At 34.0% G+C, this 88,695-nt stretch carries 82 protein-coding genes and 2 tRNA genes; 45 read left to right on the top strand and 39 right to left on the bottom strand.

Annotated features, from left to right (window positions below; translation table 11 throughout):
* The 7 genes from DNU06_RS14625 to fdhD all read left to right on the top strand — a co-directional run.
* Positions 1-592: T9SS type B sorting domain-containing protein (locus DNU06_RS14625; RefSeq protein ID WP_146239263.1), on the top strand; the 592-nt coding region annotated here is incomplete at its 5' end.
* A gap of 228 nt (positions 593-820) precedes the next feature.
* Positions 821-1,837 carry a low-specificity L-threonine aldolase gene (gene ltaE, locus DNU06_RS14630; protein WP_111064243.1) on the top strand — a complete coding sequence of 339 codons (1,017 nt, stop codon included), beginning with the start codon at positions 821-823 and terminating at the stop codon, positions 1,835-1,837.
* A gap of 97 nt (positions 1,838-1,934) precedes the next feature.
* The gene (locus tag DNU06_RS14635; RefSeq protein WP_111064244.1) at positions 1,935-2,927 is read left to right on the top strand and encodes a Wzz/FepE/Etk N-terminal domain-containing protein; all 993 of its coding nucleotides are present in this window, start codon (positions 1,935-1,937) and stop codon (positions 2,925-2,927) included.
* Between the two features lie 6 nt (positions 2,928-2,933).
* Positions 2,934-4,364, top strand: a complete 1,431-nt coding sequence (locus DNU06_RS14640; RefSeq protein WP_146239264.1) for an O-antigen ligase family protein — start codon at positions 2,934-2,936, stop codon at positions 4,362-4,364.
* Between the two features lie 131 nt (positions 4,365-4,495).
* Positions 4,496-6,913 carry an outer membrane beta-barrel protein gene (locus DNU06_RS14645; protein ID WP_111064246.1) on the top strand — a complete coding sequence of 806 codons (2,418 nt, stop codon included), beginning with the start codon at positions 4,496-4,498 and terminating at the stop codon, positions 6,911-6,913.
* A 539-nt stretch (positions 6,914-7,452) separates the two neighbouring features.
* Positions 7,453-9,123: a formate--tetrahydrofolate ligase gene (locus DNU06_RS14650; protein WP_111064247.1), complete on the top strand. Its 1,671-nt coding sequence runs from the start codon at positions 7,453-7,455 to the stop codon at positions 9,121-9,123.
* 3 nt (positions 9,124-9,126) lie between these two features.
* A complete protein-coding gene (fdhD, locus tag DNU06_RS14655; RefSeq protein ID WP_111064248.1) occupies positions 9,127-9,921 on the top strand; it encodes a formate dehydrogenase accessory sulfurtransferase FdhD in 795 nt (264 codons plus the stop codon).
* Between the two features lie 11 nt (positions 9,922-9,932).
* On the opposite strand, the gene DNU06_RS17750 is transcribed toward fdhD, so the two are convergent.
* From DNU06_RS17750 to DNU06_RS14680, 5 genes are all read right to left on the bottom strand, one after another.
* Positions 9,933-10,247: a hypothetical protein gene (locus tag DNU06_RS17750; RefSeq protein WP_146239265.1), complete on the bottom strand. Its 315-nt coding sequence runs from the start codon at positions 10,245-10,247 to the stop codon at positions 9,933-9,935.
* A gap of 182 nt (positions 10,248-10,429) precedes the next feature.
* On the bottom strand, positions 10,430-11,527 hold the full coding sequence (locus tag DNU06_RS14665; protein WP_111064250.1) for a T9SS type A sorting domain-containing protein: 1,098 nt from the start codon (positions 11,525-11,527) through the stop codon (positions 10,430-10,432).
* Complete coding sequence (locus DNU06_RS14670) at positions 11,518-12,324, bottom strand: class I SAM-dependent methyltransferase (RefSeq protein ID WP_111064251.1); 807 nt, start codon at positions 12,322-12,324, stop codon at positions 11,518-11,520. Before DNU06_RS14670 ends, DNU06_RS14665 begins: the two co-directional genes overlap by 10 nt.
* 130 nt (positions 12,325-12,454) lie before the next feature.
* On the bottom strand, positions 12,455-13,780 hold the full coding sequence (locus DNU06_RS14675) for a hypothetical protein (protein ID WP_111064252.1): 1,326 nt from the start codon (positions 13,778-13,780) through the stop codon (positions 12,455-12,457).
* A 154-nt stretch (positions 13,781-13,934) separates the two neighbouring features.
* On the bottom strand, positions 13,935-15,245 hold the full coding sequence (locus DNU06_RS14680; protein ID WP_111064253.1) for a DEAD/DEAH box helicase: 1,311 nt from the start codon (positions 15,243-15,245) through the stop codon (positions 13,935-13,937).
* Between the two features lie 69 nt (positions 15,246-15,314).
* On the opposite strand from DNU06_RS14680, the gene DNU06_RS14685 reads away from it, so the two are divergent.
* The 3 genes from DNU06_RS14685 to DNU06_RS14695 all read left to right on the top strand — a co-directional run bounded on the left by DNU06_RS14685 (position 15,315) and on the right by DNU06_RS14695 (position 16,496).
* A complete protein-coding gene (locus DNU06_RS14685; RefSeq protein ID WP_111064254.1) occupies positions 15,315-15,536 on the top strand; it encodes a VF530 family protein in 222 nt (73 codons plus the stop codon).
* A 118-nt stretch (positions 15,537-15,654) separates the two neighbouring features.
* Complete coding sequence (locus DNU06_RS14690) at positions 15,655-16,089, top strand: RrF2 family transcriptional regulator (protein WP_111064255.1); 435 nt, start codon at positions 15,655-15,657, stop codon at positions 16,087-16,089.
* A gap of 2 nt (positions 16,090-16,091) precedes the next feature.
* Positions 16,092-16,496 carry a group III truncated hemoglobin gene (locus DNU06_RS14695; protein WP_111064318.1) on the top strand — a complete coding sequence of 135 codons (405 nt, stop codon included), beginning with the start codon at positions 16,092-16,094 and terminating at the stop codon, positions 16,494-16,496.
* Between the two features lie 52 nt (positions 16,497-16,548).
* Here the strand turns inward: DNU06_RS14695 and DNU06_RS14700 are convergent, their stop codons facing one another.
* The 10 genes from DNU06_RS14700 to DNU06_RS14745 form a co-directional block, all read right to left on the bottom strand.
* Entirely contained in the window at positions 16,549-16,749 is a 201-nt protein-coding gene (locus tag DNU06_RS14700; RefSeq protein WP_111064256.1) for a YwbE family protein, read from the bottom strand.
* The gene (locus DNU06_RS14705; protein ID WP_111064257.1) at positions 16,736-17,347 is read right to left on the bottom strand and encodes a thioredoxin family protein; all 612 of its coding nucleotides are present in this window, start codon (positions 17,345-17,347) and stop codon (positions 16,736-16,738) included. The genes DNU06_RS14700 and DNU06_RS14705 overlap by 14 nt, the downstream gene beginning before the upstream one ends.
* 241 nt (positions 17,348-17,588) lie before the next feature.
* Entirely contained in the window at positions 17,589-18,092 is a 504-nt protein-coding gene (locus tag DNU06_RS14710) for an FKBP-type peptidyl-prolyl cis-trans isomerase (RefSeq protein ID WP_111064258.1), read from the bottom strand.
* Between the two features lie 75 nt (positions 18,093-18,167).
* Positions 18,168-19,100 (bottom strand): FKBP-type peptidyl-prolyl cis-trans isomerase, encoded by a 933-nt coding sequence (locus tag DNU06_RS14715; RefSeq protein WP_146239266.1) that lies wholly within the window; start codon positions 19,098-19,100, stop codon positions 18,168-18,170.
* Between the two features lie 2 nt (positions 19,101-19,102).
* On the bottom strand, positions 19,103-19,702 hold the full coding sequence (locus DNU06_RS14720) for an FKBP-type peptidyl-prolyl cis-trans isomerase (protein ID WP_111064259.1): 600 nt from the start codon (positions 19,700-19,702) through the stop codon (positions 19,103-19,105).
* A gap of 11 nt (positions 19,703-19,713) precedes the next feature.
* Positions 19,714-20,910, bottom strand: coding sequence for a phosphoglycerate kinase (locus tag DNU06_RS14725; RefSeq protein ID WP_111064260.1), 1,197 nt, complete (start codon positions 20,908-20,910; stop codon positions 19,714-19,716).
* 77 nt (positions 20,911-20,987) lie between these two features.
* The gene (locus DNU06_RS14730) at positions 20,988-21,851 is read right to left on the bottom strand and encodes a choice-of-anchor V domain-containing protein (RefSeq protein ID WP_111064261.1); all 864 of its coding nucleotides are present in this window, start codon (positions 21,849-21,851) and stop codon (positions 20,988-20,990) included.
* A gap of 5 nt (positions 21,852-21,856) precedes the next feature.
* Positions 21,857-22,213: a hypothetical protein gene (locus DNU06_RS14735; RefSeq protein WP_111064262.1), complete on the bottom strand. Its 357-nt coding sequence runs from the start codon at positions 22,211-22,213 to the stop codon at positions 21,857-21,859.
* Positions 22,210-23,061, bottom strand: a complete 852-nt coding sequence (locus DNU06_RS14740) for a DUF5777 family beta-barrel protein (RefSeq protein ID WP_111064263.1) — start codon at positions 23,059-23,061, stop codon at positions 22,210-22,212. The genes DNU06_RS14735 and DNU06_RS14740 overlap by 4 nt, the downstream gene beginning before the upstream one ends.
* A complete protein-coding gene (locus DNU06_RS14745) occupies positions 23,058-24,041 on the bottom strand; it encodes a c-type cytochrome (RefSeq protein WP_158526909.1) in 984 nt (327 codons plus the stop codon). The genes DNU06_RS14740 and DNU06_RS14745 overlap by 4 nt, the downstream gene beginning before the upstream one ends.
* A gap of 106 nt (positions 24,042-24,147) precedes the next feature.
* On the opposite strand from DNU06_RS14745, the gene recG reads away from it, so the two are divergent.
* On the top strand, positions 24,148-26,250 hold the full coding sequence (recG, locus tag DNU06_RS14750) for an ATP-dependent DNA helicase RecG (protein ID WP_111064265.1): 2,103 nt from the start codon (positions 24,148-24,150) through the stop codon (positions 26,248-26,250).
* A gap of 191 nt (positions 26,251-26,441) precedes the next feature.
* Here the strand turns inward: recG and ccsA are convergent, their stop codons facing one another.
* Complete coding sequence (gene ccsA, locus DNU06_RS14755; RefSeq protein ID WP_158526910.1) at positions 26,442-29,591, bottom strand: cytochrome c biogenesis protein CcsA; 3,150 nt, start codon at positions 29,589-29,591, stop codon at positions 26,442-26,444.
* A gap of 183 nt (positions 29,592-29,774) precedes the next feature.
* Between ccsA and secDF the strand changes: the two genes are divergently transcribed.
* From secDF to DNU06_RS14775, 4 genes are all read left to right on the top strand, one after another.
* On the top strand, positions 29,775-32,861 hold the full coding sequence (secDF, locus tag DNU06_RS14760) for a protein translocase subunit SecDF (protein ID WP_111064267.1): 3,087 nt from the start codon (positions 29,775-29,777) through the stop codon (positions 32,859-32,861).
* 61 nt (positions 32,862-32,922) lie between these two features.
* A complete protein-coding gene (locus DNU06_RS14765) occupies positions 32,923-33,255 on the top strand; it encodes a Sec-independent protein translocase subunit TatA/TatB (RefSeq protein WP_111064268.1) in 333 nt (110 codons plus the stop codon).
* A complete protein-coding gene (locus tag DNU06_RS14770) occupies positions 33,252-34,205 on the top strand; it encodes a calcium/sodium antiporter (RefSeq protein ID WP_111064269.1) in 954 nt (317 codons plus the stop codon). Before DNU06_RS14765 ends, DNU06_RS14770 begins: the two co-directional genes overlap by 4 nt.
* The gene (locus tag DNU06_RS14775; RefSeq protein WP_111064270.1) at positions 34,205-34,819 is read left to right on the top strand and encodes a hypothetical protein; all 615 of its coding nucleotides are present in this window, start codon (positions 34,205-34,207) and stop codon (positions 34,817-34,819) included. The genes DNU06_RS14770 and DNU06_RS14775 overlap by 1 nt, the downstream gene beginning before the upstream one ends.
* Here the strand turns inward: DNU06_RS14775 and DNU06_RS14780 are convergent.
* Both DNU06_RS14780 and aroQ read right to left on the bottom strand, forming a co-directional pair.
* Positions 34,816-35,358: a hypothetical protein gene (locus DNU06_RS14780; RefSeq protein WP_111064271.1), complete on the bottom strand. Its 543-nt coding sequence runs from the start codon at positions 35,356-35,358 to the stop codon at positions 34,816-34,818. The genes DNU06_RS14775 and DNU06_RS14780 overlap by 4 nt on opposite strands.
* Positions 35,359-35,368: 10 nt before the next feature.
* On the bottom strand, positions 35,369-35,806 hold the full coding sequence (gene aroQ / locus DNU06_RS14785) for a type II 3-dehydroquinate dehydratase (RefSeq protein ID WP_111064320.1): 438 nt from the start codon (positions 35,804-35,806) through the stop codon (positions 35,369-35,371).
* Between aroQ and DNU06_RS14790 the strand changes: the two genes are divergently transcribed.
* Complete coding sequence (locus DNU06_RS14790; protein ID WP_111064272.1) at positions 35,806-36,714, top strand: site-specific tyrosine recombinase; 909 nt, start codon at positions 35,806-35,808, stop codon at positions 36,712-36,714. The two genes, aroQ and DNU06_RS14790, sit on opposite strands and share 1 nt — an antisense overlap.
* 14 nt (positions 36,715-36,728) lie before the next feature.
* Here the strand turns inward: DNU06_RS14790 and DNU06_RS14795 are convergent, their stop codons facing one another.
* From DNU06_RS14795 to DNU06_RS14845, 11 genes are all read right to left on the bottom strand, one after another.
* Positions 36,729-37,784: a cytochrome-c peroxidase gene (locus tag DNU06_RS14795; protein WP_146239267.1), complete on the bottom strand. Its 1,056-nt coding sequence runs from the start codon at positions 37,782-37,784 to the stop codon at positions 36,729-36,731.
* Between the two features lie 4 nt (positions 37,785-37,788).
* Complete coding sequence (locus DNU06_RS14800; RefSeq protein WP_158526912.1) at positions 37,789-38,691, bottom strand: T9SS type A sorting domain-containing protein; 903 nt, start codon at positions 38,689-38,691, stop codon at positions 37,789-37,791.
* 68 nt (positions 38,692-38,759) lie between these two features.
* A complete protein-coding gene (locus DNU06_RS14805; RefSeq protein WP_111064275.1) occupies positions 38,760-39,947 on the bottom strand; it encodes an aspartate aminotransferase family protein in 1,188 nt (395 codons plus the stop codon).
* 67 nt (positions 39,948-40,014) lie between these two features.
* Complete coding sequence (locus DNU06_RS14810; protein ID WP_111064276.1) at positions 40,015-40,470, bottom strand: hypothetical protein; 456 nt, start codon at positions 40,468-40,470, stop codon at positions 40,015-40,017.
* Positions 40,471-40,473: 3 nt separating this feature from the next.
* Positions 40,474-40,968, bottom strand: coding sequence for a hypothetical protein (locus tag DNU06_RS14815; protein ID WP_111064277.1), 495 nt, complete (start codon positions 40,966-40,968; stop codon positions 40,474-40,476).
* 33 nt (positions 40,969-41,001) lie between these two features.
* Positions 41,002-41,541, bottom strand: coding sequence for an RNA polymerase sigma factor (locus tag DNU06_RS14820; RefSeq protein ID WP_111064278.1), 540 nt, complete (start codon positions 41,539-41,541; stop codon positions 41,002-41,004).
* Positions 41,542-41,574: 33 nt separating this feature from the next.
* Positions 41,575-42,528, bottom strand: a complete 954-nt coding sequence (locus tag DNU06_RS14825; RefSeq protein WP_111064321.1) for a transketolase family protein — start codon at positions 42,526-42,528, stop codon at positions 41,575-41,577.
* A 25-nt stretch (positions 42,529-42,553) separates the two neighbouring features.
* Positions 42,554-43,915: a vWA domain-containing protein gene (locus DNU06_RS14830; protein ID WP_111064279.1), complete on the bottom strand. Its 1,362-nt coding sequence runs from the start codon at positions 43,913-43,915 to the stop codon at positions 42,554-42,556.
* A gap of 43 nt (positions 43,916-43,958) precedes the next feature.
* Positions 43,959-44,801 (bottom strand): transketolase, encoded by an 843-nt coding sequence (locus tag DNU06_RS14835; RefSeq protein WP_111064280.1) that lies wholly within the window; start codon positions 44,799-44,801, stop codon positions 43,959-43,961.
* 92 nt (positions 44,802-44,893) lie between these two features.
* Entirely contained in the window at positions 44,894-45,919 is a 1,026-nt protein-coding gene (locus tag DNU06_RS14840; protein WP_111064281.1) for a glycosyltransferase family 2 protein, read from the bottom strand.
* 28 nt (positions 45,920-45,947) lie between these two features.
* Positions 45,948-47,363, bottom strand: coding sequence for a GWxTD domain-containing protein (locus DNU06_RS14845; protein WP_111064282.1), 1,416 nt, complete (start codon positions 47,361-47,363; stop codon positions 45,948-45,950).
* 156 nt (positions 47,364-47,519) lie between these two features.
* Here DNU06_RS14845 and DNU06_RS14850 point away from each other — a divergent pair.
* From DNU06_RS14850 to DNU06_RS14880, 7 genes are all read left to right on the top strand, one after another.
* Positions 47,520-47,604 (top strand) — tRNA-Ser (locus DNU06_RS14850).
* Between the two features lie 458 nt (positions 47,605-48,062).
* Positions 48,063-48,147 (top strand) — tRNA-Ser (locus tag DNU06_RS14855).
* Between the two features lie 970 nt (positions 48,148-49,117).
* A complete protein-coding gene (locus DNU06_RS14860) occupies positions 49,118-49,600 on the top strand; it encodes a hypothetical protein (RefSeq protein WP_111064283.1) in 483 nt (160 codons plus the stop codon).
* A gap of 693 nt (positions 49,601-50,293) precedes the next feature.
* On the top strand, positions 50,294-50,458 hold the full coding sequence (locus tag DNU06_RS14865; protein WP_111064284.1) for a Lacal_2735 family protein: 165 nt from the start codon (positions 50,294-50,296) through the stop codon (positions 50,456-50,458).
* 7 nt (positions 50,459-50,465) lie between these two features.
* The gene (locus DNU06_RS14870) at positions 50,466-50,867 is read left to right on the top strand and encodes a DUF2452 domain-containing protein (protein ID WP_111064285.1); all 402 of its coding nucleotides are present in this window, start codon (positions 50,466-50,468) and stop codon (positions 50,865-50,867) included.
* A 6-nt stretch (positions 50,868-50,873) separates the two neighbouring features.
* Positions 50,874-51,161, top strand: a complete 288-nt coding sequence (locus DNU06_RS14875) for a TIGR03643 family protein (protein WP_111064286.1) — start codon at positions 50,874-50,876, stop codon at positions 51,159-51,161.
* 34 nt (positions 51,162-51,195) lie between these two features.
* Positions 51,196-51,831: a flavin reductase family protein gene (locus DNU06_RS14880; protein WP_111064287.1), complete on the top strand. Its 636-nt coding sequence runs from the start codon at positions 51,196-51,198 to the stop codon at positions 51,829-51,831.
* A 209-nt stretch (positions 51,832-52,040) separates the two neighbouring features.
* On the opposite strand, the gene DNU06_RS14885 is transcribed toward DNU06_RS14880, so the two are convergent.
* The gene (locus DNU06_RS14885; protein WP_111064288.1) at positions 52,041-52,748 is read right to left on the bottom strand and encodes a hypothetical protein; all 708 of its coding nucleotides are present in this window, start codon (positions 52,746-52,748) and stop codon (positions 52,041-52,043) included.
* Between the two features lie 195 nt (positions 52,749-52,943).
* On the opposite strand from DNU06_RS14885, the gene DNU06_RS14890 reads away from it, so the two are divergent.
* Positions 52,944-53,813, top strand: a complete 870-nt coding sequence (locus tag DNU06_RS14890) for a YitT family protein (protein ID WP_111064289.1) — start codon at positions 52,944-52,946, stop codon at positions 53,811-53,813.
* Positions 53,814-53,964: 151 nt separating this feature from the next.
* Positions 53,965-54,573, top strand: a complete 609-nt coding sequence (locus DNU06_RS14895) for a hypothetical protein (protein ID WP_111064290.1) — start codon at positions 53,965-53,967, stop codon at positions 54,571-54,573.
* An 11-nt stretch (positions 54,574-54,584) separates the two neighbouring features.
* On the opposite strand, the gene DNU06_RS14900 is transcribed toward DNU06_RS14895, so the two are convergent.
* From DNU06_RS14900 to DNU06_RS14925, 6 genes are all read right to left on the bottom strand, one after another.
* Positions 54,585-55,121, bottom strand: coding sequence for a DinB family protein (locus tag DNU06_RS14900; protein WP_111064291.1), 537 nt, complete (start codon positions 55,119-55,121; stop codon positions 54,585-54,587).
* Between the two features lie 196 nt (positions 55,122-55,317).
* Positions 55,318-56,535: an NADP-dependent isocitrate dehydrogenase gene (locus DNU06_RS14905; RefSeq protein WP_111064292.1), complete on the bottom strand. Its 1,218-nt coding sequence runs from the start codon at positions 56,533-56,535 to the stop codon at positions 55,318-55,320.
* A 224-nt stretch (positions 56,536-56,759) separates the two neighbouring features.
* On the bottom strand, positions 56,760-58,340 hold the full coding sequence (locus DNU06_RS14910; RefSeq protein WP_111064293.1) for a SulP family inorganic anion transporter: 1,581 nt from the start codon (positions 58,338-58,340) through the stop codon (positions 56,760-56,762).
* Between the two features lie 60 nt (positions 58,341-58,400).
* The gene (locus tag DNU06_RS14915; protein ID WP_111064294.1) at positions 58,401-60,266 is read right to left on the bottom strand and encodes a proton-conducting transporter transmembrane domain-containing protein; all 1,866 of its coding nucleotides are present in this window, start codon (positions 60,264-60,266) and stop codon (positions 58,401-58,403) included.
* Positions 60,267-60,274: 8 nt separating this feature from the next.
* Entirely contained in the window at positions 60,275-62,755 is a 2,481-nt protein-coding gene (locus DNU06_RS14920; RefSeq protein ID WP_111064295.1) for a YbcC family protein, read from the bottom strand.
* 78 nt (positions 62,756-62,833) lie between these two features.
* Positions 62,834-63,175, bottom strand: coding sequence for a hypothetical protein (locus tag DNU06_RS14925; RefSeq protein WP_111064296.1), 342 nt, complete (start codon positions 63,173-63,175; stop codon positions 62,834-62,836).
* Positions 63,176-63,261: 86 nt separating this feature from the next.
* On the opposite strand from DNU06_RS14925, the gene DNU06_RS14930 reads away from it, so the two are divergent.
* A complete protein-coding gene (locus DNU06_RS14930) occupies positions 63,262-63,945 on the top strand; it encodes a Crp/Fnr family transcriptional regulator (protein WP_111064297.1) in 684 nt (227 codons plus the stop codon).
* Between the two features lie 365 nt (positions 63,946-64,310).
* Here the strand turns inward: DNU06_RS14930 and obgE are convergent, their stop codons facing one another.
* Together obgE and DNU06_RS14940 are read right to left on the bottom strand one after the other, a co-directional pair.
* Positions 64,311-65,291, bottom strand: coding sequence for a GTPase ObgE (gene obgE, locus DNU06_RS14935; protein ID WP_111064298.1), 981 nt, complete (start codon positions 65,289-65,291; stop codon positions 64,311-64,313).
* Between the two features lie 69 nt (positions 65,292-65,360).
* A complete protein-coding gene (locus DNU06_RS14940) occupies positions 65,361-66,479 on the bottom strand; it encodes an adenylate kinase (protein WP_111064299.1) in 1,119 nt (372 codons plus the stop codon).
* 208 nt (positions 66,480-66,687) lie between these two features.
* On the opposite strand from DNU06_RS14940, the gene clpB reads away from it, so the two are divergent.
* From clpB to DNU06_RS14955, 3 genes are all read left to right on the top strand, one after another.
* Complete coding sequence (clpB, locus tag DNU06_RS14945; RefSeq protein WP_111064300.1) at positions 66,688-69,312, top strand: ATP-dependent chaperone ClpB; 2,625 nt, start codon at positions 66,688-66,690, stop codon at positions 69,310-69,312.
* A gap of 334 nt (positions 69,313-69,646) precedes the next feature.
* The gene (locus DNU06_RS14950) at positions 69,647-70,357 is read left to right on the top strand and encodes a YebC/PmpR family DNA-binding transcriptional regulator (RefSeq protein ID WP_111064301.1); all 711 of its coding nucleotides are present in this window, start codon (positions 69,647-69,649) and stop codon (positions 70,355-70,357) included.
* Positions 70,358-71,116, top strand: a complete 759-nt coding sequence (locus tag DNU06_RS14955; RefSeq protein ID WP_111064302.1) for an SDR family NAD(P)-dependent oxidoreductase — start codon at positions 70,358-70,360, stop codon at positions 71,114-71,116.
* Here the strand turns inward: DNU06_RS14955 and DNU06_RS14960 are convergent.
* The gene (locus DNU06_RS14960; protein WP_111064303.1) at positions 71,107-71,499 is read right to left on the bottom strand and encodes a TerB family tellurite resistance protein; all 393 of its coding nucleotides are present in this window, start codon (positions 71,497-71,499) and stop codon (positions 71,107-71,109) included. The two genes, DNU06_RS14955 and DNU06_RS14960, sit on opposite strands and share 10 nt — an antisense overlap.
* Positions 71,500-71,538: 39 nt before the next feature.
* Here DNU06_RS14960 and menA point away from each other — a divergent pair, with 39 nt between their 5' ends.
* The 16 genes from menA (at position 71,539) to DNU06_RS17875 (ending at position 88,635) form a co-directional block, all read left to right on the top strand.
* Positions 71,539-72,444 carry a 1,4-dihydroxy-2-naphthoate octaprenyltransferase gene (menA, locus tag DNU06_RS14965; protein WP_111064304.1) on the top strand — a complete coding sequence of 302 codons (906 nt, stop codon included), beginning with the start codon at positions 71,539-71,541 and terminating at the stop codon, positions 72,442-72,444.
* Between the two features lie 50 nt (positions 72,445-72,494).
* Positions 72,495-73,568 carry a hypothetical protein gene (locus tag DNU06_RS14970; protein WP_111064305.1) on the top strand — a complete coding sequence of 358 codons (1,074 nt, stop codon included), beginning with the start codon at positions 72,495-72,497 and terminating at the stop codon, positions 73,566-73,568.
* 97 nt (positions 73,569-73,665) lie between these two features.
* A complete protein-coding gene (locus DNU06_RS14975) occupies positions 73,666-77,097 on the top strand; it encodes a PKD domain-containing protein (protein ID WP_146239268.1) in 3,432 nt (1,143 codons plus the stop codon).
* A gap of 69 nt (positions 77,098-77,166) precedes the next feature.
* Positions 77,167-77,892, top strand: coding sequence for a GIN domain-containing protein (locus DNU06_RS14980; RefSeq protein WP_111064307.1), 726 nt, complete (start codon positions 77,167-77,169; stop codon positions 77,890-77,892).
* 324 nt (positions 77,893-78,216) lie between these two features.
* The gene (locus DNU06_RS14985; RefSeq protein WP_111064308.1) at positions 78,217-78,555 is read left to right on the top strand and encodes a single-stranded DNA-binding protein; all 339 of its coding nucleotides are present in this window, start codon (positions 78,217-78,219) and stop codon (positions 78,553-78,555) included.
* A 64-nt stretch (positions 78,556-78,619) separates the two neighbouring features.
* Positions 78,620-78,964 (top strand): single-stranded DNA-binding protein, encoded by a 345-nt coding sequence (locus tag DNU06_RS14990; RefSeq protein WP_111064309.1) that lies wholly within the window; start codon positions 78,620-78,622, stop codon positions 78,962-78,964.
* Between the two features lie 320 nt (positions 78,965-79,284).
* Positions 79,285-80,004 (top strand): alpha/beta hydrolase, encoded by a 720-nt coding sequence (locus DNU06_RS14995; RefSeq protein ID WP_111064310.1) that lies wholly within the window; start codon positions 79,285-79,287, stop codon positions 80,002-80,004.
* 116 nt (positions 80,005-80,120) lie between these two features.
* On the top strand, positions 80,121-81,767 hold the full coding sequence (locus DNU06_RS15000) for a serine hydrolase domain-containing protein (RefSeq protein ID WP_111064311.1): 1,647 nt from the start codon (positions 80,121-80,123) through the stop codon (positions 81,765-81,767).
* A gap of 131 nt (positions 81,768-81,898) precedes the next feature.
* On the top strand, positions 81,899-82,474 hold the full coding sequence (locus DNU06_RS15005; RefSeq protein WP_111064312.1) for an SUMF1/EgtB/PvdO family nonheme iron enzyme: 576 nt from the start codon (positions 81,899-81,901) through the stop codon (positions 82,472-82,474).
* 177 nt (positions 82,475-82,651) lie between these two features.
* Positions 82,652-84,115, top strand: coding sequence for an arylsulfatase B (locus DNU06_RS15010; RefSeq protein WP_111064313.1), 1,464 nt, complete (start codon positions 82,652-82,654; stop codon positions 84,113-84,115).
* Positions 84,116-84,222: 107 nt separating this feature from the next.
* A complete protein-coding gene (locus tag DNU06_RS15015) occupies positions 84,223-84,864 on the top strand; it encodes a porin family protein (RefSeq protein ID WP_158526915.1) in 642 nt (213 codons plus the stop codon).
* Positions 84,865-85,458: 594 nt separating this feature from the next.
* A complete protein-coding gene (locus tag DNU06_RS15020) occupies positions 85,459-85,995 on the top strand; it encodes a DUF2199 domain-containing protein (protein WP_111064315.1) in 537 nt (178 codons plus the stop codon).
* A 187-nt stretch (positions 85,996-86,182) separates the two neighbouring features.
* Entirely contained in the window at positions 86,183-86,830 is a 648-nt protein-coding gene (locus DNU06_RS15025) for a class I SAM-dependent methyltransferase (protein ID WP_111064316.1), read from the top strand.
* Positions 86,831-87,096: 266 nt separating this feature from the next.
* Positions 87,097-87,636, top strand: a complete 540-nt coding sequence (locus DNU06_RS15030) for a TlpA family protein disulfide reductase (protein ID WP_233503051.1) — start codon at positions 87,097-87,099, stop codon at positions 87,634-87,636.
* Positions 87,637-87,641: 5 nt separating this feature from the next.
* Complete coding sequence (locus tag DNU06_RS15035) at positions 87,642-88,424, top strand: thioredoxin family protein (protein ID WP_111064317.1); 783 nt, start codon at positions 87,642-87,644, stop codon at positions 88,422-88,424.
* A gap of 64 nt (positions 88,425-88,488) precedes the next feature.
* The gene (locus DNU06_RS17875) at positions 88,489-88,635 is read left to right on the top strand and encodes a hypothetical protein (protein ID WP_158526916.1); all 147 of its coding nucleotides are present in this window, start codon (positions 88,489-88,491) and stop codon (positions 88,633-88,635) included.
* Positions 88,636-88,695 lie beyond the last annotated feature (60 nt).

Genomic DNA, 88,695 nt, shown 5'->3' on the forward strand with positions numbered 1-88,695 from the left:
CAGTGCTGGTTGCGTGGATTCTGTATTGTATACTAACTATTTTGATGTGATTGCTAACCCTAAAGCTTATTTTACTTATAGTCCCAACTCCCCTAATCTTCAAGAACCCGAAGTACAATTTAAAAATGAATCCGTAAATGCTGAAAATTTCGAATGGAATTTTGGAGACAATACAGGTTCTTTGGAAGAAAACCCAGCTCACATTTATAAAAATGTGGCCAAAAAATATACCGTAAGTTTAACCGTTTCGGAAGCTACAGCTAATTGCTTTGATACCTATAAAACCATACTCATTGTAAAAGACGAAATTTTATATTTTATCCCCAATGTATTCCGGCCAGGTTCTGGAAACATTAATAGTATTTTTCAACCACAATTTACTTCAGGTGTAAATGTCTATGAATTTCGTATGCATATTTATAACCGTTGGGGAGAATTAATATTTGAATCCTTTGATCCTAATGGTGGATGGGACGGATTTTACAACGCTGAATTGGTCAAACAAGATACTTATGTTTGGAAAATTGATTTTATCGAATCCATGTCGGATAAAAAACATGCAGACACTGGCATAATAACCGTATTAAGGTAAAGTTGGTAGTTTAAAAAGAGAAAGACAAAAGCATTCGTCCCTGCCTTCACGTAACGATAAAAAACAAATTACAAGTTTTAACAATGCATTGATACCACGGGGTTTCCCAAGTATGCTAGTTGTATATAAAATTGAATCGACATGGACTTATCCAATCTTCCAATTTTATAATCTATCTACATTTCACAAAATCTTCCTTATCTTCACCCTTTCAAATGAAGTAATAATATGGCAATCGATTTTAGAAGTGATACCGTTACAAGACCAAGTAAAGCAATGCTTGATTTTATGATACAAGCTCCAGTAGGAGATGATGTTTACGAAGAAGATCCCACAGTAAATGAGTTAGAGAAATATACAGCCGAACACTTTGGGTTTGAAGCTGGTTTATATTGTTCATCAGGAACACAAACCAATCAAATTGCCTTAAAAGTACATACACAACCTGGCGACGAGATAATTTGTCACGAAGAGTCCCACATTTATCGTTATGAAGGTGGTGGAATGATGATTAATTCACAGGCTTCTCCTCGCTTTATTAGAGGAAATAATGGCAGAATTATTCCAGAATTATTGCAAGACCAAATCAACCCGGATGATATTCATTACCCGGTTACTAAATTAGTAAGTTTAGAAGATACTGCTAATCGTGGTGGTGGCGCTGTTTATGACTTTAATGATATTCTTAAAATTAAAGATTTTTGCACCCAAAATAATTTAAAATTACATTTAGATGGTGCAAGGGTATTCAATGCTTTAGCCGTAAATCAATGCGATCCAAAAGTTTATGGAAAACCATTCGATAGTATTTCCATTTGTTTATCTAAAGGTTTAGGAGCTCCAGTAGGTTCTGTACTATTAGGTTCTAAAGATTTTATTCACAAAGCAAGAAGAGTAAGGAAATATTTGGGCGGTGGTATGCGTCAAGCAGGTATCATTGCTGCGGGTGGATTGTATGCTTTAAAAAACAATGTGCATAGGCTCATAGAAGATCACCAACATGCTAGTTTACTTGAAAAACATTTTAAAACTGTAACTTGGGTAGCAGAAGTATTACCAGTAACCACTAACATTGTAGTATTAGTACTAAAGGACGCAACCAAACAAAACCATTATATTGCAGCACTTAAAGCGGAAGGAATTTTAGTAACGGCTTTCGGTAAAGGAAGAATTCGCTTTGTCACTCACCTCAATATTTCTTCGGATGACATTCAAAAAGTTTGCCAGTTAAAATTAGAAGTCTAATGGTAAGAAATCATTAATTTATGCGTTCCAAAGGAATTAGCATTAAAAACAACCCAAACAAAAGATAGTTTTCTATTTTTGCATTTTATTTTTATTTATGGAAAAATCAACTTCATTTAATTCAAACGAATTATTACAACTATTATGGTTTAAGCGTAAAACCATCCTTATTGTTACTGGTATTGCATTTGTCATTGCCATTGCAGTTTCATTACTCATGCCAAATTACTATATGGCAAGAGCAATTGTATTCCCTACTAAATCAAATTCAGTAGATTTTAATGCTAATTCAAGAAGCTCTGTTGTTGAGTTTGGAGATGAAGCAGATGCAGAACGTTTGTTACAGGTTTTGGTTTCCCCAGAAATTAGAGACAGCCTCACAAATGCTTATCATTTATATACACATTATGAAATAGAAGATGACCAGTCTAATCCCAAATTTGAATTTCAAAAAATTTACGAAGATAATGTCGTATTCAGTCGTACCAGATACAACTCCATTAATATTGATGTTTTCGATAAGAACCCAGCAATAGCAATGGATATGGCAAATGACATAGTCCGTTTAGTAGATACGGTAATGAATAGAATGATTCGTACCAGGGCAGTTGGTCCTATGCATGCGGTAGAATACGAAGTCGCTTTGATTCGAAAAGAAATGGGAGACTATAACGATAGATTAAAAGGGTTAAGTAATGCGGGTGTTGTGAGTAAAGATGAAAGGGGCGATTTATACGCCAACTTTTTCACCGCGAAAAAATCAGGAGATAAAAGTACGGCACAAGAAATAAAACAGAAAATTGACTCTTCTCAGGCTTATGGTCCCGATTATGATATTTACTCCAATTTATCCGAATTTTTCAGTTTAAGATACTCTAATATACTAGACGTAAATGACCAAGCAAAGCAATATGCAAAGACCAACATTCAGCAAACTATTCGCCATAGTTATGCCGAAATGCCCGATAAGAAAGCAAAACCTAAACGGTCCATTATTGTATTAATCATTACTTTTTCAGCTTTTGTTTTTACCATTTTTATATTACTTGCAAACGAAAGAATTAAAGAATTAAAATCAGCTTCAAAGTAAAATATTTTGAAAGCATTACTACATAGCCGTTGGACCTATGTTTTGGCATTATTATTTGTCATTACAAACGCCTATATGACCTATAAAGGTAATCTATTATTGAATGTACTACCATTTGCTTTGGTGATAGTTTATGTTGCTTTTTTTCATTTCGATAAATTATTTTATTTTATTGTTTTCTTTACCCCGCTTTCGGTCAATGTAGAGGAATTTGTGGCTTCAAATGTGGGCCTATTTTTACCCACCGAACCCATATTATTTGGTATGTTGCTGCTCATAGTTTTAAACCAGGTAAAACACAATAATTTTAGTCCAGCCATTTTAAAACACCCCATTTCTATTCTTATTTTACTTCAACTTTGTTGGATACTCATTACTGCCTTTAATAGTGAATTACCCTTAGTCTCCTTTAAGTTTTTACTAACTAAACTATGGTTTTTTATACCCATTTATTTTTATGGCATTATTTTCTTCTCCGAAAATGAAAAAAGAATTTATTATTTTCTTTGGCTCTTTATCACTGCCATGGCAATGGTATCTATTTATACCCTATTTAACCATGCATTAAACAATTTTTCCGAATCTTCTGGTCATTGGGTAATGTTTCCTTTCTTTAAAGACCATACTTCTTATGGTGCTATACTAGCATTGGTCTACCCTATTTTATTTGGACTTTATTACATTAACCGTAAGAACGGCTATACCAAAGCAGTTTTACTTGCCTTAATACCATTATTTACCATAGCCATTATCATGTCGTATACCCGAGCAGCATGGCTAACCATAGTTGGCGCTTTTGTTGTTTTCCTGCTCATTCGGTTTAGAGTAAGATTTAAATATTTAGCCATTATAGGCTTAGTAGGAATAGCGTATATAGCAGTTAATTTTGTGGAAATTCAACATTCTTTAGAAAGAAATGATGCAGAACATGCCACCGAAAACCTAGATGAAAGAATTGAATCGGTTGCGAACATTACTTCAGATGCATCCAATTTAGAGCGAATCAATAGGTGGACTTCGGCAATTTTACTTTGGCAAGAAAGGCCTTTTATGGGATGGGGCCCAGGCACCTTTGCTATGGTTTATGCCCCTTTTCAACTTTCTCGTAACCTGACCATCATCTCTACCAGTTCAGGAAATAGAGGTAATGCACATTCCGAATATTTGGGACCACTAGCGGAACAAGGATTAATTGGTATGTTATTAATGCTAATTTTGGTTGGATTTATTATTTATACCGGTATCCATTTATATAACCAACTTCCCCCCTCAAACCTTAGGATTATTCTATTGGTATCTATACTAGGGCTAATTACTTATTTTGCACACGGTTTTTTAAATAATTATTTAGACACCGACAAAGCAACAGTGCCGGTTTGGGGACTTACTGCCTTTATTGTAATGCTAGACCTTAAGTCTAGAAAAAAAATAGGTTAAGCGGTTTTTAACTTTATGCTTTTCTACCTATCTTTGCAAAAAAATAGCCTCTTAAAGGAATCCAGATTCACAATATTTAACAAGAATCCAATACACCCTTTTAATTAAAAAGAGTCTAAAAAGAAAAAATAATGATACGCCAAATTTTAAGTTTTTTATTTATCAGTTTTATTACATTCGGTGCTTGGAGTCAAGGACCAGGCGGTCCTGCAGGAAAAAGTGCTTTAAAAGGAGAGATTTTTGGAAACGTAATAGACTCTACTTCAAATCAAGCCATGGGGTATGTTACTGTATTAGTTTTGAAAAAAGGTACAGATGAAATGGCAGGAGGTGTGGTTACTAACGATAAAGGAATTTTTTCAATCAGTGACTTAATACCAGGCGCTTATACTGTAAAAATCAGTTTTGTTGGCTACAATCAAAAAATAATTGAAGTAGATATTACCCAAGAAAACATTACCAAAACATTAAAAGATGTGGCCATAAGTCCTACCGTTTTAAATGCTGTGGAAGTAATAGGTGAAGCACCAATTGTAACGTATGAAATTGATAAAAAAGTCCTACATGTCGAAGATCAAAACACAAATATTAGCCAAACAGCAGTAGAAATATTAGCGAATGCACCCTCGGTTACTGTAGATGTAGATGGAAATGTAAGCCTACGTGGAAGCTCTAGTTTTACTTTATTAATAGATGGAATACCCACAGCTATGGATGCTAGTGATGCCCTTGCTATTATTCCTGCAAGTACCATAAAAGATATAGAAATTATTACGAACCCATCTGCAAAGTTTGACGCAGAAGGATCTAGTGGTGTTATCAATATCATTACTAAAAAAAGTAAATTAGAAGGCATTAGTTTGTTGAGTAATTTAAGCGCTGGAACTTTTAATAATTATAGTGGAGATATTGCCGTGAATCTAAAAAAAGAAAAATTCACACTTGACATTTCTGGTAACTTTAGAAATAGAAGCCGTCCTAGTGAAACCTACACCGAAAGAATTACCACTTACGACTCCCTGACTAATAAATTAATTTCTGACGGGCAAAGTGACTGGAAAAATAATTCGAAAGGTTTTGGAGTAGAATTTCAATACACACCTAACAATAGCCATGTATTTGCAATTGAAACAAATATAAATGATCGATTAATGGTTCCTTTTTCCGACTTGGCATATGAAAACTACAATAACAATGAATTAATCTCTACCTTTCATACCGACCAACATAATTATATTGACTTATTCAATAGCTCTTCTAGTTTGTATTATCAATATAATATCAAAAGAAATAAAGAACATAATATTTCAATGAAAGCGATTATGAACCTGGTAGACGTGGAACAAAATGATACCACTACCTCTTATGACGGAAACGGAAATATTATTCAAAGTAATTTGTATACTGAAATTGGTCCGTCAGACTCTTACCGATTTAATGTTGATTATAAACTTCCACTTAAAAACGATAAGAAATTTGAAGCAGGATTGCAATCACAATTTGGATCGAGTATGGATGATGGAAAAAACTATGTCTTAAATTTAACGACCAACACTTACGACTTTACACCATTATATAGTTCTCAAGTTTTTTACAAAAGAGATGTGCATGCTGCCTACTCTATGTTCAGTGGAAAACTTAAATCATTGGGCTATCAAATTGGATTAAGAGCAGAATATACATACCGTACCATTACCTCTACTAATTTTGATGACTTTGCTAACATTAACCGATTAGATTTATTTCCTTCTGCACACTTTTCTTATAGCTTGAAAAATAAAAGTCAATTGTTACTTAGTTATTCCAGAAGAATTCAACGTCCAAGAAGTTATTATTTTGAACCTTTTGTCACTTGGGAAGGTCCCTATAATGTGCGAACTGGAAATCCAAATTTAACACCGGAATATATTAATGCATTTGAAATTAGTTATATCAAACCAATAGCACGAAAAGGATTTTTCAGTTTAGAAGCCTATGTAAGGACGGTTAGTGATATCATTACTAGAATTTCAACAGTATACGAAGATGTAACAGGTGTTTTAATATCTCGCCCATATAATATCGGTAACTCTGCATCTTATGGCCTTGAACCATCTATAAATTACACCGCAAAAGAATGGTGGAAAATAAATGCTGCTGCTAACTTGTATCTCTACCAATTAAACGGAGAAATTGAAGACGTTGATTACAGTAGAGAATCTTTTAACTGGAATGGAAGAATAACGAATTCATTTACATTAAAAGGATTTACCTTACAATTAGTCTCAAGGTATAACAGTAATACTGTCACTTCACAAGGTGAATCATTAGGGTTTTTCACACAAGATGCTTCTTTAAGAAAAGGATTTAGTAAAAATAAATACAGTTTAACTATTCAAGCGAGAAACATATTAAAAACACAAAAAAACATCAGTAATACTTATACAGAAAATGTTGAATTGTACACTATACGAGAACCTTTATACCCATCAATTTCTTTAACACTTTCTATTAAATTGAATAACTATCAAAAAGTATACAGTAGAACTGAAACCATGGACGATTTTTAAAACAAAATAATAAATCAAAAAAAAGACTTGTTTTACAAGTCTTTTTTTTTGCTCTAATTTTTTATGAGTGCCTTAGACAACAAATAAACCCTTAGTCATAGCAGTCAAAAAATAACCAAACTTTAACCGCAATGACTTATCTTCTGATAAACAACATTTACGATACCACGGCACAATAGGTGAAATAATCATTAGTTATTTGGTATGATTTTTAATAATACCGACGGCTACAGACCTATCAGTTGGACTGACACATGCACCTTGTATTTACTAACGGAAAACAAATAAACTACAAACCATTATAAACAAGCTGCCAAGACATCACACACCAGCGATTAATCACACATTAAAAATAGAGAACTTACCACTTGTAACGAGCTAGTAATAAATATAACTGTAGCAATAAAAGACTATTGATTAATCTTAAAAAAAAGGAAACAATAGGCGTCCAAAATTAATCTAAAATTCATTTAATGGTAACCTCATTTAAAGTCATAGATTAGTTATATTGTAGTCGAAATTTAAAACAACAACAAAAGATGAAATCCGACATTGAAATTGCACAAGAATCCGAAATTAGACATATTAAAACCATAGCTGAAAAATTAAATATTGCAGAAGATGATATTGAAATGTATGGTAAATACAAAGCAAAATTACCTTTAAAATTTATTGACGAAAATAAAATAAAAAAACACCATTTAGTCTTAGTCACTGCCATGTCTCCTACACCTGCTGGAGAAGGAAAAACTACTACTTCTATAGGATTAACAGAAGGGTTAAATAAAATAGGTGCACAAACTACTGTAGTATTGCGTGAACCCTCTTTAGGGCCTGTTTTTGGTATTAAAGGTGGTGCAGCTGGTGGCGGATATGCCCAAGTGATACCAATGGAGGATATAAACCTACATTTTACAGGAGATTTTTCTGCCATTGAAAAAGCAAATAATTTACTTTCTGCTTTAATTGATAATAACATACATAGTAAATCTAAAAACTTAGGAATTGATCCTAGAACTATTGCTTGGAAACGTGTAATGGACATGAATGATCGTGCTTTAAGAGACATTACCATAGGACTTGGAGGAACTGCAAATGGCATTCCGCGGCAAGATGGATTTAACATTACACCTGCTTCTGAAGTAATGGCAATTTTGTGCATGTCTGAAAATTTTGAAGATTTAAAAACCCGTCTCGGCAATATATATGTCGGGCAAACTTTTGATAAGCAACCAATTTATGCCCGTGACTTAAAGGCTGAAAATGCCATGGCTATTTTGTTAAAAGATGCGGTAAAACCAAATTTAGTGCAAACCATGGAAGGTAATCCAGCTATTATTCATGGCGGACCTTTTGCGAATATTGCACAAGGAACCAACACTATTTTAGCTACAAAAATGGGCCTTTCATTGACTGATTATGTGGTAACTGAAGCTGGTTTTGGAGCCGACCTTGGGGCTGAAAAATTCTTAGACATCAAATGTGTCTCTGGTGGATTAAAACCCGAGGCCGTTGTGTTAGTTGCTACCATTAGAGCATTACGTCACCACGGAGGCGCGAGTAAAGATGCCTACAATACGCCAGACCTTGAAAAAGTAAAAGCTGGATTTGAAAACTTAAAAAAACACATTGAAAATATTAAGAAATTTGGACTAAACCCTGTGGTCGCTATCAATGCTTTTCCAACGGATTCCGAAGAAGAAATTAATTTAGTGCAAGAACGTTGCGCAACATTAGGTGTAAAAGCAATTTTAGCACATGGTTTTTCAAAAGGAGGAGACGGTATGATTGAATTAGCTGAAGCAGTAGTCGAAGAGGTATCTTCTGGCGCTAACCAATTCACTCCATTATACAACTGGGAATTACCAATTAAAGAAAAAATAGATAAAATTGCCAAAGAAATATACGGTGCAGATGGTGTAGACTATACCAAACAAGCATTAAAAGGCTTGGCACAGCTAAATGCATTAGGACTCGACAAATTACCTATTTGTATGGCTAAAACACAAAAATCATTTTCAGATGACGATTCTCTTATCGGAAGACCAAAAGACTTTAGAATTACAGTAAGAGAATTTGAATTTGCTGCAGGTGCGGGATTTGTCATTCCAATTTTAGGAAACATGATGCGTATGCCTGGTTTACCCACTACCCCGGCTTCAGAAAATATGTTTATCGATAATAATGGAAAAATTTCAGGACTGTCTTAAATAATGGAAGCTGGATTGAAATACCAAGGAATAAGGATTGAGAAGACTGGTCCCAAAAAAGTAGAAGATATTGTAACTGTGGAAAAGCCACTTCAAATTTCTATTAATGGGGATGCCTTCACTGTGGTGATGCAAACACCGGGAGAGGAAGTTGAATTGGCGCTGGGTTTACTTTATGCCGAAGATGTGATTAAAAAAAACACCCCACACCAACTGACTATCCATAAGGATGAAGAGAATACAGTGATAGAAATAGACCTTGAAATTGAAAAGCAACTGCTTGGTAAAGGTTATTTATCAAGCAGGAGCTTATTATCTGTTTCTTCCTGTGGAATTTGTGGGAAACAAAGTATTAGTGACTTGGGAGCATCAGGAGAGCGCTTAAGTTCGACTGAAAAGTTAACTGCTCCTTTTATTTTTGATTTGCAAAATAAAATGCATGCTGCTCAAAAAATATTTCCACAAACTGGTTCTATACATGGCGCTGCCCTTTTTGATGTGCACGGAAATTTACTTGCCTGCAAGGAAGATATTGGTAGGCACAATGCCTTAGATAAATCGGTTGGAGCATTGATACTCCAAGGTAATTTAGACATGGCTAAAACCTTGTTTTTTAGTGGGAGAATTTCCTATGAAATAGTCATTAAATCCTTTCGAGCTAAAATCCACACCATTATCGCCATTTCTGGTCCAAGCAGCTTGGCACTCGACTATGCCAAAGAATTTGGTATCCATATTATTGGTTTCTGTCGCGAAAATAGGTTCACCATTTATACAGACCCTACTTTTTTTGAGTAATTAAAAAACCCTTAAAGATTCTCTCCAAACGGTCTTTTGATTTCCATTGCTTTAAATTGATTAGCCAGTGCATTCAACTCACTTAGCTTCCATTTATCGCTCAGAACAAACTGCCTAAACAGTAACTCTTCTTGATTATAAAATAAAACCCTATCGTCTAGAATAGTTACGTTTGTGGCATTTCTAATGTTATAAGTCATCTCCTCTTTTACTATTTTAATACGCTTGTGTTTTGACCATTTTATATATTCTATGGAGATATTTTCTGCATTTAATAGGGTGATTTTAGTAATAAATATTTTAATTTCATAGACTATTATCCCCATTAAAATGGAATAAGTAAACAGCAATAATATGATCTTAATATTATTACTTAAGTCATGTAGTAGGATTAATAAGGTCCATAAAATAAATCTGGAATAAATCCTTGGTGAAAGCAGTTTCTGTAAAAACCTATTCCGTAATTTACAAGGAATTTTATCTACAATAATATGGGCTTGACTAGCGGTCAATACTTCATAAATTTGGTGGTCAATAAATGTTGGTTATTAATGGCTTCCATGCATTTTAATACGTATAAACCAGGTTTCAATTCACTACATGCAATTACGCTAGACGATCCGGTCAAAACAATTTTCCCCATGGTATCAAAAACAAATACTTTAATAGGCGTAGATGCGGTTTGGATGTGCATAAAATCTTCCACTGGATTGGGATAAACCAGAACTTTTACTGCTGCATGATGCTTTAATCCTAAAGTAAAAATTGTTTTCCCCCTATAAAGCGTTGCTTCGCCAGAACTATGTGTCTCAGATGAAATATAATAAGTATGCGCATCTAATGCAATAATGCCTTCTATTTGAACAGATGCTGTTGTGGTAACATTGGTTTTTGTAAGGGAACTATTACTAAAATAAGGGGGAACAACTTGGTCTAAAGTAACTAGAAAAGGAGAGAAGGTGTAGCCTGTTAACCAAATTTTTTGAGCGGGAATATGGTAACAAGCATCCGTAATTAAACCTTGCACATTTATACTATCTATTTTTGAAATACTATAATTACCAACTTGCTTAGGCAAGCCATAAATACTGGTCCAGTAATTACCCCAATTTTTAGTAAAAATATACAATGAATCTTGGGAGACTATAAAAGCTTCCGCATCAAAATTAGTACTGAATTGCGTACTATTAAATTGCGTTTGGTCGGCATATGAAAACTGAATGGTATCGGCTACTACCGTATCATTTGTAGAATTTATATAATCTTCAATACTAATTTTATATATGCTTAAATCTGTCCGGTCACCATTATTATTTCCAAAATCACCGACATATATAAAATCAGCATCTCTAGTAATTGCTTCCCAATCGATATTCGAAGCATTTTGCACCACCACAGTGCGCGTTACATCCCCTGTTGTTGTATCCAGCTCATATAATGCTGCTGCTCCTCCACTATCGTTATGCGTAATTAATTTCCCTGCAACAAACACTAGTCCCGAAGTTTCTGAAACTTGTGCATTTAATGGCGTGACGGTTACCATGCTTTGTGCCCAAATGGGATAAATACTTAAAAATAGGCTGGAAATAAAAAACGCTAATCGCATAATTTCTCCATTTCCAAAGCATATACCATGGGTAATTTACGGCCCATTTTTTCAATTATATATTTCCCTTTCCCTATCTCCTTTGTACCCTGAAAACAATCATATGGAGAATAATTATACTCTTTAAACTCCTTCATCTTAAAATTATTATGGAATAGGCTTTGAAAAACATCACTTAGTGGGTGGTTCCATGTCATCATGGTTGCTTTCATATCCGCAGCACGATTTGCATAAGTGCCAGTCTCTTCTTCCATAATCGTTTCATCATTAAAATAAGAATAGGTCAATGCAGAAAAATCATCATTATACATCCAAACAAAAGGATGAAACTCTACCAATAAGAGTTTACCCCCTGGTTTTGTAAAATGACTTACTACAGCTGCCCACTTTTTAATATCTGGCAACCAACCAATGGTGCCATAAGAAGAAAAAACCAAGTCGAATTCATCTTCCAAATGATTAGGAAGGTCGTAAATATCACTACAAATAAACTGCACTGGCACCCCGGTTTTGAGCGATAAATTTTTCGCCGCGTCAATTGCTTTTGGGGAGAAATCAACTGCAGTAACCAAAGCTCCTAATTTGGCTAAGGAAATGGAATCTTGCCCAAAATGACATTGTAAATGCAATATTTTTTTACCTTTTATCGAATTTAAAAAAGGCAATTCAATCTCATTTAAAGAAGTTTGAGTTTTTAAAAAATTTTTGTTATCGTAAAAGTCAGACTGAAGATGTACTGCTACTTTGTTATCCCAAACCCTTTTATTTAATGCCAAATAATCATCTTCCACTTCCATAATACACCTTCCAAAATTTTATTTATAGAAATGAATATAAGGATTTAAATGGAATAAACAGGTATAGCAAATACTTACAGGTTTCTTGTTGACCCCAAAAAGAGAAGGAGTTCTTTAAGCATAATTCCTTTTAAAAAGTAACCATGGCACCAATTACAATACCATGACTTTTAGCAGATCGATCAGAAATTGTTTCACCAGGTCCCATGTTTCCGCCACTGACAAAATTTAAGGGTACAAAACCTTCCGTTCTAAAAAACTCTACAAAAATTCTTGAAGATTCGTTTACTAAACCGGCAAAACCTAAGATATATTGATTTTGAAATTCCCAATCAGATCCTGCATCACCTGCTAAGAAGTTGGAGAACTCCCCTGAAATTGAGTACACAATATCCTCTGTTTTATCTAGTTTAAAATCATACTTAGCGCCTAAGTCCATGGCACTTACTTTTGCTGCAGCAAACACATCTAATGGTGGGATTGGATTATGAGTTCCAGGCCATACGTTCACCGTTTTGGTATAACTCCCTTGAATTCTCAATCTATCTTTAATAAAATATTGCCCATATACAGAATATGCTGGATTTGAATCTGCGCAATCGCCAAAATGTTCCACTGGAAAAGAATGGCAATATGCACAACCTAAGACGTAAGAACCACCAATTTTCAACTTATTGTTATCGTTAAAATTAAAGGAATAATTTACATCCGCAATACCATTGTTAATTCGAGAAGGAACATTGGTTCCTGCAACAGAAGAATTTAAAGCCCTAAATTGAGAACCACCTTGTACCGCCATGATGGCTGCATTAAAATTCTTAGTTTTAAATCCCAATTGTGCACCGTACCCTAAAGTAGCAAAAGCGTGCCAAGTAGTAGAATTTGTAAATGGACTAACGGTTCCCATCTGGCCGAAAGGGCCATCCATTTTACCCAAAGAAAAATAAAACGGTGATTTGTTTAAGTCTCCCAACAAAACAAATCCCTTTCTCAATTGAATTTGGTTTCTTTCAATAGACGTAATTGTACCTGAACCAAAGCTTTGTTCTGGATTATATAAAAGTTCAACACAAGTAGTAATCCAACTATTTAATTGTCCCATTACAGAAAAATGCCAAGAATGCAATACCGCTTCACTAACTTCATAACCAATTTGATTACTCGTGGTGGGATGACGCATTAAATAACCAAACTTTGAATTTACATTTGATTTTTGATAGTCCCCAATTGCTAGGATAGAAGTTCCAATAGTCAACATTTTATCCTTAGAAGGGTGCGCTTGACGTTCTTCTAATAAGATTAACTCTTTTCTTAAATTTTGATTTGGATCCAACATCAAATAGGACAATCTGGAATTAATACCAACAAATGCTTTTTGTGGCTCTTTTTTGATGTCTTCTGATTGCGTAAATCCAATGGTGGAAACAGTTAATAAACAAAACAATAATTTGTACATTTTAAATATAGGGTTATTTTTAACAAATGGGATTTTGTCAAATTTCGCAGTAATATTTTAATCCTTACAAAAAAAATGTTTTTTTAATACACCATATTCCTTTAACACTATTTAACAAACAGCATTAAGACCTGTTATATAGTACTTTAACCTGTTAATATCTTTTCTTGACAATCTCTACTTTAACGGTTTTATTTTTGATTTTTGCTTTCACACATTGTGCTGCTAGTTTTTTAGCATGCTGACTTTTAACTGCTGCGTAAGCAAAATAATCTTTGACTTCAATCAAGCCCAAATCCTCTTTTTTCATAAAATCGAATTGCATCATAAAACCGACAATATCCATCTTATTAATCTTATCCTTTTTACCTTTTCCAATATAAAAAGTAGTCCATTCTGGCGGATAAATTGCTTTTATTTCAGATAACTGCAAACTCTTTACATTTTCATCTGTATAATCTAAAATATTTTCGTCCCCTGTTCGAATCATCACCACTGTTCCTTCTCCTTTCATTCTAGCAGTTCTTCCATTACGGTGGGTAAATACCTCCTTGGTAGTCGGTAATTGATAATGAATTACAGTACTTAAATCAGGAATATCAATACCTCTTCCCGCGATATCGGTTGCGACAAGTACATTTGCACTACCATTTCTAAATTTAATTAACTCAAACTCTCTCTGTTCTTGCTTTAAACCACCATGGAACAAAGCATACGCCACATTGAATTCATTTAAAAACACTCCTATTCTATCTGCTGCATCTCTGTGATTTACAAATACCAATGCATTTTCCCCTTTTTTCATTCTGCTTAAAATCATGACTAATCCACTTAGCTTTTCATCTGCCAAGACCGTCAATTCTTTAAACTCAAAATTTGGTTTTTCAACCGACTGAAAATCGATTGTTTTTAAATTTGGTAAAGCAACAAAACTTGGAATTTGAATCGCTGCAGTTGCGGAGACTAAGAATTTATGGCTTAAATTTTTTAGTTTTCTCAAAATATATTCCATCTCATTGGTAAATCCAAATTCTAAGGATTTATCAAATTCATCAAATACAATTTTTGTAATTGTTGCAGGGTCAAAAGTTCTTCTTTTCAAATGGTCATCTACTCTACCGGGTGTGCCAATTAATATAGCAGGTGGATCAATAAGGTTATTTTGCTCCACTTTAAAAGCATGCCCCCCATAAGCAGTCGATATTTTTAAATTTAACTTCATGGCACGCATGACAGATTCAATTTGCAAAACCAATTCTCTGGTCGGCACTAAAATCAGTAATTGGATACCCTCGTCTGCTTTAATACCCGGTAATGAACTCAAAAGAAACGCTAAAGTTTTCCCACTTCCTGTAGGGGATAACAATAACATATTTTGGCTTGTTTTACTTGCCTCTACTGCTGCAAGCTGCATGGCATTTAAGGTCTCAATATTTAGGTTTTTTAATATACTTTGGGTATTCATACAAACTGGTATTTTCAATTATTTAAAAAGGACATTTAATATATTCTGGCGAATGCTTATCTTTGAAAAATGACAGATGCGCAACCAAATAATCCTTTACATGGTGTAAAATTAGCACAAATTTTAGATGAACTAGTAGAAAACTATGGTTGGGAACATTTAGGCTTCAAAATTAACATCAATTGTTTTAATAGCAACCCTTCTATTAAGTCAAGTTTAAAGTTTTTAAGAAAAACACCTTGGGCAAGAACCAAAGTCGAGGAACTATACCTAGAGATGAAGGGTTTATAAATATAAATCTGCATCAAAATCACCTATACTGTTACCTGTAAAAGGAAAAAATTCTTATTTCGGACAAAAACATCCGATACTTAATGATTAGTCTTATCTTTGTCTAAAAATAAGTGCTATGTTTTCAAAATCATGTGAATACGCCTTACGTGCCATACTTTTCATCACCCAACAAAGTGAATTAGGTGTAAAAGTAAATCTCACTATGATTTCAAATGAAATTAATTCACCAATTGCTTTTACCGCCAAAATTTTACAACAATTGACTAAAAATAAGATTGTAAAATCTAATAAAGGACCAAAAGGCGGATTTGAAATTGAACAACAATATTTAAATACGACCTATTTAAGTACCATAGTACAAATTTTTGATGGAGACAAATTATACAAAGGTTGCGGTCTGGGTTTGAGTAAGTGTGACGCTAAAAACCCTTGTCCCATGCATTTTAAATTTGTTGCAATTAGAGTACAACTAAAAGAAATGTTAGAGCAGCATACCATTTCAAGTTTGGTCCAAGCTATGGATGCTGACTTGTTATGTTTAAAAAGATAAAAATGAAAAACATTGAGACCCGTGAAGACGTATTTAAACTAGTAGATCAATTCTATATTCGCATTAGAAAAGATGATTTACTTGGCCCTATTTTCAATAAACACATACCTGAAGCGCATTGGCAAGTCCATTTAGAAAAATTGACAGATTTTTGGGAGACCAATTTATTTGGCATACCTAAATTCAAGGGAAGTCCAACACAAGTGCACCGAAAAGTGGACCAGGCAGCAAATTACAGTATTTCTCAAAAGCATTTTGGACAATGGATGCAATTATGGTTTACTACAGTAGATAGTTTGTTTGAAGGAGCCCTTGCTGAGAAAGCTAAAATGGCCGCTAGAAAGATGGGTACAGGACAGTTCTTAGCCATGTGGTCGGCAAGACCAAAAGAAACAACAGATAAATAAAAAAGGACGATTCTATTATCCATATGGTTGTGGAATCGTCCTTTGAAAAGTTTTAAATTATATTTTTAACGCGCCCTACTTCCCCGGTTTTTAATTGCACTTTTATGCCATGTGGATGCTTTGCAGCATTAGTTAATAATCGTTTAACAAATCCCCAGGTCAATTCCCCTGTCTGTTGGTGGTGTTTTTGAACAATTTCTACTTCACCTCCCACTTTTACATGCGACCGATTGGTACCATCAAACTCTGACATTAGGCACTTCTAATTTTAATAAAGTTAAGATATCCTCTATGGTATTTACCCCTTTATCTTGGTTATACCATACTTGCAAAGCTTCTTTGAATTCGGGGGTTAAGCTACCATGTTCTGCTTTATAATCATTTACCATTTTTGTCGCCATGGTTGGTCTTGGTCCCCATGTGGCCGTTTCTTCTCCATCTTCAATTTGAATCAACTTTGGAATGGCTTGACCGCCATTGGTCAAATAAGCATTCATCAAATCAACATTCGCATCTCTTAACACTATTTTTAATTCTATATTTGGGTTTAAAACAGCTAAAGCATTTATTATTGGTAAATTTTGTGCTGCATCCCCACACCAACCTTCGGTAATTACTAACCAGGTAATGGGTTTATTTATCGACTTAATAGCCGCTTCTACAGCAGTTGAAATTTTTGTCGTTTTATCCAATCGCTTCATGCGACTGATATTTAGTTTAGAGTACGGCAACAAGGTGTCTGGTCCATTTTCTGTGGTGGACTTACCAGCGGCATATAAATCTATAACTAATTGACGATAATCTTGGTACGAAATACTTTTTTGGATACTTTCTGTGAGTAATGTGTTCATTTTTTTATACTTTACTATAGTAGACAAAGATAATACACTTGCCTTACATTGAAAAAATTAATAACACAATTGTTAAAATCAATAAGCTAAAGCAGAACAATTAAAATAAAAACGAATACATCCATTTTTTAAGACAGGAATGTTACCTAAATTAATTTATGTCTTTAGCTAAATTTAAAAGACAAAAAAAAGCCCCTATCTTTAGAAAAGATAGGGGCTTTAACTTATTATTTAAAAGTTTTTAGTGATCATGTCCACCTTCACCGTGTACATGTCCGTGCTCAACTTCTTCTGAAGTAGCTGGTCTAATTTCTAAGATAGCACCTTTAAAATGTAAATTTTGTTCTGCTAAAGGATGGTTCATGTCTAAGTTAATCGATTTTTCATTAATCGCTAATACTTTTCCAGGTTGTACTTGTCCTTCTTGATTTTGCATTGGTAAAATATTACCTACTGCTACAGCTTCCATTAATTCACCTTCTTGCATAAACATGTCAATTGGTAATTCAATCAATGCTTCTTCAATTCTTTTTCCGTAAGCGTTTTCAGCATTAATTCCAAAAGAAAACTCTTCTCCTTCTCCTAACACTGCAACGTTTGCTTCAAATTCTGGAATCATTTGACCTAATCCTGTTAAAAACACTAAAGGCTCTTTCCCTTCTGTTGTTTCAATTAATTCTCCTTCAACATTGTCTTTATACAATTGGTAATTCAATGAAATTACTTGATGGTTATTATCGCTCATTTTTTACTATTTTTTTTGCAAAGTTACAGATATAAGTTAGATTAAAAAAATAATCCGCCCTTTGCTTGTTTTCCTTTAATGATTTGGTTGGTATTTTATAACTTTAACTAATTCTATATCAAACATCAAAGCAGAATAAGGTTCTATTGGTCCTCCACCTTCTTCTCCATAAGCCAAAGTATATGGCACATAAAAACGGTATTTAGCCCCTTCCCTCATCAATTGAATCCCTTCTGTCCAACCTTTAATAACTTGAAACAAACTAAAACGTACTGGACTTTCTAATCCAATTGTACTTTCAAATTCTTCTCCCGTTATAAATCGACCTACATAATAAACTGCTACAGAATCGGTAGTATTTGGTTTTACCCCATTTCCTTCCTCAAAAATTTTATATTGCAAACCAGAAGCCGTTTCTACCACAGCCGGGTTTTCTTTATTTTTTGAGAGGAATGCTTCTCCTGCTTTTTTATTAAGATCAGCATAGTAAGTTGTCAAGTCAAATTGTGCATCCTCCAATGAATAATTGGTCTCTACCCCATTAAAACCATCTTGTATTCCTTTTACTAAAGTCATAGGTACAATTTCATTTTCAATGTGTTTATCCACAAATGAACTTACCAATACAATGGCCTCGTTTACACCAATGGCATAACTCCCGATTGAACGACTAACTTTTGAACTATCCACGCTTCCATCTTCCATTAAATACAAATTTAAAACGGAATCTACTGCGCTTGAAGGAATGTCCAAAGGGTCAGAATTTAAATAGGCAACCAAACCTTTTTCAATTGCTTTTACATCAAATTTTCCTTTTAATTTGGCATTAGAATAAAAAGCAACCCCTGCTTTACCATGATCTAAACCGATAGCATAACTTATTTTTTGAAAATAATTATCAAAGGCTAGGGCCTGTAAAGCGGGTTTTACTTCCACTTGTTTATCGGAAGTATTATCCTTACAAGATAAAATGCCCAACAAAAGGATAAAAAGATAGAAAAAACGCATGCTTATCCTTTAATATCAATTAACTCTACATCAAAAACTAATGCCATATATGGTTTAATCGGTCCTTGTGGATGCGGATTAGCACCATAAGCTAAATGTTCTGGAATATACAATCTATATTTAGATCCTACAGTCATTAATTGTAAAGCTTCTGTCCATCCTTTAATTACTTGATTTACACCAAACGTTGCAGGTTCACCTCTTTCAATAGAGCTATCAAATACAGTTCCATCTGTTAATGTTCCATGGTAATGCACTGTCACTTCACTTGTTTCAGATGGCTTAGCACCATTACCTTCTTTTATTACTTCATATTGTAATCCAGAAGGCAATTCTGTAATATTTTCTTTTTGTGCGTTTGCAGATAAAAATGCTGCTCCTTCCACTTTATTTGTTGCAAATTTTGCTTCGTTTATAGAATTGATATAAGTTTGAATTACTTCATTTGCTTCTTCAGGGTTCATTTTTGCTTTATCATTAAAAACATCTTTAATACCATCTAAAAAACTAGTTAAATCAATTTCTTCTAAGTTTTGACTTTTTAAACTTTGTCCGATACTCATGCCAACGCCATAACTAGCGTTATTTTTTACTTCACTCATCTTACTTTATTTTATTTATTATTAATTGCCGCAATTCCAGGCAATTCTTTTCCTTCTAAATATTCTAACATAGCGCCACCACCAGTGGACACGTGACTAACTTGATCGCTAAGGCCAAATAAATTAACCGCCGCTACACTATCGCCACCACCTACTAAGGTAAAAGCGCCTTTTTGTGTCGCTGCCGCAACAGCTAGCGCGATTGCTTTAGTACCATTCTGAAATTTTTCTAACTCAAAAACGCCCATTGGTCCATTCCACAATATTAACTTTGAATTCAAAATAACATTGGTAAATTCTTTAATCGCATTTTCCGCAATATCTAATCCCATCCAGCCATCTGGAATTTCTTTGGTTAAACAATTTTGCGTTTTTGCATCATTTGAAAATTCATCTGCAGCAACAGTATCTACAGGCAAGTATATATTTACGCCCTTCGTTTTTGCTGTAACCATAATAGAGTTAGCAGTTTCAATAAAATCTTTTTCTATCAATGAATTTCCGACATTACCACCCATTGCTTTCACAAACGTATATGCCATTCCCCCACCAATTATTAAATTATCTACTTTATTAATTAATTGATTAATTATAGTGATTTTGGAAGATACTTTTGCTCCTCCTACTATAGCTGTCAAAGGTTTTTCAGTCGAGTTTAATACTGCATTTACACTTTTTATTTCCTTTTCAATTAAATAGCCAAACATTTTATCGTTTGGAAAAAATTGGGCGATTACCGTTGTGGAAGCGTGTGCGCGGTGTGCAGTACCAAAAGCGTCGTTTATATAAACATCTCCATGTTTTGCTAAGGCTTTTGCAAAGGCTTCATCTCCTTTTACTTCTGCACCATGAAAACGTAAATTTTCCAATAACAATACTTCTCCAGCTTTTAAATTACTTGATTTTTCGTAAGCTCGTTCTCCAATACAATCTGAAGCAAACGAAACTTTTTGTCCTAAATCCTTTTCAACGGTTGAAAGTATGTTTTTCAATGAAAATCTAGCTTCAGGTATATTTTTTGGTCGACCCAAATGTGACATTAAAACAACAGAGCCGCCATCATTCAGTACCTTTTTAATTGTTTTTAAAGCTGCTTTGATTCTTGTATCATCTGTTACCTCTAAAGTTTCTTTATTTAAAGGAACATTAAAATCAACTCGAATTAAAGCTCTTTTTCCGTTAAAATCATACGAATCTATCGTTGCCATTTTCTAATAATTTAAAATTGAAACGCAAAGATAAAACTATAAAATGTTTGAACTAAAAATGTAATGTATTTTTCAACTTAATTTAACATCAATTTTTGATTAAAAACGCTATTATTCACAAAAACGGAAACAATATACAGCCCTTTTTTGTGAATATTTGTCGCTAAAACCTCTTGGTATTGCCCAGGTTCTTTTAATCCAAGTGTGGTACTTTGAATTAATTTGCCATTTAATGATTGTACATTTACCTGTAATTTTGCCGACTCATTCAATTGATAATTTAACTGTATATTTTGATGTAAATCATCCCAAAACACATTCACTTTCGTATTATTTTCTGCTAGGCTAACTACAGATGCAGGTACCGAGGATAGAATATCATAACTTCCCACATAAATTTTGTCTCCAGAAGTTGAACTACTGCTATTGGATTTATTAAAAGAAAAATAAGCCCGTAAATCACCTTGTTCTGTTGCTGGGGCAGTCCATTGAAATTGAAAACTGGTTATACCATTTGAACTTGAATGTCTAATATACTCCCTACCGCCAGCCAATGCAGTGCTTGTATTGGCTCCATTTACAAAATCACCTGCTTTTTGGACATTGTTATCTAAAATTGTCATTTCAAATCCATTCTTAGCTCCCGACGCCACACTCACTTCAAGGTTATACAATTGCCCAGGTACATAACTGTTATTTAAACCTGAAAAACTAACATCTACTACACCTATTGCTGATAAAACCGAACCATTATGGCAATCGATACAAGTCGATTCATTTGGCGCTCCTGTTTTTCCTGTAGGAGGATTAGATGAAAAATTTTGAATATGCACGCTTGGGTTAAAATCTACTACAGTATTGCTCTCCTTTTCATAAAAGGAATAAAGTGTAAAGGTAGATAAACAAAGTAATCCGAATATGTTTTTTATTTTTCCTGTCATGGGTATTAGTTATTTAGTTTTCCTTGTTTCATCCAACATTTAAATTTAGCCCGAATAGAGTCTGGAAGCTGGGGTTGATTCAAAGGCATTGGTACAGTACCATTGTGACTCATCACATGATCAATAATCACCGCATTACTACTCACTAACTCGTAGCTTGTAAATGTATAACCAGCTGCATTTGTATTGTCATGACATCCCGAAGTATTGCAAGATTGATTCATTATTACTTTTATTACTTTGTCGTAAGAAATAGTATCTATACATGGATATTTTTCTAATAAATCCAATTCTAAAGCTTTATTTTTGGTGCAGCTTCCAATTACAAGAAACAATATACATCCAATAAAAATTAATTTCATACCTTAAATTTACGGGTGATGGAAAATCCGAGTCTAAATTGACCTTTCAACCAATTATCATCAGTGGATGGAATAAATAAATTTTCATTCACTCCCCTCGCATTGGAGATAATAAAAGTGAATGCATGTCCTCCAGTTAGCAATTCTAAACCTAAAGATAGTGGATCTTTATTTTCCGAGCTTGCATTTTTGTTTAAAATATGATTATATTCTACGAGTACACCAAGTAAAGGATTAAAGCGTCCCCTTGCTGTTACGCCTATAAATCCAACTGTATTGACCTCTTCAAATAACACAAAATTTCTATGGTTAACACCTACACTTAACTGAAGCGAAAAATGATCATTTAATTTCCTACTCCCCATTAATTGATGGGTGTATATTAAACGATCCAAAAAATTATTAAAGGCGTTTTCTGCAGTTGGGTTACTACTTGCTTTAGCATAGGAGAATGCAAGACTAGAGACCCAAGTCAAACTCAAAGGGCTTTGGTTATCTTGCTGTAATATTCTATATTTTACATAGCCATCTGCTACCTGTTTAATCACTCCTACTCCTTTACTTCTACCTAAACCAACATTAAACTTATCGGAAAGACCATATTCAAATGCAATTCTCACATCTGCCAAATCATCTAAACCAAACCAACGTCCTACCGCTCCAGGACCGGCTATATCGCCAAACTTATGGGCCACTATAAACTCGAACTGTCTTTTGTATAACATTTCCGTACTGTGGTTAAATAACCCTCTAGTACTTTCAAATGTATCCCATACTTTTTCCTTATCCTCCGATTGACCAGAAACAAAATAGCTACTCAGAAATAATAATATCCAAAATTTTTTCATTCTTTTTGCTTTTTTGTCGAAATATAAGCCAGTAAATCCAACATTTGCTCTTCACTCATTTTTTCTAAAGTATATTGTGGCATATACTGTCTCTTCCCATTTACTGCGTAAGTCCCTTTTCGCACAAGATAAGGAACCGTGAAATGGGATGCCTTTTCCAATTGTGATTTTAAAAAAGACAAAGTAAGATTACTTTCATCAAATTCAAAATTACTAATATTCTTCCCCATCCCATGACAATGCAAACAACCATTTTTAAATATATACGCGCCATGGTTAATATTGGGTTGGTAATTGGTTTTTACAGGAATTTCTACCTCCCCAAAAGTGGCGGAATTTGCTTGGGTATATTTATCCTTTAAAATTTGAATCCCCTTTTTATCCTTTGTACGTATAGCATCCGAAAGTAATACTAATTCATCCGGACTCAAATTTAAATCTGCAATGGAAAGTTCAATGGACTTAAAATAATGTAAAACGGCGTTCAGCTCCCAACTTTCCATTGGTCTGCCTTGAGAACATTGTACAGCACATAATTGAATGGCGTGAATTAAACTATCTCTAGCAGGCTTCACCAAGTCACCATATTTCAATTCATAATCACCATTATACCAATGTGTTTTATTATACAACCCATAAAAGGTGGAAGCTGGTAAAAATGGTAAATCATTTGCCATACCATAAGCCAATCGCTCTTCCGTATTTTCAACACTTAAATCGGCAACCTCTTTCACGGTATTGTGACAATCTATGCAGACAAAAAACTTGGACAAACGTTTGCTATTTTTTTCTTCCAATTTTCCTTTTGTAATTAATTCATAACCAATAGCAACACTGTCTTTATTTAATTTATAGATATGATGATTTGGTACTTTACCCCCTAAACGCAGCAATACATCTGTCACTTTTAATTCTGAAACCAACTCCTGAATGCCTTTGTTATTTACATCATTTCTTCCATTCGATAAAAATATAAACATGCACGAACTGCAAAATAATAATGAAATCACAAATCTTTTTCCAATCATCAAATTGATTTTCTATTTTTGTAAAAATAAGGAAATAAAATCACTATTGAAATAACTTATGGTAACAACCTTTTTAGACACTCCAATCGAATATTTAAAAGGCGTTGGTCCCCAAAAAGGAGATACTTTAAGAAAAGAATTAAACATTCATCAATTTAGAGACTTATTGTTATATTTTCCTTTTCGTTATGTGGATCGCTCGAGTTATCAAACAGTCGGCAATATTAAAAATGAAGAAGGCTTTGTACAATTAAAAGGAAAAATCACCCAAATACAAGAAGTTGGAAAAGGCCGAGGGAAAAGGTTATCTGCTCAATTTTCAGATGGCACAGGCGCAGTTGAATTAACTTGGTTTAAAGGAGTTAGTTATATTAAGAATCAATTAAAACCAAACATAGAATATAGGGTATATGGTAAACCAAAGGCTTACGGTTTAAAATATTCAATAGCACATCCTGAATTAGAGCTTGTTGAAAACTTAAAAGGTGAAGAGTTAGGTCTGCAACCAGTTTACCATACAGGAGAACATTTGACCAGAAAGAATTTACACAGCAAAGGGATTCAAACGATTATAAAAAATCTCTTAGTCGACATACCAGGAAAAATAAACGACCCTTTACCAAGCTGGCTTATTCAAGAACTTAATTTAATACCGAGAGAGTTGGCACTCCTAAATATGCATGCGCCAAAAGACATGCAAATGGCAAAAAAAGCAGCTTTAAGGGTGAAATTTGACGAATTATTTTTTCTTCAATTAGAGCTTTTAACCAGAAAAAAAATCACCCAAAACAAGATCAAAGGATATGTTTTTGATGCTGTTGGTGATGCCTTTAACACCTTTTTTAAGGAACACCTACCTTTTACACTCACCAATGCACAAAAAAGAGTAGTCAAAGAAATTAGAAAAGACATGGGCACAGGCAAGCACATGAATAGGTTACTGCAAGGTGATGTAGGTAGCGGAAAAACTTTGGTCGCATTATTAGCAGCCCTGATTGGCATTGATAATAATTTTCAAATTTGTTTAATGGCGCCTACGGAAATATTAGCAAATCAACATTTTCAAACCATATCAGAATTTTTATCTAAAATGGACTTACATGTAGCCTTGTTGACAGGATCCGTGAAACAATCAGAAAGGAAAATTATCCATGCAGACCTAGAAAGTGGTCGTACTCATATTTTAATTGGCACCCATGCCTTAATAGAACCTAAAGTGAAATTTAAAAATTTAGGTCTCGCTATCATTGATGAACAACACCGGTTTGGCGTAGCACAAAGGGCTAAATTATGGAAAAAAAACACACTTCCACCCCATGTATTGGTCATGACCGCAACACCAATTCCAAGGACATTGGCTTTAACATTTTACGGTGATTTAGATGTCTCTGTAATCGACGAACTTCCTCCCGGCAGAAAAGCCATTCAAACTAGACATTATTTTGAAAGCTCCCGATTAAAAGTCTTTAAATTCATTGAAAACGAAATTAAACTAGGCCGACAAGTATATATCGTTTATCCATTAATAGAAGAATCTGAAAAAATGGATTACGCCAATTTAATGGAAGGGTATGATTCCATCTCTCGCCGTTTCCCCCGTCCCGACTATAATGTAAGTATCGTCCATGGGAAAATGAGTGCTGAGACCAAAGAATTTGAAATGCAACAGTTTGTAAAAGGAATTACAAACATAATGGTTGCCACCACAGTAATAGAAGTTGGTGTAAATGTACCTAATGCCAGTGTTATGATTGTGGAAAGCGCAGAGAAATTTGGTCTATCACAACTGCACCAATTAAGAGGAAGAGTCGGTAGAGGCGCCAAACAATCCTACTGTGTTTTAATGACAGGATACAAGTTGGGTGAAAATGCTAAAAAAAGAATGGAAACCATGGTCCGTACCAATGATGGTTTTGAAATTTCAGAAGTCGATCTTAAATTAAGAGGTCCAGGAGACATTATGGGTACTAAACAAAGTGGTGTTTTAGACCTTAAATTAGCCGATTTAGCCAAGGATGGTCAAATTGTAAGCTTAGCAAGAGATAAAGCAAGGTATTTATTTGAAATGGATCCGCGATTAGAAAAGCCAGAACACCAAGACATTGCAAATATCTTGCGCAACATTTTAAAGTCAAAGCCAAATTGGAGTAGAATTTCTTAAAATTCAACAGCTAATGGCTGCGAAAAAACTATTGGATCAAACTTTTCGTATGGAAATTGGCTAAAAAAACAAATCCACTTCTATTAAAATAATAACCATACCGATTTATGCTATAAAAAATAGACGCTTATTTTTTTCTATCCTACTATACACCGCTTACAAAATCGATAAAAACTTCGGTAAAACTATAATTAGCTAAAACGTTTTTTTCGAAAATAAGCAAGTACAGAAATAAGCACAAATCCAATTGCAGTTATTGGCACCCAAGATGGAATTGGAACAGGATCACCAGTAGCATAAGAGTGCAGTCCACTTAAATAAAAGTTTACGCCATAAAAAGTCATGATTATGGAACTATAACCAACCATGGAAGCCACATTAAAAACAAAATCGGATTTTAAACCTGGGATAAAACGGAAGTGTAAAATAATTGTGTATACCAGCACAGAAGCTAATGCCCATGTTTCTTTTGCATCCCAACCCCAATAACGTCCCCATGATTCATTTGCCCAAACACCTCCTAAGAAAGTTCCTATGGTTAACATAAACAAACCAACTGTCATTACCATTTCACTAATGTAGCGCAGTTCTTTACTGGTTAAGTTCATTCTTTTAAGTGATTTCTTAGTTTTGAAAATATCCATGTTTAAATTGATGATTCCCAAAATTGCTGAAAGCCCTAAAAACCCATAAGAGCCAGTAATGATTGCGACATGAATCATTAACCAATAAGACTTTAATACAGGCACTAAATTAGAAATTTGTGGATCCATATTATTCAAATGTGCTACAAACAACATTAGCCAAGCTAAAATACCAGTAGCGCCCAATACAATTTTTGAGTTTTTTGAAAACAAAAGACCAGCTACAACTGTAATAAAAGAAATAAACACAATAGCTTCGTAACCATTACTCCAAGGAGCATGTCCCGACAAGTACCAACGTAAGCCTAGGGTAAACGCATGTGCAAGGGCTAATAAAATAAATAATATGGTAGCCACCTTATTAAAAATACCCACTTTAATTTTCGGACGGAATAAATTGACAAACTGCGCAACCAACAATATTAATCCAAGCGATAAATACAAATTATTTAATCTTTCAAATACATTTGATTTGGTATAAAATATTTCCCAATCAATTTTTGATTTACTCGGTAATAAATCGGGATTCCCAGCACCTCTCTGATAGGTGTCAATTAAATTTAGAACCTTGTCCGTTGCTGACCAATCACCAGTCTCTTGGGCAGCATTTGCCTCATAAATATACATATTCATAATGCCACTTACAAACGTACTGTCTTCTCCTGTTAATTTCGTTAAATTATCAGCAGGCGCGTACCAAGTATTGGTTGGATCGTTTTTCATTGGAAATATTCTTAAATAATACCCCATTACTACCCCTCTAATAATATTAAAACGTTCATCTGTTTTAATAAAGTTTTTATCAAATACATTTCGTTTACTAGGCGACTTGGTTTGTGCATTTTTCACAAACTCCGTCAACTTATACGCAGAATTATCTACATAAAAGTCTTGCATACTAGCATATTTACCTTCAATACCCAATATCTTTTTGGTGGAATCTCCTGACACATAAATAAAAGGCGCATTAAACCAATGTGCAAAATTCACATGCAATCCTACAAATACTTGATTAGCATTCATTCCATCATATTTTACACCACGGTATACCTTTCTTAAAATCATATCAGCCATGGTATTGACTGGCATAAATCGACCACCAAAATCCTGTATGATCAGCTTACCAAATTTATCGGCTTGCGTTTGATCAATTGGTGTGTATGTTTCAACAGCATGACTTGTAAAAGGAATTAAACCAAATACTAAAATTAAAACCTTCAATAATTTTTCTCTTTTTTGTCTCACATCTTTGGCTTTATTCATTAAGAACCTAAAACGACTACCTTTGGTAAATACAGCTAAAAACATACCTAAGCCCATCAAAACATAACCAATGTAAGTAATCATTGTACCCCACCAATCGTGATTAACAGATAAGATAGTTCCTGATTCATCTGGATCATAACTCGATTGAAAAAAGCGATACCCTTCATAATCTAATACATGATTCATAAAAATTCTATGGTCGAATTTTTTATTTTTAATGGTATCTATTAATGTCACTTCACTCGCATAAGAAGATGGATTTTCAGTGCCTGGATACTTTTCCAATTGAAAATCTTTTAAGTGGATAAAAAATGGTACGGTAAGGTATTTCGCACCTAAACAAATTCTATAGTTAAGGCCATTCATGGAAAATTCATTAAATTCTGGATAATTCCCAGTTTCTCCTGAAATATTTACAATTTTAGAGGTTCCACCTTCCTTTACTTCTAATTGAATAGTGTGGTGACCTTCAGGGTGATTTAGCTCACCTTTTTTAACCATTTTCTGATTTTTAAGTTTTTGTTTATATACAAATTGAACCCCGTTCAATTCATATAATCTCATGGGATAGAATGGCACCAAAGTATCCCTTGGAATCACACCAGAACTTTGGTCACGCATTTGTAAATAATTCAAATCAAAAGGAGAAAAGACATAATCTAAAGAGTCCGTTTTAAAAATCCTAATTGCACCTAATAAAGTGGTATCCGTTGTTACTATAATTCCTTTCTCTTGAATATCGTAACCATCTCCTAGATAATTATTTTTTCTTCCGCCTTGTCCAACAGTAACAATATGTAAAAAATCATCTCCATTTTCCACCGACTCTAAAGTATCTACTTCATAATATTTTGGTAAAAAATCATGGTATCGAATAGAGATTGGTCGAGAAGCATCTGGAAAATGAAAATCCATATTCAAAGACACATGATCTTCCATTAAACCACCCAGACCAACCCCGGATAATTTTTGGTTAAAATCTGCTTTAGCTTGATTTAATTTGTCCGAAAACAATATTTCAAAAGAAGGTTCATATTGGTTAATTTGATCGTCGACATGGACTTGAAAATAGGTATTCGTTGTCAATAAAGTATTAGAGGCTTTCCCTTCTTTAATATTCATTATTCCTTCAAAAGAAACATTCCTAGTAACGAAAGCACCAACTACGATAATTAAAAACGATACATGAAAAATTAATGAGCCTATTTTTTCTATCCGAAACATTTTATAACGGTAGATATTATATACCAAATTAATGAACAAGAAAAAGAACATCCACTCAAACCATTTTGCATTGTAAATAAAGTACTTAGCGGTAGTGGTATCATAATATGTCTCAACACCTGTGGCTATTGCTATTGCTAAAAAAAAAGTTAGCACCAAAAGTGACATAAATTTCATGGAAAAAAAGAAGGCGATAAATCTATTCATGATAGGCATAATTTCGGTGCAAATTTAACCCTTATTTATGAAATCAATCTGAAATTAGGGATAATTTTAAAATCAAAAAATAAATTTTATGAAATAGATTATCAAATAGTATTGGTTATTTACGTTTGAAATTTTATATTTGCAGGCTTTGAAAAACACTAAGTGTATAATTAACTAATTAAAATGAGAAATAAAGGATTCTTTTGGACGATTACCATAGCTCTAGTAATAGCTACTATCTATCAATTATCGTTCACCACTGCTGCCAGAAAAGTTGAGAAACGTGCAGTTACGCAAGCACAAGAGGCATTAGATTCAATTCAAGCCACTGGACAAACAAAATTTACTGGCATAGGTGATACTTTGGATTTATCGAATCCAAAAGATGTAGATAAAATTTTCGCTTATTACAAAGACGCATACATTAGTTCCATGAACAATGAGGAAGTTCACTTTATGAACTATACTTATAAGGAATGTAAGGAAAAAGAATTAAATCTTGGTTTAGATTTAAGAGGTGGGATGAGTTTAACACTTGAAATTTCCGTACCTGAATTAATCCAAAACTTAGCGGGCAATACCCAAAAAGAAGAATTTACTTCGGCATACAATAGCGCAATGGCTACGACGAATGAAGGGGACGGTGATTTTATCTCAAACTTTCAATCCGCTTACGAAAAGAATTCTCCTGATGGAAAATTAGCTAAATTATTTCACCGATATAATACGGATGAAGTTCCTTCCAACGCTTCCAATGACGAAGTTGTTTCTTTTTTAAGAAATAAAGCGAGTTCGGCATTAGAAGGTGTAGAGACTATCATCATTAAAAGAATTAACCAAATTGGGATCAACCAACCAACGATTCAAAAACAAGCTGGTGCAAATAGAATTTTTGTGGAACTACCAGGTGCTACAAACAGAGAATACATTCGTAAAAGATTACAAGCATCTGCCAACCTAGAGTTTTTTGAAGTATACGATAACGTAACAGACGGTATTGCGAATACCTTAATAGATGCGGAAGGAAAATTAAGTAGAGCTTTATATGGTGATATTTTACCAGTAGAAGATAGTTTAAACTTAGATACAGATACTACATTACTAGATGCTGTTACTGAAACAGTAGAAAATGCAACAGATTTAGATTTAGACTTAGCAGGTGTAGATACTACTGCTACTCCTGATTTAGCAGATGTTGCTGAAACACCAACGGATTCTTTATCTTTAGACGAAAGACAAAAATTAGCGCCTATCACTTCTTTGGTTTATTTGGCATTTCAATTTGATGAAGCTGGAACACCAATTGGTTACCAAGAAGGACCAGTAATTGGTCAAGCATTAGTAAAAGATACAGGTTTAATTAACTCTCGAATAAACCATCCTACTTTTAAAAACGAATTTCCAGCAGATTTAAAATTCATGTGGGGTGCTAAAGAGGTAATGAATGACGGTCAAGAAACGGGTGTTATTTATTTATATGCTATTAAAGTACCTACTATTGGAGCGCCAGTATCTGGAGAAGATATTGAAAGAGCTGATATTGGAACTGAGTTTGGTAAAGTAGATGTTAGAATGAACATGACGCCAAGTGGTAGTCAAAAATGGGAAGATTTAACTGGAGCGAACGTTGGACGTTCTGTAGCCATTACCATGGATGATTTTGTATATTCTGCTCCTGTAGTACAAGAAAAAATGTCGACTGGTAGAGCAAGTATTTCTGGTAGCTTTACGGTTGCGGAAGGAAAAGATTTAGCTGGTTTATTAAATGCTGGTTCTTTACCTGCTCCTGCTAAAATTGTGAATGAAACTTCAGTAGGACCAACATTGGGAGCTGAAAACATTCAAAAAGGATTGTACTCTTTCTTATTCGCCATCTTAATTGTTTTGATTTACATGGTATTCTATTACGGTAAAGCCGGTGTAATTGCAGATATTGCCATGATTTTTAACTTGTTCTTATTGTTAGGAATGTTAGTTTCCTTCAAAGCAATCTTAACTTTACCTGGTATTGCAGGTATTGTCTTAACCATTGGTATGTCAGTGGATGCGAACGTGCTTATTTTTGAAAGAATTAGAGAGGAAATGAGATTTGGAAAAGGCTTAAAAGTGGCCATCCAAGAAGGATTCCAAAAAGCAATGGCTGCTATATTAGATGCCAATATTACTACTTTATTAACTGCAATTGTATTGGCCGTATTTGGTTCAGGTCCAATTAGAGGATTTGCTACTACTTTAATCATGGGTATCTTTACTTCCTTCTTTGCAGCAGTTGTTATTTCTAGATTATTGTTCATCTATGCCATGTCTAAAAACATGGACTTTAAATTTACGACTTCATTTACAAAAAACTGGTTCCAAAACACCAACTTTCAATTTGTTAAAAACAGAAAGAAATTTTATATTATTTCAGGTATTGTTATCCTAATTGGTTTAGGTTCTTTATTTACTAAAGGGTTAGATTTAGGGGTTGACTTTACAGGTGGTAGAACTTATAAAGTTGAATTCCACGACCAAGTTGCCAACAATAAATTAATAAAAGAAAACCTTGAAAAAGCATTTGGATCAGTTCCAACGGTAAAAGCAGTTGATGATGATTACACCGTTTCTATTACCACTAAATACTTAATTACTGATGCAAGTCAAGAAGCTAGTGACAAAGTTGAAACAAAATTAAATGAAGGATTAGCTTCTTTAGGAGCTTATGATATTCCGGAAAGTAAAATGATTGCACCAACTATTTCTAGTGATTTAAGATCTAGTTCATTCTACGCCATCTTATTCTCCTTAATCATCATTTTCTTATACATTGTATTCAGGTTTAGAAAATGGCAATATGGTTTAGGTGCATTAGTAGCTATGGCACATGATGTTTTAGTAGTGTTAGGTTTGTTTTCTATTTTCTGGGGTGTATTTGGATTCTCCATGGAAATTGACCAAGCATTTATTGCAGCCATATTAACCGTAGTTGGTTATTCTATAAATGATACCGTGGTTGTGTTTGATAGAATTAGAGAATTTTTAGCGACATCTCGTAAAAAAGACAACAAAGAAATCATTAATAACGCATTAAACTCTACCATGAGTAGAACTATTAATACTTCTGTATCTACCTTTATCGTATTATTAATCATCTTCTTATTCGGTGGAGAATCTATTAAAGGATTTACCTTCGCCTTAATGATTGGTGTGGTTGTAGGTACTTACTCTTCTCTATTTATTGCAACACCTGCAGTAATTGATTTGGAAAAAGAAAAAGAAGAAAAAATTTAATTGAAATTGATATAATTTAAAAAGCCTTCCTTAACTTTGGAAGGCTTTTTTGTTTTAGACTATGCAAGTAATTTTATTTTTAAACGATTTTGGAACTGGAGAATTAGTTTTTGTCATGTTTGTAGTACTGATATTATTTGGTGCTAAAAATATTCCTTCTATCGCCAAAACTTTAGGAAAAGGGATGCGCGAAATTAGAAACGCATCAGATGAAATTAAACGAGACATCACAAGGTCCGCTACTGAAATGAAAAGAGATTTAAATTTAAATAATCACTTCAAAGATATTCAAGATCCAATGAAAGGGATTAAAGACCCCATGAAAGGGATTGAAGAAGCTATCATGGCGGAGCCTAAGACGAAAGAAAATAACCCTAAAATAGATACGGAATGAGCTATTTAATTTTAATACTTGGGCTTATCACGTTAATTATTGGTGGCGAGTTTTTAGTAAAAGGTGCGGTTGGTATTGCGAAAAAAGCACACATCTCTTCTTTGGTAATTGGTATGACCGTAATCTCATTTGGTACTTCCGCTCCTGAATTAATCGTCAGTCTAAACGCCGCTTTAAGTGGTAACCCCGAAATTGCTATCGCTAATGTGGTAGGTTCTAATATTGCTAACATTGCCCTTGTACTTGGTATAACTGTTTTAATATTTCCCATTATCGTCGATCGAAATTCAAAAATTATAGATTGGCCTATGATGATGGGGGCCTCTATCCTATTTTACTTATTTGCCTATGATTTGGTAATTGAAACTTGGGAAGGTATTATATTGTTTGGTATTTTAGTAGTGTTTACAGTACTGTTGATTACTAATTCAAGGAAGACGACTAAAAAAGAGAAAGCCGCTCTTACAACACCTATAGAAGATGAAATACCGGTAATGAATACTTATTTAGCATTCTTTTATGTTCTATTAGGATTAGTTGGATTATTTTTCGGCGCAAAATGGTTGGTCAGTGGCGCTATTGATATTGCCCAAAATTTAGGTATGAGTCAAACAGTTATTGGGGTAACTGTTGTTGCCTTTGGCACTTCGGTTCCAGAATTGGTTACCTCCGCAGTAGCTGCTTTTAGAAAGGAAACGGATATATCTATAGGTAATTTAATAGGTTCTAATCTGTTTAATATCATGGCCGTAATAGGCTTAACAGCTATTGTAAAACCTATTCCGGTGGAAAGTGTCGTGTTAAATAATGATATGATTTGGATGCTTTGCATTGCTGCCGCTCTTTTACCTTTGATGTTAATTGGTAAAAAACTGGGTAGAATAAAAGGGGTGATGTTATTTGGTACCTATGTTGCTTACATTACCATTATACTTATCCATGTAAAATAATGAGCATAAAAAAAGTACCAGGTTGGGGTAAAACCGTCGGAATACTAATGATTATTATGGGCAGCTTAGGTGCCTTCTATCAATTGTACAGGATTGTATTCCCAATGATTTTGAATGTGCAACAAGAATTTATTGGAAATTTCAGCAGAATAACAAAAGATCAGATTCAAAACAACGACAGTCTGCGATTAAATCCAACATTTAATGAAAACTTTGAATCCTTCGAAAATTCATTGGAAGCGGTGAACAATACCATCTTTAAAATTGAACCACACATCATTCAATACATCATGGTATTTTCTTTAATCATGCTACTGGTCAACGTTATTTACATTATTGCTGGGACTAAATTATTGACTAAAAAAATTGCCAATTATCAATTCGCAAAAATTACATTGATTATTGCTATACTGATCAATGTGCTGTCCCTATTTCTCATTTTCTCGGGTAATAACAGCCTCATGATTTTTGCCATGATGTTCTACGCTTTTATCGGATTGATTGCAGATATCGTTTACATCATCATCTTACAATCCCACGACCAGTCTGAATACGACGAAAATGAAAACGCTCAAAAACAGGTAATTTCAATTGAAGAAGGATTTGAAATTTAGTCACAAGGATAACTTACTTTCTCGTAAATCACTTTATTAATTATATACTTTCTAACGGTGTAAATTTCGGTAAATTCTAAGCCATTCACATCTTTACTTGTTTTCAAGTAAGAGATACGGCCTGAATCTCGTTCCACGATATTAATTGCCTTGTCCAATACTTTAACTTTATTATTTTTAAAAGCCAATACAGCATTATCTTTCCTTAATTCGGAATTCAAAATATAACTTTCATTCTTTTGGATGTATACATCTTCAAAGGTGTACACGTCATACAAACCGGAGTCCAATTTTACATACTTGTATTTTAGGTTGATGAATACTTGATTGGTGTCGAAATTATTGTAAACCCGCAAAGTATCCTTATTCAAAAATAAGGCCCCACATTGGCTTTCCTCTTTGGCATATAAGGGTTTTAATAAAATGTCATCTGGTTTCAAATTGCCAGTTTCTAATACAACTTCGTAAAATACATGTTGATTTGATTTTTGACAAGCAAATACACCGAGCACTAGCGATAAAATGAGCAATACTTTCATAGATTTAATTTTACTGTTGTTTATTTTGAATCAATTGGCACAATGCCTGCACGCCTAAGGTATAACTTTCTAAGCCAAAGCCCATAATTAATCCTGCACAAACAGGTGTAATGTACGATTGATGTCTGAAAGATTCTCTATTGGTCACATTTGAAATGTGTACTTCTATTACAGGAATATTAGTAGCTGAAATAGCATCTCTAATGGCTACGGAGGTATGTGTATAGCCGCCAGCGTTTAAAACAATTCCATCAAACTTATTGGCCAAATTTTGAATACTCGTCACCAAGTCGCCTTCTAAATTACTTTGTAAGTAATTCAATTGTATAGCTGGAAATTTTTCCCCTAGCTCCACATAAAAATCTTCAAAACTTTTAGCCCCATACACACTTGGCTCCCTTTTTCCGAGTAAATTTAAATTCGGACCATTTAATACTAATATTTGCAGTGAATTCATCTTGGGATAAATATAGAAAGGATTATCAAAACTATTTAAAAATTGAAAAAAGTTTATCAATAAATAGTGTAGATGCCTATATGCGTGACTTTGATAAATTGTCGGATTTCTTTAGTGTCAACTTAATCCGAAATCCAGTCGCTGTTGAATTAAAAGACTTGCAAAAGCTGGTGAAATGGATAGCCGAAATGGGTATTTCAGCCCGATCACAAGCAAGAATAATCTCAGGAATTAGAAATTTCTATTCCTACTTGATTATCGAAGATGAAATCATAGACGATCCAACTGATTTATTAGAATTACCGCGACTGGGACGGAAATTGCCCGAAGTCTTAACCATTGAAGAAATTGATGCCCTCAAGGGTGCTGTGGACCTTTCTAAGCCGGAAGGACATAGGAATAAAGCCATTATTGAAACTTTGTACAGCTGTGGTTTAAGGGTTAGCGAATTAGTAAACCTGCAATTGACCAATATTTATTTTGAAGAAGGTTTTATGCGGGTAATCGGAAAAGGAAACAAAGAGCGATTGGTACCCGTTAACCCACAAGTGGAAAAAGAAATCAATTGGTATACCCAGCACGTAAGGAACCATATGGAAATTAAACCGGGACATGAGGACTTTGTTTTTTTAAACAGAAGGGGAAAACAATTGACCCGTGTCATGATTTTTACCATTGTAAAAGACCTGGCGAATGAAATACAACTCAACAAAACCATCAGTCCACATACTTTCCGTCATTCTTTTGCCACCCATTTAGTGGAAGGAGGGGCCAATTTAAGAGCTGTACAAGACATGTTGGGACATGAATCAATAAGTACGACAGAAATATACACCCACTTGAATAATGACTACCTGAGAGAAGCCATTATTTCTTTTCACCCAAGGAATAATAAATAACCAATTCCGACAATCTAAAAAGGATTAGAAAAAGCTTTATCTTCAATCAAAACTGAATCGGTTAATGCCTTTAAAAAAGTGATAATTTGCGCTTTTTCTAAAGCTGTTAAATTTACGCCATTAGGGTTTCCAAAATGCATCTTGGGATCTATGGTTGCACTTTTTTGAACACCACTGGTATAAAAATCGAGCACTTCCTCAAGGGTTTCAAACCGACCATCATGCATATATGGGGCTGTTAAAGCAACATTTCTTAGGCTGGGAATTTTAAACAATCCGTAATCTTTTTTCTTTTTTGTCACCCCTATTCTTCCTTCATCTTTTAAAGTGGTAAAAAGACTAAAAGTATCTAATCCATTATTCGAAAATTGTCCTGTGGTCCCAACAAAATGTGCATCAGTAGGATGACAATGCAAGCAGTTCCCTTTACTTTGGTCGTTCATTAGCTCCATGCCTTTTAGCTCATCTTTTGTTAAAAACACTTCTCTTCTCAAAGCTTTGTCAAGACGGGAATTATAGGAGATAATCGTTCGCTCAAACTGGGCAATAGCATAGGCAATCGTTAAACTATCAATCGCTTTTTCTGGAAAGGCAGCTTGAAACAAGTTTTGATAAAATATAGAAGCACTAATTCGCTGGCTAGCCAGTTGCCAATCTAAATCCATTTCCATGTGATCGCGGACAGGAAAAAAAACTTGCCCTTCTACATTATTCGCTTTTCCATCCCAAAATAATTGTTCATTCCATGCCAAATTAAAAATGGCTGGAGTATTTCTAATTAATTGTCCTCCATTTACCCCTTCACTAAATCGGATTCTCCCATCTGAAAAAGCAAATTCCTGTTGATGACAAGCACTGCAGGACAGGCTACTGTCTTTACTTAAAATTGGGTCGTAAAACAAATACCTTCCCAGCTCCACTCCTGCTTTACTTACTGGATTCAAAGTGTTTACTGGCATTTTGGGGAAAGCACTTAAAACGGGAAATATATATGACTCAGGACTTGGATAATGTGAAATACTATACATTAGTCCACTTAATAATAGTAAAAAAAAGAAAGATTTTTTCACTGGCCTATCGTGTAACAATTATTTTTTTCGTTTCAGTTTGTAAATTGGTCTTCACTTTAATGTAATAAATCCCAGCTGGATAATCTGCCAGGTCCACAAAAAATTTAGTCGGAACTTCAACATGTTTTTCTAAGACCCTACCAGCTGCATCCAGCACCGTTAATTCTTCAATGATATGAAATGTATTCGTCTTTTTTACTGATATATTTACGCGATTGCTAGTGGGGTTAGGAAATACTTCCAAGTAAGTTTCTTGAGGAGTTTCACCTATGGTATGAAAAAATGTTTGATGTTGTAACATATTATCAATCATCCATCCATCATTTTGAGAGGCGATAGAATCAGATTTAAATACATGACGTAAAATAATGGAATCTTGCATACTCATCCAAGAAAAATCAAAGCACAACCAAATGTCTCTCCAATTTGTATCGGTACCTGAAAATCCAATATCACCATTTTGAAGTGTATCTACATTAATGGATTCATATCCATAAAAGTTGTAAGTATATGGATTGTCAAATACGCTCACCCAAGTATGTCCTGTGTCTATTGAATATTCAATTAAGGCGATATCACCTGAATCAATATCTAATTTTTGAGTCCATTGAATGGCAGTAATACCGAAATTATAAAATGCTTGTACACCGTATTGAAAAATAGAAGTATTCAAAACTGGGTAGGTCAATACGGTATCCGTAACCAATGCATTTGGCAATGTAAAAGCTGCATTAAATACCGATTTTTGAGGCTGACCAATTTGCCATATATTTTCAGCTGCAGTGTCCAGTTCAATGACCATGGAATAATCTGTAGTATCGGCACCATCAAAAAATAGCTCAAGATAGTTTTGACTATAAGTTTGTACGGATATAAATAAAAAGACAATCGATAAATATTTCATCATACTAATGTTAGGTTCAACCATTAATACGTGAGTCGAAGCGAATTGGTTTGGTAGTATCTAAATATAAATCAGGCTGTTTCTTCAATCGCTCTTAAAATAATATTGGCAGCAGCTTCCATTTCTTCCTTTGTGATGGATATGGGTGGCGATAACCTAAAGGCTGTTGGACATGAAAGGAACCAAAAGCCAATCAAACCTTTTTCAAGACATTTATCTACCACCGCTTTTACACGATCAAATGAGCCCATTTCAATGGCAAAAAACAAACCTTTTCTCCTTATTTCTATTACATCTGGATGCGCATTGACAATCGTCTCCAATAATTCTCCTTTTGCTTCCACTTCTTCCATCCAAGGTTCAGACTTTAAGACATCTATACAAGCATTTGCAGCGGCACAAACCACTGGGTGTCCACCAAAAGTAGTAATGTGTCCCAACATGGGATCATAAGTCAATTCGTGCATGTTTTCATAAGAAGAAAGCATAGCGCCAATTGGCATGCCACCTCCCAATGCTTTACCTAAGACTAACACATCTGGTATGACATCATATTGTTCAAAAGCAAACATGCTTCCTACTCTACCCAAACCAACTTGCACTTCATCAAAAATTAACAAAGCGCCTACTTCATCACATTTAGCACGCAATGCTTTTAAAAAATTTGGATCAGGCACGCGCATTCCTGCATCTCCCTGAACTGGTTCAATTAAAACACCAGCTGTTTTTTCCGTGATCCAATGAAGAGAATCGATATCGTTAAAATCTATAAAATTGATTGCTGGAAGCAATGGACGAAACTTTGCCTTTTTTACTTCATTTCCCGAAATACTCATGGAACCATGCGTACTGCCATGATAAGATTTATTACAGCCGACCAAATGATGTCGTCCTGTTACTCGTTTCGCTAATTTCAACGCCGCTTCAATGGCTTCCGTTCCAGAGTTAACGATATAAGAGCAGCTGAGTGAATGGGGTAATATGGATGCTAAATTATTAGCTAAGGCCACTTGACTATCTTGTACATATTCGCCGTATACCATCACGTGCAAATGCTTATCAATTTGCGCTTGAATAGCCGCAATGACAGCAGGATGTCTATGCCCAATATTGTTGACCGCTACACCGGCAATCATATCGTAATAACGCTTTCCTGCCTTGTCCCAAATATAAATACCTTCCGCTTTATCAACCTCAATTAAGTATGGAGATTGACTTGTTTGGGCTTGCAAATTTAAAAATGTATCTCTATTCGTCATGTTCAATTTTATAGTTACAAATTTATGGTTTTAAACTATAATACATGACCTAAAAGCAAATTTTGAATCAATCTGTTTTTGGTGGTGGCGGAGGAAGATTCTTTAATTTTTTGAAAATTTCTCGTTTAAAGTCATCTTGTGCTTTAAAAAACTTTACCGCTTTGTCCTTACCGACAACACTGGCAAACTCACTTAAGTAACGCAACTCCATTTTAGCCGACTTTTCTTCTAGTTTAAGCATTTTCTCAATTAAATCATATGCTTCATCTTCCGACAATACATCTTGACTTTTTAATGCGTATTTAATTTTACGAGCTTCTCGGTGTAAATTGCGCTTTTCACTTTCATAAGCTTCATATTTCGACCAAAAGACCTTGGCTTCACTCGCTGTTAAGGTCATTGCTTTTGTAATAAAAGCTTTTTTTTCTTTTTCAATTTGTTCACGGTCTATATGCCCTTTTTGTGCGAATGTAGCTGTGCCAAAACTCAAGATGAGTAATAAAAATAATATTTTTGTTTTCATAACTTATTGTTCTAAATAGTAATCGTATACATCAAAATCCATATCGTCTAGTAAGACTTCTTCTAGGACGTTTTCGTTGGTGATTTCAGATGGTTCCGTATAAAAATCAATCAAATCATTCTCTGAAACGTAAGATAATAATACTTCTTCTTGTGCGGTATAAGTTTCTGCCAATTGTTCACTTGAATTATTATTGGTCATTAAGGGTAAGCTAAATAATATAATAATTACTGCTGCTGCTAGAGAGATATAAGCAAATAAATGCTTGATTTTTGATTTAGGTTTTACTTCAGCACTTATACTTTCGGCAAACGTTTCAAAAAATGCAGTTGGTACTGTAGGTTTTTCGTTTTTTTGCAAATCAGACAGGCTAAATAATTTATTTTCTGACTCAATATTTCCCATCAAGTCTTCATTAAATTGTTCAAAGAAATTTTCAGGCAACTTTGGTTTTGCCGCTTTCTTTAATTGATTTAATATTTCTTTTTTTGGTTCCATGTTATGCTTATGACCTAAATTATTACAAAAGGTTTAAAGTGCTTGTATAAAGGTTTCAATTTTTTTTACGGCAATGTGGTAACTGGCTTTTAATCCACCGACTGATGTACCTAATAGGTCTGATATTTCTTGATACTTCAAGTCTTCAAAATACTTTAATTGAAAAATTTGTGCTTGCTTCTCGGGTAGTGTTGCAATGGCATTCATTAAAATTTCAGAAATTTCCTCACTAGAAAAATCTTTGCCATTTACATTGGCCCCACTTTCAATAATGCTATCATCTAAAGTAAGGGTAGGGTTTTTATTTTCTTTATTTAGAAAAGTAATGGTTTCGTTATAGGCAATTCTATACAACCAGGAATATATTGCCGATTCGGCTTTAAAATTTGGGAGCGCTTTCCAGGCCTTGATGAATACATTTTGCATAATATCTTCTGCATGCTCATGATTCCTGGTCATTCTTCTTATTTGCCAATATACGCGTTCTTGAAAAGCATTTACAATCAATTTAAAGCCTACTTGTGGGTTGACTTTAAATTGATCCAATAAATCCTTATCAGCTATTTTCTGCATGCTTTAATTTGTACAAAAATATACAGTAACTAATTACTTTCTTGCGATTACTTTCTCGGCTGCTGCAATAATATTAGGTGTATTGATATTGTACTTAGTCAATAACTCTTCCCCTTTTCCACTTTGTCCAAAAGTATCATTAACGGCTACCATTTCAAGTGGTGTAGGTAATTTTCTTGCCAATAATTGTGCAATTGAATCTCCTAATCCTCCATTCATCATATGCTCTTCAGCCGTTACTACACATTTAGTTTTTCTAACTGAATCTAAGACTGCCTTTTCGTCTAAAGGTTTAATCGTATGTACATTTATTATTTCAGCTGATATTCCTTTTTCTACTAAAGCTCTTCCTGCTTCAATTGCTTTCCACACTAAATGACCTGTAGCAAAAATACTTACATCAGTCCCTTCACTTAACATATCTGCCTTTCCGATCACAAATTTTTGATCAGGCGCTGTAAAATTTGGTACTTTTGGTCTACCGAATCTCAAATAAACTGGTCCAACATAATCCGCAATTGCTATGGTTGCCGCTTTTGTTTGGTTATAGTCACAAGGAGAAATCACTACCATATTTGGTAACATTTTCATCAATCCTATATCTTCCAATATTTGGTGCGTAGCCCCATCTTCTCCTAATGTTAATCCGGCATGTGAAGCACAAATTTTAACGTTTTTATTAGAATAAGCTACAGATTGTCTAATTTGATCATAAACCCTACCAGTAGAAAAATTAGCAAAAGTTCCCGTAAAAGGAATTTTCCCGCCAATAGTCAAACCTGCAGCCATACCAATCATATTGGCTTCTGCAATTCCTGTTTGAAAAAAACGTTTTGGATGAGCGGCCTTAAAGGCGTCCATTTTTAAAGAACCAATTAAATCGGCACATAAACCTACCACATTTGGATTTGTATCTCCTAATTCTGCTAGTCCTGCTCCAAACCCTGAACGCGTGTCTTTTTGATCAATTATTTCTATATTTTCCATAGCCATTTTTTAATTTTCTTGGTATTTATAATTTTAAACTAATATTGTCTCCAGCAATTATCTGAAAGTTTTTGTATAAAGTATAATCTGTTGATGTTGCTGATTTTAATCGGTAAACAATTTGGTATTCCCCTGGTTGTAAATGAAAAGATCCTTGGTTCTCTTCCGCTGGTAAGTCACAGACCCATTCTAATTCCCCACTTTCTAACCTTAAAAATATCTGTCCTACAATAGGTTTGTATGATTGAATCCATAGTCTACCTGCTCCAGGAATATCGATATATTTATAATTACTTTGGGTAATGTTAACATTCTTCTTTAGGATTCTAGGTAAAGTTAATATTTCTAGATCATAAGTTCCCACCAGATATTTTTGTGATTCATTTATTTTTTGGACATTTAAGGTGTTGGGCGATTTTGTATGTCGCACAATTACCTCTGCGTTACTTTTTGTACTTTTCCCATTGATCCTCACTTTTAGTAAACCTTGAGGCGTATTTAAGTCAATATGGTTATGTCTACCTTTAAGGATACTCACATTTTTCAAAGTCACTTTCGGAAGTGTATGCGCTACTACATCATATTTTAATTCAGGATCTATAATAGTAATAGTATCTGGATTCATTTGGTAATTCAAAGTATGCATAAAAGTATATTTCAACTTTTTTGTCCCAGCTTCATAAAATAACACGGTGGTATTCGTTTCCGTAGCATTAGCAGAAATATCATTTAAATCAATCTGAACCGTAGTGTTGTTAATAACATCACTAATAACAGACTTCATCACCTTTTCAAATGATTTTAAAGTAGAAGCTTCATAAAAGCGACCGATACAGTTAAAATCATTCAAATACGTTAAATCAATACCTAAACCAACTACAAAAGGAGTTACATCTACCCCTTTATCTTTTAAAGTCTTAGCAACTTCACAAGGAAAACCATCACAAGCTTCTAGCCCATCTGTGATTAAAACAATTACATTTCTTGTAGTTTGGTCTGGAAAATCACCAGCCGCTGCTTCCAAAGATTTTGCAATTGGTGTCGTCCCTTTTGGCTCCACATTTTCAATAAAATTAATAATTGCGTCATGGTTATTTGCTGCAAACGGAATTTCCAATTTGGTATCGTTGCAATCCTGATAGTCAGGTTTAATTGGTGATTGGTGACCATAAACTCGCAAAGCCAATTCTAAATCTGGAATATCTTTTAGGTCGGTAATGGTCTGTTTTAAAATTTCTCTTGCTCTTTCTATTTTCGTAGAACCTTCCCAAGTACCATTCATGGAATTAGAGGCATCAAAAATAAACAACATGCGTGTTATTTCCTGACTACTTGCAGCGTGAACAGTCAAAAAAACACAACAAAAAATGATCAATATTCTTTTCATGATTAAAATTTAAAATAATATGGAAATGAAAAGAATATCATGTTTAATAATCGCCTAAAGTTTCTTTTAATTGACCCAAAGCTATTTGTTCTTGTTCAAGAGAAGGAGGAGAACCGTGCCATTTATGTGTTCCTTCCATAAAGTCGACTCCTTTCCCCATTGCGGTTGTCATGATAATCATAATTGGTTTACCGTTTCCAGTCATTTCCTTAGCTTTTGCTAAAGTGCTCAATATCTCAGCATGATTATGTCCGTCCATTTCAAGTACATCCCATCCAAAAGCTTGCCATTTTAATCTCAAGTCTCCTAAAGGTAGTACATCATCAATATCTCCATCAATTTGTTTGTGGTTATAATCAATGGTAGATATTATATTATCCACTTTATTACCAGCAGCATACATAGCTGCTTCCCAAATCTGACCTTCTTGTAATTCTCCGTCACCATGTAGGGTATAAATAATACGATCGTCACCGTTTAATTTTTTTGCTTGTGCAGCACCAAGTCCAACAGAAAGACCTTGTCCTAATGAACCTGAAGCCATTCTAATACCAGGTAAACCTTTGTCTGTACTTGGGTGACCTTGTAATCTTGAGCCTAATTTTCTAAAAGTCGCTAATTCTGATTTATCGAAATATCCTCTGTGTGCTAAAACACTATATAGTACTGGTGAAATATGTCCATTAGATAAAAAGAACAAATCTTCTCCTACACCATCCATTTTAAAGTCATTTGGATCTAATTTCATCACATCAAAAAACAAACATGTCAAAAAGTCGGCACATCCTAAAGAACCACCGGGATGACCTGATTGAACAGCGGTCACCATTCTAATAATATCTCTTCTTACTTGACTACTGATTGATTTTAATGCTTCGATCTCCATATTCTTTATTTATTTGACAAAATTATATTAATTTCTTTGACAGGTACAATTCGCGGGACTTTAAATTTCACAATTTATCAACGTCTATTTTTTTAGTTGTAAAAATCATTTGGATTTAGCTTTGAAAATGCACTTGTTTTTTTTATAAACTTTTGGGTAACAATACTTTTTTTATACAAACCGGCTTTATTAAAAGTAGTACTCTCCGATTTAATTATTTTTCTTTTAGCCATTAATTTTTTCCAATTCGCATACAAACTTATGTGCGCCTTAAATACAGCTGCAAAATGTTTAAATTGAAATTTGACTAAAAACATCATAGCAGCTATGCCGTCTAAAATTAATCGGTAAAATATTTTTGTAAAAAGGTGATGTTCGTGATTTTTGACAATCATGTACAAACTATTTCTAAAATTAAGGTACGTTTTCTTTGGATTCATGTAATCTAAAGTCCCACCACCTACATGGTAGACAAAAGATTTTGGCGTATACATTAGCTTATAACCTCTTTTCTTTAAGCGCCAGCATAAATCAATTTCTTCCATATGGGCAAAAAAATCGTCATCTAAGCCACCCATTTCATGGTACAATTCCGCTTTTACTACCATACAAGCTCCCGTTGCCCAAAAAATTTCACTTTCTTGATCATACTGACCTTTATCTTCTTCTACTACTTCAAAAATTCGACCTTTACAGAATGGGTAATAATTTTTATCTAAATAACCTCCTGCTGCACCTGCATGTTCGAAATGAGTTTTTTGTTTGTAACTTAATATTTTAGGCTGTACCGCTGCAATTTTTTCATCTGAAGCTAAAAGTTCAATACAAGGAGCTAACCAGTTTGGGGTCACTTCAATGTCAGAATTCAATAAAACATAGTACTTTTCAGGCACATGTTGTAGTGCTTGATTATACCCTGTAGCAAATCCACCATTAGATGGGTTTATTATAAGTGTAACCTCTGGGTAATTTGATTTTAAGAACGCCACCGAGTCATCAGTCGACTGATTATCGGCAACATACACCTTCGCATGATTTGAATTTGCCATTACAGCAGGTAAAAAATCTTTTAAGTATTTTTTACCATTATAGTTTAATATGACAATTGCTGTATCCAATGATTCCGATTAATGAGGGGCGAAAATACTAATTATCGAAATAAATACCGCTATTTCCATCCATAGATTCGCCTGATTTAGTATTTCTTTTTAAAAGTTCCTGCCGCCAATTGGTATTTTGAATTTCACCAGGCATATCTGAGTGCAGCAACGGGTAATCATTTGTCACTAAATCCGGGTTATAAAATATAAACTGCATGTTAGATCTTTGGCCTATTTTATAATACTGCCATATTTGGTAAGGGTATGCGCTAGTACCATTTGCTTGATCTGTAATAAAGTTAGGGGGACCATATTTCAAATGAATCCTTCCTCTATCAGTTTCAAAGCCTTTTCTTATTTGTGTACCAAATAATTTTTCGGCATATTGGACTTGTATTTTATAGTCTTGCCATCCTCTAAAAGGATTTTCCGGTGCGGATTGTACCCAATAAGAATAAAAATACCGTTTTAAGTATGTAGTATCCCTGGCCGTGAGCATTTTTCTAATCCTTTCGTATTCATATTGTGGTGAAATTGGCATTAAACTAGCCACAAAGTAAAATACCGAGTCTGAAGATAATTCTTTTTCAAAATTATTTTCAATATCGACATTCGTAATATCGATTGGTTTTATTTCTATAATACTCCTTCTTTTAAAAGGGGTAATTTTTTCCAATAAAGTATCTTGTTTTGAATTAAATACTTGCATAACCAATTCGTACTCTCCTGTTTTTAAGTCATGAATTGGTAACACATTAATAATTGGGATTATTGGAGCAGATTTTAACTTTTTATATTGAAAATAACTCTCTAGGTTATTGGTTGTTCCTTTCTTGCGAATATTAAACGTTGCCACATACTGCATGGTACTATCAAAATTTTCTATACTATTATACAGCTCTAAATAATACACTATTTTGTCATAATCTGGTGGAAAAAAATTGGTGAAATATGGAATCATTCGGTAACCATTCTTAGTGAATTTATCGTTAACATCTGATTTAGTAATGTCTTGAATGAAGGCTACATCTGCGCATTCAACTCTTAATTTTAATTGTTTTTCTATTTCAATATCAAATTTACCTTCAATAATTTCTCCGCTATTTAAGTCTTTCACAGATAAGTCAAAAGTATATTTACCTGTTGACAATTTAAATCTTTGCATATCAAAAAAATCATCTACAATAGAGTCTTTCATTTCTGGAGACTTTAAAACATATTTATCGACTGCAATAATTTTTTCATTTTGCATAAAGACTTGCGTAATCTCTAAATTTGCTTCTAGATTACCATTTTCATTGGCCATAAATTTAAGAGAACCACTTGCAAATTGTAAAGCCGTTTCCACATAAGGTTCATGGTCGACCGTATAATAAATATGATAGTTAAAAAACACTCTTGGTTTTGCCAATCCAACCAAAGAAATTGAATAAATAATAATGCTCAGGATAAATTTTTTCATGATTCTTCAAATTTAAGCAAAGTTTATCAGTTTGATTAAAAAAAATATTTTTTCTGAAACTACTGTATATGCTGGTTTTATAAAATCTTCGAAAAAAATATTTGTTTTTTTTTTCAAAAACTTTTGCTGAATAAAAATAAACACTACTTTTGGCGCGGAGAGTTGGCAGAGTGGTCGAATGCACTAGTCTTGAAAACTAGCGTACCGCAAGGTACCGAGAGTTCGAATCTCTCACTCTCCGCAAAAGAAAACCCATCAACATTGTTGATGGGTTTTTTGTTTTATAAACCATTTTAAAAGCCTCAGCTTTTAAAAAATGGAGTTAAAACAAAAAACCTATTGCGAAGAAATGATTGGTTTTCATGCTTGTTAAGGAAAACACAAAGGAGATCACGTAAGTAAACTCAAAATAAAAACGAACGTAAGTAATCTCGAGTAAAACAACCTAAGAAAACAAAAATTGCGCAGCAATATAAAGTTTTCAAACTCGAAAAAAAACCACGTAAGTAATCTCAAGTAAAACACCTCAAGAAAACAAAAATTGCGCAGCAATATAAAGTTTTCAATTTCCAATAAAAGATCACCTGAAAAAACTACCCTCCCCCCTAAAAAAGCATTGTTTTTTATACAATTCAATGAAAAATTTATTTTTTTTTCGAAAACATTCGTTGAATAAAAAAATAATACTACTTTTGCCGCGGAGAGTTGGCAGAGTGGTCGAATGCACTAGTCTTGAAAACTAGCGTACCGCAAGGTACCGAGAGTTCGAATCTCTCACTCTCCGCAAAAAAAAACCCATCAACATTGTTGATGGGTTTTTTGTTTTATAAACCATTTTAAAAGCCTCAGCTTTTGAAAAATGGAGTTAAAACAAAAAACCTATTGCGAAGCAATGATTGGTTTTCATGCTTGTTAAGGAAAACACAAAAGAGATCACGTAAGTAATCTAGAGTAAACACAACCTAAGAAAACAAAAATTGCGCAGCAATGAAAAGTTTTCAATCTCTCACTCTCCGCAAAAGAAAACCCATCAACATTGTTGATGGTTTTTTTGTTTTATAAACCATTTTAAAAGCCTCAGCTTTTGAAAAATGGAGTTAAAACAAAAAACCTATTGCGGAGCAATGATTGGTTTTCATGCTTGTTAAGGAAAACACAATAGAGATCACGTAAGTAAACTCGAAAAAAAAACCACGTAAGTAATCTCGAGTAAACACAACCTAAGAAAACAAAAATTGCGCAGCAATGAAAAGTTTTCAAACTCGAAAAAAAAACCACGTAAGTAATCTCGAGTAAAAACAACCTAAGAAAACAACTTTACGACCTCCAAAACCTCAAAATTGCGAAGCAATGATTGGTTTTCATGCTTGTTAAGGAAAACACAAAAGAGATCACGTAAGTAATCTCTCACTCTCCGCCAGCAATTCTTTTAAGCCAAGTGTTGACAAAATCTTCTTTTTAGCTACCAGAATAGCTGTAATTAGAGCTTCATTTAACCCAGTACTTACGCGAAAATGTCTTTACTGAAAATTTAGCATTGACCACTCATGAAGAAGTAATCTCCCCTACCAATAGCATAGGCTTTACCAGCATTTTAATAAACGTATTTATGATTTGAATAAATACGAATACTTCTAAAAAATAATTTCGAAGTAATTAAAATGAATTAATTCACGCATTACAGGGTTTACCCTATAAATCTTATTCTCCGCTTTACTCACCTTTGCATTGTAAATAATATAATTATAGATAATATGAAAAAAAGAATTGGATTAGTAATGCTGTTTATGGTTTTTATATTTTCCGTTAAATCACAAGGCGAATATAAAAGTGCTGTTGGTGTAAGAGGCGGTTTTTACAAAGGTATATCGGCTAAACATTTTATGTCAAATAAAGTAGCTGTAGAAGGATTATTAACGACTCGATATAACGGTATAAATATTACTGGGCTATTGGAATTTCATAATCAAGCATTTAATACAGAAAGATTAAATTGGTATTTTGGTTTTGGCGCACATGCTGGCTATTATAACAGTATCTATTATTCATATTATGGAACAAATTCAGGGTATGGAAAAACCTTTGGTGTAGATGGTATTATAGGAATTGAATACACTTTAGACTTTTTCCCCTTAAACATTGGATTAGACTGGAAACCCATATTCAATCTTTATGGCGGAAGTTACTTTAGAGGTGACTCAGGTGCATTGTCGATCAGGTATTGTTTTAATCAATAAAAATTATAAAAGGACCTGATTAATATCCATTAGGTCTTTTTAATTTTTCATTATTCTCATTGCATGGTGTAATATATAACAGCTCTTAAAGCGCATTCAAATACTTCATTTTTTATACGCCTTCTATCTCGGTTTACGTTTTTTATTAAGTTAGTGTTTTTTGATTTTAGTACAACTTATATCCCGAATTTAAACAAGGACTTACCCCCTAATAACGGAATTATTATATTAAAAATAATTGGCGCTTTTAGCATAAAAATTTATCCATATTTTTTGTGGTTCATTTACTATGTCATTTGAAAACTATCATTTTCTCTCCATAAAAGAAAACCCATCCACATTGTTCAAGGGGTTTATGGTGTAAAGAGAACCTCTTAAGTAATCACTTAAAAACAACTTAAACATCCTTAGAAAAAATAGGTAGCAATTAAATGTTTTCACCATTAGGAAAGAACCCACGATAAAAACAACAGAAGTAAGCACCCACTAATTATCCTGCTAAAAACATTGAAAAACATACGCTCACAAAGGTTTTTAATCTTGTATACTGCCTTTAATTCATCCTATTCTAAAAAATAAAAGGAAGCAATAAACTTCTTTTTGTTTAATCTTTTTGATAAATGATTAAACATTGCGTATCTTTAGCCACAGAATAAAAATGGAATTGATCATTAGGTACAAACTAAATTAAATATGTTCGGATTATTTAAAAAGAAAACAGAAAAAGAAAAATTGGAAATTAAATTTAAAAACTTGCTAAATGAAGCACATCAATTATCCACTGTTAATAGGCAACGAAGTGATGAAAAGGTGCAAGAAGCCAATGAAGTAATGAAAAAGATAGAAGAATTAATTTAAGGAATTTATGCAGGAAGAAAAAAGGCCAGACAATGTTGTTTTTAATACAAAGACCAATCAATACGACGCGTCATTAAAGCCGTACCCAACAAATGTTGGGGCACCAGTAATTACGACAACGGATACCCAAGTCTGGAAAAACAGAAGCATTAATAAAGTGAACCATAAGGTGGCTACAAGGTATTTAGAATTACAAAATGCTTATCAAGAAATGATGGCTGAATTTGAGTACAACAATCTTATTTTTAAAGCTATTTTTAATTTTGAGCCTATTATTGGGGAGACCTATCATCTATACCAAAGAGAAAATGGAGAAAATTTTTTATCTCTTATAGCCCCACATGAATGCAAATTTACTTCGCTAGGAAGTTTTTATTTGAACGCAGACCAAATTTGGGAAAAAGTGTAACGGTAAATGAAAACAAATTTTAAACTAAGTATTGAGGAATTGGACCGTGTTATAGAAATGGCTTGGGAAGACCGTACACCATTTGAAGCGATACTGTTTCAATTCAAATTGGCAGAAAAAGACGTCATTTACCTCATGCGTTCCAACTTAAAAACAGGTAGTTTTAAACGTTGGAGAAAAAGGGTAAATAGTGGCAATAGTCAAAAACATTTAAGGAAGAGGTTGCAATCCATTGATCGTTTTAAATGCACCCGTCAAAAATCGATAAGTAATAACAAGATTAGTAAAAGATAATTTCTTTTAATCAGCAAGCACTAAACCAGTACAAATGCACATTAGCAAAAAGGAAATAGAGGCATTAGACCGTGTCAAAAGACTAAAAATAATCAATGCTGTTTCAGGCATAAAATCGGCAAATTTAATTGGTACAATCAATAAAAAAGCGCAGACTAACTTAGCCATATTTAGTTCTGTTGTCCATATTGGCAGCGATCCTGCCTTATTAGGTTTTATGATGAGACCGACCGCTGATGTTCCAAGGAACACGTACAATAACATCATGGAAAACGAGCTTTACACCATCAACCATGTTCAGTCTTCTTTTATTAAAAATGCACATTACACTTCAGCAAAGTTTGAGGAATCTATTTCAGAATTTGATCGTTGTAACCTATCCGAAGAATTTATCACAGACTTTCAAGCCCCTTTTGTTAAAGAAAGTACTTTTAAAATGGGGATGAAACTAAAGGAATCAATCCATATTAAATCCAATAATTCCATATTAATCATTGGAGAAATTGAACACTTGATATTACCTGACGATTCCATGGTAGACAATGATATTAACTTAGAAGTTGCCAATAGTATTGGAATTTCAGGTTTGAACAGTTATTATTCTTTAAAAAAGGTAGCCTCTTACCCTTATGCTAGAGAAAAAGAAATTCCAAATTTCGAAACCCATTAACCATTCTCCTGCGTTTCTAATTTACACAAAACATCTAACTTCTTTTCGGCTATTGAAATGATGAAAAAATATTTCTCCCCCACTCCTTTAAAGCAATAAATTAGGTGACAAAATCGCAGCAGAAACACCCCCAATTAAATCGAGCTCCATGCAAAAGCTAAAAATGCAATTGTTAGATTCAATTAAATAACCACACTTAGCTGGTACCTTTAAATACCCAACTCGAATTGTATACTGTTTTGTAAATGTTTTAAACGATATTCTAATTGCTGGTAATATTGTAGTATAAAAAGTCGATTAGAATAAATTTTCAATAAAATGGATCTCATTATTTGATGGTCACCAACTGAAATACTGAAAGGCTGCTGAATACTAATTATCCTACCTGCATTATTAAATTTTAATTGTGGGGCCAGCATTGAATTGATGGTGTTGAAATAGCTTTTTTGGAATTGCATTTCCTCATACTCCTCTTCTAATTTACGAAGGGTATTATAATCGTATTCATACAGTGAGATTATTTCTTGCCTTAATTTGTCATTACGGACTACTTCTAATCCCTTCGATTTTAAGGTGGAATAACCTGCAACATTCTGGACATTTATAAAGTCTCTGGTTAAATTTAAATAATGCTCTTGAATAGAATCTCCTGTATAGGTCCCTTTAACCAATATTTGGTTCCACACTTTACAAGCACGTAAGCCAACTTGATGCCCCTTGACATTAAGCTTTAAATCTTGTAAATCCTTACTCAAACCATTATTAATCTCTCTTAAAATTTTTGATTCTGCATGTACATTTTTTCTATAATCATTCCAATTATTCAATGCAAAAGCAGAGATAACAGCAATGAATATGGACAGGAATTCCAAAACATAGCGTCGTCGCCGTTCTTTTTTCAGCGGTAATTTATCCATAAATCAGTTATTCATTTTTAAAGGTCATAAAATAGTTATAATAAATCAAGAAAATTATAAGAATCAAAACTAATCCAACTTTTTATCCCTAAATGAAGGCATCTATTGCTTAGAAAGGGATAGATTTTATGAAATAAATACAGTTCCAAAATAATATCTATATTATATTCGTACTTTAGTCACCATTAGAACACTATGCCTCAAAAAATCAAGGAAAAAACACTGAAGAACCTCACGCTAATAATAATTGGAATATTTTGTGCTGGCTTTGGGCTAAAAGGGTTTTTATTACCAAATTCATTTATTGATGGTGGCGTAACTGGTATATCTTTACTGGTACAAAATGTAACCGGTATTTCATTAGAATATTTAATATTAATAATTAACACTCCTTTTATAGCCCTGGGATACCGTCAATTTGGAAGAAGTTTTGCTTTAAAAAGTCTGGTTGCCATAATAGGACTTGCTTTGGTTATTCACTATTTAGAATTTCCTAGTATTACAGAAGACAAATTATTGGTAAGTGTTTTTGGAGGTTTCTTTTTAGGAGCAGGTATTGGATTAGCCATGAGAGGTGGTGCTGTTTTAGATGGGACTGAGGTCTTGGCAATATTTTTAGGGAGAAAAACAGGTGCTACCATTGGTGATTTAATCATGGTATTTAACATTATAATATTTGCCACAGCTACCTATTTATTATCTATTGAAACGGCACTTTATGCCATGTTAACCTACTTAGCAGCCTCTAAAACAGTCGACTTTTTTATTGAGGGTGTAGAAGAATATATTGGCGTAACCATAGTCTCCATGGAAAGTCAAGAGATTAGAGAAACAATTATCAGTAATTTTGGGCGTGGTGTTACCGTTTATGAAGGTCAAAAAGGATATGATGTCTCTTCAAAAGCATTGACGGATGTAAAGATACTTTATACTGTAGTTACCCGACTTGAAATAACTAAATTAAAGAATGAAATTCTCAGTGTCGATCCGGAAGCATTTATTGTAATGACCAGTGTAAAAGATTTAAAAGGAGGCATGATTAAAAAGCGTGGATTTCAACATTAACCGCTCCCCTCTTTCCCTCCTCATATAAAAACCAGGGGGCTTTACACGAAAGAAAACTAAAGCATCAACTCTTTTTTTACTGTTCTATAAAACCGTTAATAAGTTGTATATTAATTATGTGTATATTTACACTGTCCATTAAATATAATTTATGCAGAAAAAACAATTTTTATTTACGACACTAATAATTTGCCTTTTATTGATAAGCTGTAAAAAAAATGGTGAATTCATCACGGATAAAACGACATATAAGCAAGGAGAAATAATTACAGTTTCTAATACCACTGAAAAGTCTTCAAAATTTTATAAGTGGGACTTTGGAGGTGTAGAAATAATAGAAATAAACCCTACTTACACTTTACCTGAAAATACACCCGTTGGTAGTTTTACCATTTCTATTTTACCGGTAAATAGTTTAAATACTACTGATAATTGGAAGAAAGGAAGTAAAACAGTAGATATTGTGGAAGCAGAGGAAGCTAAATTTTTGTTTTATCTTTCTGCGCCAATTCTATCGGCATCAGATGAAATATGCGTCATTACCATTGGGGACGTGAGTAAAGAAGTAGCTGTGCATGAACTTGCGCCAAACTGTGAAAGTAAAAACAATTTAAATGCTGTCACTTTCGATCATTTAAAGCCTGGTACTTACGATTATCTTATTCACGGTTCTTCTTCGTCTGGAGAATATACACTTACTGGTAAATCAACATTAACATATGGGTATGACTGCCAAATAATTGATATATTTAAGTTGTAAAAAACTTATTATCAAGCTTTTTCCTCTAAATTTGAAATCACCCCTTTGATCTGCTTTAAATGTCGTTCTTCATGTGCTAAAATAATCTCAATCGCTTTATTCAAGGTGTATACAATATTTTTATTGGAAGGAGAAGCCAGTACGACATCCCCAAAGTTTTGCATTTCTAAAATCATTTCTTTTAATTTATTTTGATGATTTTGAAATTTTTTGAGACTACTAATTCCTTCCTCTGTATTTGGTTCCCAAATTGGAAAAGTTTTTAACTTTTTCTTGCTGTCTAATTGTACCGACTTTAAAATAGTTTTTCCCATAAAACGGACCATAAACCCAAATTTACCTAGCCATGGTGTTTGGTATTTCCCTGCCTTAATTTGATTAAAAATGGGGAAATAAGAACGGTTAAAGTTTATGAGGTGTGACAAATTTTGTGTAACACTCCACGTTTGTAAATTCGGTTGCCAGTTTAGTTCAACCGAATTTAAAGCAGCAATATGCTGGATAAAGTCATTCGTATTCTTATCTAATTTTTCCGTCCAATTATCCATAATTAATATCCGTCTAAAAGTTACCATGAAATATCATTTCCATAAAAGTCTTAACCAGAACAATAGACTGAAGTACTAATTAAAATACGTTCCATCATTGGTCATTGGTTATGCTTCAAACTTTACTCCACGCTAAAAACATGACGGCAAAGGTTAAAAAAAAATAACATGAAAGGCAGTCAACAAGACAAAAAAATTAATTCGCCATATCTTTTAAATCAGATAATGCGTTTATTTTATTAGCGGATGTCATTTCTTCAATCAACGCTTTACCAAATTCAGAACAGGACAAAGCTGCTTTTGTAATTGATAAATCACCAGTCACTTTTCCTTTTAAGATTAATTGTTTAGCTGCAGCATCTATTAAATTAGCCGCAGCAGTCCAACCAATATGGTGCAACATCATCACGCCAGAAAAAATTAAGGAAAGTGGATTAGCAATGTCTTTTCCTGCTATATCAGGCGCACTGCCATGAGTTGCTTCAAAAATGGCCATACCCGTTTTATAATTAATATTTGCCCCAGGGGAAATACCTATACCACCAATACAACCAGCAATCGCATCCGAGATATAATCTCCATTTAAGTTTGTGGAAGCCACTACTGCATGTTTCTGCGGATTTAATATAATATCTTGAAAAAAGGCATCTGCTATTCGGTCTTGGATTAAAATTCGATTGCTCGTATCTACGCTATCTTTCGTATCCCAAGTATAAGTCTGGTCTGGAAATTCTTCCTTGGCTAATGCATACCCCCAATTACGAAATCCACCTTCTGTAAATTTCAAAATATTACCTTTATGTACAATGGTAACAGAGGGTAGTTTATGCGCAATGGCATAATTTATAGCAGATCTGATTAAACGTTCAGAGGCTTGTTTGGATACTATTTTCAATGCAATAGCAGTCGTATCAGGAAAATGAACATACCCTTTACTGTTCGAATTTTTGACGATATCTAAAATTTCATGTACTTCTTTTGAATTCATCTTAAATTCGATACCACCATACAAATCTTCGGTATTTTCCCGAAATACAGTCATATTTATTTTTTCAGGATGTTTCAATTCTGACTTTACGCCTTTAATATATCCCATTGGACGCACGCAGGCATACAAATCTAAAATTTGTCGCAATTGCACATTGATAGATTTAAAACCTTCTCCAACAGGAGTGGTTAGCGGCCCCTTAATGGCAATTTTATGTTTTTTTATCTCCGCTATCGTTTCATCAGGTAAAGGAAGGCCCGTCTTTTCTATTGCATTCATTCCCGCAAGAATTTCTACCCATTCTATTTTATTTTTCCCTTCATAAGATACAGCAACTGCTTTGTCAATTATCTGTTTAGTAACGGCCCATATTTCTGGTCCAATTCCATCTCCTTCAATAAAAGGAATAGTAATATTTTGATTCATAATAATTTTTATTTACCAAATGTGAAGCGAAATAGATAGTCCACCTTTGAGATATCTTATCAAATTTATAAAAAGTACATGAAAATCAAATGAAATACCCCACTTATTCCTTTAAGATTTTAACGTTATCAAAATTTAATGTTAAAATTTAGACCTTGGTCTACTAGTTACTATAAAAACCACTTAACCAACACCATGCCAACGCAACACTACACCTGACATTCTCATTTATTTAATTTATGTGTAGCAAGTGGATGACTAGAAAAGGGTTTGTGATTTTCCAGTCCTATAATCTCACAAGTTATGCCCATTTCTCTTTTTTCATTTTGATAGTTATGAATAAAGGACATAAAGGAATGATCGACTAATTTCGATTTTTCAAAATCGATAACTACATTATTTTGATCGGGGATAGTGGAAAGTTTTTTCTTAAATGAAATTAGATTAGAAAACACTGCGGCATCTTCCACCACTAATGTACTGGTACCATCTACGTCTATTATTTCTCCCCGAGCGGAAAATAAATTTGAAAAACTCACACCATTTGCTAAATGGAAAATAAATTTGACTAAAATTCCAGCTAAAATCCCCAATAATAAATCTTCTGCAAGCGTGACAATAACTGTAATAAGAAAAATCACCAACTGCTCTTTTCCTACTTTATAGGTATGGATAAATTCTCTAGGTGCCGCCAATCTATATCCCGCATAAATTAACATAGCAGCTAATGCAGCATTGGGAATTAATTCAATTAAAGGAATAATAAAAATCATAGCCAAAAGCAGAAAAACACCTTGAAAAAAATTAGACCATTTTGTTTTAGCTCCAAAACCAATATTAGCGGAACTACGCACTACCTCAGAAATCATTGGCAGACCACCAAATAATCCAGAAATAACATTTCCTGCTCCTTGCCCTATTAGGTCTCCATTATAATTAGATTGTCGTTTATAGGGGTCTAAACTGTCAATTGCTTTTACAGTGAGTAATGATTCTAAAGTACTTACAAATAAAAACATAATAACATATTTCCAAAAAGCAAAAGTTGCTATTTCTGAAAAGTCCGCATTGATTGCTAAACTGCCCCAAAAATCGCCAATAGCAACTAGGGAATATTCTGGTTCTGTTTGTTTGAAATGCCAAATTATAGTTAGCGGAACTGCTACCAAAAGCACCAACATGGGTGCAGGAATTTTATTTATAAACTTAACTTTAAACCTGGGCATAACAAACATAATTATAAGTCCCACAACTCCTATTACTGCGATATGCCAATGGGAATGCAGCACAAATTTTGGAATGTCCAGTAATAGCGCTATTGGTCCTTCTCCTTTATACAATGTTGGATCATCTCCTAAAAGCACTGGAATTTGTTTGGCAATGATGATTATACCTATGGCTGCTAACATACCATGTACTGCAGAATGGGGAAAGAAATCACTCAAGGAGCCTAGTTTTAACAATCCCATTATGATTTGCAGAAAAGCCATGACAACGATCAAGGCACAAACAATTTGCCAACCATGTGTTCCACCACCAAATTCAAGTACTGCCGCTGCAGATATGGTGATTAGTCCGGCTGCAGGACCTTTGATACTTAATTCAGACACTTTAAAAAAGACAGTAAACAACCCACCAATGATAGCTGTTAATACCCCCATTGCTGCTGGAAATCCGCTGGCTTTAGCAATACCTAAACTAAGTGGTAATGCGAGTAAAAAGACTAAAAAACCTGAGGTTAGGTCTGTCAGAAAATGGGCTTTTAAGCCCTGAAGGCCCATTTTTGGTTTTTCAATTGTATTCATTTTTTTTGTGTGTTTTATTAGTGTGTATTTTTGTATGTTTTTTTTAAATTACGATAAGGTTTATGCTGACCTTCTTGCTTCTGGGCGATACCATTTATGATTTGGTCCTAAGAAAATTCTTGCATAAATTCTCATGATGGCAATACCAGACACCACATAATTTATGGCCAATAGTCCCATTAAAAATGGTTGATTTAATTGCACATGAGAAAAAATTAAATCCTCTCCTAAAAAAGTAGTGGTGATTGGAAACCCACCTAAAGCAATGGCACTCAATAAAAATAAAATTGCCTTGTATTTGTGTTCAATCGCATGTCCATAGTAATCATCCAAACTATATTTTTCTTGTTTCGATAATAAATACATCACTGCTATCCCTAGCACTCCTGCTATAGCCACGCCAGAGAGGTAAAGTTCGATTTCAAAGAAATCGAAATGCGCATTAAATGAAACTGCAAAAGCAATTAAAAAATGGTTCAGCACCAATAAAATCCAAGCGCCATAAGGATGTTTTCGAATAGTAAATGCCCTTAACACAAAAGCCAATGCCAATAAGCCAAATACATTCGGCAAATACTGGTCGAACATTAATTGCTCAACATCATAAAAAAGGAATAAATAACCAGAAAAAACACTGATAACGATAAATATACCTATGGCTGTCTTAGTATTTAGTTTGGATAAGTTACCGCCTATTTTTTTTACCGGAAACCACAAGTATTTATAAATATAATTATCCATATAAAACTCCTTTAAGGATAAAACATACAAGGTATTATAAAGTTTAGATTGCCAATTATTCATTGTTTTATCTTCGGCTCCTTTGTAATTAAAAAATTGATCTCTTAATTTATAAGTCACAATAGAAGGACTGATTAATAGTTGATAAGATCTTAAAAAGGCATTTCCAGTTAAATGAAACAGTGCCAAGGTTTCAAACCCAAGAGCAACTTCTACCATCATGATACCAATTTGGGCCAAGGAAGAATAAGCTATTTGTCCCTTAATTGAAAATTGTACTCTCGCAATACTGGTTGAAACAATTGCCGTGATTAGTCCCAAGAGAATAATGTTGACTTGTACAAATAAAATGTGGTGCCAAAAAGGATAAGTTCTCAACATTAAATACACCCCTATATGCACCGCAATGGAGCCATAAAAAATAGAACTGGATGGTGTTGGACCTTCCATTGCTCTTGGTAGCCAAGAGGAAAATGGAAATTGTGCAGACTTTACACTAGCTGCTAAAATAATGGCAAAAGAGACCAGTATTGCTACTCCCATATTTTCCGCAATATGCGATTGTACAAAGGCTACATTCTCTAATTTAATAAAAGTCACATTTTCATGAAACAAATGGTGCATAAACCACATGGCCAATAAAATTCCAATATCCGCTACTCGATACATAGAAAATACTTTGAATCCATTTCTTACCGGCAAGTAACGGTCGCGATAATAAGCAATCAAAAGAAAAGAAGACAGACCTAAAATCTCCCAACCGATAAACATAGTTTCAAAATTTCCAGAAAAAATAATCACTTGCACCCCAAAAAAATACAAAATCATGGTATTAAAGTAGCGCTTATATCCGCTATCTTTATGCATATAACCTCTACTAAACATGGCTATCATAAAGGTAAGTGTGCTAGACATGATTAAATAAGTTGCGGTGACTTTATCGAACAACAAATCGATAAAAAAATGATAATGTCCATTACTGTACAGGGTAATTTCCTTGATATTTAAAGAATCGTGCTGTTGGAATACCCAGTACAAAGTAAATCCAATACCGAATAGCACTTGGACACCAGCAGGTATGGCCATAGATAAAAAGATACCGTTTTCGTTTTTACTTGGTATCATCAAACTGACTAAAAAACCCAAAAAAGGGATAATTAGAAATATAGGTAATATAGTTTCCATTCTAACGGTTAATTTAATTGGTGAATAGGTAAATTTTTTGAAGAACTTTCGATTAACTTTTCAAAATCCTTCAGTATTGGAATTGATTCTTGAATCGGTTGGTACCGTTCAAAAGACCCATCAATAAGCATGTATAATTCATTGTCAAAAGGATTAAAAACAGTAAGTTTCATCCAATTTTTATCATACCATTCAAAGGTTCCAGGGTTATCCTTTAACACCTTCAAAACAACTTCAGGTTTTTGTTCCACTACCGTTAGTATTCGAATTGGATCATGCACATCAATCATCTGATAAGGTAACCCTGGTCTTAAGTCCCCTTTTACCCCATTCGCTATAGCATAAAGTCCAATTACATTTTGTGGCAATTTAGAACCAGCACCTAACTTTTCATTATCTACAGTAGAAAATAAATATTCTAAATTTATCCCGCCGCAGACCCCTGTTCCCGCATTTAAAATATTGGTTAATAGTTTGCCATCTGGGTCTGATTTATAGTCATAAGAATTTAAAAACGCCCGTTGGTCTAGAAACAAATTTTTAGTCAATTTTCTATTTCCAACAATAAACAGGGCATTATTTGAATGGTTATATTCTGGACGTGGTTCAAACAAAGACAAAGCTCTTTTTTTTACTTTTTCGTGCACTTTTTGTGCAGATTGCTTTGTGTTAACCAGTAAAAATTGTCTTGCACGCTCTTTTGCATTCATGTCTAAAGCAAGACCAAATTGGCGTTTGTTTGATTGGTGTAATTCTAATGTATGATCAGGAACTTCCTCTTCGTCAAAATACACAAATGTATCTTGTGTCGTATCGTGATACCCCCCTATAAAATGTGTAAATTCTGGAATTAAAATACCATCCGCTGCTAAGGCTTTTCGTACATCTTTTCGATTCGCCATTTTGGCAAACAATCTTGCATTTACACTACTTGGACGGCCCGAGCAGGCACCACAATTATACCCTGCAAAGTAAGGATTATTCGTACTACTGCCACCATGACCAAAAAAGTATACTAAAGGTGCAAAACCAGTTGTTAAACCAGTATTGGACAATTCCCCTTTCACCATTTCAATCATTTCAGCTACCGTAAATCCAACATTTAAATCGTCTTCTTTTGCGCCACCCTGATTTTCATAAATTAAAGTAGAACCATAGTCCATATGGTCGTTTTGTGCATTGTACTGCCCTACGCTTTCCTTCGGATTAAAAATATTCAATAATAGTTTAAAACTAGACCAAAAACCAACGGTTTGAGAAACAATAAATCCAATGATAAAACCATGTGTATTATTGTTAAAATGAATGTCCGTTTTAAAAGTAGATTTCCTGTCCAATTCTTTAATTAAGTGCTTTGGCGTAAAGGGACCAGGACAAATTTGAGTGGCAAATTTAGCATTTTCAGGTTTGAATTTTGCAATAATATTAAAATGTGCAGGCGTCCCAAATGTTTGACAATTGGGATGTAACCTTTCAATATTCCTTCTGATACTCTCCTCCCGATCATCCATGCAAAAGAAAGCTTGTGTTTTTATTTCATCCGTTTCTACCCGCTTTGCGTATTTAATACCCGATAAAACTTGGTCATGTAACATCCATTCAAATGACCTTTGCCATAAAGCCAAAACTTCCCAATAATCATTCGTTTCTACCTTTCTAAAAATATCCTCTGGCTCAAATTCAACTCCAATTGCAAGTGGTCTGAAATTCCGATTTACAGCAGATTCTAGCGCTTCTAACTCTAATAATAATTCCAAATAAATAAACTCAAATAAAGAGATTGGCCTTGGAACATAAATTGCGTCAGGCTTTTTCTCAATGGCACATACCATTCCTGAAATTCCTGGATGGGTATATTGTTGGTCAATTAAATATTGTTCAAAATAACGATCATCACCAACAATTAAATATAAAATATCGGATAAGCATTTATCTTTTTTATACAACAGTTTAATCGCTTTTTTAGAATGAAAGAGTTTTGCATAACTATGTTCTTGTACTTCCATTATAGTAGAAAGTAAGTTCATATTTGTTTTAGGAAATCCCTTAATCGCTATTCCTTGATCTAAATATGCATTGATTAATCGAATCAGTTTGGGACGAACCATACCGTCCATATCTATACCATAATCACTTTGCCAAACCTTTCTCAAGTTCCCAATCCTTGGTTGTACAAAAGTAGGCTCTTCCAATGCAAACATTTTTTCTCTCCAATGGTCAATCTGAGACTTGCCCTTTACAGTAGTAATTACCGAATCGATAACCGGATCAGTAATCTCCCCTTTTATATACCGATTACGGTAATCTGATAAAGCTAAAAGTGTCCGGTTACCAAAAATATTGGCCGACAATTTTAAGGCCTCAAAAAATTCTAAATTTTGAAAGGCATGTAAGGTGTTGTGGTGCACAAAATCCTTTAAAGGTGCTTGAGCGGGGAGAAAATGCGATATTTTTTTTAAAGTCGCGCTTTCGTTGAATGAATTGGTCATTATTTAAATATCCGTTAAATACGTTAAGTAATTATTTTTTCAATCTGAATCGATTGAATAGAGATAAAAAACTGATTTTTAAGAATAAACTACCAGTGAACAGTTAAGAATATAAAAAGGTAATTTGCGAATGCGAACCTTGGCTATACCATTTTCAGAGATAAGCAAGGGAGAAAAATAGGGTAATAGTTGATCAAAAATAATTGCTAAAGAATACCTGTTTTTAGTACCATCATTCCCTTTTGTTTCCTTTACAATAAAGCAATCATTTACCACTACATCTTCTTCCTCCTCTATTTCCATTTGAAAAACGGTAAGACTAGTTTTTGAAAAATCGGAAAACAAATCTCCTGCCATAACAAGAATGGATATCAGGCATAACCCAAAAACATATCCACCTACTTTGAAATTCGTTTTCATAAAATATTTCACAAATGTAATATTTTATATATCTTTACGTAACATTTGCGAGTAAAATATGTAACATTTGTTAAGTTTGGTTTTTTATGAGTTTTAACGCACAATTTGATTTCAAAAGTAGTCACTTATTAAAGGGGCTAAATAAAACAGAATTGGATATTATCCAAAAAAGCCAAGAAACGCTTAGGTTTTCCAATGGAGACAAAATTTTTTACGAAGAAGGCATTCCAACTGGCATATATCAATTGATTTCAGGAAAGGTAAAAAAGTATAAAACGGTACTTAACCATCAACAGCAAATATTTTACATTTATTCTAAAGGAGACTTATTTGGCTACCATGCACTTCTTTCTGATGAGCGATACCAAGATTCCTGCGAGGCATTGGGCAATGTGGTCGTCAATTTTATCAGTAGAAATAATTTTTTGGCAATATTAGAAGAAATACCTGCGCTCAAAGATGCGCTTATTATTAATATGGCACATGAGTTTGGTGTGTTGGCAAACATCATAGGGGTTCTATCCCAAAAATCACAAAATGTAAGACTGGCCTTGTTTTTACTTTTACTTCAAAACCGATTTTCAGCAATTCACCCTGACTTTAAAGGTGTAGATTTAACCAGAGAAGATTTGGCAAATATTGTTGGTACTTCTCGGGAAAGTTTGTCTAGAAGTATTAATCATTTAAAAAAAGAAAAATTTATCTCCGTGAATAAAAGGCTTATCACCGTAATAGATATAAAAGGAATTGAAGCATATATATATAATTAAAATGAAAGAAAAACTTAAAAAATATTATCCGTATTTTTTGGATGCTTGGCAATACCTAGTCATCATCTTAATATTTATTATCGCCGCCATATTTTTCTTGTAAGCTGTTTTATTAACATAGCATACAATCGCCTTCATTAAGCATTATAGCGGTGATTAAAAAATGGGGGACTTCGTTTTCGGAGAAAGATTTCCTACTTTGCTACCAATAAATGCTTCAAAATAGTGGACTTAAAATAAGTCGTACGTTCTTGGTAAAAAGATTCGTTTAGCTGTTCAAAAAAAGTTCCTGTATAAAAAATATATGCCAAAAAAAAGGGGATAAAAGTAATAATACTTTATCCCCCAAATTACATAGCTTAATCTTATTGTAAATATTTCCAAATTAAATCTTTTAGCTCCACCAAACCTTGTTGGGCTACAGAAGAGATAAATAAATTAGGAACATCTGGTAAATCCTTTGCTATTTCAGCTTTTAATTCATCATCCAACATATCAGATTTAGAAATTGCTAATAGTTTTGGTTTATCTAATAAATCAGGATTGAACTTTTCTAATTCATTGTATAATACTTCGTATTCTTTTTTGATATCATCAGAATCAGCTGCAATAATAAAAAGCAATAATGAGTTTCTTTCAATATGTCTCAAAAACCTTAAACCTAATCCTTTTCCTTCAGAGGCGCCTTCAATAATCCCTGGAATATCTGCCATAATAAATGACTTATAATCCCGGTATTCCACAATACCTAAATTTGGCGTTAGCGTAGTAAATGGATAATTCGCAATTTCAGGTTTTGCAGCTGAAAGTACAGACAACAAAGTCGATTTACCAGCATTTGGAAAACCTACTAAACCAACATCCGCCAATACTTTTAACTCTAATATAATCCAGCCTTCTCTTTCGGGAATACCGGGTTGAGCATATCGAGGTGTTTGGTTGACAGAGGTTTTAAAATGCACATTTCCAAGTCCACCTTTTCCACCTTCCATAATTATTCTCTCTTCTCCCTCTTCTGAGATCTCGAATAAAAAATCTCCAGTTTCCGCATCTTTTGCGATAGTACCCAAAGGAACATCCACAATTACATCTTGCCCATCTTTTCCAGAACTTTCATTCTTTCCACCTGGATCGCCATGTGTTGCTTTGATGTGTTTACGATACTTTAAGGGTAATAAAGTCCACAATTGCTTATTTCCTCTCAAAATAATATGTCCTCCTCTACCACCATCTCCTCCAGCTGGTCCGCCTTTTGGAATATATTTTTCCCTTCTCATATACATTGATCCTGGTCCACCTCGACCCGATTTACAATGTATTTTCACATAATCAATAAAATTGGACATGCCTTGTTATTTTAAAATAAAACACCCTTCAATATAAGTACATTGAAGGGTGAAAATGTATATTTTTTATTAAATTACTGCGTCAATTGCAGCAAATAATCTCTCTGTAATCGCATCCACATCTCCCACACCATCAATTGCAACGTGTTTGTTGTCTTTAGCATAATGGTCGGCTACTACAGCAGTTTGAGAATTGTATACTTTGATTCTATCTCTTACAATATTTTCATCTGCATCATCCGAACGACCGCTGTCTTTTGCACGATTCAATAATCTTTTCACTAGCTCTTCTTCATCTACAGCTAATGCCAACATTAATTGAATATCTGTACCTCTTTTCTCTAAAAAAGTAGCCAAAGCTTCTGCTTGCACATTAGTTCTCGGAAAACCGTCAAAAATAAACCCTTCTGCTTCCGGATGTTTTTCTACTTCACTTTCTAACATGGCAATAGTAACCGCATCTGGTACTAATTGTCCTTTGTCAATATAACTTTTGGCTAATTGCCCTAATTCAGTTCCTCCTTTAATATTTGCTCGAAATACATCACCAGTGGATAAGTGATATAAATTATACTTTTCAACTAATTTAGTGGCTTGAGTGCCTTTTCCTGCGCCTGGAGGGCCAAATAAAACGATATTTAACATGCTTTGATTTTCTAGTGAATAAATTTCCTTATAATTTCGTCCTAACTCGTCGTAATCAAGACCAAATCCAATTACAAAGGTATTCGGAATTTCTAAACCTATATAATTAATTGGATATTTTTTTTGGTACACTTCTTTTTTGAAAAGTAAGGTCGCTATGCTTAAAGACTTCACGCCAAAATCTATAAACTGATTATAAATCTTTTCTATGGTCTGTCCGGTATCCACTATATCCTCAATAATAATCACCTCTTTTCCTTTACAGCTTGCTGGGATTCCCATTAAAGTCTTTACTTCATTAGTTGATGTTGTACCTTCATAAGATGAAAATTGTACAAATTCAACCGTACAGTCTATATCGATCTCTTTCAATAAATCCGCTCCAAATAAAAAAGATCCTTTTAATACAATAACAAAAACAGGACATTTACCTGCATAATCCATATTGATTTGATGCGCAACTTTTGAAACGGCCTTTGAAATCTCCGATTCATTGATGTATGGTTTGAAATTTTTATCCCACAATTTAACCTTTTCCTTCATGTGCTAAAACTATTAAAAATTAAGCTTCAAAAATTGATTTTTAATAATTTGCTTTTAAAAGCGCTGAAATACCTGACCTTTTGCCAGTAGCACCTCATCAATACTGACATTAAGTCGGAGAAACCAGCACTTTACTGCTATTATTTCCGATTTATTTTGTAAATTCGATTTGGACTGAAATTTGTCGCATTAAAAGAAAAAGAAACCAATGAACATAGAAAAATTTACACATAAATCCAAAGAGGTAATTCAGCATGTTCAAAACATGATGAATGATTTAGGCCAACAAACTATTGAGCCTGCACATATTTTAAAATCAATTCTAAAAATAGACGAAGATGTTTTGTCTTTTATTGGAAATGAATTACAGGTAAACTGGTCCTTTATAGAGGAAATTGTCAACAAACAGATTGAGAGTTATCCAAAAGTTAGTGGAGGACAAATATACTTTTCAAATAATGCGAACACGGTCATACAAAATGCGACAAAAGCCATGTCGAGTTTTGGAGATGAATACATTTCCATTGAGTTATTGTTGTATGGATTGTTAGGAATTAACGATCCCATTTCAAAAGCTTTAAAAGACCATAATATACAGCCCAAAAATTTAAAAGAAGCTATTATGAAATTAAGAAACGGTGAATCTGTTACTTCTCCAAGTGCAGAAAACGAATACCAATCATTGAGTAAATACGCCAAAAACTTGAATGAATTGGCTAAAAACGGAAAATTAGACCCTGTTATTGGCCGTGATGAAGAAATAAGAAGAGTACTACAAATTTTAACCCGTAGAACAAAGAATAACCCAATTTTAATAGGTGAACCTGGCGTTGGTAAAACTGCTATTGCAGAAGGAATCGCGCATAGAATTGTAAGTGGTGATGTACCTGAAAACTTAAAATCTAAAATTGTTTTCTCTTTAGATATGGGGTCTTTAATTGCAGGTGCTAAATATAAAGGTGAGTTTGAAGAACGTTTAAAAGCCGTTGTAAAAGAAGTAGTAAAAGCAGAAGGAGAAATCATTCTATTTATTGATGAAATTCATACCCTAGTTGGTGCTGGAGGTGGAGATGGCGCCATGGATGCCGCAAACATATTAAAACCTGCTTTGGCAAGAGGAGAGTTAAGAGCAGTTGGCGCAACTACTTTAAATGAATACCAAAAATATTTTGAAAAAGATAAGGCTTTGATTCGTCGTTTTCAAACCGTATTAATTGATGAACCAAGTAGAGAAGATGCCATTTCTATTCTACGTGGTGTTAAAGAAAAATATGAAAATTACCACAAGGTAATGATTAAAGATGAAGCTATTATTGCTGCTGTTGAATTATCACAACGTTATATTACAGAAAGACAGTTACCCGATAAAGCGATTGATTTGATTGATGAAGCTGCTTCAAAATTGAGAATGGAAATCAATTCTAAACCAGAGGAATTGGATGAAGTGGAAAGAAAAATCATGCAACTTGAAATTGAACGTCAAGCCATAAAGCGAGAAAATGACAAAAAAAAGCTAGCCAAATTAGGCGAAGAATTGGCTGAATTGAGTGAAAGAAAAAACCGTATTTCTGCTAAATGGCAAAATGAAAAAAACCGATTAGAAGGTATTCAAAGTGCTAAAGAAGCCTTAGAAGACTTGAAACTAGAAGCGGAAAAAGCGGAAAGAGAAGGGAATTATGAAAAAGTAGCGGAGATTAGATATGGTAAAATTCAAGAAACTGAAAAAAAATTAGCCGCGTTAAAAGCAGAATTACAGGCTTCGGATGATGGTATTACTTTAATAAAAGAAGAAGTGGATGCCAAAGAAATAGCAGATGTAGTTTCCAAATGGACCGGTATACCTGTCAATAAAATGTTGGAAGGTGAACGTGCTAAATTGTTAAGACTAGAAGATGAACTTGAAAAAAGAGTGGTTGGTCAAGACGAAGCTATTGGTGCAATTGCAGATGCTGTAAGGAGATCGAGAGCTGGACTACAAGATGAGAAAAAACCAATTGGTTCCTTTATTTTTCTTGGTACTACAGGTGTAGGTAAAACAGAACTCGCTAAAACTTTGGCTGAATTTTTATTCAACGACGAAAATGCCATGACGCGAATAGACATGAGTGAATACCAAGAACGACACGCAGTGAGTAGATTGGTCGGTTCACCTCCTGGTTATGTAGGTTATGAAGAAGGTGGACAATTGACGGAAGCGGTGAGAAGACGTCCCTACTCTATTGTTTTGTTAGATGAAATTGAAAAAGCACATCCAGATGTCTTTAATATTTTACTACAGGTATTAGATGATGGTCGATTAACGGACAACAAAGGAAGATTGGTAAACTTTAAAAACACCATTATTATCATGACTTCTAATTTAGGTTCCGACATCATTCAATCTAGCTTTGAAGGATACGAAGAGTCTAAAGACAAATATGCTTTGGTAGAACAAGCGAAGAAAGATGTTTTTGATTTATTGAAAAAAACAATTCGTCCAGAATTTTTGAATAGAATTGATGAAACCATCATGTTTAAACCTTTAACAAAGGAAAACGTAAAAGAAATCTTGCACATTCAAATTGATTTATTGAACAAACGTTTGCATAAAAATGAAATTCAATTAGAAGTTTCTGATACGGCAATTGAATGGATGACGGAGAGAGGATATGACCCACAATTTGGTGCTAGACCGATTAAAAGAATGATTCAAAAAGAGGTACTAAACGCCCTTTCTAAAAGTATTCTTGGCGGACAAGTTCAAGTAGGAACTACTGTAAATGTAGGTGTTGTAGATGATCATCTAAGTTTTGTCAACAAAGTTGAAAATCCAACTGAAGTGATAGAAAACTAAAAGCTAATTTTAGCTTAACTTTAAAACCCAGACCATAACTGTCTGGGTTTTTATTTTTATGGGAAAATATTACTTCGGCAGCGCATAAACATTATTACATTAATGAAGTACATTCGTTTGGCATGCACATTTTAGTATCAATTGTCTTACTAGTTGACCATGGCAATAGTAACCCGCTATTAAAACATAATTATTCTTTTTTTGATGCAAGCTTCAATCCGCTTCTTCTCAAGACAACTATTTCCAGTGATCAAATGATTTTTTATTTACATTCCTAATTTCTTGTAGGCTAAATGTATTTTTATAAATTTGTTTTTATTAAATAAATCTAGTCATGGGAAGAGCATTTGAATTTAGAAAAGGTAGAAAATTAAAACGTTGGTCAGCAATGTCCAAGGCATTTACTAGAATTGGAAAAGACATAGTAATGGCAGTGAAAGCTGGCGGTCCAGATCCCGATTCTAATTCTAGATTGAGAGCTATCATTCAAAATGCCAAGGCGGTGAACATGCCGAAGGATAATGTAACAAGAGCCATAAAAAAAGCCAGTGATAAAGACACTTCGGATTATAAAGAAGTTTTATTTGAAGGTTATGCTCCACATGGTATTGCCATTTTAGTGGAAACTGCAACCGACAATAACAATAGAACGGTGGCCAATGTTCGTGCCGCTTTTAATAAGTGTGATGGAAGCATGGGCACACAAGGTTCAGTAGAATTTATGTTTGACCATACTTGTAATTTTACCATTAACAAAGAAGGCCTAGACGTAGAAGAATTAGAGTTTGAATTAATTGACTTTGGTGCAGAAGAAGTTTTTGATGACGAGGAAGGTATTGTCATCTATGCCCCTTTTAATAGCTTTGGTGATTTACAAAAAGAATTAGAAAGTAGAGAGATTGAAATTCTTTCATCTGGTTTCGAAAGAATTCCTCAAGTAATGAAAACCTTGAACGAAGAGCAAAAAGCGGATGTAGAAAAACTCTTAGAACGCTTAGAAGAAGATGAAGATGTGAATAGTGTATTTCATAACATGGAAGAATAAATGGCAAAACGTGTAATAATAACAGGAGCAACGAGTGGTTTCGGAAGAGAGACGGCTAAATTATTTGCGAAAAATGGTCATCACCTCATCATTACAGGTAGAAGACAAGAAAGGCTTACTGCTTTAAAAGCAGAACTAGCTAGTTTTGGTGTGGAAGTTTTAGATTTATGTTTTGACGTACAAGATAAAACTGCGGTTGAAAAAAGTTTAAATACGCTACCTGCTCCTTGGCAAAGTATTGATATTTTAATTAATAATGCAGGATTAGCTAGCGGCATGAGTCGCATACAAGATGGTGACATTTCTGACTGGGATAAAATGATAGACACCAATGTAAAAGGTTTATTGTATGTTTCTAAAACAGTGATGCCTTATCTAAAAAAAGCCAATGCAGCACACATCATTAATATAGGATCTACAGCAGGTAAAGAAGTGTATTTAAACGGTAACGTTTATTGTGCGAGCAAACATGCAGTAGATGCCATTTCAAAAGCCATGCGTATTGACTTACTTCCCCTTGGTATAAAAGTGACGCAAATTTGTCCAGGAATGGCGGAAACTGAATTTTCTGAGGTCCGTTTTCATGGAGACAAAGAAAAGGCTAAGGCCGTTTATAATGGGTTTGATGTCATGACACCTGCAGATGTAGCCGAAGTGATTTACTATACCACTACCCTACCAAAACATGTTTGTATTAACGACTTGACATTAACCTCAACCGCACAAGCCAATAGTTTTTATACCGACCGTCAATTATGATGTCGTTGAAAAATTTGGATTAATACATTTGGTGGAATCATATGGTTAGGATGGTTTTTCATTTCAAGCAACACATTTGAAATGGACATTGGATTCAGTCCCATTTTTAAGCCCATTTCCTTTACGTAATTTACTTCCGTCTCACTTGCATTTTCATCCACACTCATCATCAATACCATGCGCTGAAATTGGATAATTCGTTCAAATTCATTGGCAGGTGGATTAAAGGGTATTTCTTCCTGAAACAATTCCTCAAACTTCTCCTTACTCAAGCCGAGCTGACTTGCTATTGCCCATAAAAATGCATATTCTCTTTCTATGAGTTTCCCATCAATCTCCGCCAATTCAATCAAGGTTTTCATTAAACTCTTTTTTTCTTCCATAAGGACGTAAATATAATAGCATTTAATTATTTTTGCAACATGTTAAAAAATTGGATTAGTGCCTTTCGCCTAAGAACACTGCCACTGGCTTTAAGTACTGTATTAATGGGAAATGCTTTGGCTGTTTTTAAAGGAGCATTTAATCCTACCATTTTCTGGTTGACCATTCTTACGACTTTACTACTTCAAATTCTTTCTAATTTAGCTAATGATTATGGTGATGGCATAAAAGGAACAGATAATGTAGACCGTGTTGGGCCAAAAAGAGCCATACAAAGCGGCGCTATATCCCCAAAACAAATGAAAACAGCAGTGATTATTTTTGCTTTACTTTCGTTACTCAGTGGTATTGGACTTTTGTTGGTGGCCTTAAAGATGGACCTCATGTTATTTATCTTTTTCCTCCTAGGAATTGCAGCCATTGGAGCAGCCATTAAATATACCGTAGGTAAATCAGCTTATGGTTATCAGGGATTGGGAGATTTGTTTGTCTTTATATTTTTCGGTCTTGTTGGTGTATTAGGTGCTTACTATTTACAAGTTAAAACCATTGACTATTGGATGGCACTTCCAGCCATTGCCATTGGCGCATTTTCTGCTGCTGTTTTAAACCTCAACAACATGCGTGATATTGAAAATGATGGGAAAGTTGGTAAAAACACCCTAGTCGTAAAGCTTGGATTGAAACATGCTAAAAAATATCATTACACCTTATTTTTACTGGCATATATCGCCATTTTCACTTTTGTAATGACACAAACTGATGGTAGACAACAAGGTGTTTTGTTAATCATTTCAGCATTAGTTGGACTGATACACACTTTTCATATTAAAAGAGTAATTTTAGCTAAAGCATATGCCCAATTCGATCCTGAATTAAAAATAGTTGCTTTGAGTACCTTACTGTTTTCCGTCGCTTGTTTCTTTACCTTTTATCTTTTATAATATTTAGGCTTAATCTTTGTGACATTATCTTTAAATTTGCTTATACCATTATGCGCTACCTCATTTTAATTTTATTGCTTCACAGTTTTACTTCGTTTTCGCAAGAAACGTCAGACTGGAATGGTATAGAAAATAATTTAGTTTCGTTATTAAATGAACTGAGGGCGGCTAAAACAGATGCCGAGTTAGACTTTGCCAATTCAAACTTATACGAAGCAGTTTTAGAAGCTGCTGAAAAGCCAGATGTAATGACTTATCAATTTACAAAATTGAACAGCATGTCCACCTTGGTTTCCCCAGACGAAGCATTCAGACTCTTTAACTGGAATGTAGAAACCACACAATTGAACCACAAGCACTATTGTATCATGGTAAAGAAAGGGCGTGTTTTTGGAAAGAATGAAATCATAGAATTTAAAGAAGATAAATATACCATTCCACCTAGTCCAAGAACACAACTTACCCCTAACAAATGGTATGGTGCCTTATATTATAAAATCATTCCGCTTAAAAAGCAAGGAAAGACATTGTATACTGTTTTAGGTTTTAATGGTAACACTAGAAGCAGTAATAAAAAAATACTAGAAGTTTTTTGGTTTAGGGGGAATAAATTAAAACTGGGCTATCCTTTATTTGAAGCCAACGAAGAATCGACACAAATACAGAAAAGAATATTTTTTGAATATTCTGAAAAAGCTACTGTGAGTGTAAAGTATCTCCCAGCACTAAACAAAATTGTTTTTAATCACTTAGTTCCAGAAGCAGAAAACCTAAAAGGAATGTATGATTTTTATATTCCTGATTTAACTTATGATGCCTATGTTTGGGATGGCGCAATTTGGCATTACCAAAAAGACATACAAGTAGGGAATGAATCTAATAAAACCATTAAAAGATATTATACGGATCAAAAAACTGGGGAGACTAAATTTAAAGTCGAAAAAGACACTTGGATTGACCCTACGGGAGAAGGTTCTGCTGGCACCGGAGAAAAACATACGGCCGTAGTTATTGAAAATGACGGTAAAAAACATTCTGAAAAAAAGAAAAAAACCAAGGTAAAAAAAGAAAAGAAGATAAAGCAGAATAAGAAAAAACCGCGATCAGCTATCGATATAAAATAAATAAATATTAAAGTTTATTTACTTCACAGTCAACCCTAACCTATTTTTTTACGTTTACTATAGTATAAGCATTTTTTAAATGCCGTAATCCATATATGTGAATAAAGTCTGGTTTTTACTTTTCTTATATTTGATGTGCAGTATTGACTTGCATGCACAAGAGATATGCGATAATGGAATAGATGATGATGGAGATGGGTTGATTGATTTATTAGACCAATCAGATTGTTCTTGCTCTTTAGTTTTTCCCCAACCAAATCAAATGATTCCGAATGCTGGATTTGAGGATACCTTATGCTGTCCATCTGGCATTGCTCAATTAAATTGTGCAGCAGATTGGATTCAAGCTTCCAATGCCACCAGTGATTATTTTAATACTTGCGATTTTATGTCGGTGATTAGTCCACCAAATTTTCCATTACCTGATAGCGGTAGTGGCTATGTTGGCATTATTACTTCAGCAAATTACAATGAATACATAGGTACCTGTTTAGATTCCGTGATGGAAGTTGGCGTTTCGTATACCATAAATTTTCATGCCGCATGGGCTTCTGGGAACGATTCTATTGCTTTTACTTTTTTTGGAAATCCCGATTGTAACAACTTACCATGGAATGGCTCTACCTGTCCAACAGGAATTGATTCCTGGACGGAGTTGGGCGTGCAAACAATGACTTTTGATAGTCTTGGTGAATGGGTTTCCGTTTCATTAACTTTTACCCCTACTTATGCCATTAATGCCATTGCAATTGGTGGGGCATGCAACGGTTTAGATCCTGCCAGTGGTAGCGTTAATTACTATTATATAGACGATATTAACATTGATAGTACGAAAAACTTTCCAGGCAACATCTCTTCCTATAATGGTCTTTACTGTCAAGAAGAAGCCATACTCACTGCTGCAACAACTTTAACTGGTGGTACCTGGCAATGGTACAAAGAAGGAATAGCTTTGGTTGGAGAAACGGATTCAATATTGGACTCTGAACTCTATGGTCTTGGTTTATATTCCGCACTTTATATCTTACCGGAAGGCTGCACTAAAATTGACTATTATTTGAGTCCGCCCATTTTTCCAACTGCTAACTTCTCTTATACTATTGACCAATGTACTGGTGAGGCTTCATTTACCGACCAATCGAGTATTATTGCCGGTGAAATAGAACATTATACTTGGCACTTTGGGGATTATTTAAATTCGGTTTTAGAAGATCCCGATCACCATTATTTAGATACCGGAAATTACGAAGTATTCCACGTGGTATTCTCAGCAGATGGCTGTCCAGATACTACCGTCCAAATCATACCCTATTACTTTGACATGACGGCAGACTTTGAATTTACATTAAACAATAATACTTATCCTGCAAATGCATTAGACACCATGGACCTTTGTTTTGGAGATTCCCTTGACTTTACAAACATTACCAGCATTGTTTTACCCCATACAGCCACATATATGTGGTATTATGGGGATGGTGAAAATAGTAATGCTACCTCTACCAATTACAATTACCCCAGTAGTGGCACCTATAATGCAATGTTAATTGCATATGCTGATAATGGTTGCACGGATACTATTACCTCCCCTTTTCTGGTACACCCATACCCACAAGCTGACTTTAATTTAACTGTAAATGGTGCCACCTATAATGCTAATCCAGCCGCTTTTTATCAGTTTTGTGAAGGAGATAGTATTCATTTAACCAATATTTCAAGTGTGGGGCAACCAGACTCCATCACCTATTTTTATTGGACTTTAAATGATACGCTCACTTTTTTCAACGATAGTACCTTTTTAATTAATAACCACCTAGAAAACCAAGTGATTTTATATACAGAAGGTCCAAGCGGTTGCAGTCACTCCGATACATTAAGGTTTAGAAATAATGACTTTCATCAATTTAGTTTTAACGCAACAAAAGAAACTTGCTTTGGCGTAAAGGATGCCAATATGACTTTAAATTTTATAGGTGGATCACACCCGGGGACTTATACTTTTACCTTAATAGACCCTAACAATTTAATAGCCAACACACAAGTATTGAACGATAGTAGTAATGTCGCTTTTAATAATCTTTACTTTGGCAATTGGAGTATTCAAATTACCAATGAAACTGGTTGTGTTTGGGATACCGTTTTTAATATAGAAACCATTTCTCCAATGATCAATATATCTCCAAGTGTAAACGCGCCACAATGCTATGGTACAGCAACGGGTTCTATAGTTGTCAATTCTACAACTCCAGGTAATTTTAGCTTTAATATCCTGAATAATTCTGGACAAGTCATCAATAGTCCCGCTGGAACAAATGCAGCAAACAACTTAATAGCTGGTGTGTATACCATTCGCATTACTGATTCTTTAGGATGTAACCATCAAATGGATGTAGATTTAATAGACCCAAAAATAATATTGCCTATTTTTAACTTAACCCACCCCTTATGTCACGGACTATCGACAGGAGTTGCTGCAATAGATACCATATTAGATTACCAAGGTAGTTTTGATTCTCTTATCTATAATTGGACCCCGAACTTAACTGGAAATAATGGTCTGGGAGAAACTGAAATCCATGCTATTCCTGCGGGAGAATATGTATTGGAAGTTATAGATGGTGTTGGTTGCACTGTACATCAAATATTTCATATTTTAGATCCTCCTCCTTTAAAAAGCAGCATGGAGATAGGTTCTCCTACTTACTGCAGAACAGCAAGCTACCAAAATGGCAACGGTGTAGTTGCTGGAGCAGGCCTACCAGACTCTTCTGGTGTTGGGAATTTGATTTATCAATGGAAAAATTTGGTAAATGGAGATGAAAGTAACTTTTCTACATTTGTAGTGCGCACACCAGGCTTCATGCAGTTAACCATCCAGGACGATAATGGCTGCTCCTTTGTAGATTCTATTTATGTAGATTCTTTGAACCCGATAGCAATGTTTAGTGCTTATTCAGACGAGTTCATTAGTCCAACCCAGTATGAAGGTACAGAGTTGATGACGGTAAAATTTGAAAACGAATCACAAAACTTTTCGCAAATTGGGAACCCCTTATCTGATACCATTTTTCAATGGAGCTTAGACACAAATGAAGTACCTGACAATTGGTTTTTAAGTTTGGATTATGATGAAGCAATAGATACCGTGTATGCTGGTGAAAAAATTTATGAAGTTTGTTTAATTGCTAAAAACTTTAATCATTGCGTCGACATGCATTGTAAATCTATCGTTGTACACGACTATCCTTTATTAATAGTGCCTAATGTATTTACCCCTGGTGCCTTTCCTAATAATGAATTCTTCTTTCCCTATGAAGGTATTCAAGATTTCCATTGCATCATGATGAATAGGTATGGTTTACCTGTTTATGAATTTACCCATATTGACGATAAGTGGAATGGCGATCATTATTTAAATAATAAACCATGTACAGAAGGTGTTTACTTCTATTTGTACGAAGCCATGTCTACAAATGGTACTCCTTTCGAAGGGGAAGGAACGGTCCATTTAATTCGGGCAAAAAAATAATTACCTGCTTTAATTTATTCTTGTAGATATTCTGATTATTTGCTACCTTGGTATTCTAATTCGAGAATCATGGTACACGCTAGAAAAATAATTTATTTCTTCTTTTTTTCATTACTAATTACAGCCTGTAGTTACAATGAAAATGGTATTGTTGGAGACAGTAAAATCGTTACACAAAAAATGGATTTCCATGATTTTGATGCCCTCGAATTTTCCGGTGTTTTTAATGCGGACTTACATTATGCAGAAAAGGATGAAGTTATTATTTCCTGTAATTCAAATTTAGCCCCCTACTTGGAAGTCGCACAATTTGGTGAAAAAATAGTCTTTAAATTAAAAGATGGCTATGGGTATCAAAATGCAAATATCAAAGCTACCATCTATTCTAAAAGTATAAATACTATTGAAGCTTCAGGCGCAAGTCAGATAAATCTACACGAATTTAAGACTAAAAATTTAAGTATATTCTTATCCGGTGCAACCAAAGTAACCGCACACCTATTAGAAACTGATGACATCACAATAGAAGGGTCTGGTGCTTCAAAATTTAGGTTAGATGGATCTACAAAAACATTAAAAGTCAAATTAAGTGGCGCTTCAAAACTCAAGGGAAAGGAATTAAATGTGCGACAAAACACGATTATTGATTGCTCAGGAGCAAGTGATGTCACCATACATACACATGCTGATATAGTGGCAAAATTAAGTGGTGCAAGTGATTTAACTTACTATGGTAATGGGCGTATAATCGATCAACAATTAAGTGGTGCATCCAGCATAAAAAGAAAGCAATAATCGCCTTTATCCCGTCTATTTTACTTCCTATTCCTTTTTCTAGGTACAATTTATCCTGCGTAAATTACGCCTAAATCTACTTTGTAAAAAAAATAGTCCATAATTATTTAATTAAATAAGTTTATAAAACACATTATAAACTATTAATAATCAATCTTAAAAACATTTTTAAACGCTTACAAACGACTATTATTCGTTTACAAATGTTTAAAGTACGATTAAAGATTTGATCCTGTCTTTACTTTGTGGTATCGGAAATCAAAAAACAATTCAAACGGACTTCTGAAAAATTACAAACTAGTATTAATTATAAAAAACAGTATCATGAACAATTTAAGAAACAAAGTACAATTAATCGGAAATTTAGGACAAGCACCAGAAATCATTTCATTTGAAAGTGGTAACAAATTAGCTAAAATGGTAATGGCGACAAATGAAACTTACAAAAATGCAAAGGGAGAAAAAATAACGGACACGCAATGGCATAATGTCGTTGCTTGGGGAAAGACAGCGGACATCATTGAGAAGTATGTGCAAAAGGGACAAGAGATTGCTGTAGAAGGCAAAATTGTAAGTCGATCATATGAGACAAAAGAAGGAGAGAAAAGGTATAGAACCGAAATTCAAGTCAGTGAATTATTGCTTTTGGGTAATAAGAAGTAAGTTTTAAACCAACGACAACAAATTCAAATTACAAAGATGATCACAACCATTAAAAACATTTCTTATGAACACAGTACACAACTCAGTCAATTTAATTGGACGCACAGGTATCAATCCAGTCATCAGAACATTCACCAATGGGGTGAAATTAGCCAAGTTTTCGTTGGCGACAAATGAAACCATTTTTGATCCCAACGGGAAAACAATCAAAACACAATGGCATAACTTGGTCGCATGGGGAAAGAAGGCAGAGCTGATTGAAAAGTATGTCAAAAAGGGACAGATGATAGCGGTAGAAGGAAAGTTAATCAATAAAGTATTGACCGACCTCAACGGTAAAAAGTCTAAACTGACCCAAATACAAGTAGATGAAATTCTGCTCATCAACCAGCAGCTAAAACACGCTTAAGTTATTTTTTGCAAACAAACCCCCTTTCAGTGCTTCTGAAAGGGGGTTTTTAATTTTAACAAAATAGATAGCTGAAATCTAAGTAATTAGTTTTTTTAATTAAATTAGTGGCACAATAACCTATAAAAGCAATAAAGTGCAATAGTGTGCTTTATTCGAATGTTATACATTATTCCTCCTTTGTGGAAAAACCAAATAATTACTTTAAGCTAACGTTTAATTAGCTGAAAAAAAGAAAAAAACACGATTGAAAAACAGAAATACTAACGACTGTTTTTCAGAACGATACAAAAACATTAGTCAGAATTAAAAAAACATAAATGAAAAAACTAGTCTCTTGCATAATCATATTCAGCCTTTATTTCGTTAGTTATGGACAAGATTTTGAAGTCCCTGATAGTGTTTTACTTGAATTAGAATCAAGGCAGTTTGAATATACTTATACAGCAAAATTCAGTTACAAAATAGTCTATCCAACAAACTATAATGACTCGACCGAATATAATGTGTTTCTTGGGCTTTCAGGTGGAAACGCAAATGAAAAAATAGTAAACTATTGTTACTATACATTGTTTGATTCTAAATATTTCGACAACTATATCACTGTCTTACCTCTTGGCCCTTCAGGAAGGCCTCTTTCTGAGTTAGACAGTTCTGAGATAAACCATCTTATTGCTGATGTAATGAAAAACCTCAAAGTAACCAATCACAGCTGGGTTGTAGCAGGAACCTCAATGGGCGGATTAGCTGCATATAATTTTGCCTCTACCCGACCTGAATTATTTGAAGGAATTATAACAATTCCAGGTGGTCTAGGAACCAATGAAGTTTCTGAGAAATGGAAGAACTACAAAATATTATTAGCTGGTGGTGAATTAGATGAAGCAGATTGGATAAAATTAAATAATAGTACAATGTCGAAACTTAAGGGAAATGTAAAAAGTGTTGAAGTTTTTACAATTGAAGGACAAGGTCATATTATTTCACCTGATTTTGACATAAATAAAGTTTATAGTAAATATTTCACCCTAAACAAGTAAAACTGGCTACAACAAGTTTTATAGTGCATACCATACGGGATACGCACCATACACTATAGGTTAGCATTAATTAAAAAACGTTACTTATTTCTAATTCTGTATTACAGTTAATAAAAATGAAAAAATTTCTACTTCTAGTTTTTACAATTTTTAGCACTTACTCTTTTGGTCAAAATAGTATTGATGAAAGAATAGATTCAATTTTATCTAAACAGGTAGACACCCAATTGAGTCCCGGTCTTACAGTTGGTGTTGTTAAGGATGGCGAACTTATTTATCACAACAGTAATGGGTTAATGAATTTGGAATACAATATCCCATTTAATGACTCTACTATATTCGGAATTGCTTCAATTACCAAGCAATTTACATCTGCCTGCATAGCAATACTTGAAAAACAAGAAAAACTCTCCGTAAATGATGATGTAAGAAAGTTTATTCCTGAATTAGCTTTTTATGGAGATACAATAAGAATTAAACACTTATTAAGCCACACCAGTGGAATTCGAAATCACAATGTCTTATTAGACTTATCAGGGTTTGATTATGAACACCAAGGCTATACAAATAGAATGATTCAACAGCTGATGTTTCTGCAAAAGGGGATAAATAATAAACCGGGAGATAAAATACTTTATTCAAATACAAACTATGTTTTATTAGCACTCATAACTCAAAGAATATCTGGAATGCAGATTGATAAATTTGCTAAACAGGAACTTTTCGAGCCTCTTGGTATGTCAAATACTTTCTACAGAAGTGATTTAGAAAGAATCATTAAGAATAGAGCTTATTCCTATTATAAAGAAGAAAATAACTATAAACAACCAAAGTCACTAACACTCTGTGTTGGAGCTGGAGGTATGGAAAGTACGATTTCAGACTTAACAATTTGGTCTCAAATTTTTCTTGACACTAATCATAAGTACTCATATATATCGGATTTTATCACTGATCTTGATAAGCTGAATAATGGTGAAAAAATGCTACACGCTCGCGGAATGTTTGTCACACCTTATAATGGCTACACTACGTTTAACCATAGTGGTCGTGACTTAGGAATGCGGTCACAATTCATCTGTTTGCCTGACTTAAACCTTGGGGTAATCGTATTCGCGAATGCTGAACATATCAATGCTGTGAATGTATCTTATCAAATACTCGACCTTTTTACCCAAGAACTTCCTCAAAATAAAAGTTCACAAAAAGCATATAGGCATAATAAAAAGGAATTGAATCAAGTAATCGGGCATTATCAAGAATTAAATAGCGATTTGAGAATGAACCTATTCATAAATAATGACACTCTTAATGCCCAGAGTAGTTTTGGCAAAAATCCTGTTCAACTTATTTCCAACTCAAAAAAATCCTTCTCTAGAATTGATAATGCCTCCGTGAAATATACTTTTCTTACAGAAGAAAATTCAGAATCTGATCTACTTGTAGATTTTGGAGGTGCCATTTTTTACTTTGAAAGAATTGAATTAACAACGAATCCAAATCCAAATGTTTCCGAATATTCAGGTATCTACTTTTCTGAAGAACTTAATGTAACATACGAATTAATTGTTTCTAATAATGAATTATTTCTAAATTACCCAAACAACGAAGGATTATTACTGAAAGAGGGTGTAAAAGATGTTTTTGGAGCAAATAAAAGAACTAAATATACTTTCATCAGAGACGATAGAAACAATGTAACATCCTTTTATACAGCCTCTGAAGGAACTGTAAAGGATATTTTATTTAAAAGAACAAACTAATGCCATCATTATATATAGTGCATAGCACCCTGCGGGATGCTACGACACCATACACAGGGCGTTAGGCATAAGCTGAAAAGACAATGAAATTTTAATTATGTACAAAACAAATAAACAAGATTAGTTTGGTTATGTGGAAATATTCCTTTTTGTTTTTAATTCTTTTTCCATCTTGTAAAGAAGATAAATTAGCTTTAAAACCAGTCTCTTATTCAGAATTTGAACACTTTGTTAATGAAACTAAATACGTTACAGATGCAGAAAAATATGGGTGGTCAATAGTACAAACTGATGTTTACAATTTTAAAAAAGTTAATCATGCAACCTGGAGAAAGCCAGATGGGATTAATAGTGTTAATTCAGGAAAACTTCCTGTTACTCAAGTAAGTTACAATGACGCATTAGCTTATTGTAAATGGTCAAAACAAAGACTTCCGAATTATGATGAATATTGGGAAATTGCAAAAAATGATAAACGTACTATTGTATCAGAAAATAGATTACCTATTTCGGAAATAGATAAGGTGAACATTGTTGGAAATGTATGGGACATAACAGAAAATGAAAATAATCAATTAGTAAGATTAGCTGGAGGTTCACTTTTTTGTTCTGAAAATACTTGTCATGGAACAATTAAGGAAAGAGAATTATTTGTTGACAAAGAAACAGGAAATATACATATCGGATTTTCTGTCATTAAATTGTAAACGAAACTTATGTCTAACAAAGTGTGAAAAAAACTATTTTTTTTTTACATTAGCACTTTAGGTTAAACACATCTCTGTATCTGATAACATTATTTTAATTTCGTCGGAGGATTATAAAAAGAAAATAACAAAGTTTAAAAGAAGTCTCGTGTTTTGTTAAAATTACTATAAAAAATTATGAAAAAATTAAATTTTGTTTTGTCGATTATCATAGCCATTTTTTTTGTAGCCTGCTCACCCAACACAAAAACCGATACAAACCAATCAACTAGCAATACTAGCAGTCATATTGATACTATAAATCAGCCCAATGTGATTTTTATATTGGTTGATGATATGGGATTCGGTGACGTGGGCTACAACGGTAGCGAAATTGCTACGCCTAACTTAGATAAAATGGCACGCAAGGGCATGACACTAAATAGAAACTATGTTTATCCTATTTGCAGTCCTACTAGAGCTAGTCTTCTAACCGGACAAAACCCTCTTTATTATGGCATTGACGGTCCTATTTCAGATGACAATGGCATGCCAATTGACCTAAAAATAATGCCTGAATATTTTAAAGATTTGGGCTATCAAAGCTTTATGGTTGGGAAATGGCACTTAGGTATTGGCAATACCGACTACTGGCCGATTTCTAGGGGTTTTGATTCACACTATGGTTTTTTAGGTGGTTCTATAGATTATTACACGCATGTTTATTCTGGTGGACTGGATTGGCAAAGGGAAGGTGTATCGCTTAGAGAAGAAGGACATGCTACCGATCTATTCACAGCGGAAGCAAAAAAGATAATTAACGATCGTGATCCCAATAACCCTTTCTTCCTCTACTTAGCATATAATGCTCCGCATGCACCTTTGCAAACTACACCAAAAAACAGTGGCCTAAATGAAGATGTTAAGGCGGGCAATAGATATGTTTATGCTGAAATGGTTACTCAACTAGATAATGGCATTGGCCAAATAATTGACGCGTTAGAGAATCAAGGTATTCTAGAAAATACCATTGTGGTTTTCTCTAGTGACAATGGAGGATCGTTATCTCTTGGTTCTAATAATGGTGCTTTAAGAGGTGGCAAAGGCTCCCCTTGGGAAGGTGGTATGCGAGTGCCAGGTCTCATTATGTGGGCAAATCACATCACCGCAGGTCAGGCACTAGATCAACAAATCGCTATTCAGGATTGGTTACCAACTTTACTTGATGCTGTTGGAGGTGAATCATCACCTTTAGAGATCCAAAGTGGACAAAGTATGTGGTCGGCAATAAACAGTGGTATTGAAATCGAACGAAATCCATTGATTATTGGTTCAGCTTCTGGTAGGGCAGTATTTGACTATCCATGGAAACTTGTACGTGAGGGAGACGTTGGAGAGCATCAACTATACAATGTTTTAGAAGATCCCTATGAAAAAGAAAATCTAGCAAAAGTAAAGCCCGAAATTCTAACGCGCCTAGAGACCGTGCTTGCGGCTCTACCCAATGTTCCAACCAGACGAACTGTTGATGAAAAAGCTTCATCTGCCAATGCTAGCATAAAAAAAACACACAACACACAAGGGAGGAATATTGATTATGAAGCGCGCGAGCAAGAGACTCGTGAACCTTGGGCAGAGGCAGCTATCAAAGGAAATAACTAAAATAGCCTATGCCTAACAATAGTTATAATTAATACGGGTTTTGGTGCTAATGAATTGCTGTTTTACGTTTAGATAGAAAAAAGATAATAATGAGAAAAAAGATAATAATGAGAAAAATAATTACTGTGTTAACAATGATGGCTTTAATTCCTTGTTATGGACAAAATCACTTTGTTGGGCTGAAAGGTGGTATAGGCACGACAAACATAAACCCAAGCTTTCTCTCTGACACTGAGAATCGAATTGGATTTAATTATGGTCTGACTTACGATTACCAATTGAATAAAAAGTTTAATATAGGAGTAGAATTCCTATACTTCCAAAAAGGTTTTAGTAATGAAATTATATTTACAGATGCGCTTGGAAAACCAACTTTTTCATCATCTATTAAAACCAATTTAGATTATTTTGCAATGCCGTTGAAAGGTGGTTTTTTATTTGGAAATAAAATTACTGGTTTTGTTAATCTAGGAATTATTCCAGCATTGCTACTTGAAGCTAAATCAATAATACCCGCTACTGAAGGGCTCACAGAAGAAAGTACTAGCTATGATATAGATTATATTAGAAAGGTTGAACTTGGCGGTTTGATTGAGGTTGGAGCTAACTATAAGATAGCATCAAATTTTCTACTATCCACTGCATGTGGGTTTCATCATAGTATTACGAGTATTATCGAAGGTAGCAATTCCCGTAATTATGGAATTGTACTTTCAATAGGTTTAAAATATGCATTGAAAAGAGAATAAAAGGCCAGCACAACGACTTTTTACACAAACCTCAACAACCATAAAATACAAGTAGATGAAATTCTACTCATCAACCAGCAGCAAAAACACCCTTTCAGTTATTTTTTGCAAGTAAACACCCTTTCAGTGCTTCTGAATGGGTGTTTTTTATTTTAATAAATAGATGTCTGAAATTTAAGTAATTAGTTTTTTTAATTAAATTAGTGGCACAATAACCTATTAAAGCAATAAAGTGTAATAGTGTGCTTTATTCGGATGTTACCCATCATTGGACAAAACTTTGAACTCTACACTACGAAATATAAATTGGACTAAAAAAAGTGGCATTCTGATTATAGGATTTTGCTTAAGTGCTATACTTTTAAAGTATTTAGTTCAACCTTATAGAGGAACGTGGGTTTACCAGTATGGTAATATGATTTCACTGCTTGTTTTCTTTGGTGGTGTTTTATGTTCTATAATTAATACAATACTTTTGATTACAAAACATAAGTCTAATTTCCGAATCAATTTGCTTTGGATTTTTTTAAGTGCAATGCCATTTTTATATTTTTGTCTTATGTTGACAATCGCCTTGAATCGAACTTTTGAATAATGTTCTGGAAAAGAAAAAAAAATACATCCACTGGATTTGAATGCTCTTTATGCGGACAAGTGCATGCGGAATGGCCAGCTTTGGCTTTTAAAGCACCAGCAAATTATTCATTCCTGTCAGATATAGAAAAAACAGAACTAGGAAAATTGGATTCGGACTTTTGCGAAATTCACTATGCAGACCAAAGCGATCGCTTCATTAGAGTTAGACTACTTCAAAAACTGAATAATGCTTGTGAATTCTTAGAATATGGACTGTGGGTTTCTTTAAGTGAGAAAAGCTATTTAGATTATAAGGCAAACTATAACAAGCAAAATCATGAGGCCAGTTATTTTGGATGGCTCTGCAATGACATTGCTGAATATGAGCATACATCTAGAATTCCTTGTGATGTAATTACAAAAGGTAATAATGAGAGGCCCGAAATTTTCCCTCATGAAGATTTTGACCACTTGTTTGTAAAAGATTTCTATACTGGAATTACAAAAGTAGAGGCAGAAAAACGAATTGCCACAATGTTTAAAAACGTTGGGTAACAATACCTATATTCAATATGCATTTACTGGGAAGCATTTTAGTTATCTGAAAAGTATACCAAAACATAGTTTTGAATAATAAAATTACTAGTTTAGCTAAACAATGCCTTGGTGGATGTCTAATTACATTGTGCTAAGTAATGCACACAACAACCTACTCAAACATCACTTCCTATTATAAGCTACAATGAATAAATCAAAAAGATTTTGGGATACTGCTTCAAAAAACTACGACAAAACAGAAGAACGTTTTGAATATATTCACAGTGAGTCTCGAAAAAACACTAAAAAGTATTTAGAGCGCAGTCATGTTGTTTTAGATTACGGATGCGGAACAGGCACCGTGTCTTGTGAAATTGCCGACTATGTTCAAGAAATACACGCAATTGACATCTCATCAAAGATGATTGAAATTGCTAAAGAAAAGGCAGTCGATAAAAAAATTGAAAATATAATTTTCTCTCAAACAGATATTTTTGATGCAAAACACAAAATAGAATCTTACGATAGAATACTAGCTTTTAATATGTTGCACACCATTCCTAATCCCAAAGATGTTGTAAAAAGAATAGCTGAATTATTAAAGCCTGATGGCTTGTTTATTTCTGTAACACCTTGTTTAGGTGGTAAATTGTCCTTTTTAGTGGGGTTACAAATTCGACTTGTGCAAATAATGTGTACCATTGGAATTATTCCAATTCCAATAAGAAGACTTAAAAGTACGGATTTGGATGATTTAATCACAAATGGAAATTTTCAAACGGTTGCATCCGAAAAGATTTATAAAGGTGCATCTAGTTATTTTATAGTGGTAAAGAAAAGCATTGAAAAATAAAAAAAGCAGGTAACATAATGTATTTTGCATAGCTGCCCTTCGCTTTAACAACAACACAGACTAACCGCAAACGTGCATAGCTAAAAATAACACAGGAGTCATGCTTACCTTTAAAAATAAAACGCAGGTAATTATTTCTTGTATTTACACGCGTATGTGCAAAGCCTGTAAAATTTACCTTCATTTAAATGAGTGAATTAAAAAAAAATAACCCGCCATTAAACCTTTTCAAGAAAACGGAGTCAAAGCTTGAAATATAGTTTCAAATGGTAGGTGTGTTTTATCGGTTTTGTTTTGTTTGTTTAGCATCAGTGCTCTTGCTTTCTGCTTGTGAGCAAAGCGTTCCTGCAGTTAATGTGATGGAAACCAAAAAGACATGCACAAATGATACCATACTCGTTTACAACTTTGAAGAATTAGCTCCTCTTTTACAAACGAATAAGGAGCAGACAATTGTTGTCAATTTTTGGGCAATGTGGTGTGTGCCTTGTGTGAAGGAACTCCCCTACTTCCAAGCCTTGGCTGATGCGCATCCTGAGCTGGAAGTCGTATTAGTCAGCATGGATTTTCCGGCTGAAATAGAAAGTACACTAAAACCTTTTTTACGCGAGAAAAATATAAATTTAAAAGTAGTACTATTAGACGATCCAGACGCGAACACTTGGATTGATAAAATTGATCCAAATTGGTCGGGCGCTATTCCATTCACCATTGTATTTAATAATAATAAACGTGCCTATTTTGAGCAATCTTTTGAAAGCTTGGAGGACTTAGAAAATCAAATTAATCAAACCATAAACAACTAGAAAAAATGAAAAGAATTAGTATTTTAATTGCCTTTATCGGTATATCGGTCGCAGTATTTACGGCATGTAGTAACGAAACCAAAACCAATGAGGAAGGTTCAGAAGCACATCATGGGGATAGAAAAGGACCACCGCATGGTGACGACAGAAAAGGGCCACCACACGGTGACGACAGGAAAGGACCACCACACGGTGACAGAAAAGGACCACCTAGAGGTGGTAGTCCGGAACAAACCAGAACATTAGAAGAAATTGGTGGTTATAAAATTGGAGAAGTCGCTACAGATTTTAATTTAAAGAATGTGGATGGAGAAATGTTCTCCATGTCAAGTATTAAAAATGCCAAGGGGTATATTGTAACTTTTACCTGCAATGAATGTCCGTTTGCAAAGCTATATGAAGACCGTTTAATTGCATTACACAATACTTATGCTCCTCAAGGATATGCTGTTATTGCCATTAATTCTAATAGTCCAGAAAATGAAATGGAAAACTTTGAAGCCATGCAAAAACGCGCACAAGAAAAAAACTTTCCTTTTGTTTACTTAGTAGATGAAGGATCAAAAGTATATCCAAAATACGGTGCGGTGAGAACACCCCATGTTTTTTTATTGGACCAAGATTACAAAGTACAATACATTGGTGCCATTGACGACAATGCTAAATCTCCGGAAGATGTAAAGGAAAAATTTCTTGAAAATGCAATTGCAGCGTTAGAAAAAGGTGAAAAACCCAATCCTAATTTAACAAAAGCCATTGGTTGTCCTATCAAGCCGAGCAAAGGATAATAAGAGTTTACGATTAAGTTAAATAGAGAAAGAGTCCTGACGTTTATCGTCAGGGCTTTTTTGTATGGATGCTAAGACTACAGAAGATGTAATTAATGCATTAGAAAAAGGTAAAAAACAAAGTACGATTATTACAAAAGCCATTGGTTGTTCTATCAAGCCGAGCAAAGGACAACAAGAGTTTACGTTTAAGTTGTCTAGTCCTAAATAATCGATACAGATTATTAAAGGATTAAATTTATTAATTAAAGCTGAACAATGATATCATTGT

Origin of the sequence: Putridiphycobacter roseus (assembly GCF_003234935.1) — a bacterium.
Taxonomy (GTDB): domain Bacteria; phylum Bacteroidota; class Bacteroidia; order Flavobacteriales_D; family Crocinitomicaceae; genus Putridiphycobacter; species Putridiphycobacter roseus.

Coding starts and splice junctions, on each gene's coding strand:
- ltaE (WP_111064243.1), top strand. CDS start 821: ATGGCAATCGATTTTAGAAGTGATACCGTTACAAGACCAAGTAAAGCA.
- DNU06_RS14635 (WP_111064244.1), top strand. CDS start 1,935: ATGGAAAAATCAACTTCATTTAATTCAAACGAATTATTACAACTATTA.
- DNU06_RS14645 (WP_111064246.1), top strand. CDS start 4,496: ATGATACGCCAAATTTTAAGTTTTTTATTTATCAGTTTTATTACATTC.
- DNU06_RS14650 (WP_111064247.1), top strand. CDS start 7,453: ATGAAATCCGACATTGAAATTGCACAAGAATCCGAAATTAGACATATT.
- fdhD (WP_111064248.1), top strand. CDS start 9,127: ATGGAAGCTGGATTGAAATACCAAGGAATAAGGATTGAGAAGACTGGT.
- DNU06_RS17750 (WP_146239265.1), bottom strand. CDS start 10,247: ATGGGGATAATAGTCTATGAAATTAAAATATTTATTACTAAAATCACC.
- DNU06_RS14665 (WP_111064250.1), bottom strand. CDS start 11,527: ATGCGATTAGCGTTTTTTATTTCCAGCCTATTTTTAAGTATTTATCCC.
- DNU06_RS14670 (WP_111064251.1), bottom strand. CDS start 12,324: ATGGAAGTGGAAGATGATTATTTGGCATTAAATAAAAGGGTTTGGGAT.
- DNU06_RS14675 (WP_111064252.1), bottom strand. CDS start 13,780: ATGTACAAATTATTGTTTTGTTTATTAACTGTTTCCACCATTGGATTT.
- DNU06_RS14680 (WP_111064253.1), bottom strand. CDS start 15,245: ATGAATACCCAAAGTATATTAAAAAACCTAAATATTGAGACCTTAAAT.
- DNU06_RS14685 (WP_111064254.1), top strand. CDS start 15,315: ATGACAGATGCGCAACCAAATAATCCTTTACATGGTGTAAAATTAGCA.
- DNU06_RS14690 (WP_111064255.1), top strand. CDS start 15,655: ATGTTTTCAAAATCATGTGAATACGCCTTACGTGCCATACTTTTCATC.
- DNU06_RS14695 (WP_111064318.1), top strand. CDS start 16,092: ATGAAAAACATTGAGACCCGTGAAGACGTATTTAAACTAGTAGATCAA.
- DNU06_RS14700 (WP_111064256.1), bottom strand. CDS start 16,749: ATGTCAGAGTTTGATGGTACCAATCGGTCGCATGTAAAAGTGGGAGGT.
- DNU06_RS14705 (WP_111064257.1), bottom strand. CDS start 17,347: ATGAACACATTACTCACAGAAAGTATCCAAAAAAGTATTTCGTACCAA.
- DNU06_RS14710 (WP_111064258.1), bottom strand. CDS start 18,092: ATGAGCGATAATAACCATCAAGTAATTTCATTGAATTACCAATTGTAT.
- DNU06_RS14715 (WP_146239266.1), bottom strand. CDS start 19,100: ATGCGTTTTTTCTATCTTTTTATCCTTTTGTTGGGCATTTTATCTTGT.
- DNU06_RS14720 (WP_111064259.1), bottom strand. CDS start 19,702: ATGAGTGAAGTAAAAAATAACGCTAGTTATGGCGTTGGCATGAGTATC.
- DNU06_RS14725 (WP_111064260.1), bottom strand. CDS start 20,910: ATGGCAACGATAGATTCGTATGATTTTAACGGAAAAAGAGCTTTAATT.
- DNU06_RS14730 (WP_111064261.1), bottom strand. CDS start 21,851: ATGACAGGAAAAATAAAAAACATATTCGGATTACTTTGTTTATCTACC.
- DNU06_RS14735 (WP_111064262.1), bottom strand. CDS start 22,213: ATGAAATTAATTTTTATTGGATGTATATTGTTTCTTGTAATTGGAAGC.
- DNU06_RS14740 (WP_111064263.1), bottom strand. CDS start 23,061: ATGAAAAAATTTTGGATATTATTATTTCTGAGTAGCTATTTTGTTTCT.
- DNU06_RS14745 (WP_158526909.1), bottom strand. CDS start 24,041: ATGTTTATATTTTTATCGAATGGAAGAAATGATGTAAATAACAAAGGC.
- recG (WP_111064265.1), top strand. CDS start 24,148: ATGGTAACAACCTTTTTAGACACTCCAATCGAATATTTAAAAGGCGTT.
- ccsA (WP_158526910.1), bottom strand. CDS start 29,591: ATGAATAGATTTATCGCCTTCTTTTTTTCCATGAAATTTATGTCACTT.
- secDF (WP_111064267.1), top strand. CDS start 29,775: ATGAGAAATAAAGGATTCTTTTGGACGATTACCATAGCTCTAGTAATA.
- DNU06_RS14765 (WP_111064268.1), top strand. CDS start 32,923: ATGCAAGTAATTTTATTTTTAAACGATTTTGGAACTGGAGAATTAGTT.
- DNU06_RS14770 (WP_111064269.1), top strand. CDS start 33,252: ATGAGCTATTTAATTTTAATACTTGGGCTTATCACGTTAATTATTGGT.
- DNU06_RS14775 (WP_111064270.1), top strand. CDS start 34,205: ATGAGCATAAAAAAAGTACCAGGTTGGGGTAAAACCGTCGGAATACTA.
- DNU06_RS14780 (WP_111064271.1), bottom strand. CDS start 35,358: ATGAAAGTATTGCTCATTTTATCGCTAGTGCTCGGTGTATTTGCTTGT.
- DNU06_RS14800 (WP_158526912.1), bottom strand. CDS start 38,691: ATGATGAAATATTTATCGATTGTCTTTTTATTTATATCCGTACAAACT.
- DNU06_RS14805 (WP_111064275.1), bottom strand. CDS start 39,947: ATGACGAATAGAGATACATTTTTAAATTTGCAAGCCCAAACAAGTCAA.
- DNU06_RS14810 (WP_111064276.1), bottom strand. CDS start 40,470: ATGAAAACAAAAATATTATTTTTATTACTCATCTTGAGTTTTGGCACA.
- DNU06_RS14815 (WP_111064277.1), bottom strand. CDS start 40,968: ATGGAACCAAAAAAAGAAATATTAAATCAATTAAAGAAAGCGGCAAAA.
- DNU06_RS14820 (WP_111064278.1), bottom strand. CDS start 41,541: ATGCAGAAAATAGCTGATAAGGATTTATTGGATCAATTTAAAGTCAAC.
- DNU06_RS14825 (WP_111064321.1), bottom strand. CDS start 42,528: ATGGAAAATATAGAAATAATTGATCAAAAAGACACGCGTTCAGGGTTT.
- DNU06_RS14830 (WP_111064279.1), bottom strand. CDS start 43,915: ATGAAAAGAATATTGATCATTTTTTGTTGTGTTTTTTTGACTGTTCAC.
- DNU06_RS14835 (WP_111064280.1), bottom strand. CDS start 44,801: ATGGAGATCGAAGCATTAAAATCAATCAGTAGTCAAGTAAGAAGAGAT.
- DNU06_RS14845 (WP_111064282.1), bottom strand. CDS start 47,363: ATGAAAAAATTTATCCTGAGCATTATTATTTATTCAATTTCTTTGGTT.
- DNU06_RS14860 (WP_111064283.1), top strand. CDS start 49,118: ATGAAAAAAAGAATTGGATTAGTAATGCTGTTTATGGTTTTTATATTT.
- DNU06_RS14865 (WP_111064284.1), top strand. CDS start 50,294: ATGTTCGGATTATTTAAAAAGAAAACAGAAAAAGAAAAATTGGAAATT.
- DNU06_RS14870 (WP_111064285.1), top strand. CDS start 50,466: ATGCAGGAAGAAAAAAGGCCAGACAATGTTGTTTTTAATACAAAGACC.
- DNU06_RS14875 (WP_111064286.1), top strand. CDS start 50,874: ATGAAAACAAATTTTAAACTAAGTATTGAGGAATTGGACCGTGTTATA.
- DNU06_RS14880 (WP_111064287.1), top strand. CDS start 51,196: ATGCACATTAGCAAAAAGGAAATAGAGGCATTAGACCGTGTCAAAAGA.
- DNU06_RS14885 (WP_111064288.1), bottom strand. CDS start 52,748: ATGGATAAATTACCGCTGAAAAAAGAACGGCGACGACGCTATGTTTTG.
- DNU06_RS14890 (WP_111064289.1), top strand. CDS start 52,944: ATGCCTCAAAAAATCAAGGAAAAAACACTGAAGAACCTCACGCTAATA.
- DNU06_RS14895 (WP_111064290.1), top strand. CDS start 53,965: ATGCAGAAAAAACAATTTTTATTTACGACACTAATAATTTGCCTTTTA.
- DNU06_RS14900 (WP_111064291.1), bottom strand. CDS start 55,121: ATGGATAATTGGACGGAAAAATTAGATAAGAATACGAATGACTTTATC.
- DNU06_RS14905 (WP_111064292.1), bottom strand. CDS start 56,535: ATGAATCAAAATATTACTATTCCTTTTATTGAAGGAGATGGAATTGGA.
- DNU06_RS14910 (WP_111064293.1), bottom strand. CDS start 58,340: ATGAATACAATTGAAAAACCAAAAATGGGCCTTCAGGGCTTAAAAGCC.
- DNU06_RS14915 (WP_111064294.1), bottom strand. CDS start 60,266: ATGGAAACTATATTACCTATATTTCTAATTATCCCTTTTTTGGGTTTT.
- DNU06_RS14920 (WP_111064295.1), bottom strand. CDS start 62,755: ATGACCAATTCATTCAACGAAAGCGCGACTTTAAAAAAAATATCGCAT.
- DNU06_RS14925 (WP_111064296.1), bottom strand. CDS start 63,175: ATGAAAACGAATTTCAAAGTAGGTGGATATGTTTTTGGGTTATGCCTG.
- DNU06_RS14930 (WP_111064297.1), top strand. CDS start 63,262: ATGAGTTTTAACGCACAATTTGATTTCAAAAGTAGTCACTTATTAAAG.
- obgE (WP_111064298.1), bottom strand. CDS start 65,291: ATGTCCAATTTTATTGATTATGTGAAAATACATTGTAAATCGGGTCGA.
- DNU06_RS14940 (WP_111064299.1), bottom strand. CDS start 66,479: ATGAAGGAAAAGGTTAAATTGTGGGATAAAAATTTCAAACCATACATC.
- clpB (WP_111064300.1), top strand. CDS start 66,688: ATGAACATAGAAAAATTTACACATAAATCCAAAGAGGTAATTCAGCAT.
- DNU06_RS14950 (WP_111064301.1), top strand. CDS start 69,647: ATGGGAAGAGCATTTGAATTTAGAAAAGGTAGAAAATTAAAACGTTGG.
- DNU06_RS14955 (WP_111064302.1), top strand. CDS start 70,358: ATGGCAAAACGTGTAATAATAACAGGAGCAACGAGTGGTTTCGGAAGA.
- DNU06_RS14960 (WP_111064303.1), bottom strand. CDS start 71,499: ATGGAAGAAAAAAAGAGTTTAATGAAAACCTTGATTGAATTGGCGGAG.
- menA (WP_111064304.1), top strand. CDS start 71,539: ATGTTAAAAAATTGGATTAGTGCCTTTCGCCTAAGAACACTGCCACTG.
- DNU06_RS14970 (WP_111064305.1), top strand. CDS start 72,495: ATGCGCTACCTCATTTTAATTTTATTGCTTCACAGTTTTACTTCGTTT.
- DNU06_RS14980 (WP_111064307.1), top strand. CDS start 77,167: ATGGTACACGCTAGAAAAATAATTTATTTCTTCTTTTTTTCATTACTA.
- DNU06_RS14985 (WP_111064308.1), top strand. CDS start 78,217: ATGAACAATTTAAGAAACAAAGTACAATTAATCGGAAATTTAGGACAA.
- DNU06_RS14990 (WP_111064309.1), top strand. CDS start 78,620: ATGAACACAGTACACAACTCAGTCAATTTAATTGGACGCACAGGTATC.
- DNU06_RS14995 (WP_111064310.1), top strand. CDS start 79,285: ATGAAAAAACTAGTCTCTTGCATAATCATATTCAGCCTTTATTTCGTT.
- DNU06_RS15000 (WP_111064311.1), top strand. CDS start 80,121: ATGAAAAAATTTCTACTTCTAGTTTTTACAATTTTTAGCACTTACTCT.
- DNU06_RS15005 (WP_111064312.1), top strand. CDS start 81,899: ATGTGGAAATATTCCTTTTTGTTTTTAATTCTTTTTCCATCTTGTAAA.
- DNU06_RS15010 (WP_111064313.1), top strand. CDS start 82,652: ATGAAAAAATTAAATTTTGTTTTGTCGATTATCATAGCCATTTTTTTT.
- DNU06_RS15015 (WP_158526915.1), top strand. CDS start 84,223: ATGAGAAAAATAATTACTGTGTTAACAATGATGGCTTTAATTCCTTGT.
- DNU06_RS15020 (WP_111064315.1), top strand. CDS start 85,459: ATGTTCTGGAAAAGAAAAAAAAATACATCCACTGGATTTGAATGCTCT.
- DNU06_RS15025 (WP_111064316.1), top strand. CDS start 86,183: ATGAATAAATCAAAAAGATTTTGGGATACTGCTTCAAAAAACTACGAC.
- DNU06_RS15030 (WP_233503051.1), top strand. CDS start 87,097: ATGGTAGGTGTGTTTTATCGGTTTTGTTTTGTTTGTTTAGCATCAGTG.
- DNU06_RS15035 (WP_111064317.1), top strand. CDS start 87,642: ATGAAAAGAATTAGTATTTTAATTGCCTTTATCGGTATATCGGTCGCA.
- DNU06_RS17875 (WP_158526916.1), top strand. CDS start 88,489: ATGGATGCTAAGACTACAGAAGATGTAATTAATGCATTAGAAAAAGGT.